Origin of the sequence: Sorangium sp. So ce426 (assembly GCF_051475585.1) — a bacterium.
Classification (GTDB): Bacteria; Myxococcota_A; Polyangia; order Polyangiales; family Polyangiaceae; genus Sorangium; species Sorangium cellulosum_B.
This window is the reverse complement of sequence record NZ_CP150341.1, coordinates 12,813,959-12,927,939: the sequence shown is the minus strand read 5'-3', so window position 1 is coordinate 12,927,939 and position 113,981 is coordinate 12,813,959. Positions and strand designations below refer to the sequence as shown.

At 72.2% G+C, this 113,981-nt stretch carries 90 protein-coding genes and 3 pseudogenes (1 of these 93 cut by a window edge); 44 read left to right on the top strand and 49 right to left on the bottom strand.

The features are described 5' to 3' along the window. The first annotated feature begins 459 nt into the window (after positions 1–459). Complete coding sequence (locus tag WMF44_RS48660; protein WP_437296869.1) at positions 460–1,737, top strand: AAA family ATPase; 1,278 nt, start codon at positions 460–462, stop codon at positions 1,735–1,737. After that, positions 1,671–2,417: a hypothetical protein gene (locus WMF44_RS48655; RefSeq protein WP_437296868.1), complete on the top strand. Its 747-nt coding sequence runs from the start codon at positions 1,671–1,673 to the stop codon at positions 2,415–2,417. Before WMF44_RS48660 ends, WMF44_RS48655 begins: the two co-directional genes overlap by 67 nt. A gap of 37 nt (positions 2,418–2,454) precedes the next feature. On the opposite strand, the gene fumC is transcribed toward WMF44_RS48655, so the two are convergent. After that, positions 2,455–3,852 (bottom strand): class II fumarate hydratase, encoded by a 1,398-nt coding sequence (gene fumC / locus WMF44_RS48650; protein WP_437296867.1) that lies wholly within the window; start codon positions 3,850–3,852, stop codon positions 2,455–2,457. A 189-nt stretch (positions 3,853–4,041) separates the two neighbouring features. On the opposite strand from fumC, the gene WMF44_RS48645 reads away from it, so the two are divergent. Beyond that, a complete protein-coding gene (locus tag WMF44_RS48645; RefSeq protein WP_437296866.1) occupies positions 4,042–5,034 on the top strand; it encodes a fatty acid desaturase family protein in 993 nt (330 codons plus the stop codon). A gap of 13 nt (positions 5,035–5,047) precedes the next feature. Here WMF44_RS48645 and WMF44_RS48640 read toward each other — a convergent pair whose 3' ends face one another. Beyond that, positions 5,048–5,593 carry a hypothetical protein gene (locus WMF44_RS48640; protein WP_437296865.1) on the bottom strand — a complete coding sequence of 182 codons (546 nt, stop codon included), beginning with the start codon at positions 5,591–5,593 and terminating at the stop codon, positions 5,048–5,050. A gap of 639 nt (positions 5,594–6,232) precedes the next feature. Between WMF44_RS48640 and WMF44_RS48635 the strand changes: the two genes are divergently transcribed. Genes WMF44_RS48635 through WMF44_RS48625 form a run of 3 tightly spaced genes read left to right on the top strand, consistent with a single transcriptional unit; the run spans position 6,233 to position 12,692 of the window. Beyond that, positions 6,233–7,984, top strand: coding sequence for a DUF6531 domain-containing protein (locus WMF44_RS48635; RefSeq protein WP_437296864.1), 1,752 nt, complete (start codon positions 6,233–6,235; stop codon positions 7,982–7,984). Further along, a complete protein-coding gene (locus WMF44_RS48630) occupies positions 7,981–10,248 on the top strand; it encodes an RHS repeat domain-containing protein (protein WP_437296863.1) in 2,268 nt (755 codons plus the stop codon). The genes WMF44_RS48635 and WMF44_RS48630 overlap by 4 nt, the downstream gene beginning before the upstream one ends. Before the next feature lie 8 nt (positions 10,249–10,256). Next, complete coding sequence (locus tag WMF44_RS48625) at positions 10,257–12,692, top strand: hypothetical protein (protein WP_437296862.1); 2,436 nt, start codon at positions 10,257–10,259, stop codon at positions 12,690–12,692. Positions 12,693–12,804: 112 nt separating this feature from the next. Here WMF44_RS48625 and WMF44_RS48620 read toward each other — a convergent pair whose 3' ends face one another. After that, complete coding sequence (locus WMF44_RS48620) at positions 12,805–13,380, bottom strand: TetR family transcriptional regulator (protein ID WP_437296861.1); 576 nt, start codon at positions 13,378–13,380, stop codon at positions 12,805–12,807. Between the two features lie 292 nt (positions 13,381–13,672). Between WMF44_RS48620 and WMF44_RS48615 the strand changes: the two genes are divergently transcribed. Beyond that, complete coding sequence (locus WMF44_RS48615) at positions 13,673–14,524, top strand: ketopantoate reductase family protein (RefSeq protein ID WP_437296860.1); 852 nt, start codon at positions 13,673–13,675, stop codon at positions 14,522–14,524. 89 nt (positions 14,525–14,613) lie between these two features. On the opposite strand, the gene WMF44_RS48610 is transcribed toward WMF44_RS48615, so the two are convergent. The 4 genes from WMF44_RS48610 to WMF44_RS48595 form a co-directional block, all read right to left on the bottom strand. Further along, positions 14,614–15,726 carry an ABC transporter substrate-binding protein gene (locus tag WMF44_RS48610; protein ID WP_437296859.1) on the bottom strand — a complete coding sequence of 371 codons (1,113 nt, stop codon included), beginning with the start codon at positions 15,724–15,726 and terminating at the stop codon, positions 14,614–14,616. 98 nt (positions 15,727–15,824) lie between these two features. Beyond that, positions 15,825–17,117 (bottom strand): trypsin-like serine protease, encoded by a 1,293-nt coding sequence (locus WMF44_RS48605; protein WP_437296858.1) that lies wholly within the window; start codon positions 17,115–17,117, stop codon positions 15,825–15,827. 94 nt (positions 17,118–17,211) lie between these two features. Beyond that, positions 17,212–17,517 (bottom strand): hypothetical protein, encoded by a 306-nt coding sequence (locus WMF44_RS48600; protein WP_437296857.1) that lies wholly within the window; start codon positions 17,515–17,517, stop codon positions 17,212–17,214. A gap of 19 nt (positions 17,518–17,536) precedes the next feature. Then, positions 17,537–18,013: a hypothetical protein gene (locus tag WMF44_RS48595; protein ID WP_437296856.1), complete on the bottom strand. Its 477-nt coding sequence runs from the start codon at positions 18,011–18,013 to the stop codon at positions 17,537–17,539. 170 nt (positions 18,014–18,183) lie between these two features. Here WMF44_RS48595 and WMF44_RS48590 point away from each other — a divergent pair, with 170 nt between their 5' ends. Further along, positions 18,184–18,681: a hypothetical protein gene (locus tag WMF44_RS48590; protein WP_437296855.1), complete on the top strand. Its 498-nt coding sequence runs from the start codon at positions 18,184–18,186 to the stop codon at positions 18,679–18,681. A gap of 285 nt (positions 18,682–18,966) precedes the next feature. On the opposite strand, the gene WMF44_RS48585 is transcribed toward WMF44_RS48590, so the two are convergent. Further along, positions 18,967–19,932, bottom strand: coding sequence for an NAD(P)-dependent alcohol dehydrogenase (locus WMF44_RS48585; protein ID WP_437296854.1), 966 nt, complete (start codon positions 19,930–19,932; stop codon positions 18,967–18,969). Positions 19,933–20,228: 296 nt separating this feature from the next. Here WMF44_RS48585 and WMF44_RS48580 point away from each other — a divergent pair, with 296 nt between their 5' ends. The 3 genes and pseudogenes from WMF44_RS48580 to WMF44_RS48570 form a co-directional block, all read left to right on the top strand. Continuing rightward, a complete protein-coding gene (locus tag WMF44_RS48580; RefSeq protein ID WP_437296853.1) occupies positions 20,229–20,801 on the top strand; it encodes a hypothetical protein in 573 nt (190 codons plus the stop codon). Positions 20,802–20,900: 99 nt separating this feature from the next. Further along, positions 20,901–22,868, top strand: coding sequence for a RecQ family ATP-dependent DNA helicase (locus WMF44_RS48575; RefSeq protein WP_437296852.1), 1,968 nt, complete (start codon positions 20,901–20,903; stop codon positions 22,866–22,868). A gap of 19 nt (positions 22,869–22,887) precedes the next feature. Then, positions 22,888–23,151, top strand: a pseudogene (locus WMF44_RS48570) (TetR/AcrR family transcriptional regulator); the annotation flags it as partial. Positions 23,152–23,171: 20 nt separating this feature from the next. Here WMF44_RS48570 and WMF44_RS48565 read toward each other — a convergent pair. Continuing rightward, positions 23,172–24,041 (bottom strand): annotated as a pseudogene (locus WMF44_RS48565) (LysR substrate-binding domain-containing protein); the annotation flags it as partial. On the opposite strand from WMF44_RS48565, the pseudogene WMF44_RS48560 reads away from it, so the two are divergent. Next, positions 24,035–24,478, top strand: a pseudogene (locus WMF44_RS48560) (SDR family oxidoreductase); the annotation flags it as partial. The pseudogenes WMF44_RS48565 and WMF44_RS48560 sit on opposite strands and share 7 nt — an antisense overlap. Positions 24,479–24,637: 159 nt before the next feature. On the opposite strand, the gene WMF44_RS48555 reads toward WMF44_RS48560, so the two are convergent. Then, positions 24,638–25,531 carry a fibro-slime domain-containing protein gene (locus WMF44_RS48555; protein ID WP_437296851.1) on the bottom strand — a complete coding sequence of 298 codons (894 nt, stop codon included), beginning with the start codon at positions 25,529–25,531 and terminating at the stop codon, positions 24,638–24,640. Between the two features lie 363 nt (positions 25,532–25,894). On the opposite strand from WMF44_RS48555, the gene WMF44_RS48550 reads away from it, so the two are divergent. From WMF44_RS48550 to WMF44_RS48540, 3 genes are all read left to right on the top strand, one after another. Beyond that, positions 25,895–28,171, top strand: a complete 2,277-nt coding sequence (locus tag WMF44_RS48550; RefSeq protein WP_437296850.1) for a bifunctional SulP family inorganic anion transporter/carbonic anhydrase — start codon at positions 25,895–25,897, stop codon at positions 28,169–28,171. 231 nt (positions 28,172–28,402) lie between these two features. Further along, on the top strand, positions 28,403–28,960 hold the full coding sequence (locus WMF44_RS48545; protein ID WP_437296849.1) for a dihydrofolate reductase family protein: 558 nt from the start codon (positions 28,403–28,405) through the stop codon (positions 28,958–28,960). A 499-nt stretch (positions 28,961–29,459) separates the two neighbouring features. Beyond that, the gene (locus tag WMF44_RS48540) at positions 29,460–30,236 is read left to right on the top strand and encodes a hypothetical protein (RefSeq protein ID WP_437296848.1); all 777 of its coding nucleotides are present in this window, start codon (positions 29,460–29,462) and stop codon (positions 30,234–30,236) included. Between the two features lie 179 nt (positions 30,237–30,415). Here WMF44_RS48540 and WMF44_RS48535 read toward each other — a convergent pair whose 3' ends face one another. Continuing rightward, on the bottom strand, positions 30,416–30,799 hold the full coding sequence (locus tag WMF44_RS48535; protein WP_437296847.1) for a protein kinase domain-containing protein: 384 nt from the start codon (positions 30,797–30,799) through the stop codon (positions 30,416–30,418). 235 nt (positions 30,800–31,034) lie between these two features. Here WMF44_RS48535 and WMF44_RS48530 point away from each other — a divergent pair, with 235 nt between their 5' ends. Then, the gene (locus tag WMF44_RS48530) at positions 31,035–31,301 is read left to right on the top strand and encodes a hypothetical protein (RefSeq protein WP_437296846.1); all 267 of its coding nucleotides are present in this window, start codon (positions 31,035–31,037) and stop codon (positions 31,299–31,301) included. A 563-nt stretch (positions 31,302–31,864) separates the two neighbouring features. Here WMF44_RS48530 and WMF44_RS48525 read toward each other — a convergent pair. Continuing rightward, complete coding sequence (locus WMF44_RS48525; protein WP_437296845.1) at positions 31,865–32,032, bottom strand: hypothetical protein; 168 nt, start codon at positions 32,030–32,032, stop codon at positions 31,865–31,867. Positions 32,033–32,105: 73 nt separating this feature from the next. On the opposite strand from WMF44_RS48525, the gene WMF44_RS48520 reads away from it, so the two are divergent. Both WMF44_RS48520 and WMF44_RS48515 read left to right on the top strand, forming a co-directional pair. After that, positions 32,106–32,252 (top strand): hypothetical protein, encoded by a 147-nt coding sequence (locus WMF44_RS48520; RefSeq protein ID WP_437296844.1) that lies wholly within the window; start codon positions 32,106–32,108, stop codon positions 32,250–32,252. Between the two features lie 53 nt (positions 32,253–32,305). Continuing rightward, a complete protein-coding gene (locus tag WMF44_RS48515) occupies positions 32,306–32,788 on the top strand; it encodes a hypothetical protein (RefSeq protein ID WP_437296843.1) in 483 nt (160 codons plus the stop codon). A gap of 807 nt (positions 32,789–33,595) precedes the next feature. Here WMF44_RS48515 and WMF44_RS48510 read toward each other — a convergent pair. From WMF44_RS48510 to WMF44_RS48490, 5 genes are all read right to left on the bottom strand, one after another. Then, the gene (locus tag WMF44_RS48510; RefSeq protein WP_437296842.1) at positions 33,596–34,090 is read right to left on the bottom strand and encodes a hypothetical protein; all 495 of its coding nucleotides are present in this window, start codon (positions 34,088–34,090) and stop codon (positions 33,596–33,598) included. Positions 34,091–34,290: 200 nt separating this feature from the next. Beyond that, the gene (locus WMF44_RS48505) at positions 34,291–35,532 is read right to left on the bottom strand and encodes an SUMF1/EgtB/PvdO family nonheme iron enzyme (RefSeq protein WP_437296841.1); all 1,242 of its coding nucleotides are present in this window, start codon (positions 35,530–35,532) and stop codon (positions 34,291–34,293) included. Further along, positions 35,529–37,730: a M20/M25/M40 family metallo-hydrolase gene (locus WMF44_RS48500; RefSeq protein ID WP_437296840.1), complete on the bottom strand. Its 2,202-nt coding sequence runs from the start codon at positions 37,728–37,730 to the stop codon at positions 35,529–35,531. Before WMF44_RS48500 ends, WMF44_RS48505 begins: the two co-directional genes overlap by 4 nt. Then, a complete protein-coding gene (locus WMF44_RS48495; protein ID WP_437296839.1) occupies positions 37,724–38,104 on the bottom strand; it encodes a hypothetical protein in 381 nt (126 codons plus the stop codon). Before WMF44_RS48495 ends, WMF44_RS48500 begins: the two co-directional genes overlap by 7 nt. A gap of 280 nt (positions 38,105–38,384) precedes the next feature. Then, a complete protein-coding gene (locus tag WMF44_RS48490; protein WP_437296838.1) occupies positions 38,385–41,078 on the bottom strand; it encodes a HEAT repeat domain-containing protein in 2,694 nt (897 codons plus the stop codon). A 228-nt stretch (positions 41,079–41,306) separates the two neighbouring features. On the opposite strand from WMF44_RS48490, the gene WMF44_RS48485 reads away from it, so the two are divergent. The 3 genes from WMF44_RS48485 to WMF44_RS48475 all read left to right on the top strand — a co-directional run bounded on the left by WMF44_RS48485 (position 41,307) and on the right by WMF44_RS48475 (position 43,990). Next, positions 41,307–41,852: a TlpA family protein disulfide reductase gene (locus WMF44_RS48485; protein ID WP_437296837.1), complete on the top strand. Its 546-nt coding sequence runs from the start codon at positions 41,307–41,309 to the stop codon at positions 41,850–41,852. A 95-nt stretch (positions 41,853–41,947) separates the two neighbouring features. Next, positions 41,948–43,063: an SUMF1/EgtB/PvdO family nonheme iron enzyme gene (locus WMF44_RS48480; RefSeq protein WP_437301695.1), complete on the top strand. Its 1,116-nt coding sequence runs from the start codon at positions 41,948–41,950 to the stop codon at positions 43,061–43,063. A 60-nt stretch (positions 43,064–43,123) separates the two neighbouring features. After that, positions 43,124–43,990 carry a helix-turn-helix domain-containing protein gene (locus WMF44_RS48475; protein WP_437296836.1) on the top strand — a complete coding sequence of 289 codons (867 nt, stop codon included), beginning with the start codon at positions 43,124–43,126 and terminating at the stop codon, positions 43,988–43,990. Positions 43,991–44,198: 208 nt separating this feature from the next. Here WMF44_RS48475 and WMF44_RS48470 read toward each other — a convergent pair whose 3' ends face one another. Further along, positions 44,199–44,666, bottom strand: a complete 468-nt coding sequence (locus WMF44_RS48470) for a hypothetical protein (RefSeq protein ID WP_437296835.1) — start codon at positions 44,664–44,666, stop codon at positions 44,199–44,201. A 145-nt stretch (positions 44,667–44,811) separates the two neighbouring features. Beyond that, complete coding sequence (locus WMF44_RS48465) at positions 44,812–46,479, bottom strand: hypothetical protein (protein ID WP_437296834.1); 1,668 nt, start codon at positions 46,477–46,479, stop codon at positions 44,812–44,814. Between the two features lie 730 nt (positions 46,480–47,209). Between WMF44_RS48465 and WMF44_RS48460 the strand changes: the two genes are divergently transcribed. From WMF44_RS48460 to WMF44_RS48435, 6 genes are all read left to right on the top strand, one after another. Further along, positions 47,210–47,725, top strand: a complete 516-nt coding sequence (locus WMF44_RS48460; protein ID WP_437296833.1) for a hypothetical protein — start codon at positions 47,210–47,212, stop codon at positions 47,723–47,725. A 395-nt stretch (positions 47,726–48,120) separates the two neighbouring features. After that, positions 48,121–48,636 carry a hypothetical protein gene (locus WMF44_RS48455; RefSeq protein ID WP_437296832.1) on the top strand — a complete coding sequence of 172 codons (516 nt, stop codon included), beginning with the start codon at positions 48,121–48,123 and terminating at the stop codon, positions 48,634–48,636. 217 nt (positions 48,637–48,853) lie between these two features. Next, positions 48,854–49,912 (top strand): methyltransferase, encoded by a 1,059-nt coding sequence (locus WMF44_RS48450; protein ID WP_437296831.1) that lies wholly within the window; start codon positions 48,854–48,856, stop codon positions 49,910–49,912. Positions 49,913–50,184: 272 nt separating this feature from the next. Next, positions 50,185–50,652, top strand: coding sequence for a hypothetical protein (locus tag WMF44_RS48445; RefSeq protein ID WP_437296830.1), 468 nt, complete (start codon positions 50,185–50,187; stop codon positions 50,650–50,652). Between the two features lie 236 nt (positions 50,653–50,888). Continuing rightward, a complete protein-coding gene (locus tag WMF44_RS48440) occupies positions 50,889–51,221 on the top strand; it encodes an ArsR/SmtB family transcription factor (RefSeq protein ID WP_437296829.1) in 333 nt (110 codons plus the stop codon). Further along, positions 51,205–51,699, top strand: coding sequence for an SRPBCC family protein (locus WMF44_RS48435; RefSeq protein ID WP_437296828.1), 495 nt, complete (start codon positions 51,205–51,207; stop codon positions 51,697–51,699). Before WMF44_RS48440 ends, WMF44_RS48435 begins: the two co-directional genes overlap by 17 nt. Positions 51,700–51,747: 48 nt before the next feature. Here WMF44_RS48435 and WMF44_RS48430 read toward each other — a convergent pair whose 3' ends face one another. The 11 genes from WMF44_RS48430 to WMF44_RS48380 all read right to left on the bottom strand — a co-directional run bounded on the left by WMF44_RS48430 (position 51,748) and on the right by WMF44_RS48380 (position 67,030). Then, positions 51,748–53,097, bottom strand: coding sequence for an ABC transporter permease (locus WMF44_RS48430; protein WP_437296827.1), 1,350 nt, complete (start codon positions 53,095–53,097; stop codon positions 51,748–51,750). After that, a complete protein-coding gene (locus WMF44_RS48425; RefSeq protein ID WP_437296826.1) occupies positions 53,094–54,056 on the bottom strand; it encodes an ABC transporter ATP-binding protein in 963 nt (320 codons plus the stop codon). The genes WMF44_RS48430 and WMF44_RS48425 overlap by 4 nt, the downstream gene beginning before the upstream one ends. Next, positions 54,053–55,459: a TfuA-like protein gene (locus tag WMF44_RS48420; RefSeq protein ID WP_437296825.1), complete on the bottom strand. Its 1,407-nt coding sequence runs from the start codon at positions 55,457–55,459 to the stop codon at positions 54,053–54,055. The genes WMF44_RS48425 and WMF44_RS48420 overlap by 4 nt, the downstream gene beginning before the upstream one ends. Further along, on the bottom strand, positions 55,456–56,745 hold the full coding sequence (locus tag WMF44_RS48415) for a YcaO-like family protein (RefSeq protein WP_437296824.1): 1,290 nt from the start codon (positions 56,743–56,745) through the stop codon (positions 55,456–55,458). Before WMF44_RS48415 ends, WMF44_RS48420 begins: the two co-directional genes overlap by 4 nt. Positions 56,746–56,800: 55 nt before the next feature. Next, positions 56,801–59,398, bottom strand: coding sequence for a thiopeptide-type bacteriocin biosynthesis protein (locus WMF44_RS48410; RefSeq protein ID WP_437296823.1), 2,598 nt, complete (start codon positions 59,396–59,398; stop codon positions 56,801–56,803). Further along, positions 59,395–61,983, bottom strand: coding sequence for a lantibiotic dehydratase (locus WMF44_RS48405; protein WP_437296822.1), 2,589 nt, complete (start codon positions 61,981–61,983; stop codon positions 59,395–59,397). The genes WMF44_RS48410 and WMF44_RS48405 overlap by 4 nt, the downstream gene beginning before the upstream one ends. Then, a complete protein-coding gene (locus tag WMF44_RS48400) occupies positions 61,980–62,759 on the bottom strand; it encodes a nitroreductase family protein (protein WP_437296821.1) in 780 nt (259 codons plus the stop codon). The genes WMF44_RS48405 and WMF44_RS48400 overlap by 4 nt, the downstream gene beginning before the upstream one ends. Further along, positions 62,746–64,554, bottom strand: coding sequence for a SagB family peptide dehydrogenase (locus tag WMF44_RS48395; protein WP_437296820.1), 1,809 nt, complete (start codon positions 64,552–64,554; stop codon positions 62,746–62,748). Before WMF44_RS48395 ends, WMF44_RS48400 begins: the two co-directional genes overlap by 14 nt. Further along, a complete protein-coding gene (locus WMF44_RS48390; protein ID WP_437296819.1) occupies positions 64,551–65,291 on the bottom strand; it encodes a hypothetical protein in 741 nt (246 codons plus the stop codon). Before WMF44_RS48390 ends, WMF44_RS48395 begins: the two co-directional genes overlap by 4 nt. After that, on the bottom strand, positions 65,269–66,585 hold the full coding sequence (locus tag WMF44_RS48385; RefSeq protein WP_437296818.1) for a YcaO-like family protein: 1,317 nt from the start codon (positions 66,583–66,585) through the stop codon (positions 65,269–65,271). The genes WMF44_RS48390 and WMF44_RS48385 overlap by 23 nt, the downstream gene beginning before the upstream one ends. An 88-nt stretch (positions 66,586–66,673) precedes the next feature. Beyond that, the gene (locus tag WMF44_RS48380; protein WP_437296817.1) at positions 66,674–67,030 is read right to left on the bottom strand and encodes a hypothetical protein; all 357 of its coding nucleotides are present in this window, start codon (positions 67,028–67,030) and stop codon (positions 66,674–66,676) included. A 420-nt stretch (positions 67,031–67,450) separates the two neighbouring features. Here WMF44_RS48380 and WMF44_RS48375 point away from each other — a divergent pair, with 420 nt between their 5' ends. From WMF44_RS48375 to WMF44_RS48365, 3 genes are all read left to right on the top strand, one after another. Beyond that, on the top strand, positions 67,451–69,517 hold the full coding sequence (locus WMF44_RS48375) for a hypothetical protein (protein ID WP_437296816.1): 2,067 nt from the start codon (positions 67,451–67,453) through the stop codon (positions 69,515–69,517). A 241-nt stretch (positions 69,518–69,758) separates the two neighbouring features. Continuing rightward, on the top strand, positions 69,759–70,268 hold the full coding sequence (locus tag WMF44_RS48370; RefSeq protein ID WP_437296815.1) for a hypothetical protein: 510 nt from the start codon (positions 69,759–69,761) through the stop codon (positions 70,266–70,268). A gap of 303 nt (positions 70,269–70,571) precedes the next feature. After that, positions 70,572–71,183, top strand: a complete 612-nt coding sequence (locus WMF44_RS48365) for a hypothetical protein (RefSeq protein ID WP_437296814.1) — start codon at positions 70,572–70,574, stop codon at positions 71,181–71,183. Positions 71,184–71,201: 18 nt separating this feature from the next. Here WMF44_RS48365 and WMF44_RS48360 read toward each other — a convergent pair whose 3' ends face one another. From WMF44_RS48360 to WMF44_RS48345, 4 genes are read right to left on the bottom strand one after another with little or no spacing between them, the layout of a single operon-like run. Further along, positions 71,202–72,368, bottom strand: a complete 1,167-nt coding sequence (locus WMF44_RS48360; protein ID WP_437296813.1) for an NADH-quinone oxidoreductase subunit D — start codon at positions 72,366–72,368, stop codon at positions 71,202–71,204. Next, on the bottom strand, positions 72,365–72,913 hold the full coding sequence (locus WMF44_RS48355; protein WP_437296812.1) for an NADH-quinone oxidoreductase subunit C: 549 nt from the start codon (positions 72,911–72,913) through the stop codon (positions 72,365–72,367). Before WMF44_RS48355 ends, WMF44_RS48360 begins: the two co-directional genes overlap by 4 nt. Before the next feature lie 33 nt (positions 72,914–72,946). Further along, positions 72,947–73,495, bottom strand: a complete 549-nt coding sequence (nuoB, locus tag WMF44_RS48350; protein WP_012241670.1) for an NADH-quinone oxidoreductase subunit NuoB — start codon at positions 73,493–73,495, stop codon at positions 72,947–72,949. Continuing rightward, the gene (locus tag WMF44_RS48345; RefSeq protein WP_437296811.1) at positions 73,492–74,004 is read right to left on the bottom strand and encodes an NADH-quinone oxidoreductase subunit A; all 513 of its coding nucleotides are present in this window, start codon (positions 74,002–74,004) and stop codon (positions 73,492–73,494) included. The genes nuoB and WMF44_RS48345 overlap by 4 nt, the downstream gene beginning before the upstream one ends. A 169-nt stretch (positions 74,005–74,173) precedes the next feature. Between WMF44_RS48345 and WMF44_RS48340 the strand changes: the two genes are divergently transcribed. Both WMF44_RS48340 and WMF44_RS48335 read left to right on the top strand, forming a co-directional pair. Continuing rightward, on the top strand, positions 74,174–74,998 hold the full coding sequence (locus WMF44_RS48340) for an undecaprenyl-diphosphate phosphatase (RefSeq protein ID WP_437296810.1): 825 nt from the start codon (positions 74,174–74,176) through the stop codon (positions 74,996–74,998). A gap of 117 nt (positions 74,999–75,115) precedes the next feature. Next, positions 75,116–76,258: a mannose-1-phosphate guanylyltransferase gene (locus WMF44_RS48335; RefSeq protein ID WP_437296809.1), complete on the top strand. Its 1,143-nt coding sequence runs from the start codon at positions 75,116–75,118 to the stop codon at positions 76,256–76,258. Positions 76,259–76,263: 5 nt separating this feature from the next. On the opposite strand, the gene rsmI is transcribed toward WMF44_RS48335, so the two are convergent. Continuing rightward, entirely contained in the window at positions 76,264–77,142 is an 879-nt protein-coding gene (gene rsmI / locus WMF44_RS48330) for a 16S rRNA (cytidine(1402)-2'-O)-methyltransferase (RefSeq protein WP_437296808.1), read from the bottom strand. 3 nt (positions 77,143–77,145) lie between these two features. Beyond that, complete coding sequence (locus tag WMF44_RS48325; RefSeq protein WP_437296807.1) at positions 77,146–78,441, bottom strand: RNA polymerase factor sigma-32; 1,296 nt, start codon at positions 78,439–78,441, stop codon at positions 77,146–77,148. A 145-nt stretch (positions 78,442–78,586) separates the two neighbouring features. Between WMF44_RS48325 and WMF44_RS48320 the strand changes: the two genes are divergently transcribed. From WMF44_RS48320 to miaA, 3 genes are all read left to right on the top strand, one after another. Beyond that, on the top strand, positions 78,587–79,258 hold the full coding sequence (locus WMF44_RS48320) for a hypothetical protein (RefSeq protein WP_437296806.1): 672 nt from the start codon (positions 78,587–78,589) through the stop codon (positions 79,256–79,258). Further along, the gene (mutL, locus tag WMF44_RS48315) at positions 79,255–81,297 is read left to right on the top strand and encodes a DNA mismatch repair endonuclease MutL (protein ID WP_437296805.1); all 2,043 of its coding nucleotides are present in this window, start codon (positions 79,255–79,257) and stop codon (positions 81,295–81,297) included. The genes WMF44_RS48320 and mutL overlap by 4 nt, the downstream gene beginning before the upstream one ends. A 62-nt stretch (positions 81,298–81,359) precedes the next feature. Further along, positions 81,360–82,238, top strand: a complete 879-nt coding sequence (gene miaA / locus WMF44_RS48310; RefSeq protein ID WP_437301694.1) for a tRNA (adenosine(37)-N6)-dimethylallyltransferase MiaA — start codon at positions 81,360–81,362, stop codon at positions 82,236–82,238. 60 nt (positions 82,239–82,298) lie between these two features. On the opposite strand, the gene WMF44_RS48305 is transcribed toward miaA, so the two are convergent. Further along, positions 82,299–83,030: a hypothetical protein gene (locus WMF44_RS48305; RefSeq protein WP_437296804.1), complete on the bottom strand. Its 732-nt coding sequence runs from the start codon at positions 83,028–83,030 to the stop codon at positions 82,299–82,301. 625 nt (positions 83,031–83,655) lie between these two features. Between WMF44_RS48305 and WMF44_RS48300 the strand changes: the two genes are divergently transcribed. Then, a complete protein-coding gene (locus WMF44_RS48300; RefSeq protein ID WP_437296803.1) occupies positions 83,656–84,108 on the top strand; it encodes a nuclear transport factor 2 family protein in 453 nt (150 codons plus the stop codon). A 12-nt stretch (positions 84,109–84,120) separates the two neighbouring features. On the opposite strand, the gene WMF44_RS48295 is transcribed toward WMF44_RS48300, so the two are convergent. From WMF44_RS48295 to WMF44_RS48270, 6 genes are all read right to left on the bottom strand, one after another. Further along, a complete protein-coding gene (locus WMF44_RS48295) occupies positions 84,121–86,487 on the bottom strand; it encodes a methyltransferase domain-containing protein (protein ID WP_437296802.1) in 2,367 nt (788 codons plus the stop codon). 137 nt (positions 86,488–86,624) lie between these two features. Continuing rightward, a complete protein-coding gene (locus WMF44_RS48290) occupies positions 86,625–87,914 on the bottom strand; it encodes a DUF1552 domain-containing protein (protein WP_437296801.1) in 1,290 nt (429 codons plus the stop codon). 100 nt (positions 87,915–88,014) lie between these two features. Continuing rightward, positions 88,015–89,337 (bottom strand): DUF1552 domain-containing protein, encoded by a 1,323-nt coding sequence (locus WMF44_RS48285; protein ID WP_437296800.1) that lies wholly within the window; start codon positions 89,335–89,337, stop codon positions 88,015–88,017. A 51-nt stretch (positions 89,338–89,388) separates the two neighbouring features. Then, complete coding sequence (locus tag WMF44_RS48280) at positions 89,389–91,125, bottom strand: DUF1592 domain-containing protein (RefSeq protein ID WP_437296799.1); 1,737 nt, start codon at positions 91,123–91,125, stop codon at positions 89,389–89,391. A gap of 343 nt (positions 91,126–91,468) precedes the next feature. Continuing rightward, on the bottom strand, positions 91,469–91,603 hold the full coding sequence (locus tag WMF44_RS48275; RefSeq protein ID WP_437296798.1) for a hypothetical protein: 135 nt from the start codon (positions 91,601–91,603) through the stop codon (positions 91,469–91,471). A 204-nt stretch (positions 91,604–91,807) separates the two neighbouring features. Next, entirely contained in the window at positions 91,808–92,350 is a 543-nt protein-coding gene (locus WMF44_RS48270; protein ID WP_012241655.1) for an inorganic diphosphatase, read from the bottom strand. A gap of 279 nt (positions 92,351–92,629) precedes the next feature. Between WMF44_RS48270 and WMF44_RS48265 the strand changes: the two genes are divergently transcribed. Next, positions 92,630–94,126 carry a hypothetical protein gene (locus tag WMF44_RS48265; RefSeq protein ID WP_437296797.1) on the top strand — a complete coding sequence of 499 codons (1,497 nt, stop codon included), beginning with the start codon at positions 92,630–92,632 and terminating at the stop codon, positions 94,124–94,126. A gap of 82 nt (positions 94,127–94,208) precedes the next feature. Here the strand turns inward: WMF44_RS48265 and WMF44_RS48260 are convergent, their stop codons facing one another. The 3 genes from WMF44_RS48260 to WMF44_RS48250 all read right to left on the bottom strand — a co-directional run bounded on the left by WMF44_RS48260 (position 94,209) and on the right by WMF44_RS48250 (position 99,034). Continuing rightward, positions 94,209–95,540 carry a phosphoribosyltransferase family protein gene (locus WMF44_RS48260; protein WP_437296796.1) on the bottom strand — a complete coding sequence of 444 codons (1,332 nt, stop codon included), beginning with the start codon at positions 95,538–95,540 and terminating at the stop codon, positions 94,209–94,211. 143 nt (positions 95,541–95,683) lie between these two features. After that, positions 95,684–96,895, bottom strand: coding sequence for a hypothetical protein (locus WMF44_RS48255; protein ID WP_437296795.1), 1,212 nt, complete (start codon positions 96,893–96,895; stop codon positions 95,684–95,686). Positions 96,896–97,039: 144 nt separating this feature from the next. Beyond that, positions 97,040–99,034: a DsbA family protein gene (locus WMF44_RS48250; RefSeq protein ID WP_437296794.1), complete on the bottom strand. Its 1,995-nt coding sequence runs from the start codon at positions 99,032–99,034 to the stop codon at positions 97,040–97,042. Positions 99,035–99,203: 169 nt separating this feature from the next. On the opposite strand from WMF44_RS48250, the gene WMF44_RS48245 reads away from it, so the two are divergent. The 4 genes from WMF44_RS48245 (at position 99,204) to WMF44_RS48230 (ending at position 105,735) form a co-directional block, all read left to right on the top strand. After that, a complete protein-coding gene (locus tag WMF44_RS48245) occupies positions 99,204–100,490 on the top strand; it encodes a GNAT family N-acetyltransferase (RefSeq protein ID WP_437296793.1) in 1,287 nt (428 codons plus the stop codon). A gap of 78 nt (positions 100,491–100,568) precedes the next feature. Further along, positions 100,569–103,424: a DUF4175 family protein gene (locus WMF44_RS48240; RefSeq protein ID WP_437296792.1), complete on the top strand. Its 2,856-nt coding sequence runs from the start codon at positions 100,569–100,571 to the stop codon at positions 103,422–103,424. Continuing rightward, on the top strand, positions 103,421–104,986 hold the full coding sequence (locus WMF44_RS48235) for a hypothetical protein (RefSeq protein ID WP_437296791.1): 1,566 nt from the start codon (positions 103,421–103,423) through the stop codon (positions 104,984–104,986). Before WMF44_RS48240 ends, WMF44_RS48235 begins: the two co-directional genes overlap by 4 nt. Before the next feature lie 143 nt (positions 104,987–105,129). Continuing rightward, positions 105,130–105,735 carry a hypothetical protein gene (locus tag WMF44_RS48230; protein WP_437296790.1) on the top strand — a complete coding sequence of 202 codons (606 nt, stop codon included), beginning with the start codon at positions 105,130–105,132 and terminating at the stop codon, positions 105,733–105,735. Between the two features lie 24 nt (positions 105,736–105,759). Here WMF44_RS48230 and WMF44_RS48225 read toward each other — a convergent pair whose 3' ends face one another. Together WMF44_RS48225 and WMF44_RS48220 are read right to left on the bottom strand one after the other, a co-directional pair. Beyond that, positions 105,760–107,241 carry a sigma-54-dependent Fis family transcriptional regulator gene (locus WMF44_RS48225; protein WP_437296789.1) on the bottom strand — a complete coding sequence of 494 codons (1,482 nt, stop codon included), beginning with the start codon at positions 107,239–107,241 and terminating at the stop codon, positions 105,760–105,762. A gap of 56 nt (positions 107,242–107,297) precedes the next feature. Then, the gene (locus tag WMF44_RS48220; RefSeq protein ID WP_437296788.1) at positions 107,298–108,140 is read right to left on the bottom strand and encodes an MBL fold metallo-hydrolase; all 843 of its coding nucleotides are present in this window, start codon (positions 108,138–108,140) and stop codon (positions 107,298–107,300) included. A gap of 439 nt (positions 108,141–108,579) precedes the next feature. On the opposite strand from WMF44_RS48220, the gene asd reads away from it, so the two are divergent. Genes asd through WMF44_RS48205 form a run of 3 tightly spaced genes read left to right on the top strand, consistent with a single transcriptional unit; the run spans position 108,580 to position 113,866 of the window. Then, complete coding sequence (gene asd, locus WMF44_RS48215) at positions 108,580–109,422, top strand: archaetidylserine decarboxylase (RefSeq protein WP_437296787.1); 843 nt, start codon at positions 108,580–108,582, stop codon at positions 109,420–109,422. Next, complete coding sequence (locus WMF44_RS48210; RefSeq protein WP_437296786.1) at positions 109,419–111,791, top strand: methyltransferase domain-containing protein; 2,373 nt, start codon at positions 109,419–109,421, stop codon at positions 111,789–111,791. The genes asd and WMF44_RS48210 overlap by 4 nt, the downstream gene beginning before the upstream one ends. Positions 111,792–111,811: 20 nt before the next feature. Further along, complete coding sequence (locus WMF44_RS48205; protein WP_437296785.1) at positions 111,812–113,866, top strand: FAD-binding protein; 2,055 nt, start codon at positions 111,812–111,814, stop codon at positions 113,864–113,866. Between the two features lie 22 nt (positions 113,867–113,888). Here WMF44_RS48205 and WMF44_RS48200 read toward each other — a convergent pair whose 3' ends face one another. Next, positions 113,889–113,981, bottom strand: partial view of a histidine triad nucleotide-binding protein gene (locus WMF44_RS48200; RefSeq protein WP_012241641.1) — the 3' portion only. The gene runs 246 nt beyond the window's last position; the window shows 93 of its 339 coding nt (coding positions 247–339); its start codon lies off the right edge, out of view — the gene reads right to left on this strand; the stop codon is at positions 113,889–113,891.

The window sequence follows — 113,981 nt, the reverse complement described above, 5'->3', positions numbered from 1 at the left end:
CGGGGTTGAGAAAAACTCTGGCCGGAGGCTGTCGACAGCCTCCGGGTTGGGAAAAAACTCTGACGGGAGGCTCTCAACAGGGCTTTGCCCTGAGATCCTTGTTCTTGGGCAGGGTTTCTGGGCGAACGGACGGCTTCTAGAGCCCCCACGGCGCCCGAAGAGGGCGCTGGCTCTCCCCAGGCACCGTTCGCCACTGGGAGGCGGCTCGGCGAGATCGAGCGGGCCGTGCTGATGAAGCGGACGTGGGGCTTCGACTCGCTCCGCTCCCCCAGTGCGATCGCAAGGTTGCGGGCGCCCGCCAGCGCTTTCCCCTGCGACAGAGAGGTTGCCGTCTCCGCGGCCTCTGGTGTACGTCGGCAGACGCGGGCAACGGTTGCCCCGCGCTCGCGAGCCGCGCCGCCGACACGATGCCGGGCACCATCGACAAGAACCCGAAGCAGATGAAGCGAACCCGCGCCCATGCTTGAGTCGATTCACCTCAAGAACGTCGGCCCCGCGCCCGAGATGACGATGAATTTGGCGCCGAGGCTGAACCTCGTCACGGGGGACAACGGGCTCGGGAAGAGCTTCCTGCTCGACGTGGCGTGGTGGGCGTTGACGCGGACGTGGGCCCGTCACCCCGTCGTCCCCACGACGAGAGGCGCGTCGATCTCGTATTCGTACACAAAGAAGACACCCAGGCCCTACGCCTACACGAGCAAGTACGACCCCGCCTCCGAGCGATGGAGCGTGAGCCAGGGTCGCCCCGCGATCCCTGGGCTCATCCTCTATGCGCAGGTGGACGGCGGGTTCTCCGTCTGGGATCCGGCGCGGAACTACTGGACGGAAGACGCGCCCGATCGCCCGAACGCCTACCTTTTTTCGGCGTCCGAGGTCTGGGCAGGGAACCAATACTGCGAGGGCCTGCTTCGCGACTGGGGTTCGTGGCAACGCGAGAAGAGCCGTCCCTTCGAGCTCCTGAGCAAGGTCCTCGGAGCGCTGTCGCCATCGAGCGACGAGAAGGAGAAGCTCCAAGCGGGCGATCTACGCAAACTCACGGTGAGCGACCCGCTCAGGTACCCGACCTTGCGCATGCCCTACGGCGAAGACGTCGCCGTCATCCACGCCTCGGCCGGGATGCGCCGGATCATCGCGCTCGCCTACCTGCTCATCTGGACGTGGGAGGAGCACCTTGCCTCTGCGAAGGTGCGCGGCGAGCCACCGGCGAGAGAAGTCGTCTTCCTCATCGACGAGATCGAGGCCCACCTGCATCCGCAATGGCAGCGACGCATCGTACCGGCGCTCTTGCAGGTGATGGACATCCTCACCGGGCAACACGGTTCGCGTGTCCAGCTCGTCGCCGCGACGCACTCCCCGCTCGTCCTGGCTTCGGTCGAGCCTCTCTTTGACGCCGACAAGGACGCCTGGTTCGATCTCGATCTGGACCGCACGAGCAAGCCCTATTCCGTCAAGCTGACGCCGCGGACCTACGTGCGCCACGGCGAGATCGGCAATTGGCTCACGAGCGAAGCGTTCGATCTGAAGGAGCCCAGATCCCTCGAGGGCGAGCGAGCCGTGAAGACGGCTCTGGCGCTGATGGACCGAGAGGCGGCCTCCGACGCCGCCGTCGTCGCTGCGGACAAGGCGCTGAGAGACGCCGGTCTGCCCGACATCGACCCGTTCTGGGTGCGATGGGGGTACTTCCGCGACCGTCGAGCAAAACAGGCACCGGCGAAGCCGAGGCGGAAGCGGGCGTGATCCCGGTTGTCCTGGCCGCCGAGCCGCCCAGCTTCGATGCTCTCGTTCGCAAGCGAGGCAAAGAGGCGATCGCGAGGCTCTTGGGCAAGCCTGTGAAGGGCAAGGGGGGCCGCAAGCCGAAGAAGACCTACCCTCGCGAAGAGGACATCCCTTCGGAGAAATTCCCGGCCCTCTGGCGTCAGCCTCGTGAAGCCGACAGCAAGAGCACGCTCGACGACATGATGGACCTCTACGGCCAGCGGTGCGCGTACCTCGCCATGCACATCGAGAAGGCGACGGGAAGCCCGACGGTCGACCACTTCATCCCGACGTCGGCGAACTGGCGCCTCGTCTACGAGTGGTCGAACTATCGGCTGAGCGCCGCCTGCGTGAACACGGCCAAGGATGTGCTGGATGTGGTGGACCCATTCAAGGTGCAGGCAGGATGGTTCGAGCTCGACTTCGCGACGTTTCACGTTCAGCGAGGACGCGGCGCGCCGAACGCGCAGCATGCGAAGATCGACAACACCCTGCCCATGTTGAACCGTCGTGAATGTTGGCAACAACGGGAAGAATACGTGAAGCTCTATCGGCTCGGCCCGGGCAACAAGGGGATCGATCTCCCGTTCCTGGAGCACCGCGCGCCCTTCATCGCGTCCGAGCTGCGGCGCCAAGGGATGCTCGTGCGAGGTGACGCCTGAGGCTCGCGCCCGGTTGGCGCTTCCGTCCGCCGCGGCCTCACCCCTCCCCGGAAGGCCCGATCATCCTCTCCGGCCGAACGATCTCGTCGAACTTCCCCCCGTCGAGGATCCCGAGCGCGAGCGCCGCCTCGCGGAGAGTCGTCCCTTCCGCGTGCGCCTTCTTGGCGATCTTCGCCGCGCTGTCGTAGCCCACGTGCGGGTTCAGCGCGGTCACCAGCATCAGGCTCTCGCGCAGGTTCCGCTCGATGCGCTCGCGGTTCGGCTCGATGCCCCGCGCGCAGTGCTCCTCGAACGACGCGCAGCCGTCGGCCAGCAGCCGGATCGACTGCAGCACGTTGTGCACGATGAGCGGCTTGTACACGTTGAGCTCGAAGTTGCCGCTCGCCCCGCCGATGCCGACCGCGACGTCGTTGCCGAGCACCTGGGCGCACAGCATCGTCATCGCCTCGGCCTGGGTGGGGTTCACCTTCCCCGGCATGATCGAGCTGCCCGGCTCGTTCTCCGGGATCGTGATCTCGCCGATCCCGCAGCGCGGCCCGCTCGCGAGCCAGCGGACGTCGTTCGCTATCTTGGTCAGGCTGCAGGCGAGCACCTTCAGCGCGCCGTGCGCCGCGACGAGGGCGTCGTGCGACGCGAGCGCCTGGAACTTGTTCGGCGCGGTGACGAAGGGCGCCCCCGTGAGCTCGGCGATCCTGGCGGCGACCTTCGCCGGAAACTCCGGGTGAGCGTTGAGCCCCGTCCCGACCGCCGTGCCCCCGAGCGCCAGCTCGCGCAGCGGCGGGAGCGCGCGCTCCACCGCGGCGATGCCGGCGTCGAGCTGCGCCACGTAGCCGGAGAACTCCTGCCCGAGCGTGAGCGGCGTCGCGTCCTGCAGGTGCGTGCGGCCGATCTTGACGATGTCCGCGAACGCCGCGCTCTTCTGCGCCAGGGTCTCGCGCAGCCGGCGGACCTCCGGGAGCAGGCGGCGCTCGATCTGGAGCGCGGCGACGACGTGCATGGCCGTCGGGAACACGTCGTTCGAGCTCTGCGACCTGTTCACGTCGTCGTTCGGGTGGACCGGCGATTTCGAGCCCATCACGCCGCCGCTCATCTCGATCGCGCGGTTCCCGATGACCTCGTTCACGTTCATGTTGGTCTGGGTGCCGCTGCCCGTCTGCCAGACGACGAGCGGGAAGTGGTCGTCGAGCTTGCCGTCGATGACCTCGTCGGCCGCCGCGACGAGGAGCGCGCACCTGTCCGCCGGCAGGAGCCCCAGATCGCGGTTCACGAGCGCCGCCGCCTTCTTCACGGTGGCGAGCGCGGCGATCATCTCCCGCGGGAAGCGCTCGCCCCCGATCCGGAAGTTCTCGAGGGAACGCTGCGTCTGCGCCCCCCAGTAGCGGTCGTCCTGCACCGCGATCGGCCCGAAGCTGTCCTTCTCGATGCGCGTCCCCATGGCCGCGTCTTAGCGGCGGCGAACGCGCCCCTCAAGCGGCGCGAAGCCCTGTCGCCGGCCCGCGCGCAGGCGCGTAGGCGCATTCGCGCCGCGGGGGCAAAAAGCGGGCGTGCTCTTGTTTTCCCGCCTGTTTTTTGCGAAGTTCCGGGCCGCGCACGCGCGAGAAACACGGAGATCAGCATGGCCGGCATGGACACAGTACCGCGGGAGCTGCTGCAGGCTGCCTACAGGCGCAACCCGATTCACCTGCTCAAGATCCCGCTTCATTTCGCCATCTGGGCCGCGGTCACGTGGGTGCTGTACGCGACGCAGCACCACCCGCTCGCCATCCCGATCGGGGTCGCCTGCTCGTGGTTGATCGCCAACCTCGTCCGCGGCCTCGGCGCCGTGGCGCACGACGCCGTGCACGGCAGCTGCTCGCGCTCGAAGCTCGCCTCGTACGTCATCGCCCTGCTCTGCTGGGCGCCGACCGGCATGAGCGTGACGCTGTACACGAACTACCACCTTCATCATCACAAGATCGCGAACACGTACCCTGACGTCGACAACTTCGTGGTCACGGATTACACGCGGAACCCCGTCCTCGCGCGGCTCCTGCTCCTCGCCGTCTACACGTTCGCCTATCCGCTCTACTTCCTCGGCTGCATGGCGCGGTACGTGAAGCGGCTGTCGCCGCTCCAGCGCGTCAAGATGAACGTGGAGCTCCTCGGCTTCTACGGGCTCATGGCCTTCTTCTTCTGGGTCATGCCGCTCCAGGTGTTCTTCTTCTTCTATGTCCTGCCGTTCGTCTTCGGCGCCATCCTCGCCAGCGTGACCTCGATGATCGAGCACTACGAGATGCTCCCGGGGGAGGACGCCTACAGCTCTCGCACCTACGGGACGAGCGCGCGCGTCACGAACTTCCTCTGGAACAACGTCACGTACCACAACGAGCACCACAAGTTCCCGGGCATCCCGTTCTACAACCTGCGCAGCTTCCACGAGGCGGCGTATCCCTACTACGATGAGCGGGTGAAGTCCGCCTGCCACCCGTCGATCGTCGGCGTCGCCCTCTCGCTGTACGGCCGTATCCTGAAGCTCGACATCGCGAAGCTCGACGAGCGGTACCGCGGCCTCAACAAGGACGACGAGCGGCGGAAGATGATGGCGCTGAACGGCATCCAGCCCGGCGCGACCGCCTGAGCTGGACGAAGGCTCAGTCCGCGGCGAAGCAGTAGATACGGCCCGCGCCGCCCACCGCCACGAGCTGCTGCTGGCTGCAACCCGCGGGGGCGTGCACGGAGTTCCACGAGTTGTAGGGGGCCTGGCCGTTCATGTTCGGGCCGAGGCCGTCGGAGTGCCCCACCTGCGGCCCAGGCGTGGCGGTGGACGACGTCCAGTCGTTGCACGTGGCGGCCAGGGCCGTGCCGTCCGCCGCCGAGCCCGTGAGGATGTCGTGCTCGTTCGGCGTGGGAGAGCCCTGCCACTGGCCGTTGATGCGGTTGCCCTTGTGATCGACGAAGAGCTCCGGGTTGCCCCCGGGCAGCGCGTGCAGCGCCTCGACGCTCGCGGCCACCGTGACGCCCTTGGCGTTGACCCAGGGCCCCTTGCCGATGCGATCGCGCGCATTCTCCGTGCTCGTGCTCAGGTACGCGCGCCACGTGCGGCCGCCGGCGCCCACCTCGGCCGCCAGCGCCTGGCAGATCGCGTCCGCGCCGGCGATCCCTCCGAGATCGCCGCCGCTGTCGCTCGGGGTGGACACGAAGAAACCCAGCGATGAGGTGCCCGGGTCCCCGCCGGCCCCGGTAGCGGGCCCGCCTGCTGTCCCCGCGCCGCCCTCGCCTGCGCCGCCCTCGCCTGCGCCGCCGGAACCGCCCGTCCCAGCCGCGCCGCCTCCTCCGACGCCCGTGCTCCCTGATCCGCCGCTGCCTCCGGTGCCGCTGCCCGAGGCGCTGCTGGTCGAAGCGCTGCTGCTGCTGGCCTGGTCATTACTCGTACCGCTGGAATCGGATTCATCCGAGCAGGCCGTAGAGGTAACGAGAAATGCTGCGGAAAGGACGAGGTAGATCTTGTGCACGGCAGAGCTCCTGAGTGGGCGAATGGCGCGCACGATACCGACAGCTCACCCCTTGCCGCAACCTCGAGCGCGCAAATCGCCCATTGCGCTGGAATACGCAAAATTGCACGGAGGTGCGCGCAGGTACACGGAGACGCCAACCGCGTTGAGGCAGGCCGGACGAGGAGGCAGCGCGATGGACCTTTCGGCTGCCCGATCGGGTCGACGTGCTCTCCTGTGCGTCCGTGGGGGGAGGATGCGCCTTTCAGGTGCTGTGCCCCCTGTTACGCTCGCTCCCATGGCGCGCACGGCCCCCCCGTCCCGAATATCCCGGCGATCCCTGGCATGAACCCCGGCGTCTTCATCATGGGCGGCGGCGGCGGCAGCGGAGGCGGCAGCGGCAAGGGCGGTAAGGGGAGCGGCAAGGACCAGGGCGCCGACGGCTCCAACGGGGGCAACGGCGCCAACGGAGGGGGGAAGTCGGGCTGCGGCGGCGCGGGCGGCGACGGCTCCGGCTGCCCGAACCACCACGGGACGAGGAAGAGCGGGAAGGTGTCGAAGGGCGACCCGGTCGACGTCGCCACCGGCCGCGTGTTCACCGATCCCGTCGTCGACCTCGAGCTGCTCGGCGCCCTCGGCTTGCGGTTCGTGCGCCGCTACAGCTCGAGCGCCCGCGAGCGCGACGTCGGCCTCGGCTTCGGCTGGGTTCACTCGTTCGCGTGGGCCGTCGAGGTGCGGCGCCAGACCACCGTTCTGTGGACCGACACGGGCGCGGAGCTCTCGTTCGACCCCATCGCCGAGGGGGACGCGGGCATCGGCCCCGACGGCTGGGTCCTGACCCGCGACGCCAGCGGGTTCGTGCTCGATGACGCCGCAGGCGCGTTCTATCTGTTCTCCGAGCGCGACGGCTCGACATACCGCCTCTCCGCCGTGCGCGACGCCCATGGCAACACGACGCGGCTCACCTACCGCGAGGGGCGCGTCGAGTCGATCGCCGACGCCGCCGGCCGCGTCGTGCGCGTGCGGCGCACGCCCGACGGCCGCATCGCCGCGCTCGAGGTCAAGAACGCGCCCGAGCGAGGGAGGTGGGTGACCCTCCGGAGCTACACCTACGACGAGCGCGGCGACCTCGTCGCCGATACGGACGCTGAGGGCTGCGTCAGCCGCTACACCTACGACGATCACCGGCTGACGTCGCGCACGGATCCCGAGGATCTCACCTTCCATTTCCGGTACGACGAGCGTGGCCGCTGCGTCGAGACCTGGGGCGATCACCCCGATCCGGAGCGCCTGGGCCTCGCGAAGGGCGTGCCCGACACGCTCGCCGATGGCACGAAGGCCCGGGGGATCTACCACTGCAAGCTCGTCTACGGCGACGACGGGTACTCGGAGGTGGCGGACTCGATCACCGTGCACCGCTACTTCGCCAATGAGTTCGGAAAGCTCGACAAGGCCGTATCCGGCGGGGCCGTCTACTGCCGCACCTACGATGAGAACGGCAATCTCCGCTCGTTCACCGACCCGCTCGGCGCCACCACGACGTGGGACCGCGACGCCCGGGGCCGCACGCTACGAGTAACCGATCCGCTGGGCCGCACCACCGTCATCGAGCGCGAGCCGGACGGGCACATCCGGCGCGTCACCGACCCGGGCGGCGGCGTCACGGAGGTGACGCGCACTGCGGGCGCCTTGTACTGGACCGATCCGATCGGCGCGACCTTCGAGGTCCGCATCGAGGCGCGGGGGCTCATCACGGAGACCGTCGCGCCGAACGGCGCGCGCACGCGCTTCCTCCACGACGCGCACGGCAACGTGATCCAGAAGATCGACGGGACAGGCGCCGTCACCGAGCACGTCTACGACTACTGGGGACGTTGCCTCTCGGTGCGCGACGCGCTCGGGCACATCACGTCGTACGCCTACAACGATCGGGGCGATCGCGTCGCCGTGCGCCACCCGGACGGGGGCGTGACCCGCTATGTCCACGACCGCAACGGGGACCTCGTGCGCGTCGACCACCCGGACGGCACCTCGACGCGCTTCGATCGGGGAGGCCTGCACAAGTCTGCGCGATCCGCCGCCCGAACGGTGAGGTGAACCGCCTCGGCTACGATCGCGAGGGCCACCTCGTGCGGGCCGAGAACGCGCGGGGGGATGTGTACCTCATGCGCTACGACACAGCGGGCCGCATGGTGTACGAGCGGACGTTCGCTGGGCTGGAGAAGTACTATCGGCACGACATGGCCGGGCAGCTCCTCCACGAGAAGACCGGCGCAGGCGAGCTCACGGAGTTCACCTATGACGCGGCCGGACAGCTGGTCCAGCGCACCCTGCCGGACGGCGCCACGGAGTCGTTCGAGTACGACCATTGCGGCCAGCTGATCGCCGCCGTCACGCCCGCCGGGGAGCTCACGTTCACGCGCAACGCCGTGGGCTGGGTCGTGGAGGAGCGGCAGATCGCGTCGGGGGAAGCGTTCTCCGTGCGGCGGACGTACGATCTCATGGGCAACGTGGTGCAGCGGACGACGTCACTGGGCCACTCGGCCGTCTTCGCGCGGGACGCCTGCGGCCGGGCCACGCAGGTGGTGCTGGACGGGCGCACCGCGGTCGGGGTCGCGCACGACGCGCTCGGGCGCGAGATCGCCCGCGCGCTGCCCGACGGAGGGCGCATCCAGGTCGTCTACGACGCGCTCGGCCGCATGGCCCAGCGCTGGGTAGGCTACCCCGGGCAGGCCAGCGCGGGCGCCGGCCGGCCCGAGTGGGTCGGCCCTCGCCCGCCGGGGACGACGGTGTACCAGGCGTTCCGCTATGGGCCGTGCTCGGAGCTCGTCGAGTCGTGGGACGACGCGCTCGGCCGGAGGCTGTTCGAGCACGACCCCGCGGGGCAGCTCCTTGGGGTCCGCGACGAGCGGGGCCGGGGGCAACGCTTCGCGTACGACGCCGCGGGCAACCTCCACGAGCCGGACGGCGAGCAGCGCGCTTACGGCGCGGGGAACCGCTTGGTGCAGAAGGGCGGCACCACGTATGCGTGGGACGAGTCGGGCAGGCTCACGAGCGCGCGCGACGCGGAGGGGCGGCTGACGCGGTACAGGTGGAACGCCCTCGGGCTGCTCGGCGCGGTCGAGAAGCCCGACGGGAGGGTGGTCGAGCTCAGCTACGATCCGTTCGCGCGACGCATCGGGAAGCGCACGCTCGAGCGAGCGCCCGACGGGCGGCGGCGCGAGGTGTCGAGCGTGCGCTTCGTGTGGGACGGCGGCGTGCTCGTCCACGAGATCAAGCGCGTGGCGCAGGCGGCGGGGGATCCCGTGGTGGAGGAGCGCACGTACTGCTTCGAGGAGGCCCGGTACGCCCCCTGGGCCCACCGCGACACGCGCGTCGCGGACGGGCGGCGCGAGGAGAGCCCGTGGTTCCATTACCTCAACGACGACGTGGGCGCGCCGGAGCGCCTGGTCGGCCCCGCGGGCGAGGTGGTGTGCGAGCTCGACCGATCCGCGTTCAGCGCGAAGGTGAAGGAGGGCGGGCGGACCACCACGCCGCTCCGCTTCCCGGGCCAGTACGAGGACGAGGAGACGGGGCTCGTCTACAACCGCTACCGCTACTTCGATCCCGCGCTCGGCCGGTACCTGAGCGCGGACCCGGCGGGGCTCGACGGCGGGTTCAACGGCTTCGACTATGCCGGCAACGCGCCGACGCGGTTCGTCGATCCGAGCGGGCTGATGCCGTTCTCGACCGTCCGGAACGCGGCCGGGAAGAACCCGGAGGGCAAGGATTTCACCGATCCAAAGAACCGACGCGGGGTGGCGGCGGATATCGAGGGCAAGAGCCAGGGAGAGCGCGGCGGGCCGAACGCAGAGGCTCACCGCGAGAAGTTCGGCAAGGACGACGCCATCACCGAGGCTGTCAAGAACGCGCAGAGAGCGCGCGAGCCGCAGAAAACCCCGACGGGGGACACAACGTGCTCGGAGGTGGACGCGCTGCACAAGATGGCGCGCCAGATCCGCGCCGAAGGAAACGCCCAGCGAACCGCGAAGGGGAAACCTGAGATGACGAATGAGGAGGTGCGCGCCGAGCTTCAGAAGCGCTTCAGGAACGGCGCGACGATCGAGACCACGAACGAGGATGGCGAGGGCATGGCGCCTTGCCCCATGTGCGCGCAGATCTTCCGAGAGCTCGGCCTCCATCCGGCCAACATCGGAGAGGACGCGAAGGGCGGCGTGCTCGGCCCGAATCAAAAGAAAGAGACCAAGGTGAACAAGATGGGTCGGTGGGACGGTACTTTCACGCAGAGCAGCCAGGATACAAACTCTCGACGAGAGAACATCCGGACGGTGCGCTCCACGACCCCCCCGTTCACCACCTGACGCGTGCGATGACAACCCCCCCGCCCCGGATCCCCGCCCCCGCGCCCGTCGAGCGCGCCTTCCGCTGCGCCTGGCGCGAGGCGTCGCGCACCAAGCTCGACACCGAGGAGCACACCGCGCTGGCCGCGCTCGGCCGATGGCTCGACGAGCCGGACCTGCCCTGTGCGATCTTGCACGGCCCGCGCCCGAGCCGGCGCGCGGTCGTGGCCGCCCACCTCGTCCGTGCGCAGCAGCAAGGCACCGCCTACGCTGCGCAGCTCGTGCCGATCGGGCCTGATCTCAGGCTCGAGCGCGACCTGGTCGCGCTGCTCACCTCGCGGCTGCGCGCCGATTATGTGGGCGGCCCACCTCGGCTATTGCGCACGCGGATCGCGGAAGAGCATCTGCGCGTGGGGCCGACAGAGGGCGAGCCGTCGCTGCTGCTCGCGATCACCGACGTCGAGGAGGCGGAACCGCTCGTCTCCTGGCCAGCGCTGTTCTCCGCCGTGGGTCCCCGCGTCAAGGTGCTCGCCACCGTCGAGGGCGACGACGCCACAGCCCGCGCGTGGATCTCGCGCCTCGGCTTCGATCTGGCGCGCACGCGGATCCATCCGCTGCCGGTGCGGCCCTGGCCTGTGCCGGGCGACCCCGCGGAGTTCCTCGAGACCGCAGGCGCCGCATCAGCCAAGCTCCTCGGCCTGCTCTCGGTCGCCTACGGCCGACTTCGCGACGACGAGATCACGACCGCCCTCGGGGCCCACATCGAGGGTGCCCTCGCCGGGATCGAGCCGCTTGTCACGGTCATCAAGGGCACGTACGCGTTCCGCTCGAACGCGGCCCGCCGCGACGTAGAGGCGCACCTCGACCACGACACGCGGGACGCGTCACGCCGCCGTCTACTATCGCTCCCGCCGGCCGGCTATCCGTGCGCCTACGCGCGCGCCCACCTGGAACACGCCGCCGCGCCGCTCCAGGCATTCGCCGCGCTGGTCACCGAGGAGCACCTCGCCCGCTGGATGGCCCGGCCCGAGGCCTACCTCGGCTTCGTCGCCGACCTCGAGCGCGTGCGCCGCCACGCCATCGAGCCGCTTCCAATGAGTCACGAGGCAACGGCCCTCGCGGTGCGCGCGGCCCTTGTCGAGGCGAGCGTGAACCAGTGCGCCCGCCGCAAAGACCACGGTGCCCCGGTGGGCGTCGAGCCGTTCGCTCGGAAGGCGCCGATCGCGGACGAGCGAGATCAGGCCAGGGCGCTCACCGCGCTCGGCGCGGCGATGACGGCCGGCCCGGCGCGCGCCGAGGTGCTCGCGTGGGCCACGGACGCCGCACGGCACACCACGGACGTCGAGTTCCGCGGGGATGTCCTCCTGAGCCTCGCCGACGTCGTCGGGGGCGAGGCGGGATACGCGTTCGCGCGGGAAGCGCTCGCCGCGTATCGGACCACGGAGAACGCGGAGGAGCGAGCGCGCCAGATGCTCTTCGTGGCGAAGTGGTTGCCTCAAGAGGAAGGGATCGCCGTCGTGCGCGAGGCGCTCGCCGTCCTCCGTGACAGCGGCGGAGATCCTGGCGATCTCGACCTGTTCGCCGACCGCTACCCGCGTGCGGTCGCCGAGGCGCTCTGGCCCGACGCGGAGGCGCTGCCTGGGCCCGCGCGGGCGCGAGCGCTCGCCGCGCTCGCGCGCGGCCTCGGCGATCCCGAGCGCGTACGCGCCGCCTTCGCCGCGGTGGAGCAGCACGTCAACCCGTACGACCTGCTGATGCAACGGACTCTCGCGGAGCTCGTGCCGTTCCTCGACGCCCCGGAGGCCCGCCGCGCCGCAGCGCTCGCACCCCAATTCGGCGAGCGCGCCGCCGAGCTCCTCGAGAGCCTGATCCCGCGCCTCCGGGCGCTGGGCGATCCCGCCGAGGACCTGCTCGAGGCGCTGCCAGTCGAGGCGCGCGTGCGTGCGCTGGCCCGGAGCCTCCCCTTCGCCGCGGAGCCGGCGCGGCTGCTGGCGCGGATCGACGAGGCCATCCAGCAGGCCGAGCCGCGCGAGCGCGGCTGGATGCTCTTCGACGTCTGCCCCTGGTTCGCGGCGACGGGCCACAGCGACGCGCTCCTCGCCGAGGTCGCGCTGCTCAGCGACGGTGGCCGCCTGACCGCCCTCGGCATCCTGGCGCGCCACGATCCCGCGCACGCCCCCGAGTTCACGCGTCAGGCCCTCCCACTGGCCCTGCGCTTCGGCGCCGACGAGCCGAGCCGCCTGCTCGACCTGGTCCCGCTGGCCCGCCATTTTCCGGCCGAAGGGGCCGTCGCCGCCATCGGCCTCCTGCTCGACGCGCTCGCAGGCGAATACCGCGGTGCCGCGCTCGCAGGCGACGGCGTGACCCTCGTGAAGCTCGCGCCGCTCATCGCCGCCCTCGCGGGCGACGACGGCCTGGCCGGCGCGGCGCACGAGGTGGTGCGGGTCGCCGCGTGGTTCCCCTGAGCGCCCCGGTGCTCGCATGCTGCCGTTGTCGCCTGCCGCGCGCGCGCCTCGACTGGCAGCGCGCCGGCGGCATCCTCGGCGGCGGATGGCGCCCGGGCCCGGCACGGACCAGCTACCGCTTCTTCGTCGCCATCGCCTTCACGACCGCGTCGACCGCCGTGACCAGCGAGCGCCTGAAGGCGTGCAGCCGCTGCTCCGCCGCCGATCCCTTCGCGACCGGCTGGTTTGGCGCGAAGCTGAACCAGGACATCGACAGCCCGAGGAGGAGGACGAACAGGTCCTCGGCGCACAGCTTCGGTGTCGCCCCGAGGTCGTAGGCCGCGGCGAGCTCCTGCACCTTGGCGGTCGCGACGTCGTGCTGCGCCTCGTCGGGGAGCTCGAGCTGCCTCCACATCATCATCCGCACGCTCTTCGGATTCTCGACCAGGTGATCGAAGACGCCTGCGACGAAGGCCGGCAGGTCCGACGGGTCGAAGGGCACGGCGTCGAACGCGATCTGGCACCGCTCGTCGAGCACGCTGCGGAACAGGCCCTCCTTGGAGCCGAAATAGGCGTAGATCGCCTGCTTGTTCGCCGAGGCCCGCTCCGCGATGCGGTCCACGCGCGCGCCGGCCAGCCCTCGCTCGGCGAACTCGTCGAGCGCAGCGTCGAGGAGCCTCTTCTTGGTCGCCGCCGAATCGTAGCGCATGGGTGGCTCCTTCATGGAGCACACGCCGTGGCGCGCGGCAAGGAGAGCGCGCCGCCGCCTCGCCCAGTTGACACGGCCAAGGCCGCTCCCTAGATTTAAACCATCCAGTTGGTTTAACGCCGATGCGCGCGCGCCATCGATGACGATGACGATGACGATGACGATGGCGCCGCGCGGTGTCGAGATTGCAGGCGCGGGCGTTGCCGGAGCGCCAGGGCGCTGCCGGCCGCGGCGCGGTGACGACAACGGCGCGCAGAGAACAGATCTTTCCACAGGAGCCACGGAGTAACGCATGAAGATTGCCATTGTCGGCGCCGGTAGGATTGGAAGCACCTTTGCCTTTCAGCTCGCGCGCGCGGGGCACGAGGTGACGGTGATCGCCCGCGGAGAGCGGCTGGAGCAGCTGCGGCGGGACGAGGCGATCGTGAGCGCCTCGGGCGAGCGCGCGGCGGTGCGCGTGAGCGCCGCGCTCGACGCGACGACGGCGTGGGATCTGGTGCTCGTGACGGTGCTCGCGTTCCAGGTCGACGCCGTGCTCCCTGCGCTGGCCGAGAGCGCGGCGAAGGCCGTGATGTTCATGTTCAACACCTTCGAGCCGCTGGGCCGCCTCCGAGAGGCGGTGGGCCCGGCGCGCTTCGCCTTCGGCTTCCCTGCGATCCTGGCGACCCTCGAGGACGGCCAGCTGACGTCGAAGGTCGTCACCCGAGGCATGGTCACCACGGTGACGGACGCGGCGTGGGCGAAGGTCTTCACGGACGCCGGCATTCCCGCCGTCGTGCACGCCGACATGGAGAGCTGGCTGCGCACGCACGCGGCGCTCGTCGCGCCGGCGATGGTGGCTATCGTCACGGCGCACGCGCGGAACGCAGGCGTGTCGTGGGCAGAGGCGATGCGCCTCGCGCGCGCCATGGAGGAAGGGCTCCGCTTGGTGCGCCACCTCGGAAACACCATCACGCCGGAGCCGATGGTGACGCTGAGCCGCCTGCCCACGCCGGCGGCGGCCGCGCTCCTGTGGGGGCTCAGCAGGGTCGGCGCCGTCCGCAAGACGGGCGCCGTCGGGCCTGGCGAGCCGCGCGCGCTGATCGACGCGATGGCCGCCGCGGCGCCAGGTCAAACGCCGACGCTGCTCGCCATCCGCCCCTGAACCCCTGAAGGAGAAGGCAGCGAGCCCCTCTGGACTGCTCGCTCTCGAGCTTCGAGCGGCGCCTCCGGCAGGCGGAGCTGCGTGCTCTCTCAGCCGGCGTGAAGGATCCGAAAGCGATCGGGCTCCGCCGGATCTCGATCGACGACCTGGACCGGCGGCCAAGCCCACTGCCAGACGCTGATGCCTGGTGCGCGGGAGAACCGGATCTGCCCGCGGGTGCCTTCGACCGCGACGCGCGCCCAGGATCCGGCGGTGCGCGCCCGGTCCGCGCCGTGAGAACGCAGCACATCGGTGAGGACGGCGACCGTGTCGTAGCCCTCGAAGGCGACGAAGGAGGGCGCTTCGGCCAGCCGCTCGCGCAGGGCCGTCTCGACTCGGGCGCCGAGCGGGCTGAGGCGCTCGGGCAGGTAGCGCAAGAACGGGATCGCGGCGCTGTCGCCGCCCAGCAACGCCGCCCATCCGGCGAACTCCGGCTGCCCGGCCGGAGCACCCATCATGATCTCGGCGAGGCGCTGGTCGCGGCGGACAGACTTGACGATCGACACCGCCGGCTCCGGGTAGCCGACCAGAAGAAGGAGGGCTGTCGCGCGATTGCCGGCGAGCTCGTCGCACACGGCCGCGGGGGTGAGCGCGCGCATGTCGAGCTCGATGACGGTGCCGCCGCGTGGAGCGAGGTGGTCCCGCAGAACGCGGGCCCCAGACGCCCAGTAGACGCTCGAATCGGCTGCTACGGCGATGCGCCTGTGGCCCGCGCCGAGGAGGAAGTCCGCGTAGATCCGCCAGCCGTGGGACTGCGCCGGGGCGAGGCGCGCGACCCATTCCGTCGGCTGTTCGGTGAGCGCGTCGAGGACCGCTGACGAGCAGAGGAACGGCAGGCCGAGGGCGTCGGCCCTGGCGGCAGCGGCGCGAGCGACGACGCTGTGATACTCCCCCGCCAAGGCAGCCACGCCCAGGCGAGCCAGCTCATCGACGGCCGCCGCGGCCCTCTGTGGATCGGCCGCGGTGTCTCGGACCACCAGCTCGAGGGGTCTTCCGGCGATCCCGCCGGCGTCATTGATCTCGCGAACGGCCAGCTCGAGTCCAGCGAGCAAGTGCCGGCCTGCCTCGACCCAGCCGGGCCGACTCAGCGGAACGAGAGCGCCGAGCTTGACGGATGATCCGTCGGTCCGCTCCGCTCCAGGTGGCGACAGTGGCGTAGTCATGCGTTGGCGTCACCCGTGTAACGATTCGTTACACCATACCTGCAACGCAGAGTAGCAAGGCCCGATAGCACGGGTCCATCCATTCCGCGCGCTCGCTCCTACAAGCGCTCGACGAGGTAGCTCCGGGCCTTGTCGTCGAAGTTGTGGGCGGCGAGGTTCGCGTCTGCCGTGAAGACGCGCTCCTCGGCCGAGTACCGCCAGAGCCCGTCGTAGAGCGTCACCCGGAAGCCGGGGGGGACGCGGACGGAGCTGACCGCCTGGTCCCATGGGCTGCTGATAAAGTAGCTGGAGCCGACGCCGTAGATCATCGAGTCGCCCGAGTAGTTGGCGTTCTTGTAGAAGGTGACGACGTCGAGCTGCGGGTCCGAGGCGTTCGAGACGACGATGCTCGAGATCGCGTCGTTGAAGCCCGCGGCCAAGAGGTCCGTGTCCGAGGTGAAGATGCGCACCTCGCCCCCGAAGTTGTGGTGGATGAAGGCCGTGACCCGGAGCCCGGCGGGGACCTTGATGGCGCTCGCGCGGTTGTCGCCGATGACCGTCAAGTCCGAGAGGTTGTGGTGGCCGATCCCGAGGCCCTGCGAGATGCCGGAGAAGTTCGAGAGATCGTAGAGCACGACCTGGTTGCTGGGGTGGACGGTGGGGCCGCCGGCGATGGTGGCGTCGATCCAGGCGCGGTGGCGCGCCACGTCGACGCCGGTGACCGTCGCGTGCAGGTTCGAGCCGTTCTGCCCGTTCGTGGCCGAGAACACGGCGACCTGATACCCGTCGACGAACCACGGGCCACCGGAGTCGCCGCTCCAGCCCGCGCCCGTCACGCCGTTCGCCTTGAGCTCCTCGACGGAGTGCCAGCCGTTGATGTTGATGGTCGCCTTCTTGAGCGACGGCGCCATCACCAGCGGCGTGCCCTCGCTCCCCCAGCCGTAGGCCGTCGCGTCGCTGCCGATCCAGGTCGACGTCGCCCCGGCGAGCTGGACGAACGGGCCATCGGCGTCCTCGGTCAGGTGGAGCAGCGCGATGTCGGCCGCGGCCGAGGGCACCTCGACGGCGTCGACCTCGATGCGCTGACCGCTGCCGTACGTGTTGCTGCCGACGCGCACGGCCGACGTCTCGCCCTCGTCCGCGATGCAGTGCTGCGCGGTGAGCACCCAGCGCGCCGCGACGAGGGTGCCTGTGCACTGGTAGAAGTCGCCCGTGCTCCGCACGTCGTAGAGCTGCACGGCCCAGGGGCTCGCCTCGGCGAGCTCGCCGCCGATGATCGCGGACGAATGCGACCCCAATGCATCGAGCGTCTCGTCGGACGCGCCTTCAATCGAGCAGCCCGTGGAGAGGCCGAGCGCTGCGCCCGCGCACACCACGAGACCAAGCTGATGACCAAGTTCTCTCTTCTTCATTCTGCCTCCACATCATGATTCTGTTCAGACGATCGTTCGCGCCGACGGAGTCGGCCTCCGCCAGGAGCCAGCGCTCGTCAGCCATCAGAAGCGATCAGAGCGACGGGGCTTGTGATTGCGTCGTGCCAGGCTCGGCGACGGCGTCTCCAAGCAGGCCCATGGGGGCACCGTGCTGAAACCGATGAAGGGGCAGCCGGAGCGGCAGGCCCGGAGGCGTGCGTACGAAATCCGCCCGCGACGGCTCAAGAATCGCGTCCAGAGTATGCTGCGCTACCCGGAGCAGCGCCAGGCGACGATCTGGAACAGCCGCGTTCGAGGCGTGGAACAACGAGGCGGCATCGCGCCGCACCTCGCGCGCGCCGGCAGCCACCAGCGACGCCTTGACCCCCTCGGACGTCACCTCCGGCGGACGCGATCGATCAACGATACGGTCCCTGCCGCGGCGCCTCACCATCGAGCGCCGACACGTGCTCGTCGAGCCCCTCGAGGTCCTTCACGTGCCACTCGACCAGCATGCAGCCCGCGCAGATGTACGCCTCGAGCTTGCCGACCCTCCGGCTCCTCCAGATGCTCGGCTGCGCGATGGCGAGCTCGCTCCCCCCGTTGGCGTCCGCGTCCAGGACCTTGGGCGCGTGGAGGATCTTCCTCGCGCCGCACGCGGGGCAGCGGAGCTCGTCGCGCATCGACGCGGATCGCCGCTCGAGCAGCGCCTGGACCTCGCGCTCGAGCCGCCCCACCCGCTCCTCGAGGGAGCGCTCCGCCGGCGCGCTCGCGGCGTGGGGCTCGGTGACGGGAGCCGCGACGGGCGCGCTCGCGGCGCGGGGGAGCCGGGCGCCGCAGCCCGGGCAGAAGACATGGGCCTCCGGGTTCGAGCGGCCGCACGTGGGGCAGTGCATGCCGACAGGATACGGGCGATTTCCCGCCCCTCGTGTCAGAAAAGCGGCCGCGCTCTCCGAGCGGGGAGCTCGGCGAGCCCCTTCTCCGCGAGGGGCTCGCACGAGGCGCAGCTGCCCGAGTGGCGCAAGCGACCAGCCTGAACCCAGCCTAGGACAGACAACGAGAAACCATGTCTTGGTTCAAGAGAGAGAGGCGTTCGAAAGGCGACCCGCAGGCGAAGGGGAGAGGCGCGGAGGCGTTCCGAGAATACCTAGATGAATACAAGCGTGAGCTTCTAACGCTCATTGCTGAACGAGAGTTCTCCAAGCGTGCGGCCGAGCCTCTCGCGCCGTGGCTCTGCTACCATTTCCCTCTCCAGTTCGATCGGCGGGAGCTCGACGCGCGGGGCGTCGACTTCCTCGTCTACGCCGAGAAGGACAGCTTCTTCTGGCATACGCAGGACGGGGCTGCGTGCATGAAAGCGTTCCTCGCGCATTTCAGGGCGCTTTCTCTCGATGATCGAATCGCGTACTTCAAACGCTTTGATCTGGGGCCAAGCTGGGTAGACCGAGAGGCGTGGTTCGATCTGGCGTTCGATAACGAGCGGGTCGGCGATCCGGACTACGACCTGGCGCACGCCGAAATCTTTGGGCCGCGCTCGACACGCGGTGAAGCGCCCCGCAGCTAGTGCGACCAACAGGCTGAAATCGCCTGAAAATCGCAGAAATTTCGAACCGCCAAGGCGCCATGAGACGCCAAGATATTTGTATTAGTCTCATGGCGTCTCGTGGCGCCTTGGCGGCTAATTTCTCGCTTGAACGACGTGCTCGGCGCTCCAGAACATCGAAAAAGCTACGGGAATCACCGCCATTGATGAGATGGCGGCCCGGGTCGTTCACGAGACGATCGGTCGCCTGCTCGGGCTGCCGGTGGCACCGGAGCGGTCAGCTAGCCTGGACCGAACGAAGGCCTCTCACGGGATGAGCTTCAGCACCACGTTCCCCGTCTTTTGTCCGGACGCGACGTAGGCATAGGCCTCCTGGATCGCATCCAGGGTCACGGTACGGTCAATGACGGGCCGAACGTGGCGCTCGGCAACGAGCCGGCCCATCACCGCCAGAAACGCCTTTCGGTCGACGGGTATCGGGAACACGACCCGCTGTCGGCCGAGCGCGGGCGTGATCAGCGCCAGGATTGGATTCTGCCAGCCAGGTCCGGGCTCCGAGGAGACGTACACGCCCCTCGGGGTCAACAAGCGCTTGCAGGCGCCAAACGTGCTCTTTCCGACCGTGTCGAACACGTAGTCATAAGCCTGCTCGTCCCGGGTGAAGTCCGCTTCCTCGTAGTTGATGACCCTGTCGGCCCCCAGCGACCTCAATAACTCCAGGTTCCTGGTGTTCCCCACCGCGGTCACGGTGGCGCCCCGGTACACGCACATCTGCAGGAGCGCGGATCCGATCGCCCCGGTAGCCCCGTTGATCAGCGCGCGTCGCCCCTTCTCGAAGGCCGCTCGCTCGAGGATGCTGTGAGCATACCAGGCGCCCTCCAGCGAGGCTGCGGCCTCTTCGAAGCTCAGGCCGGTGGGCATGCGCGCGACCGAGTCATCTCCAGAGATGACGAGGTACTCCGCGTGAGACCCGACCCCGAGGTCGTTGATCCCCCAGACATCGTCGCCGACCGCAAACCCGCTGACGCTCGCGCCGACCGCCTCCACCCGCCCCGCGAAGTCGATACCGAGCGTCCTGGTCCTCGGCCTGCGAAGACCGGTCACGAACCGCATGATGAACGGGTGAGCCGAGAGCAACGCGAGGTCGGTGCGGTTCACCGTGGCTGCGTGGACCCGAACCAGCAGCTGGTCATCGGCCGGCGTGGGCACTGCCACGTCTTCGATCCGGATGACTTCCGGTGTGCCATACCGTTCCCGTCGGGCGGCTCTCATGGGTTAGTGATACCGGACGTAGCTGAGCGTGTCCATGATGCTCATCGTGGGCAGCCAAGCCGCCCGCGGTCGTGCTCCCGGCCTCGGCGCTCCAGAACATCGATCAGGTTTGCCGTTCTAGCCGTGCTTCGGCTGACGCGTCGAGGCCGTTTGCAGAGGCGCGGTAGATTGGCAGGCTTCTGATCAATACCGAAGTGCGCCGTCCGTCGCGACGGGACCCATCGCCGCCATGAACGTCACCAGGATAAGGTCGCAGGTTGTCTTCGGACGCGAAGGTGCTATCCTGTTCTCTCATCATGGACGTTATCTTTCGACGCACCGGCGAGCGGCGGTACGCCGTCGTCGTGGAGGTCGCCGGCAAGCAGCCCCAGGCGATGGATCCGGCGCCTGGGTTCGACGACCACATTCCGCACGACCTCGTCCACTACGTCGTGGAGGCCGAGCTCGGCTTGACGTCGGGCGTCTTCGGTCGTGCCGCGAGCGGCGGCGGCACCTTTATCTCGGCCGCGCCGGGCGACCGGAGCCCGCGCGAACGGGCGCGCGAGCGGCGCAAGCAGCTGCGCCGGGAGACATCGCTTCGCAACGCGGACGAGGGCAGGCAGCACGACATGGTCACGTCGGAGCGCCTCGCCGCCGCCTGCGACCTGATCTGGAGGCGCCGCCAGGGGCAGCGCCCGGATGCCTCGCGGCCCGCGCCGCGCGCGTCGCTCTCGGGCGAAGATGCCCGGCGAGTCGATCGCGTCGTCGTCCGGCTCGAAGAGCTGGCGCCTTTGTGGAACCAGCTGCCGGTGGGCGGTGAGCTCGCCTTCACATGGCCGAGCGTCGTGCCGAGGGCTCCAGGCCGGCGAGACGAGCGCCGCGTGGGCTGATATCGGTGATGTCGGTGATGTCGGTTCCGCGGGAGAGCCGCTCACTGACCCGGGCTTGTCGCTGTGTTCCTCGGCGCGAGCGAGGTGTAGGATGCCCCCTTGAACCAGCCCACACCATCCGGCCCCGATCTGCTCGACGTCCTCGAGGCGCGGTTCGGCTTCCGCGAGCTCCGCCCGGGCCAGCGCGCGGTCATGGATGCCTTGCTCTCGGGCCACAGCGCGCTCGCGGTCTTCCCGACAGGCGGCGGCAAATCGCTCTGCTACCAGCTCCCCGCGCTCCTGCTCGACGGGGTCACGATCGTCATCTCTCCGCTGATCGCGCTGATGAAGGATCAGATCGATTTCCTCAGCGCGCGCGGCATCGCCGCGGTCCGGCTCGACTCGTCGCTGTCAGCCGACGACGCGGCGGAGGCGCACAGGGATCTGCGCTCGGGCAAGACGAAGCTGCTCTATGTCGCCCCCGAGCGGTTCGTGAGCGAGCGGTTCATGGCGCTTCTGAAAGAGCTCAAGATCGCCATCTTCGCGGTGGACGAGGCCCACTGCATCTCCGAGTGGGGACACAACTTCCGCCCCGACTACCTGAGGCTCGCGGACACCGCCCGGGCGCTCGGCGTGCCGCGCGTGCTCGCGTTGACGGCCACGGCGACGCCCGGGGTCGTGCGCGACGTCTGCGCCACCTTCGGCATCCGCGAGGAGCACACGGTCATCACCGGCTTCTACCGGCCGAACCTCGAGCTCCGCGCGACGGCGGTGAGCGCGACCGCGCGCGACCGGGTCCTGATCGAGCGCCTGCGATCCCGGCCGCCCGGCTCCACCATCGTCTATGTCACGCTCCAGAAGACCGCCGAGCACGTGGCCGAGGAGCTCGCTTCTGCGGGGCTGCCGGCGCGCGCGTACCACGCCGGGATGGAGGCGGCGGAGCGCGCGCGCGTGCAGGACGACTGGATGCAGAGCGACCGCGGCATCGTGGTCGCCACCATTGCGTTCGGGATGGGGATCGACAAGCCCGACGTGCGTTATGTCGACCATTACAATCTCCCGAAGAGCCTCGAGAGTTACAGTCAGGAGATCGGCCGCGCCGGCAGGGATCAGGCGCGCTCGGTGGTCGAGGTCTTCGTGTGCGGCGACGATCTGCCGGTCCTCGAGAACTTCGCCTACGGCGACACGCCGACCGAGGACGCGCTCCACGGGGTGGTCGGCGCCGTGCTCGCCGCGCCCCAGGTGGAGCTCGGCCTGCACGCGCTGGGAACGCGCCACGACGTCCGGCCGCTCGTGCTCCGCACCGCGCTGACCTACCTCGAGCTGATGGGCGCGGTCCGGCAGCTCACGCCGTACTACGCCGGCTACGAGGTGCGGCTCCACCGCAGGCTCGAGGAGGTCATCGCGTCGGTGAAGGGCGAGCCGGCGCGGTTCCTCGAGGCGCTCTTCGGCCATGCGAAGAAGGGGCGAGTCCTGTACGCGATCGACCCGGCCGCCGCCGCCGCCGCGCTGGAGCAGCCGCGCGAGCGGGTGGTGCGCGCGCTCGAGTACCTCGAGCGGCAGGGGCTCGCGGAGCTCAAGGTGTCGGACATCCGGCACCGCTTCGTGCGCGTCGCCTCGACGGACGACGCGGGCGCCCTCGTCGGCGAGCTCCTCGCGCGCTTCGCGAGGCGCGAGGACGCCGAGATCGGGCGCGTGCGGCAGGTGATCGAGCTGCTCACCTCGGAGCGCTGTCACGCCGCCGCGCTCGCCGCGTACTTCGGCGAGCGCCTCGACGCCGCGTGCGGGCGCTGCACCTTCTGCCGCGCCGGCGTCGCCGTGACGCTGCCGGAGCCGGCGCACGCGCCGCCCATGCCGGTGGGGCTCGACGTCGCCGCGTTCACGGCCCTGCGCGCGGCGCACGCGGGCGCCCTGGGCCATCCTCGCCAGGCGGCGCGTTTCCTCTGCGGCCTCTCGAGCCCGGCGACCACCCAGGCCAAGCTCGCGCGCGATCCGCTCTTCGGCGTCCTCATCACGCGCCGGTTCGCCGAGGTGCTCGACTGGTGCGCCGGGCTCCCCCGCCTCGCCGGCGCCGCAGCGGCGACCTGACCGAGGCCAGCTCTGCCTCGGCATGCTCGACACGCTGCTGGCGATGATCGAGACAGGCGAGATCGCCCACGACCAGACCCGGATCGAGCTGCTCGCGGCCATCACCGCGATCCTCGACGCCGGCCGCGCGGTGGACGACCTCCGCCGAGACGTCACCGCCGAAGACATCGCCGCGAGCCTCATCGGCATCTTCACGGTGGCCCCCAAGCCCCAGCGAGAAGCTCTTGCCAGTCGCCTGTTGGACCTCCTCATGGACGGACTGCGGCCTCCCGTCCGCCGGTAAGAGCCGTCAGCCTCCCGGGTTCATTTCGGCTTCGCGGGAGAGCCCTTCTTCCCTCCCACGTCTTCGTCCCAGTACGGCGGCTTCCCGAAGGCGGTGACGAGATGGTCGGCGAGCGCGCGGAGCTTGGCCGAGGGGCGCCGCCCCTCCGTGTGCGCGATGAAGATGAACTCGGGCTCGGGCTGGGCGCCGACGTCGATGACGCGCAGCTCACCTGCCCTGAGCGCCGCGCCCACGATGAACATCGGCAGAAGAGCGACGCCGAGGCCGGCGACGGCGGCGTCCCGCATCATGTCGCCGTTGTTGACGCGGAGGCCGACGCGCGCCCGCACGAGCACGGCGCCGTCCGGCCCCGGGAAGCGCCAGTCGGCGATGCCGCGGTTCGTGTAGAAGATGCCCCGATGCGTCTCCAGATCGGCGATGGACGCCGGCGCGCCGTGGCGCGCCAGGTAATCCGGCGAAGCGACGAGGACGCGCTGGCTCGGCGCAAGGCGCCAGACCACGAGGCGCGAGTCGACGATGGGCCCGTGCCGCACCACCGCGTCGTGGCCGGCGGCGGCGGCGTCCACGCGCCGGTCATCCAGATCGAGCGTCAGCTCGATCCTCGGGTGCTGTAAAAGGAAGGGGTAGAGCGCCGGGCCGAGGTGCATGCGCCCGAAGGTCACCGGCGCCGGCAGCCGGAGGGGGCCCGCCAGGGTGCCGCGCCGCGCGGCGAGATCGGCGGTCGCGTCCTCGACCTCGCGGACGATCCGGACCGCCCGCTCCAGGAACGCCGCCCCATCTTCCGTGAGCGACAGCTTGCGCGTGGTGCGGTGGATGAGGCGCGCGCCCACGCTCTTCTCGAGCTCGGCCAGGCGCTCGCTGACGACGGACTTCGACAGGCGCCTTTCGCGACCCCCTCGCCGTGAACCTCACCGGCGCGTTCCTCGGCGCCAAGCACCAGATCCTTGCGATGCTGAAGCACGGCGGAGGGTCGGTCATCTTCACCTCGACCTTCGTCGGCTACACCGTCGCGTTCCCGGGCACCACCGCGTACGCCGCGAGCAAGTCCGGCCTGATCGGCTTGACGCAGGTCCTCGCCGCCGAGTTCGGGCCGCAAGGCGTGCGGGTCAACGCGATCCTACCGGGCGCCGTCGACACCGCGATGTACCACGAGGTGAACAGCACGAAGGAGTCGCAGGCGTTCATCACGAGCCTCCACGCCCTCAAGCGCGTCGCGACCCCGGAGGAGGTGGCCCGCTCCGTGCTCTACTTCGCCTCGGACGACGCCTCCTTCGTCACCGGGACGGCCGCGCTGGTCGACGGCGGCCTCTCCATCACGCGCACCTGACGCGAGGAGGCGAGGGGGAGTCGAGGCGAGGAGGCGAGGGGGAGTCGGGGCGAGCCCCGCCGGGCCGACGTGAGGAGAGGCGGCCGCGCGGGCTCCTGCGCGCTTGCGGACACAAGCTCGCGACGTGCACCACCGAGGGGGGTCAGCGGGCGACCGAGCTCAGTTGACGACCGGGGTGAAGCAACCGATCGACGTGTCGATGCGGAAGTTCGACTCGGTCGTGTGGCGCTCGGCGAAGAAGAAGTCGAGCGTGTAGCTGTTGCCCGGCGTGATGCCGAACTCCTCGGCGCGCGCGTCGAGGTCGATGGTCGCGCTCTCCGGCCTGTGAACACCGCCCAGATCGATCGCGAGGTGGCCGTTGATGAAGGTGAAGAGGTCGTCGTCGCCCGAGAAGGTGAACACCTCGCCGCCCTCGTATTCAAACTTGGTGCGGAGCTCGAGCGTGAAGTGGTAGTTGTGGCTCCGGTCCTCGTTGCCAAACCCCATGTCGTCGATCGGGAAGAAGTCGGTGCTGTCGTACGTGGACGTGCCATTCCCGTTGTCGGCGAGCGGGATCGATATCTGGACGGCGGTGTTCACGTCGGCCACGTCGCGGAACCACTGATCGAAGGCCTCCTTGCCGGTCGTGGTCCGCGTGCCCTCGCTGTCGCCCGCATACACCGGCTTGCCGTCCGCGCCGAGCTGAGCCTCCACGAGGCCCCGGTCGCTCCCGAACCGGCCCGCCTCGAAATCAGGGTGCGTGTCCTTGAAGTCGCGGGCGATCGCGATGAGATCGCTGCCGCACGGGTCGTCGCCCGAGCTCGGGTCACCGCCCGAGCTACCCCCGATCTCGCCGAAAGAAGGATCTTGCCCGAAGTCGCCGCCGCTCGCCGTCCCGGAGCCGCCGCTCGCCGTCCCGGAGCCGCCGCTCACCGTCCCGGAGCCGCCGCTCACCGTCCCGGAGCCGTGGGAGGCAGCGTCACCAGCGTCGCTGGCCCCTCCTGCACACGCGATCGCCGCCACGAGGGTCACGCACGCCGACACCGCCACCACCATCCGCCGATAAGCCATCATGTCTCGCCCCTTTTCCCGACCGCCAGAAGCCATCGAACCCGCACGGGACGACGTCGGAGGCCCCACGTCGCCAGCATCCTTCCCGGTGGGCAGCGGTGGGTCGAACGGGTCAAAAATTCTTCGACAAAAAAGCTCGGCGTCCCCGGCCGCAACCCCGGAGACCTTCTGCATCAGGAGCAGAAAGTTCAAACGTATCTGAAGCTCGTCATGGCCTGTCTACGCCGCGGACGTGGCCCTCCGCGCAGGAGCTCCAAGGATTGCCGCCCTCGTCGACGCTCACCTGCGCGAGCCGATCGGAGACGCCGACCCGCGAGCGCACTTCGACCTTCCACCCGGCGCATCGTTCCGAGCATCCTGCGCGCCATGGGCGATCGGCCGAGGCCGTTGCTGATGCCGCGGCCGGATCTCGGCCTGCGCGCGCTCCTCCCGGCATGGCGCGAGGCGTCTCGCCGCGCGACGCGGTGGAGCGACGTCATCGCGGGCGCCGCGGCCCTCGGCCCCTCGTTCGCGCTCGCGCTGCTCGCCGCGCACCACGCCGGGCTCCCCCCTGCGGCCGCGCTGACCTGCGCCGTCGTCGGCAGCGCCGTGGTCGCGCTCTTCGGCGGCACGACGCTCGGCCTCGCCGGGCCAGGCCTCGCGATGGGCTTCGCGCTCGCCGACGTCGCCCGCGACTACGGGGCGGCGCCCCTCGCGCTCGCGGGCGCGATGTGCGGCCTCTCTCAGCTCGTCGTCGGGGTGCTCGGGGTCGGCCGCTTCGCTCGCCTCGTGCCCCTCTCCGTCGTGCACGGCTTCGTGCTCGGCCTCGGCGCGCTGCTCGTCATCCGGAGCCTGCCCGACGTGCTCGGGCTCGCGGCGCCCGCGGACCTCGACCCGCTGGGCGCGCTCGACCACATCGGCGCCCACCTCGGCGGTGCGCGCGCCCCGGCGCTCGCGATGGCCATGCTCGCGGGCGCGGCCACGTGGCTGGGAGCCCGCTACGCGCGGCGCGCCCCGGTCGCGCTGCTCGCGATCGCGGCGTGCGCCTGGGTCACACGACGAGCGCACCTGGATCTCCCCACGCTGTCCGATATGCCGTTCGCGCTGCCGCTCGGCCCGTGGCCCGGCGAGCCCGCGCACGGCGTGGCGCAGTTCGGTCGGGCCGCGCTCGTCCTCTTCGCGCTCGCCTCGATGGAGACGCTGCTCTCGGCGAGCGCCGAAGAGGAGCGCGTGCCCGGCGCGCGGCCCGACCTCGATCAGGAGATGATCGGCTACGGGCTCGCGAACATCGTCCTGTCGCTGCTCGGCAGCGTCCCGGCGGCCGGGTCCATCGCCCGCTCGTCCGTGCTGCGCGCCGCGGGCGGCGTCCACCGCGCCGCCGCGCTCTTTCATGCCCTCTTCGGGGCGGCGCTCGTCGCGGTCGTCCTGCTGGTCGATCGCTCCGTGCCGCTCGCCGCGCTGGCCGGCGTCGTCATCGCGATCGCCGCGCCGCTCCTCGACTTCCGGCCGCTCGTCGCGGTCTATCGCGTCTCGCGCTCCGGGGCGGTGGTGCTCGTGGCGACCGCGCTCGTGATGATCTTCGGCGGCCTCTTGCGCGGGATCGAGGCCGGGCTCCTGGCGACGCTGGCGCTGGCCTTGTGGCGAATCGCTCGCTTCCGCGCGGCGGTCCACCAGGGCAGCGCGGGCGCCCCGCACCAGGTCAACTTCAGCGGCCCCATCACGTTCCTCGTGGTGCTGGAGCTCGAAAAGACGCGCCGGCGCCTGGCCGCGCTCGACCCGACGGCGGACGTGATCCTCGATATCCGCGGCGTGCTCGTGATGGATCTGACCGGCTGCGAGCGCTTCCTCGCTCTCGTGACCGAGCTCTTCGATCGCGGCGTCCGCGTCGTCGTGCTCGGCGCCTCCCCGGCCTGCCGAGACAAGCTGCTCGCGGCCGATCGCAGGAAGATCCTCGACGGACGCCTGGCCATCACGGACCGCGACGTCGACGCGATCCTCGGGCGAGCGCGCGCGTTCGAGATGCGCGCGCAGGTGGTCGCGAACCTCGAGCGGTTCCGGATCGAGGTGCGCGAGCACTACACGCCGCTCTTCGACCAGCTCGCCGACGGGCAGCACCCTCATACGCTCTTCGTGACGTGCGTCGACAGCAGGATCACGCCATCGATGCTCACGGGCACGCACCCGGGCGATCTGTTCATCGTGCGCGCCCTCGGCGCGATGGTGCCGCCCCCGGGCGAGTCGACGCGGCCGGGCGAGGGAGCGGCGGTCGAATATGCGGTCGGCGTGCTGGGCGTGCGCAATATCGTGATCTGCGGGCACTCGTCCTGCGGCGCCGTGAAGGCCGCGAAGAGCGGAGAGGTGCCTGACGAGCTGCCGACGCTCAGGCGCTGGCTCGCGGAGATCCCGGAGGCGTCGGGCGATCTGTCGGGGTACGCCGACGTCGATGAGGCGGCGCGCGCCGTGATCGTGCGCCAGCTCGACAACCTCCGGCGGTTTCCGCTGGTGCGCGACCGGCTCGCGAGCGGTGAAATCGAGCTTCACGGCTGGTTCTATGACGTCCGTCAGGCCGAGCTCTTCGAATGGGACGAGGCCAAGGGGGCGTTCACCGTCATGGAGGGTCGTGGCGCGAACGAGGTTCGCTCGGAGCCACCGCCCTTGCGCTGAAGGACATCGATCGACTCGCCAGACGTTCGGCCATGGATCTCTCCTTCCCTAGTGCAGGGGGGACTCAGGGATCCCCGCGGCTGCACATCTTGCCAGGACGTCAGATTGGGCCTGTGCTTTGCGACACCACGGACTCGAGCGTCTTGCGAGGTGACAAAGCCGAGAGCCTCGCGGTGCGCGGCGCAATACCGGAACATTGACCGATGCCTCGCTCCGAAGGAGACTCGCCGCATGGGACTGCTGACCTTCGCCATCAACGTCACCCTGGACGGCTGCGTCGACCACCAGGAGGGGATCGCCGACGACGAGACGCACGCCCTCTTCACCCGCCTCATGGACGAGAGCGGCGCGATGCTGTGGGGCCGCGTCACCTACGAGATGATGGAGAGCTACTGGCCGGCGGTCGCCCGCGGCGACGAGGAGGCGCCTCCGGCGATACGCGCGTGGGCGGTCAAGCTGGAGACCAAGCCGAAGTACGTGGTGTCGTCCACGCGCAAGGACTTCCCGTGGACCAACAGCCACCACATCGCCGGCGATCTGCGCGTGGGCGTGCAGAAGCTCAAGGACGCGATCCCGGCCGGCGTGCTCCTCGGCAGCGGCAAGCTCGCGACCGAGCTGGATCGGCTGGATCTCATCGACGAGTACAGGTTCCTCGTCCACGCCAGGCTCGCCGGCCACGGCCCGACCCTGTACCAGAGCGGGCTGCCCGCCACCCGGCGGCTCGATCTGGTCTCGGCCAAGCCGCTCCGCTGCGGCGCGGTGGCGATGCACTACCGGCGCGCGCGCTGACGCAGAGGAGCCCCATCGCGCGCAGCTCGCGGGCCAGCGCGTCGTCGGGAGCCTTCTCGCCGCGCAGCACCGCGGCGATGTTCGGGGTGATCGCGCCGCGTCAACCGGTGTTTCTGGCGGGACTGTTCCGCGGGGGCGAACCGTCGCGATCTGTCGCGTCCCGGGGATCTGGGGAGAGCGTGACGACGGATCGCCCCTCTCAAGAGGCATGGCCCCAACCGCCGAGCCCTGGGCCCGGGGAGCTAGCGACGGTCGATCCGTCGCCTCGATCCGCCGTGGTTGCGTCGCTCGCCGGCCCCCTGAGCCGCGCGATAGCCCTCAGGGATGAGGAGGCGGCCCGGGTGGTTCACGATGCGATCGGGCGGTTGCTCGGTCTGCCGGCGATACCAGAGGGGCGAGCGCGCTCGCGCCCGTAGGTGAGCCTGGCGGCGTGTTGACGGTCACGAGGGTTCGCGCCACGCTCGAGCCCAGGCGAGGTCTGAGGTAGGCTTCCCCGCGCATGAGCCTGCTGCTCTCGATGACCTCTTGCCCCAACTGCGGCGCGCCGCTCTCCGTCGAGCCGGGGCTGCGCAACGTCATCTGCATCTTCTGCAACACGAGTCTCTTCGTCGAGCGGCCCGCCACCGGCGCCGCCGTCGCGCAAATCAGGGCGCAGAGCGTCTCGACGGACGACATCGAGCGCGTCAAGCAGCTGCTCGTCGACGGCAAGCGCGACGAGGCCATTGCCCACTATGCGCAGGCAGCATCCGTGTCCAGAGACGAAGCCGAGCGGGCCGTGGAGAGCGTGTTCCTCTCGGCCTACTGGACGCTCGTCCGTCACATGCCGATCAACGGCTTCGGCTTCTTCCTCCACGCGGTCTTCGTCTTCGGGGGCGCCGGGATCGCCGCCTGGGCCGCAACACAGGCAGTCGAGTCGCCGGCGTACCTGGCGCTCGTCGCGGCGGGGGGCCTCTTCGCGATTCTACAGCTCGCGCGGTTCCTGCGGCACCTCACCTCCACCCTGGTCGCATCGTTCGGCTCCCTCGGCCGCGGGCGCGTCCTCCGTTGCTCGGTGGTGCGGGAGTTCGTGAAGCAAAATGGCTTCCTCGTCGTGGTCGTCTTCGAGGTCGTCCCCGACGACGGCAGTCCGGCCTTCGTCGACCAGGAGACCCTCCTCGCCGGCGAGGAGTCTCTCCGGAAGCTCTCGCCGGGCAACGTCGTCCGCGTGCGCTTCGATGGCGCTCGCGAGCGCGTCTTCCCGACCACCCCCGTCACCGTGCTGGCGACGGGGGTCTGACGCGGGGCGATCGCCGGAGAGCCGCTCGGGGTACGGGCGCGGCCTGCTGCCCGCCTGTCAGCTTGAGCGCGGAAGGTCGCCGCTGAACGAACGCTGTACCGCTATCCCCTACAACCGAGCGAGTCGGCCATCTTCGAGCAGCACCCAGGGGGCTGATGCCGAGTACGCCTCGACCCCGGCTACCGGCAAGCCCGCTCGGTGTGCGCCCCAGCGCCACGCTGGTAGAGCGTGGCGCCAAGGCCGTAGACGTCCGAGCGCTGGTCGGCGCCGTGCACCTGGCCGCGCGCCTGCTCGGGCGCCATGTACGCGGGCGTGCCCAGGAGCGCCCCGGCCTCGGTGAGGCTCTGCTCGACTTCGGCCTCGCAGGCGAGGCCGAAGTCGACGACCACCGGGTGGAAGCTCCCGTCCTCGACCGGCTCGATCAGCAGGTTCGAGGGCTTCAGATCGCGGTGCACGATGCCGAGCCTCTGCGCCTCGGCCACCGCGCGCATCGCCCGCACCTTTGCGGGCAGCGACATCTCGCTCGCCGCCTCGTCGAACCTCCGGCCACGCACGAGCTGCATCGCGATGCACGCTTTGCCCGCGACCTCGCCGACCTCGTAGACCTTGCAGCGCTCGGGTGGTCGATGCGCGCTTGGGCGCGGGCCTCTTGCAAGAGGCGCCCGCCGCGAAATCTCCCCCGAGGCCGACGCGGCGGGACCGCGCTCGAGGCCTCCGGTCGGGATTCTCGCGCAAGCCAGGAGCCTTTCGACAGTGCCCGGGTAGACAGGCCGCTGACACGACGTAGCCCTTGGAGCCATGGAGCACATCATGGACGCCGCTGCGGAGGAGCGGCTTCGACAATATATCGATGGCCTTGGCGAGATTCTCGGGCACCCCCAACGCCGCGAGGCATTCGCGCTCTACACCTTGGGGCTGTTCAGCGGCTTGGAGCGCAAGAGTGTCGAACCGGTGGCAAGCCCGAACCACACCGGCGGTCGCAGTGAAGATCTCGTGTCCTGGACACGCATTCATATACCTATATCTACCTGGGTGGAGCTTGGGGGGGGGCAGGTCACCGAGTAGAGTAATGGGTCACCGAGTGGAGGAGCGGGCCGTTGCTTAGCGCCTGATGCAGCAGCACCTCTTGCTGGGCCACCTGCAGCCATCGCCCGTCATGTGAGAGAAGCCGCGCGTGCCGCAGTAGTCATCACACTTTCCGGACCAAGCTATACCGCAGCTGCTCGGGTGAAAACAGTTATCGGCAACGTTGACAGTCTCCGCTTGGGGCGCGGCAAAGGCACTGGCGGCAAGGGCAAGGTCGTACCCACAGCGGTTCGCGGTCGGCACGGAGGACTGGGGCTCCATGGGCAGGGTGCCATCGACTGGAGAGGCAGCGTCGGCGCCGCAGCCAGACGCTACCGCGGCCAGGGCGAGGAGCAGGCAGGGAATGAATTCAACAATGAATTTGCGCATGTCACCTACTCCGTTATCTCCCCGGCCTCACTGGACCGGAACTTCTGTTTCTCATGCCCCAGAGCTGGCCGAAGTGCCAACTGCAAGAGAAAAGCTCGCAGGAGCTTCATGAGACTCTCGTCGCTCCACCCCCGTTGCATCAGCCCCACAACGACGGCGGCCTCGATGGATCTCTAAAGAGCTTTCTGGGCTCCACAAGCCCGACCCGCGACGACGACGCCCGGCTCGATCCGCGCGCGCACCTTCGCCACGTGGGTGGTGATCCGCGCTTGCCACGGCGGATCGAGGCCGACCTGCCGCTCCGCCCCGATCTGCACCCGAGGGGAGGCGAAAGGCGCCATCACCGAGGACGGTGCCGCGTCCAGGGCTTAGGAAGAAAAAAGCGACAACTTCCCATCCTCACCGCCCGGCGAGGTGCACGCGATCGCGGCGGGACGCGGGCATGCCTGCGCGGCGCGAGCCGACGGCACGGTGTGGTGCTGGGGCTGGAACCCGTACGGGCAGGTCGGTGACGGGACACGCGAGGACCGGCTCGTGGCCGTGGAGATCCTGGTGGCGTGAGATCGGGCCTTCCTGCTGCTCGCTCCGCGGGAAATCGCCCGTATCCTGTCGGCATGTACTGCCCCACGTGCGGCCGCTCGAACCCGGAGGCCCACGTCTCGTGCCTGGGCTGCGGCGCCCGGCTCCCCCGCGCCGCGAGCGCGCCCGTCGCGGCTCCCGTCACCGAGCCCCACGCCGCGAGCGCGCCGGCGGAGCGCTCCCTCGAGGAGCGGGTCGGGCGGCTCGAGCGCGAGGTCCAGGCGCTGCTCGAGCGGCGATCCGCGTCGATGCGCGACGAGCTCCGCTGCCCCGCGTGCGGCGCGAGGAAGATCCTCCACGCGCCCAAGGTCCTCGACGCGGACGCCAACGGGGGGAGCGTGCTCGCCATCGCGCAGCCGAGCGTCTGGAGGAGCCGGAGGGTCGGCAAGCTCGAGGCGTACATCTGCGCGGGCTGCATGCTGGTCGAGTGGCACGTGAAGGACATCGAGGGGCTCGACGAGCACGTGGACGTGTCGGTGCTCGATGGTGAGGCGCCGCGCCAGGGACCGTATCGTTGATCGATCGCGCCCGCCTCCACGTCGTTCCGCGACACGATGGCCGGGCCACCTCTCGCATCTTGCCGAGGCCTCCGAGGCGCTTCGGCACGCAACCATTACGAGCGTGCGATCTCAGCAGTACCCGCGGGCGCTGGTGACGTCCGAGAGGGTAATGGCGTCGCTGGAGGCGGCCGGCGCGCGCGAGGTGCGGCGCGATGCCGCCTCGTTGTTCCACACCTCGAACGCGGCCGTTCCAGATCGCCGCCTGGCGCCGTCCCGGAGTTGAGAATCCCGCGAAGATTCTTGCCCCACCTGTGCTGCATTGGTTGCAAGCTCGGTCGCGAATACGCGCCCAGCCTGAGCACCGCTCGTCGGCGCCCGAATCATGCCCGACTCCGGATCCGGTCCCAGGCAAGCAGCTCAGCTGCCCCCGCACAACCGGATACGGTGCCGGAACGCGAGTTCAACTGCCCCCGCACAACCGGATACGGTGCCGGAACGCAAGCTCAGCTGCCCCGGCACAACCGGATACGGTGCCGGAACGCAAGCTCAGCTACTCCCGCACGACCGGATCCGGGCCCAGGTAGGCAGCTCAGCTGCCCCGGCACAACCGGATACGGTCACCGGGAGGCTGCCCGCTGCCCCGCCACGACCGGATCCGGTCCCAGGCAGGCAGCTCAGCTGCCCCGCCACGACCGGATCCGACCTCGGGGAGGCTGCCCGCTGCCCCGAGGAGACCCCGATCCCTGGGATGGCGCGCGAGGCAGCGCTCCCGTGAGGGTGTCCGGCGGCCGCCGCGCACGGCGCGCGGCCGGACACCGGCGCTCCCTACTGCCCGCCAGGCACGCAGATCGCCGTCGCCGAGCCCGCGCCCATGCACGAGAAGCCCGCCGCGCAGTCGGTGTTCGCCGCGCAGGGGAAGGCGCACTTGCCCACGGCCGTGTTGCACTTGTGCGTGCCGCAGACCATGTCGTTCGAACACGGGAGAGCGAGCGGGCCCGGCTGCCCCGTCGTCGCCGGAGCGGTCGTGCCCGGCTGCTGGTACTGCCCGGGCTGCTGATACCCCGGCTGCTGGTACTGCCCAGGTTGCTGGTACTGCCCAGGCTGCTGGTATTGCCCGGGCTGCTGATACCCCGGCTGCTGGTACTGCCCGGGCTGCTGGTACCCCTGCTGCTGCTGGTTGTACGCGTTGTACTGCGGATCCGACGGATCCTCGGCGTCTCGGCCCCGGCTGCACGCGGAGGTCAGGAGCCCGAGGCCTCCGAGGGCAAGGACGACCGAGGCGGCCGAGCGCGCGCTGGTGAACCACATGGATCGCTTCATCAAGGTCTCCTCGAGGTGCGGGGCGCTCCCCGCGTGAGCGACGGGCCGGTGACGGCCCGCCGCTGAGATCTGAGCCCCGGCCCCCGGAGGAGGAGCCGCAGGCCCTTCGCCGGCGAGCGCCGCGTCGCGGGCCCGCTGGACAGGAGCGTACCCTCGGTCGGCGGCCGCGCGCCCCTCAAAAAGGACGCGCCACCGCGCGCTCACCGCGCCGCAGCATCCTTGCAGCAACGAAACCCTTGCTCGTAGCCGTAGTCCTCTTCCTTGTGGAACCCCACCGTGGGGCGGCAGCGGCCGCGCATGGGGCCCCACCAGCCGCCCTTCAGCCCGCTCCGCTCCGGCGACTTGCGGCCCGGCCGCACGACCCACTCGTTGATGTTGCCGTTGAGATCGTAGGCGCCGAACGGCGACACACACGCCGGCATCGAGCCCGCAGGCACGCGCTGATCGAGCCGCTCGAGCTCCGCCTTGCACTTGGGATGCCGCAGGCACCGCTCGTAGTGGTAGAGCGTCACCTCGCGCTGGCGAAAGGGCCGGTCGATGTTGCACTTGGTCGCGTCGCGGACGAAGCCGTACGTGTACGGGAGCATCTCCTCGCCCTCGCAGGCGAAGTTGAACTCGTCCTCCGAGCAGAGGCGCTTGCCGACGCCCTCGCACGCCTTGACGGCCTGGCGCCACGAGACGAGCAGCGCCGGGAGCTCGCCCTTCCTGTTGGGCCACTCGTAGCGGTCGACGCAGAAACGCATCGGCGCGCGCTTCTTCGAGAGGCACTCGCTCGGCCGCCTGTACTCGAGGCACCGCTCGCTGACGCTGGTCGGGCCCTCGGCCTCTTTGTAGGGCGTCGCCCGTCGCGCCTGATCCTTCTCGTACTCCTTGTGGTGCTTCAGGCAGATCTGGTCGACCACGGGGCAGTAGTCGCCCTCGACGAGGACCATGTCGTCCGGGCACCCCTCGGAGCTGCCGGGCAGCCCCGCGTCCGGCGCGCCGCCGTCGAGGGCCTCCGCCGCGGCGTCCGGCGAGCCGCCGTCGAGGGCTGCCGCCACGGCGTCCGGCGAGCCGCCGTCGAGGGCCGTCGCCACGGCGTACGTCATCGCTGCCCCAGCATCCGGCGGCTCCGCCGGGGTGTAGGCGAGCTCCGCCGCGGCGTCCGACGGCTCCGCCGGGGTGTAGGCGAGCTCCGCCGCGGCGCCCGATGGGTCTGCCACAGCGGCGTCGGGCGGCGCGGTCTCGGCATCCGCATCCGCAGCTCCGCCGGCGCGCTCGGGCCCTCCAGAGGCCACGGCGCCGGTCCCCGCGGGCGGCGCGGGCGGCGGGCTGTCGCAGGCGAGGATCGCGGCCGTGAGGCCGCAGAGGAAGGCGAGGCTGACCGCGCAGGGCCCGCGTGGAGCCCTGCGCCGTCGAGGTGGCGCGACGGGCGGCGCGGCGCGGCGAGAGCGCCGGCTCATCGGCCGGGGGCGGGGATGACCTTGAGCGGCACCCGGGTCCCGCCGCGATCCACCTCGATCTCGACCTCGCGGCCGGGCTCGAGATCGCCGAGCGCGAACATGAAGTCGTGGATGTTGGTGACGGCGTGGGCGCCGATGCGCACGATCACGTCCCCCGCCTGCATGCCAGCGCGCGAGGCCGGCGCGTCGGGGCGCACGCCCGTGAGCTTCACGCCGGGCCCCTGGTACGCGTAGTCCGGCATCGTGCCGAGCGACGCGCGGAAGCCGCCGCGCATGCTGCGGTGCGGGTCGGCGGGCGCGTCGGTGAAGGCGAGCCGCGCGTCGCGCCGCGACAGGGCGAGCGCCATCCGCGCCGCGAGCACGGAGCACCGCGAGACGCCCGCGACGTTGATCTTGTCCGCCGTGTCGCTCGGCCGGTGGTAGTCCTCGTGGACGCCCGTGAACAGGAAGGCGATCGGGACGCGCGACGCCGTGAACGACGCGTGATCGCTCGCGCCGAAGCCCTCGACGCCGAACTGGAGCGTGAGGCCGAGCCCGCGGGCGGCGTCGTCCACGATCGACCTCCAGTCGGGCGAGGTCCCCAGGCCGTCGACGAGGAGCTTGTCGTCCCGCATCCGGCCGACCATGTCGGCGTTGATCATGGCCACGACCGGCTTCATGCCCGCGAGCGGCGCCGGCGGGTGATCGACGAAGTGGCGCGAGCCGATGGTGCCGAGCTCCTCGGCGCCGAACGCGATGAACAGGAGGTTCCGGGCCGGCCGCTCGGGGAGCGAGGCGAACCGCCGCGCCACCTCCAGGAGCATCGCCGTCCCCGAGGCGTTGTCGTCGGCGCCCGGGTGGACCGCATGCACGCCGGGCGCGCGCGAGAACGACGTGCCCCCGTAGCCGAGGTGATCGTAGTGCGCGCCGACGACGACGTACTCACCGGCGTGCGGCGAGCCCTCCCGCGCCGGGAGCAGGCCGATCACGTTCGACGCCGGCGCCATGCGCGCGGTGACCTTGGTCGTGATCTCGACGGTGGTGCCGTCGAGCGGCTTCGGCGCGGCGGCCTTGGTCGCGGCCGGCTTCACGGCCGCAGGCTTCGCCGCGGCCGGCTTCGCGTCTGCCGGCTTCGCCGGGGCCGGCTTCGCGGGCGGCGCGAGCCCGGCCGCGGGGAAGAGCGCGCGGGCCGCGGAGCGCGTGATCACCACGGCCGGGATGCCCATGCTCGCCGCGTCGTCCGGCACCCGCGGGAGCTCGTCGCCCGCCGCGACCAGGATCACCCCCGCGGCCTTGTGCTCGCGGGCGGTGCGGAGCTTGTAGCGGACGCTGCCGAAGTCGCGGAGCGCGTCCGCCGGCCGCGGAGCATGATGATGAGGATCGGCGGTCGCAGCGCCGCCGTGCGGATTGGCAGGCGCAGCGCCGCCGTGCGGATTGGCAGGCGCAGCGCCGCCGTGCGGATTGGCAGGCGCAGCGCCGCCGTGCGGATTGGCAGGCGCAGCGCCACCGTGCGGACCCGCGGGCGCAGCGCCGCCGTGCGGATTGGCAGGCGCAGCGCCGCCGTGCGCGGCCTGCGCCGCTCCACCCGGGCGGCCCTCCAGCGTGGGCACGCCGTCGAGCACGATCGCGATCTTCCCCTCGATATCCCGGCCGGCGTAGTCGTCCCAGGAGAGCGCCGGCGCGGTCACTCCATGGCCGACGAGCACCGCGGCGCCCGACACCGTGCCGCTCGCGCTCCCGTCGGCCGTGACCAGCTTGCCGGCCTCGACGCTCTGCTTCCGGCCCGCGCGCTGCACCGCGAGCGCCGCGGGCGCCACGTCGGCGCCGACCCGCGCGTCGAACACCTGCCGGTACGCCTTCGCGTCGCTCCCCGGCCCGCCCAGCGGCGAGAGCTTGAGCTCCGCGAACCGGCGCGCGATGAACTCGGCCGCGAGATCGGCGCCGGGCTCGCCGGTCCCGCGCCCCGCGAGCTCGGGCGACGCGAGGTACGCGACGTCCGCCGCGATCCGCGCCTCCGCGGCGGGATCGACCTCCATCGAGGCCGGCGCGGCGGGCGCCGGCGCGGCAGGCTTCGCGGCCGGCGGCGCGTCAGGCTGGCGGGGCGGCGCGGCCGGCGGAGCGCACGCCGCGACAGCGGCGAGCAGGCCGGCGGCGAGGCCGCGGCGAAGACCCCATGCGCGGGGCGACAGCGGGGCCGCGGCGCGCCCGGCGCTCACCACGGCGACGCCTTCTGCGCCGCGCGGACCAGCTCGAGCGCGCGACGGCCGATGTACTCCTCCACGTCGGCGGGCGCGATGTGACGGTCCTTCGCGAAGTCGAACTCGCGCGGCTTGCCGTCGCCGAACGTCACCCGGACGATCGCGGACTCCCGCAGGAGCTCGAGGGAGAGGCTGAAATCACCGAGCGCGAGCCGGTGCTTGTCCTGCTCCTGCGTGAGCGCGATGGGCTGCCCCTTCTCCCGCAGCCTCTCGTGCGCGAACTTCAGCGACTCGGCCCCCAGCGACACGGCCGACTCCGCGGCCGCGAGCGCCTCGGCGACCCGCTTCTTGTGCCGCGCGAGCTCCTCCGCCTCGCGCTCCGCCTTCGATTTCACGGCTTCGATGAGCTCATCACGCCAGGTCGCCACAGTGCACCTCGGCGCGAACACTCTTCCGAAACGTGCGTTTTGTCCAGCCCGACACGCGCCGGTCACCCGACCACCCCGGCCAGCCCGAGGCGCGCCGGAGACGGAAATGGCCGCGCTGCCAGCACAAAAACAGGAAGCCCGGGAGCTCCGGAGAGGACGACCTCCCCTCGAGCGCTCCCGGGCTGCCTGCCCCTGGGTCGTGCGCCGCGGCTTCGTGCGCGCGCCGGCCGCGCCGGACCGCGCGCCGCTACGGCGTGTCGGCGCCCCCGGCCTTCGCCGGGGCGAACTTGCTCAGGTCCTCGGCCACGGTGGCCTTCGGGTTCATGAGCTCGTGGAACGCGCGCTTCGCGAGCGCGCCCGTCTCACCCTGCTCGTGCCGCAGGGCCATGAGCACGCCCTTCTCCTTCATGAACTTGAGCGTCTCGATCGCGCCCTTCTTCTTCGCGCCGTCGCCGCCCTTGGCCTCCTGGAAGAGCCGGTAGCGCAGCACGACGCGGGTCTCCGAGTGCGGGCCGTTGTCGTACTTCAGGTTGTCGAACTGGGCCTGGAGCCGCTGCCGCGCCCACTCCTGCGGCGCGTCGGCGACCTTCACCCGCGTGATCGCCTCGGCGTTCGCGACGTACCGGTAGAGGTTGCCGCGCTTGAAGTCCTCGTCCGACCAGTAGCCGAAGGCGCGGTAGTAGTGGTCCTTCAGGTCGTCCAGCGCGGACTTGTCGAAGTCGGCGTACATCGCGACCGTCCGCGCCGCGGTGTCGCTCGTGCCGCCGAGGATGAGCGCGAGCGCCGCGGCGTTCCGGACCTCGACGTCCTTGAGCTTCTCGAACAGCTGCCCCTGCACCGCCTCGTCGAAGCCGCCGATGCCGATGGCGCGCGCGATCGCCATGCGCACCCCGGGGTCGACGTCGGCCGTGAGGAGCGTGACGAGCTCGGCGGCCGCGCCGGGCACCGGCCGGAGCGCGAGCGACGACGCGTAGCAGGCGCCGATGAGCTGCTTGCGCGGCTCCTTCTTGCTCGCGAACTCCTTCGCCTTCTTCGCCACCTCGATCATCGCCTTGTCGTCGGCGCACCAGGCGATCGACTCGCAGGCGGCCTGGCGGGCCTCCTCGTGCCACAGCTCGTCCTCGATGAGCTTCGTCAGCTTCTCCACCGCGCGCGGATCGCCCCACTCGGCGAGCCCCTGCGACGCGCCGTAGGCGACCGCGCGGAGCGCCATCCCCAGCATCGAGAGCCCAGCGCCCTGGAGCCCGTCCTGGGTGATGTCCATCTTCGGATCCTTCTTCCGGCTGAACTGATCGAGGAGCTTCGGGTACGAGGGCTCGTCCTTCATGCGCCCGATGTACCGGAGCGCGCTCTGCGCGGTCTCGAAGGCCGTGGGGAACGGCGGCAGCTGCCCCTCCTTGGGGAGCGGATCCGTCGGGAAGGCCCAGTCGCGCATGTCCTTCAGGATCTTCTCGGAGCGGACCGTGGCGAGGAAGCGCAGGCCGTTCGCGTGCGGTTGCGGGCGATCCTTGAGCCACAGGATGACCGGGGCCTCGGCCGCGGCCTTGAGCTCGGCGGCCTTGTCCGCGTGGATCGTGGCGAGATCGGCGAGCATGCGGGCGCCGACGACGCGCGGCAGATCGGTGCGCGACAGGTGCCCGCCCTCGTCCGCCTCCCAGAACTTCTCGAGCTTGTAGAGCTTGAGCGGGTCGGCCAGCAGCCGCTCGCCGAGGAACTTGGCGGCGCGGATGTCGCCGACCTCGGCGAGCCGCGTCCCCGCCTCGCCCTGCCAGTGCAGCGGCGGCTTCTTGGCCTCGATCCACTTCACGAGCGGGTCGGCCGACCGCGGGTCGGCGAGCTCGCGCAGCATCTCCATGATCTGCTTCGTCTGGAACCAGGTCGTCTCCTCCGGGTCCTGCTTCACGCTCTCGAGGGCGAGCACGAGCCCCTCGCCGCCGATGCCGTCGCGCAGCGCCTCGAGGAAGCGCTGGCGGCTGGCCTTGTCGGCGTTCGCGAGGGCCTCGAGGAGCGGGGCGCGCGCCGTCTCGTCGCCGATCCGCCCGAGGCCGTTCGCGGCCTCGCGCGCGACCTCGACGTCCTTGTCCTTCACGAGCGTGATGAGCGCGCTCGTCCACTTGGGCTCGGCGTTGCGCGACAGGACCGTCGCGACCAGCTGCCGCACCGACGAGCTCTCGTCGGTCGCGAGCTTGGAGAGCTCCTCGAGCGACACGAGGCCGGCGAGCTTCTCGGGGTCGAAGGCGATGCCGCCGCCGAGCCGCTCGACCTTCGAGAGGAACCCCTTCCTGTACTGGTCCATCGCGTCCTTGAACGCGGCCGGCTCCTTGAGCTCGACGAGGGCCCAGACGAGCTGGGGCCTGTCGCTCTCGTCCGCGACCTTGAGCGCCTCGAGCAGCGCGTGCTTGGCGCCGTCGGCCTTGGGCGAGCCGTAGTACGCGAGCACCTGCGCGGCGACGCCCTTCACGCGGTGGTCCGGGAGCGCGAGCGCGTTCTGCGCGTGCGTGACGCCCTCGGGATCGTCGGCCCACGCGAGCTGCATGAGGGCCTCCTGCTGGAGCGACAGCTCGGAGCTCGCGGCGGCCCACTTGCGCCACAGGGGCAGCTGGTCCTTCTTGGGCAGGACGAAGATGTTCTTCTTCTCCTTGGAGACGGCGTCGACCGTCATCTTCTGGCTGTCCTGCTTGACGCCGAGCCAGATGGCGCCCGCGGCGCCGAGCGCGACGACGAGGCCGACCACGATCGACACGGGGCTGAACCGCCCGCGCTTGAAGTTGCCGTCGTCCGCGAAGCCGCCGCCGCCTGCGGGCGCCGGCGGGGCGCCGGGCAGATCGTTGTCATCGGGGGGCCACTTGGCCGCCTGCTTGGCCGGAAGGGACCCCGGCGGCGGGCGCCGTCCGCGCGGCCCCGCGGGATTCTCTCGTGAAAGATTCGGACGATCGAGCATGGTTCCTCCAGCGCGCGGGCGACGACGTGACCCGAACGGCGGTGGCATCGCGCGGCGTGCCGCGCTGCGCCCCCGACCCCTCCCGGTGGCGGCGGCGTCGCGCGGCGAGCCGCGCTGCGCCCCCGCCCCCGGGCCAGGCGGCAAAGCGCCCGGCCGGTCGAGGCGCCGGACCGTACCAGAGCCGCTCGGACGTAGGCCCAAAGATTTGCTATGAAGCCCAGGGCCCGTATGGCCGAACCCCAGCCCGATTCCGGCAAGATTCTCTATCCTGCAGTCGCGTTGCTCATCGCCCTGAGCGCGCTGTTTGGTCTTGTGATCCTGCCGCGCCTTGCGCCGGGGGCCTCGGGCATGGTCGGCGCGGAGGCCCCCGACGTGACGCTGCCGGTCGCCGCCAACGGCGAGCCCGGCGCGCGCATGCAGATCGCCGAGCTGAGGGGCCAGCCGGTGATCCTGGATTTCTGGGCGACGTGGTGCGGTCCCTGCGCGGTCCAGGCGCCGATCCTCGACCGGATCGCGCGCCGCTACGAGAAGAAGGGGCTCGTTGTGCTCGGCGTCAACGTGGACGACCCGCCCCAGGTGGCCAGCCAGTACGCGCTCAAGAAGGGCCTCTCGTATCCCATCCTGATCGACGACGCGAAGGAGGCCTCGGCCCACTACGGGGTGGACAAGCTGCCGAGCCTCGTGGTGATCGACAGGCAGGGGAAGGTCGCGGCCTACCTGACGGGCGTCGTCGACGAGGCGAGCCTCTCCGAGATCGTCGAGGCCGCCCTCTGATCTCGCGCGACGTGCCCCGCGCGCTCCACGTGCCTCTCTAGCTCGACGTGCCCCGCTCGCTCCACGTGCCTCCTCCTTCCCGTCCCTTGCACCTCGTGCTGGCGGCGCTCGCGGTCGCCGCGCCCGCCTGCTCCCGCGGCGACGCCGATCGCGGCCGCGACGCCGGCGCGCCGCCTCCGGCCAGCGCCTCCGCGCCGCCTCCGGGCCCGGCGGCCTCCGCCCCGGGGGCGCCGGCCCCTCGGGCCTCTGGCGAGCCCGGCGCGCCCGGTGCGGCCGGCGGCGACGCTGGCGCGCCCGGGGCGGTCGGGGATCCGATGGCGACCCACTACGAGGCGCGCGAGGATCTGGTGCGGCTCTTCTCGCTGAAGGAGCTCTCGGAGCGAGAGCGGAAGCTCAAGAACCCCGAGCTCTTCCTGGAGAAGAACTTCGGCGGCGGCTCCCCTGCCCGGCTCAACCAGGGCAACAAGGAGCTCGCGCGGCACACGCGCTCGAAGGAGCAGTGCCTGGAGGGCCTCCGGGGCGTCGTCCTCCAGACGGAGGAGCAGCGCGCCCGCTGCGGTGGCCACGAGAACATGGTGCCCGTGTACAGGCGCGGGAAGCCGGCGTCGGCCGCGTTCTGCATCGACGTCTTCGAGTTCCCCAACAAGCCGTGCGAGCTGCCGATGGTCTGGGCGAGCCCGACGCAGGCGGCGGCCGTATGCAGCCTGCAGGGCAAGCGCCTCTGCACCGAGGACGAGTGGAGCCTCGCGTGCCGCGGCGATCCCGAGGGCGGCAAGCCGAGGACGTACGCCTACGGCGACGCGCTCGATCTCGCCGTCTGCCACACGCAGACGCCGCACCGCGACATCGATGGCAAGCCGTGCGACGGCGACACAGCGCGCTCTGCCTACCAGACCTGCGCGACCGACACCGAGCCTGCGGGGTCCTTCCCCGCGTGCCGCTCGCGGTTCGGGGTGTTCGATCAGCACGGCAACGTGGCCGAGATCATGACCCGCCGCGACCGCGACGACGGCAAGCTGTACAGCCAGCTCAAGGGGAGCGCCTGGTTCTACGTCGAGGTCGCCCGCGAGCACGACGCCCCGAGGCCGAAGGGCCGCGAGACCTACCCCGATCACTGCGCCTACAGCCCGCGCTGGCACGTCGAGCCGATGGAGGACGCGTGGCACGCGAACTACCACCTTGGGCTCCGGTGCTGCAAGACGATCCGCTGACGCGCCCCGCCCGGCGCGCGGCTGGCTCGCGCCCGCGTCGACGGGTATCTTTGCCCCGCGATGCAAGCGCTGGCGCCTCGCGCAAGGATCTCCCGCGGCAACTCCGGTGAGGGCCGCTGGGAGATCGCGACGCGGCCCCCGGCGCCGCGCCTCCGCCCTTACATCCGCGACTACAGCGGCTACACGGAGGAGACGCCCGGGCCGCTGCGGCGGCGCGAGCTCCCTGCGCCGCAGGTCGTCGTGATCATCGAGTTCGGACCGCCGCTGCGCGTGTTCGACGCGGGGAGCGATCGCCGTCATTCCTCGCACCCCGGCGGCTTCGTCGCGGGCCTCGACGCCACCTTCACGATCACCGAGCACGACGGGTTCCAGCGCGGGCTCCAGGTGAACCTCACCCCCATCGGGGCGCGGCTCTTCTTCGGCGTGCCCATGGAGGAGCTGACCGGGCGCGTGATCTCGGCGCGCGATCTGCTGCCCAAAAAGCACGCCCGGCTGGCGGAGCGCCTCGAGGAGCTCCCGACCTGGGACGCGCGCTTCGACCTGATCGAGCGGGCGCTCGGCGAGCGCGTGGACGAGGCGCGGCTCGAGATCGGCGTGGTCTCGTGGGCGTTCCGCCGCATCGAGGAGCGCGGGGGCGCGGTCGACATGCGCGCCCTCGCGCGCGAGCTCGGCTACAGCCAGAAGCACGTGATCGGCCTGTTCCGCGAGCACGTCGGCGTCCCGCCCAAGCTCCTCGCGCGCCTCGTTCGCTTCGACCGGCTGGTGCGGCACCTCAAGACGGGCGCCACGGGGACGTGGGCGGAGCTCGCCCAGCGGTTCGGCTACTACGACCAGGCGCACCTCGCGCGGGACGTGAAGCAATTCAGCGGGACGACCCCGACCCGGACGCGCGCGGCGCTGATCGACGTCGCCGGCATGAGCCCCTGAGCCCTCGTCGCGGCGGGTGAATTTGCGGTGGCGAACCGTCGCGTTCGTCGGGATTTCGGTGGAGCGTGACGACGGATCGCAGCCCCTCGGAAGGCATGGATCCAACCCGGGCCCAGCCGGCGCGCGGGATCGTGCGCCGGCGTGGAGGGCTCGCCTGAGCGGCCGGGAGCGCACGGCAACGCCGCCCGGCCGCCTCGGCGGAGGCCCTCTACCCGCCTTCCGGAGCGTCGTGTGTAGCTTCGAGCGCGGCGGCGGCCCGGTCCTCCGCCACGCTGATGCGCTTGATGCAGGCGTTGGTCTCGCGCCTGGCCGCTTCGATGACCTTGCTCTCCTCCGGGATCTTCGAGACGGCGCGGCCGCCGGTGCCCCTGAAGGTCGCGCCGGTGCGGTGCAAGCACTCCCGGGTCTCGCACCGGCAGATGTCGTCACGGATGCGCAGCGCCAGGGCGACGCCCCGCTCCACCACGGGCTCCGTGGATGGCGCGGAGGACGTCGCCGCGAGCACCGTCGCTTCGGCCTCGCCGGCCGGGCGAGGCCGGGGCGCCGCCGCCGGTGGACCGAAAGACACAGTTACCGTCTTCGGTGGCCGAAAATCACCACCCCGCCCGGCGAGGGCCAGGATCAAGGCCACTGCAGCGCCCACGCCCACGCCCGTGATCATCCACCTTCGCGTCATGGTCGTCTCCTAGAGCGACAAACGGGTTGAAACTGCCTGAAGAGCGCAGAATTTCGAACCGCCAAGTCGCCAAGGACGCCAAGAACGGAGAAATATCTTGGTGTCTTGGCGGTTCATTTCTCGCTCGATCAACGTGATCGGTGTCCTAGGGCTTGCAGCTGCTCTTGATATCGAAGTACCCGGCGAGGTAGGCCCGCGCGGGGCTCTTCCAGAACCGATCCAGCGTGACCTCGGCGTTGGGCATCACATGGTTTTTCGCCGGATCGAGGCCCACCGTGCAGACGTCTGCCTCGATGGACCCGATGTTTCCCCACGTCTGGAAATCACCTTTATCGGCGAAGTTGTAGAAGGAGTTGCTCTGGGCGGCGTGGCAACCACGGCAGTACGGCGCGACGACCGCCGAGTAGATCTTCTCGTCCGCCTTGTTCCCTGTCCAACCGGGCGGGATGAAGGCGCTATTCTGGACCGTGCCCACCGTGCTCACGCTGCCGGCGGCGTACCAGCCGTTGATGAGCTCCTGGGTCGCCGCGGTGGGCCCGGCCTGGAGGACGAGCTTGTTCAGCTTGCGGAACTTCTCCTCCTGAGCGGCGCGCGTGAAGCCCGACGCGGTCGAGAACTCGAAGGCGGAGAGGTCGAACGGCAAGAACCGCGCGCCCCCCCCGTCCACGCTGTCGTTCAACGCATCGTATCTGGCGCCGCCGTGGCAAACGATGCAGTTTTGGGGGATACCCTTGTTGTAGCCCTTGGAGTCGAGCTGCGCATCAGGCGCGAGCAGGTAATTCGGGCCCGGGCCATAAACGGCGAACCGCACGCTGTCATCCGCCGTGATCGGCGGGATGTACCACATGGCGACCGTGGCAAACGCGCCGCTGTGGACGCCCGAATATAACCCGCTCACCGTGTTGGCGAGGCTGTCGATCGGGTCTGCTCCGAAGACGTTCACGTTGTCGTTCACATCGTCGTCGTAGTTGCTCACGAAGCAGGCTACGCCGGTATTCGGGTGTGTCGGGTTTGTCGGGTATGGATTATACGATTTGCAGTTCATCTCCCGGCCGACGCCGAGATCGCCCGCGTTGTAGTAGACGGCCGACACCTCATCCGAGCCCGCGGCTCCGAACCCGAACCGGGTCTTGAAGGCGGTGAGGGAGACCGGCGCGTCTATCTCGTCGTAGTATTCCGCCGTGTGTTCCGGGGAGCCGACCCCGTTCTCTTCAATGTGCGAGAGGTACGCCGGCGTGTCCTCGAGGTCGGTCGGCGTCTTCGAAGCGTTGACCAGCACGGCCTGTGTCCAGTTGCTCTTGCACTCTTCCCCTACGGCAATCCAGTTCTCGTCCTCCTCGGTGGTCAGCTGGCGCATACCTACCGTCTGATAGCAATCCAGCCGGTCCTGATCGAAGGTCGCAAAGGCGCTGCCTATATCGTCGACGACGCGGAAGCGCAGGAGGCCGCCTTCGGGCCAGCGGGCGCTCTCCGTAGAGGTCGGCGAGCTCGGCACGGGGGTCGCGTTGACTGACCACTCGTACCACTCACCGAAACCCTGATCCGTGGGGGTCGAAGCGCTGGTGGTGGTTTCGAGCGTCACCCAGTTCTCGTAGTCAGGATCGTTCTCATCGTCAGGATCGGCCAGCACCTGGACACGGATCGTTTCGCTGCCAGCATTGAACTTGCCTGCGAAGTTGATGGTCGTGCCGGCGGGTACACCAAGGAAGACATCACCATTCTCGGGACCGTCCACGCACGCCACGGATGCGGTGCAAAGCGCCGCCAGGAGAACGGAACGCGTGAGGAAGGCAGATCTGCATATCAGCTTCATGGACACCTCTTGTTCTGGCTCGTGCACACGTTTGCTTTTCGGCCTGGGTTCCAGGCGCAGACGGCAGGGGGGTTCCGGCGCGCTGCTCATGAGGAAGATGAGGAGAGGCGGGCGCGCCGGCTCACGCCATCGCCGGTCCGGAAGCTCGATACCGCTGGGCCCGCTCGGAGCGGTCAGTGCACGCCCTGTGCCAGGCGCAGAGGTTGCTCGATGTCTCGATTCCGTCGCGTTCCACGCGCCGGGCAAGGATCCATTCGCCGTGAAATGCGGCTCATTTCTTCGTGACGTGTCACGGGCCGCGACCGTGACATGTCACGGGGTTGCAGCGTGACATGTCACGGGGTTGCAGCGTGACATGTCACGGGGTTGCAGCGTGACATGTCACGGGGTTGCAGCGTGACATGTCACGGTCGCAGCGTGACATGAGCCACGGGTGAACCGCGCATCATGCCCGGTATCCCCGGGCGAGCGCGCGCCAATGGCCTCGCAGGCACGGCGAGGAAGCCCTGTGCGAGTTCGCTGGCGGGTAGGCGGGCGGCGCTCGCGTGGGAAAGCTGCGCGCGCCGTTCGCGGAGGAAAGGAATCTTCTCATCGAACGTAGACCGGTCTGAGCAGCGCAGTCGCGCGGAAGGCGCCGGCGCCCAGCGCTACCAGGCGCTGTGGCGTCGCCCGGAGGGCCGCGCAGGCGCGCTCAAGGTGAACGTCCTCGTTCGTTCAAGGAGATCTCGACATGACACGGATGAAGCTTCTCGGGTTTCTGATGGCTGGTCTCGCGCTCGTGGCTTGCGGCGATGATGAGGGTGCTGGTGATGGAGGTAGCGAGAGCGACATCGAAGGCAAACAGCTCAGCACGCTGACGGCCGAGGAGGCCGACGGCCTGTGCGACGACCTCCGCGGGCAGGCCAAGACGATCTCGAAGGAGGACGCGTGCGAGGCCGCGGGGGTGCTTGCCTCTTTGTTCGGAACGGAGTGTGAGACCACCAGGCAGGAATGCATCAGCGATCCGGAGGAGCCCGGGGAGACGGACGACCTCGAAGCGTGCGGAGCGTCCCAGTTCACCGGCTGCACCGCCACGGTCGCGGAGGTCAGGGCCTGCGTGGACGCCATGGTAGGCACCCTCAAGGCGCTCACGTGCGAATCGACGATCACTGACCTCGCGGAGAAGCCGGCGGCGTGCGCCGCGATCGAGGAGAAGTGCCCGGGGGCCCTGGACGGAGGGGGAGAGGAAGACGAGAGCGAGGGCTGACACGCCTGAGCGCGGCGCCCGCCCCGCCGCGCGGCACGGTCTCGCCGGCACGAGCCCGCGGCGGGGCAAGCGTCTCCGTGAACGCCGCGGGGACACCAGGGCTGGACCCGGCCGGAGAGCGCCTCGACCGCGCGCGGCACGGCTCACGGCGAGGCCGCTCTCTAGGACGGGCCGAGCTCTCGCTGGGCGATGTCTCGTTTCTTCTGCTCTTGCCCGCGCCCGACGCAGCGCGCGACGCCGGAGGCTCGCGCCTGCCGCGCGAGCGCAGGAATCTGCACGCTCTCTGCAGGCGCGCCGAGGGCGGGCGCGGGTATCATCGAGGCGAACGGGGTGCCTGCGGGTCCTGAACGGCCACGAACGCACCCTCTCTATCCGGGAGAGCTCGAATGAGACGGATGACGATTGTCGGGGTCCTGGCGGCTGGGCTCGCGCTCATGGCGTGCGGCGACGGTGGGGACGCTGGGGACGATGGGGAGGATGGGGACGAGACCGCGATCGCCCTCGATGAGAACCAGCGGATCGGCGAGCTGACGGCCAGAGAGGCCGGGCAGGTGTGCGACGATCTCGCCGAGCCGATGAAGCTCGCGAAAGTGGACCAGTGCGATCTCGTCGGACTGCTCTTCTCCCCCGAGGAAGGGGAATGCGTGCTCGCCTGGAGAAAGTGCCTCGCCACCGCAGGTGAACCTCTGACGTCGAGCAGGTGCAACACGTCCGAGTTCAAGTGGTGCACCGCCACGGTCGCGGAGGTCAAGGCCTGCATGATCGCCGCGACCGAAGCCATGAAGGCGCTCTCGTGCGGGTCCGACATCGACCTCTTGCAGTCTCCTGTCGACCTCTTGCAGTCCCCTGAGGAGTGCGCGGGCGTCAGCGAGAAGTGCCCGTGGCTCCTCAAAGACGTCGTGGGCTTCTGAGGTCGCCGCTCGCCCCGCTCACCGGCCGCTCTCGATCTGGCTGCACGCCCGGCGTCAGCCGCGTCGCTGCGTCGCCGCGTCCCGGGTGCGATAGGTGCCGCTGTCCGGAAGACCGGCCGCCACGATCCACTCGGGGAGCGCGGAGCTGGCAAGGTAAAATCTTTACAATACCTGCGGCGTCGCGCTCCCCAGGGTAGGCCTCGAAGGAGCGAACACCATGTCGAGCGGCTCTCCCACGAATCTGCCCCCTGCGTTCCGCCTGAACCAGATGATCATGAGCCTCTGGGTGCCGCAGGTCATTCACGCGGCCGCGGAGCTCGGCGTCGCGGACGTCCTCGCCGGGGGACCGCTTCCGAGCAGCGCGGTCGCGACGCGGCTCGGCACGCACCCCGACGCGACGGAGCGCCTGCTCCGGGCGCTCGTCACGCTCGATCTGCTCGCCCCGAGCGGGGAGCGGTTCGAGCTCACCGAGATGGGGCGATGCCTGGAGACGAGCTCCCCGAGCTCGCGGCGCGCGTGGTCTCGTCTGATGGGCGGGCCGGGCGTCTGGCGGGCCTGGGGCCGCTTGACCGACTGCATCCGCACCGGCCGGATGGCGTGGGGCGCCGCGGACGCCGCCGCGTCGTCCGGGACCGAGCACTTCGATGAGATGGCGCGCGACCCGGCCGCCGCCGTGATCTTCCACCAGGCCATGGTGGAGCTCACCCGCGGGGTCGCGCCAGGCATCGTCGGGGCGATCGACTTCCGCGGCGTGCGCCGCGTGATCGACGTGGGCGGCGGCTACGGCGCCCTGCTCTGCGCGATCCTGGAGGCTCACGCCGGCGTGGAAGGGGTCGTCTTCGATCTCGATCACGCGCGCGAAGGGGCGCTCCAGCTGTTCGCATCGCGCGGCGTGGGCGCCCGCGCGTCCTTCGTCGCGGGGAGCTGCTTCGACATTGCGCCTCCGGCCGCCGACCTCTACGTGCTCAAGAGCGTGCTCCACGACTGGGATGACGCCCGGAGCTTGAAGCTCCTGGGCAAGTGCCGCGAGGTGATGGACGATTCGGCGCGCCTCCTCGTCGTCGAGGCGCCCGCCCCTGCCGGCCCCTGCCAGCGCGGCAACACGGCCCTTGACTGGGTCCTCACGTTCAGCGACATCAACATGCTCGTGAACACCGGGGGACGCGAGCGCACCGAGGCCGAGTACCGCGCGCTGCTCGATGCCGCGGGCCTCTGCGTGAAAGGCGTGCGAGAGACGCCGAGCTTCTACCGGGTTCTCGAGGCGGCGCGGGCTTGAGCCCCGTCACGGCAGCGACCCATCCACTTTGCCGAGGCTGCCGCGCACGCGGCTGTTCGAGCCGAGCGCGAACACGGCCATCTCCCGCCCCCACGCCGCGACAGCCTCTTCCCTGGCCCAGCCAGGCGCCCTCGACCCGAGGCGCAGACGCGTGGGCGCTCCGGCGCATCGACGAGCGCGGGGCGCGTGTATCGTCGGGGCGACGGGGCGCCTGCGGGTCCTGAACGGCCACCAGCGCACCTTCCTCGTCAAGGAGAGCTCGAATGAGATGGATGACGCTTCTCGGGGTCCTGGCGGCTGGGCTCGCGCTCGCGGCGTGCGGCGACGATGGGGGCGAGACCGCGGTCGCCCTCGACGAGAGCCGGCAGCTCGGCGAGCTGACGGCCGAAGAGGCCAGTCAGGTGTGCGACGATCTCAGAGAGCCGATGAAGCTCTCGAAGATAGACCAGTGCGATCTCATCGGACTGCTCAACGCCACCGGGATAGAGGAATGCGTGAACATCTGGCGGCAGTGCCTCCTCTCTGGAAGTGAACCTCTGACGTCGACCAGGTGCTTCACGTACGACTTCGAGGGGTGCACCATCACTGTCGCGGAGGCCAAGACCTGCCTGATCGCCATGGCCGGCACCCTCAAGGAGCTCTCGTGCGGGTCCAGCCTCGACCTCTTGCAGCCTCCTGCGGAGTGCGTGGGCGTCCGCGCGTTCTGCCCGTCGATCCTCGAAAACGGCGAAGGCTTCTGAGGTCGCCCCTCGCCCGCTTATCGACCGCCCGGCCGCCCTCGAACTGGCTGCACAGCCGGCGTCCGCCGCGTCACCGCATCCCCTCGCGCCCATGCCTTCGATCGCCGAGCGCGAGCGTAAAGCTGTCGCCGCCCTCGCATCCCACATCGGAGCACCTGCCACGGCCCGCGCCCGGACCCGCGCAGGCCGAGCATCCTGGACCTTGACAAGTGACCATTTGGTAACATATCAAGGGGGTGACGGACGACGATCGCGTCTTCAAGGCGCTGGCCGATCCCACCCGGCGCTCCCTCCTCGACCGGCTCTTCGCGCGTGACGGCCTCACGCTCACGGAGCTCGAGTCCGAGCTCGAGATGTCGAGGTTCGGCGTGATGAAGCACCTCCGGGTGCTCGAAGCCGCGGGGCTCGTCGTCACGGTTCGATCGGGCCGGAAGAAGCTCCACTACCTGAACCCGGTCCCCATTCGCCAGATCCACGACCGCTGGATCGACAAGTACACCGAGGGGCGCATTTCGGCGCTCGTTGATCTGAAGAAACACCTGGAGAAGAACAATGACGACGAAGAGTGAGAAGCCGGTCCACATCTACCGAGTCCACATCAAAGCGACGCCCGAGGCCGTCTGGGATGCGATCACGAAGCCCGAGTGGATCGAGAGGTACGGTTACTGCGCCCGCGCGGAGTACGATCTGCGCCCCGGCGGCAAATACCAGGCGTTCGCGAGCGCGGAGATGGCCCAGCACGGCGGCCCCAACGTGATCATCGATGGAGAGGTCATCGAGGCCGATCCCCCGCGAAAGCTCGTTCAGACGTGGCGCATCCTCTGGGATCCCGAGATGAAGGAGGAGGGCTTCAGGCGACTTACCTGGGAGATCGAGGTGAGCCCCTACGGCATCACGTCGCTGACCGTGACCCACGAGGTCGGCGACGCGCCCAAGACAGCCGCCATCACCTCGGGCGCGATCAAGGAAGCCGGCGGTGGCTGGAGCTATATCCTGAGCGATCTGAAGACGCTGCTCGAGACAGGCAAGACGCTGTCGGCGGCTTGAACGCGCTGCGCCGCGCGTCCGGACGGCCGATGGCGCCGTCCGAACGCGTCACCTTTCGCGGGCCCAGCGCCAGAGCTCGCGGAGGGTCGGCGTCGCTCCCTGGGAGAGGACGCCTGTCCGGAAGATCCTTGCAGCCACCCAGATGAAGAGCAGCACGGTCGCGCCGGTGCCGCCGATGGCGACGAGGATCTGCCAGAGCGGCGGCTCGGAGACGAGGACCCGGACGAACATCACCATCGGGGCGTAGATCGGGATCATCGAGAGCACGACGGCGAGCGTCGAGCCGGGGTGACCGGCGATGACCACGAGGAAGAACGGCGGCGCGGAGAGCGCCATCGAGATCGGGCTCATCAGCTGCTGCGCGGCCTTCTCGGAGCTCGCGGCCGCGCCGCCGACGGCATAGACAGCCACGTTCACGAGATATCCCAGCAGAAAGAACACGACGAAGTACACGGCGACCATGGGGCGAAGCAGGGTCTCGGCGTCGAGGAGGCGCGGCCCTCCCAGCGCGGCTGTCGCGACACCCGCGACAGCCGCCATCCCGAGCCACACGAGGATCTGCGTGAGGCCGGCGGCGGCGAGGCCGAGGATCCTCCCGGACAGGAGCTCGAACGGGGTCACCGAGGAGAGGAGGATCTCCATGATCCGGTCCGACTTCTCCTGCACGATGCGGCGCAAGATCTCGCGACCATTCAAGAGGACCGCGACGAAGAGCAGGCCGCCGAAGCCGAAGGCGACGAGCAGGTCGAGGTCGCCGCCGGAGCCCCCGGGGCCGCTCGAGGAGAGGGGCGCCGAGTCGAACGCAGGAGGCGACAGGAGGCCCTCGATCTCGGCGGCGTCGCGGCCGCGCGCCGTCCACCGCGCCACGGCGACGCCGCGCGCCACCACCGCCGCGGCGTGCTCGACGGCATCGAGGTCAGCCCCCTTCGCGTACAGCGCGCCCCGCGCGCCGGGGTCCTCGAGCATCTCGGGCGGGAGCACCACGACGCCGTCCACGCCATGCCCTCCCGTCGTGGCGCCCGCCCTCGCGCCGTCGAGCAGCGCCGCGACGGCCGCGGTCGTGGCGGCGGCGTCCCCGGGGGCCACGTAGGTGAGCCGCAGCCGGGCGGCCCTCGGGAGCACGGCGCTGCCCATCGCGGCGCCGAGCGACCTCGCGGAGGACCGCGCCGACGCTTCCTCGGCGAGGCCCGCGGAGGCGGCCTCCACGACCCCGCGGAGCTGGCCTGTCCCGTCGACCACGACGACCGAGCGATCGCCGGCGCCGACGGCGACGAGGAGCGCAGGGAGCAGGCCCACCGCCGCGAAGAGGACCGGCAGGAGGAGCGTCGTGAGGACGAAGGACGCTGTCTTCACCGAGGCGACGTACTCACGCTTCAGCACGACGAGGATGCGGCTCACGACGCCTCCAGCGCCGCGCCGCGGGCAGCGCGCGGCCTGGGGGCGAGCGGCGGCGGGGCGCCCTCGCCGACGACGCGAGAGAAGATCTCGCCGAGCGACGGCGACGAGACCTCGAACCGCCGCACCCGGACGCGCGAGAGCGCCGCCGAGAGCGCCCGCTGCGCGTCGCCGGCGTCGCGCAGCACGAGCTCCGCCGCGCCCGGCTCGATCCGCGCGCTCACCACGCCGTCGACGCCGAGGAGGAAGGTCCCGTCGCCGTCGAACTCGATCCGCGCCGTGTTGCCGGCGAACGACGCCTTCACCTCGCCGACGGGCCCCGAAAGGACGACGCGCCCCCGATCGACGACGACGACGTGGTCGGCCAGGCTCTCGGCGAGCGGCATGACGTGGGTCGAGAGCAAGAGGGTCTTTCCGGCGGCGCGGAGCTCCCCGAAGAGCCGCTTCACGAGCACGGCGTTGACGGGATCGAGGCCCGACATCGGCTCGTCGAGGACGAGGATCTCCGGGTCGTGGACGAGCGCGCCGCAGAGCTGCACCTTCTGCTGGTTGCCCTTCGACAGCGTCTCGATCCGCGCGCGCGCGACGTGCCCGAGCTCGAGCGACCGGAGGAGCCGCGCGGCGCTCTCGCGCGCGCGGCGCGGGCGGACGCCCTTCAGCTCGCCGAGGAAGGCCAGGTGCTCGGCGACCTCCATCTGCTTGTACAGGCCTCGCTCCTCCGGGAGGTACCCGACGCGATCGCGGATCACGACGCTGTCGCTCCTGCCCCCGAGCACCTCGACCGCGCCCTCGTCGGGGCGGAGGATGCCCGTCACGAGGCGCATCGTCGTCGTCTTCCCGGCGCCGTTCCGGCCGAGGAGGGCGGTGGCGCCGCCGCGCCGCACCTCGAACGACACGGCGTCGACGGCCCGGCGCGACGCGAAGACCTTCGTCGCCCCGCGGAGCGAGATCGCGGGCGTCACCGGCGCTCCGGGGCCGAGGCGCTCGCGGCCCGGTCGCCGTGCGCGGCGCGGCGATAACACACCTCGCGCAGCGCAACGCGCTTGAACTCGTCCGCGTCGGCGAAGCCGGCGGAGCGCAGCGCGCCCGCCGGATCGGGCGGCACGGGCGCGCCCAGGCATCGCTCGAAATACCACCGGATCAGGTCGCCTTCGGCCATCCCGGCGTCGGAGAAGGCGGGGTTCGACAGGCCGAGCTCGGCGAGGCGCCGCTGCTTGTCGCGGGCCCGGGAGAGCAGCTCCGCGTACTCGCCGGAGACCGAGAGGTGGTCGCGGACGTGGCCTTGCGCCACCTCGTCGACCGCCTTCTCGACCCAGCCGATGAGCGCCTCGTCGCGGAGCAGCCGCGTCAGCTCGCCCCAGCCGACGCTGAACCGACCCATCCACGCCTTCACGTCGTCCGGCTCGTAGAGCCGCCGCTCGCGGCGGAAGGCGTCGGACGCCCGCTCCAGCGCGGCGTTGTCGACGGTGAGGCCGCGCCGCTCGGCCTCCTGCAGCGCGAGGTACCGGAGCATGGCCCCGCGCTTCGCCCGGCCGTACGCCGCCGCGTCGAGGCGGAGCTCGTCCAGGATGCCGTCGAGGGCCACTGTCTCGTACGGCGACGGGTCGCCGGCGGTCGGGCGCTCCGCGGCGACCATCTCGCCGGCGGCCTGCTCGGCGCGGCACCAGAACTCGGTGACCTCGAACCTGTACGTGACGGTCTTCAGCGAGAAGCCCGCCTCGGCGCGCGCGCGGAGGTGCCGGAGCAGCGCGATCGCGTCGTCGCGCTTCTGGTTGACGCGCCCCTTCGGGAGGAAGTCGCGCAGCGACGCGAGCTCGCTCTGCGGGACGCCGTGGCGGGACGCGGCGTCGAGGATCACGGGATAGACGCGGTCGGGATAGTAAAGAGACTTTGCGACCGCCGTGAGCGCGTCGCGCGTGGCGGAGGTGATCACGCCCGCGGCCGCCGCGGCGTCGAACGTCCCGCGGATGTTGACCATCGCCTCGGAGCCGGCGCGAAAGCCGCTGTCCGCGGGGCCGTGGACGACGGCCACCTCGTCGTCGTCCTCGATGAGGCCGTCGCGGTACGCCTCGAAGATGGCGCCCACGCCTTCCATGCCGAAGGCGGAGAGCTCGGCGGCGCGCAGCGCCCCCATGCTGGAGCTCCCGAAGACGTGGATGCCCTGCGCCATCGCGAAGAGAATTTCCTTGTGCCAGACCGCCGGGACCCGCTCGAAATAGCCGTCGATGATCGCGATGGCGCTCGGGCGCTTGGCGCATGCCCGGTAGACGTCGCCCTGCGAGACCGGCGGCAGATAGAGGGCGTCGAGCTCCGCCCGCGCGGCCTCGAGCGAGAGGGTCGGACCGACAAAGACGATGAGGCTCATGCGATCTCCTTCGGGCTCGCCGCGCTCCCGCTCCGGCGCTCGAGCGCGCGGCGGAACCGGCGGCCAGGGATGTAGTTGGGGAACGAGTGGATCCCTTCGAGCCCGGGGATCACGATCTTGACGACGGGGATGCCGAACTCCGGCTTCGTGAGATCGAAGGCGACGACGCTGTCGATCCCGACCGCGCGCAGCCGCTCGAGCTGCCAGGCGACGTCGTCCTCGAACGTGTCGCCCGCGAACGTCGGCCCCGCGGAGAACGGGCGCTCTCCGCGCGCCGTCAGCAGCCGGCGGACGTGCCGGACCTGATCGGGGCTCCGGTGGCGGTCGTACTCGGCGCGGAGGAGGTCGTCGCGCGCGCCCGAGATGACCGTGAGCCGGGTCTGCGCGGCCTCGGTGAGGGCGCGGAGCAGCGCGACGGCGCGCGACGGATGGCAGCCTTGCCCGCCGGAGCCGTGGAGCGCACGGACGGCGTCCTCCGTCCGCTCGGCGATCAGGCACTCGTACGAGGGGATACCGACGTCGGAGGTGGTCTCCCACGCGCCGACGGCGACCCCGGCGGCCGAGAATCTCGCGAGCACCTCGCGGCAGCCGGGATCATCGATGCTGTCGAGATCGAGCCGCCTCGCGTCCCGCTCCTCGTCGGTGAGGGCCCCCCACACGGCCGTGGCGTCGCGCTCGACCACCTCGCAGATACCGTAGCTCACCGCCTCGAGGAGCCCGTTCCCCGACGAGAGCCCGTTGGTCGAGCAGCAGAAGATACCCGGGTTGACGCGGCCCGCCGCGGTGGCGTTGACGTGCACGAGCTCGTAGGGGACCCACACCGGGGCGCCGCGCATGAGGTCGTAGCCCTCGGCCCACAGGAGCGGGGTGTCCTCGTCGAACGGCACGCTCGAGGTCCGCGGCAGCGCGGAGACGTCGGCTATCGCGTGGGAGCGCCGGATGTCGCGAGAGGAGCCGAGGAGCAGCGGCCGGACGATGTTCTCGCCGTGATAGGCCTCGATCGATTCCATCAGCCCCGAGACCTTCGCCGCCGCGAGCGTCAGCCCCTTTCCCTGGCTGACCGAGAGAGAGCGCGAGTTGGGGCGGCACACGACGACGACCGGTATCCCGATCGCGTCGAGCCCCGTGACGTTGGCGACCCGCGTGATCCCCATCGCCGGCATGAAGCCCTTGATCCGATCCAGGGTCTCCTCGGGCGAGGCCGCGCGGTGGGTGCCGTTCATGAAGCGCTTCTTCTCGGGGCCCGAGAGCCCCGGCATGGGCGGAAGCTTGGTCTGAGTCTCCACGATGCTTCTCCTTCGCTCGGCGCCCGTGGCGGGCGCGGATCGAGCTCGTTCTCGTTCAAGTGCTTTGCAAACCGAGGACCACCGGCCTGTCGCGGCGGCAGGCGTCGCGCCGCGCGCGGGCGATGGCCGTGACGAGCCGCCGCTCCTCCGGCGGCACGCCCGGGGTGAGCTCCGCGGCGCGCGCGAGCGCGGCCGCCCTGCCGGCGTCGTCCCCCGCGACGGCGGCGACGTCGGCCTCGAGGTGCGCCGCGGCGAGCGCGAGCAGGGGCGCGCTCCGCGGGGCGGCCCCCCCGAGCGCGGTGAGGCGCGCGCGCAGCCGATCGAGGTGCGCCCCCGCCGCCCCGACCTCCCCCCGCGCGAGGGCCGACTCGGCCCGCGCGTAGAGCACGGCGAGCTCGCCGTAGGGCGAGCGCCACACCCGGGCGCGCGCGGGCCGGGCGCCGTCGAGCCACGCGCGGACCGGGGCCGCGTCGCGGCGCGCGAGGCCGAGCGAGATCGCGTTCTGCGCGGCGAGCGACGCGAGGTCGAAGAGGCCGATCCACGCCGCGTGACAGGCCGCGATCTCGAAGAGCGCCGCCGCCTCGGCGAGCTCGCCAGCGGCCGCGACGCTGCTCGCGAGGCGCACGCGCACCATGAGGGCACGGCGGAAATCGGCGAGCTCCTCGGCCAAGGCGAGCGCCCGGCGCTGGTGCGCGAGGCCGCGCTCGTGCTCGCCGCTGGCCGCGTGCGCGGCGCCGCGCCACGCGTGCGCGGCGGCGAGGCACTGCGGCGGCGCGTCGCCGCGCGGCGCGGCGAGCAGGGCGTCGAGCCGCGCCTCGTGCTCGGCGCGGCGCTCGCCCGTGGCGCACGCGAGCGCGGCGTCGAGCTCCGCCCAGCAGCGCTCCGCGGCGGACGCGCCGGGCGCGAAGCGCCGCTGAGCGACGTCGTCCCGGAGCGCGTCGAGCGCGGCGGTCTCGCCCAGGTTGTGGAGCGCGGCGAGGAGGACGCGCCGCGCGAGCGCGCGGCGGCGCTCCGGGAGGCCGAGGCGGAGCGCCGCCTCCGCCGCCTGCCGCGCGAGGGCGGGGCGCGACATGCGGAGCATCGTCCTCGCGAGCGCAACGAGCGCGTCGGCCCGCGCCGCGGGCGAGAGGCCGGGCGACGCCAGGGCGTCGCCGAGGATCGCGGCGGCCTCGTGCAGCGCGCCGGCGCGGCAGAACGCTTCGCCCCGCGCGACCGTCGCGGGCGCCGGCGTCACGGCGGGGGCGGCCGCTCCGCCTTCGGGCGCGGGCGCGGTCGCGACGCGGAGGAGCCCCGGCCCCTCCTCGATCTCGGCCACGATGGCGGCCCACCCGGGGCTCGGGCGCCCGCTCGCGGTGACGACGAGGGCGAGCGGCTCCGTCTCCAGGGCGCGCGCGAGGAACGCGACGGCGTGCTGCGTGTCGGCGTCGGCGCCGTCGACGTCGCGGAGGACGAGCACCGTGGGCTCGAGCGTGTGCTCCGCGAGGAAGGAGCGGAGCGCCTCGGCCACGGAAGCCGGGTCGGGCGGCAGCGGGCACTCCGGCGCGTCGTGCGCGGCCTCGATGCGGCCGAGGGCAGCGAGGAGCGCGCCGCCCGCCGGGTGAGCGTCCGCGAGGGCGCGCAGCAGCGCGAAGGGCGCGGACATCCCGCCTTCGGGCGCGGCGGACGCGATGAACCGGAGGCCGTCGCGGCGGGCCGCGTCGCGGAGCGCGTCGAGCGCGGCGCCTTCGCAGGGGTCGAGGAGCGCGGTGACGGGCCGGCGCTGCTCGGCCGCACGGGCGAGGCGCCGCCACGCCTCGCCCGGCGAGACGCCCGGCGGGCGAGCCCGCGGCGGCTCGTGCGGGGCGCCCGCCTCGGCGAGCGCGTCGGCCACCCACACCTCGAAGGCGAGCGTGAGCCCGAGGCGGTTATGGAACGTGTGGGCGAGGTTGGTCAGGACCGTCGCCAGCGGCACACCGAGCGCTCCGCGCCGCGACGCCTCGGCGAGCTCGGGCAGATCCGCGTCGAACGCTGTGAGTAGCGCGCGCTCGCCGTCGACGAGCTCGCCGAGCGCGGCGAGCCCCTCTCCCCGCACGAGCGCGCGCACGAGCGCGACCGACTCGGCGTCCGGCGCTGCACAGATGAGCTCCATGCCCGAGATCGCGCGGGCGAACGTGCGCCAGTGCCGCGCGTACCCCGCGAGGAACGACCGCCGCGCGTCGCCCGCGACGCCCGCGCGCGCGAGCAGCGCGTCGAGCGCGCAGGCCGCGACGAGGGTGCGCGCCCGCGGTCGCCCCGCCGTCTTCCGGATGCAGCCGAGCGCGAACCTGCTCGACGCGAAGAACTGCCGCTCCGCGATCTCCATCCCCGCGGGCCCTCCGTGCTTCTCGAGCTCCGGCTCGTAAACGGCGGCCTCCGCGCGCGACACGGCGGCGCAGCGCGCCGCCGCGGCGTCCACGCGCGCCGCCACGTCGACGGGGTCGCGCCCGGGCGCCACACGCACGCGCAGCCGCAGGTGGTCGCCTCCCTCGGCGTACCGGAGGAAGAAGAAGCGATCGATCGCGCCGCGCTGCTCGAGCTCGGACACGAGCGGATCGATGAGCCCGAGGAGGAGCGCGTCGGTCCCCTCGCCCTCGAGGCCCCGATCGTGGAACAGCTTCCGGTAGATCCAGCTCATCGCGCGCTCCTCTCGCCGTCGATCTCGACGAGCAGCTCCGCCGCGTGCGGCCTCCCGTCGAGGCGCAGCCACGACGCCTCGGGCTCCGGCAGGAGCTCGGTGAAGACGAGGTATCCGCTCGTCCCGCCGCCGGGACCGCCGAGCAGGCGAGCCAGCCCGATCAGCGTGAACGGGCTCTCCCAGTCGACGTACATGTTCGTCTCGGTGAAGCCGTGGCCGGCCACCTCCCGCCCGACGTACCGGGCGAACCCCCGGCTCGGGAGATCGAGCTCGCGCCGCAGGCGCGCGATCGCGCGGAAGTACGACGCGTACGGCTGCTTCGGCTCCTTGCGCGGGATCGCGCTCACCGGGATCGCCCACCGCGCGCGCTCCACGACGACGCGACCGACCGTGAGACGCGGGCGCCGCGGGGCCAGCGCGACGCCCCGGGCCAGATCGAGGCGATCGAGCACGTTGTAGAGGTCCGCCCGCTCCGCCACCGTGTCGTCGCGGAGCCGCGGCGAGAGCGCGCGGAGCAGGAAGTGCGGATCGGGGAGCGCGGCGTCCCGCAGGAAGCCGAGGTGGATCGGCTCGATCTCGCGGCCGAGGCGCCGCGATCGCAGCCGGAGCTCGACCGCCGCCGCGTCGAAGCGGAGGGAGAGATCGCGGAGCGGCAGGACCTTGTCGCCCGGCGCGCTCGGCTCCCACGGGAGCTCGAGCGCCCACGCCGTGAGGCGCGGGTGCACCTGGAAGTTGAGGCCGAGCGTGGGCGAGAGCTCGACGGGCAGCGGACCGTCCTCCTGCGCCAGGCGGCGGCGGATCGCCTCGAGGGCCTCGGGGGCGCGCCCCTCGGCGTCCGCGAGGTAGCGCGACAGGTACTTCGCGCGCCCGGCCTGCGCGCCGTTGAGCACGACGCGCGGCGCTCCGCCGTCGCGCGGGCAGGGAGGCGCGATCTGGAGGAAGAGCGCCATCGACGACGGCGCGTCCGGGGCGGCGAGCGCCTCGAAGAGGCCTGGATCGAGGCGCACGACGTCGCCCGTCGCCGCGGCGGCGACGCGGCCGAGCTCCGCGTCGATCCAGCGGATCGGCTCGGACGCGCCGCGGATGAGCGCGACGCGCCGCGGGTCCTCGAGGATCTCGGTCACGAAGCCGCCGACGTCGTCGCACACGCCGTCACGACCGAACCGCTCGACGAACGCCGCGCAGAGCCGGCGGTGCGCGGCCCCGCAGGCGCTCGCGCGCACGAAGCGCACGACCGGCTCGAGCGCCTCGGCGAGCGCCCCGCGCGGGACAGGGAGCTCCGCGCCGAAGTCGCCGTCCACCATGACATCCTCGAGCACGGCCGAGCGCCCAGGGCCGCGGCCGAGCTCGGCGGCGAGGCGCGCGCGCGCCTCGACGCCGGCGGTCGCGTAGTCCTCGAGGCGCCGCGCGACCGAGCGGAGCTCGTCCGGCGCGCCCGCGCACCCGATCTCGCCCAGGGCGTCCGCCGCGGCGCGCAGCGCCGCAGGGGTCGGCCCCACCGGGACGCTCACCGGCTCGAGCATGCCGGCCTCGATGAGCTGCTCGAGGACGTCGCGGCACGCGCGCTCGTCGGCGTCGTCCGACGCGAGCGCCCGGGCGGCGTCCTCGAGCGTGCGCCCCTCGGCGCCCTCGACGAGGCGGGCGACGGCGGGGGTCCATCCGAGCGACAACAGCTCGCCCGACCGGGCGCGCGAGAAAACGACCGACGGCGCGGCGCCCGCCGCGAAGCGCCGGAGCGGGTTCATCCGGAGCGGCAGGCGCGCGCGGGCGTGGGCGTGAGCCGCCGGGGAAGCCGGGGAAGAAGAAGACATCGCGCGCGCGACGAGCTCCCCGGCGTGCGCGAGCGCGAGCTGCGGGAGGCTGCGCCACCGCGCCTCTTCGGGCGTGCGCGGCGTGCGCGGCGTGCGCGGCGTGCGCGGCGTGCGCGGCGCGCTGCCGACGCCTTCGGGCAACGCGGAGAGGTCGACCAGCGCGACGCCCGCGAACCCCGCGAACGGCGTCGTCCGCGCCGTCGCGCGGAAGACGTAACGCGCGATCGTGGCCTCGCGGATCTGCTGCGCCGAGGTGAGCGGCGCGCCGCTCGGGATCTCCGCGAGCTTCTGCGCCGTGGTATGATGGTCGGCGCTCGAGAGCAGGATCCCCCCGAGCAGGCGCGAGCTCCCGAGCGCCTGCCGGAAGCGCTCCGACGCGGCGATCCACTCCGCGGTGAACGTCGCCTCGTAGCGCTCCTCCAGCGCGGCGCACCGGGCCGCGCGCGCGTCGACGAGCGCGAGCGCGGCGCGCGCCCCCTCCGGCGGCGCGGTCCTCGCGCCCTCGAGCGCGCCGGCCGCCACGGCCTTCCCGTTGAACAGCCGCCGCTTCACCTCGAGCGCCGCGCGGCGCAGCGCCTCGTCCTCGCACCCGCGCACGACGTCGAACATGCGCGCCGCCGCGTCCTCCCGCGCGGCCGCGAGCGCGAGCTCGGCCACGGCGAGCTCGCGCTCGACCGCGGGGCTCTCGCGAAGGCGGAGCCCGGCGAGCGCGTCCGCCGGCATCCCCGCGATGCGCAGCGCGCCCCACGGCGCGATCTGGAGCCCGCGGCTCATCGCGGCTGCCCTCCGCGAGGCGCCTCTCGGGAGGTCGGCTGGCGGTGCCCTCCGACGGCGAACGCGAAGAACGCCGTATGATCGCGGCCGTCGAGCCCGAGGACCTCGTCGACGACCGCGGGGGCGAAGCCGCCGGTCGCCGTGTAGGTGAGCCCGAGCGTCTCCGCGACGAGGTAAAGGCGGTCGGTGAGCCACCCCGCCGCGAACGCCGCGCCCCGGTAGCCGCGATCGCCGAACGCCACGAGCCACCGCCCGATCGGGACCACCAGGAAGAGCACCGCCGCGCCCATGGCGTGCTCGCGCTGCAGGATCGCTGTCTCGGCCATCCGCGCGCGCGACGCCGGGCCGATCGGCGCGAGGCGGTGCTCGCCGCGGTCGTACCGGTGCGCGCCGGGCGGGACACCGTCGACGTCGAAGACCACCGGAAACAGCAGCGGATCGAGCGTCGCGTCCGCGAGCCCTGCCGGCCGCGCCGCGGCGGCCGCGAGCAGCGTCCCGAGCGTCGCCGCGTCGATCGCCCCCGCCGAGAGCCTCCCGCTCCGCCGCGCGACGATGACCGACGCGAGCGAGCGCTGGACCGGCTCGAGCGCGCGCGGCGCGGGCAGCGAGAGGGCGCGCTCCGCGTCCCCGGGCAGCGGCGACGGCGCGGGGAGCGCGGGCTCCGGCGACGGCCGCGCCTCGGGGTAGCGGCTCGCGACGACGAGCTCGGCGACCCCCCGCAGGGGCTGGGTCGCCGCGGCGAGCGTGGACGAGATCCTGTGATCAGCGAGAGACATCGCGGGCCTCCGTGGCTGCGCCCCTGAGCGCGATGAGGAGATGCGGTGCGAGATCGATGCCATCGACGCCGACGACGCGCGCGACGACCTCGTCATCGAACGTCCAGATCGTCGTCGCCTCGAGCCCGAGCTCCTGGGCGAGGAGCTCCACGCGGTGGGCCATCAACCCGGCGTCGAGCAGCGCGTAGGTGTACCCGCGCGCGTAGTACTTGGAGCACGCCCGCGCGACCGAGCCGACGACGACGATCACGGCGCCCGCGCGCTCCACGGCCGCGGCGTGCTCGGCGCTCCCGCCCGCGAGCACGGCGCGCGCGAGGGCGCCCGCGGCCACGCCGGCGCGGAGCGGCGTGAGCGCGCGCGCGGCGAGCTCGAACCGGTGGACGCCCGCCGCGAGCCCGGGGACCCGCGCCGCGGCGACGTACGCCTCCGCCGAGCCGAGGTTCCCGGCCGACGCGGTGGTGCGACGCACGTGCGCCTCGCCCTCGGCGCGGCGCTCGACGCGCCCGCCGAAGCTCAGCTCGAGCAGCGCGCCGAGCGCGCCCGCGTCGAACGTCCCCGTCGCGTCGCGCCGGCGCGACAGCGCGGCCCCGACCGGCGCGCCGAACGCTGCGCCGAGCGGCGCGGCGTTCGTCGCGCCGGCGCCCTCCGGAGGCCGCCGCGGCGACGGCGCGGCCGGCGTGCTTTGCAGCTTCCGCACCTCCGGGCTGATGTGCGCCTGCATCCCCGCGTGCTGGCCGATGTGCCACGGCTGGACGACCGTCGTGTTGTGGAACATCCGCGCGAGGCTCTCCGCGTGGCCGGACGGGAGCGTCGCCGTCCGCGGCGGCGCGTCGCCGCCGCAGAGCGGGCAGCTGGGCAGCCTGGTCATGAAGGGGTGGAGCGCCGTCTCGCCGGCGCCGGGCCGCCACACCTCGACGTGCTCCAGCGGGGCCACCGCGAGCAGCCCGCTCGCGTGGAAGATCACGTGCTGCGCGACCCGGCTCACGAGCGCGCGCCCAAAGAGCGCGCGAAGAGCGCCGTCGTCGAGCGCCGGATCCGCCGCGGCGGCGCCGATCTGGAGCCGGACGCACGCCGGGCACGCGGACGCCCCGGGGATCGTGAGCGGCCCGATCGTCCACGCGCCGGGGTTCGCCGCGAGCATCGGGACGCGCGCCGCGATGCACGCGCGCGCCGCCGCCTCGAGCGCCTCCTGGTCGCCGATCACCACGGCCAAGTCGACCTCGCCCTGCGCGAGCTCCCCGGCGCTCGCGGCGAGGCGGACGTCGGCGACGCCCGCCTCGCGGAGCATCGTCACGAGCATCCCCGCGAGCTCCGCGTCGCCGTCCCCCCCCAGCGCGCGCACCCGCGCGCCTTCGAGCGCCCGCTGCGCTTCCCCCCGGCTGCGGTTGCGCCCGGTCCGCCGGAGGTACCTGCTGAAGAACGCGCGCTGCGCCCGGCGCGGCTCCTCGGCCTCGTCGGCCGCGGCGCCCTCGCCCTCCTCGAGCATGCCGTGCATGTGCATCAGGTGGATCGCGTCCCGCAGGTCGGAGGCGACGACGCCCGGAAACGCGGCCTCGACGTCGCCGACGGTGCGCGTCCCGTCGAGCAGCGGCACGAGGTTCTCCATCACCCACGGGAGCGACGCTCCCTGGATGATCTGCGCCTCGCCGCCGAGGACGTGGAGCTCTCCGCCCGGGAGCGTCACGCGGAGGAGATCCTCGACGAAGCGCGGTCGCTCCGGGCAGCGGAGCTCCCAGTAAAGCTCGGCGAAGCGGCTGAGATCGCGGGCCTCGTAGGCATCATCGGACGGGCTCATCGGCCACCTCCCACGCCGGACGATCCGGCGATAGCGAGCGGGTTCTCGGCGAAGTACCCCGCGAGCGACGCCCCGCGCCCCGCCGCGTGCTCGCCGGCGGCGCACCGCCCGCACAGCCCGACCCGGGCGAAGCGCCGCGCGCGGAGCGCGCCCGACGTGACGTCGCACTCCCAGAAGCGCCCCATGCGCGCGGCGCCGGCGCGGGGCGGCTCCGGCGCGCCGCGCTGCTTGAAGAGCGCGAGCGCCTCCGCGGCGAGCAGCGCCGCGGCCTGCTCGGTGACGGCCGCGAGCTCGCCCTGGAACCAGGGGCCAAGGTCGCCCGAGGCCCCGAGCGCCTCGAGGGCGTCGTGCGCCTCGAGGTCCAGCGCGACCGAGCGCACGCGCCGCGAGAAGCAGGCGAAGCACGGCGTGCGGCCGGGGACGATCGACGGCCCGATCCGGAGCTCGTGCGCGAGCAGCGTGCCCGACGTCCAGGCGACCCGCGCCGCGAACGCCGCCGCGTCGAGCGCGAGCGCCGCCGCGGGCCGGGGGCGATCGGTCGCGAGGACGATCACCGCGCCGGGCGGCGCTTCCGGCGCGCCCGTGCCCAGCGCCGACGTCGTGACCCGCGCCCCCGCGCCGGTCAGGAGCTCCGCGCAGCGGGCGCCGAGCTTTCCGTCACGGATGACGTGCACCGCGGGCGCGCCGGCGGCGCGCTCCGAGGCCGGGCTCTCCTCAGGCGAACGGGATCGGATCATCGGTGATCGACTCCTCTGTGCGAGCGCCGTACCCGAGCCTCTCCGGCGCGTCGTACAGGCGAGGGTGCGCGAGGTACCGCGCGTGGTGGGTGAAGCTGATGGGCAGGAGCTCGGGCACGATCACCTTCACGACGACGATCCCGAAGTCGCGGACCTCGGGCATCGTCACGTCGACGGCGACCACCTCCATGCCGAGCGCGGCGAGCCGCGCGACGATCGCCGCGAGCGGGTCGTCGCCCTCGATCGGGCGGGGGAAGGCGGCCGCGACCGGCGCCTCGCGCGTGGCGAACGCGAACCGCGCCGGGCCGTCGGGCCCCGCGTAGAGGCGCCCGAACGACTCGGGGGTCTGATCGGCCTCGGTGAAGAACGACGCCCGGGTGACCGGCGGAGCGGGCTCGCTCAGCGCCACCCGCAGGCTCCCCACCTCTTCGAGGACGCGCGCCGCCGCGGCCTCGCCGTCGGGGCGGCAGGCCGCCATCGCGATCGCGTGCGGCGCGCTGTGCGCGCACGTCTGCACGGCGCCGATGACGGGGACGCCGACGTCGGTCGTGAGATCGAGCAGCGCCGTCTCCGTGCCCGCGGCCTCGGCGCCGCGGAGGAGCGCCGCGACGAGCGGGCTCCGCGCGCTCCCGGGCGCGATGCGCGGCATCCGGAGCTGGTGCAGCCAGAACAGCGCGAGGCTGTCGCGCTCGATCACCTCGCACAGGCCGGAGAGGATCGCCTGCCGGAAGCTCGCGCCCGCCGCGAACCCCGTCGAGAGCGGGAAGAGCGCGTGCTCGCGGATCGGCAGCGGCAACCCCATGTACGTCGCCGTGAGCGGCACCCAGATCGGGCGCGCGTGGGTGAGCGAGAAGCCGCCCACCCAGAGCTCGTCGCGATCCGGATCGGGCTCGCGCAGGCGGAAGGCCGACGGCGCGCGGGCCCGCTCGCGCGCGGAGCAGCGCGGCAGCCGCGCGGGGTCGAGCGCGCGATCGCCGAGCGAGCGCGGCGTCGCGCGCAGCACCCCCTCGGTCGGGTACATGACGCCGCAGTAACGCTCGAGGGCCTCGCAGACGGCCCGGATCTGGGCCGTTGTCTCGTCGACGGCCGTGCCGGAGCCGGTGAGCGACCCGAGCTTCGAGCCCGTGCGGGACGGGCCCGGGTGGAGCGCCGCGGGCCTGCCGAGGAACGCGGTGAAGCCGTGCATCTGCCCCTCGAAGCCGGGGGGAAAAATGAAACGCCGGACACGGCGGATGATCCCGCAGCGCTCGTCGATGAGCGGCGCGAGGCGATCGATGAGCGAGATCTCCGACATGGCGGCGACTCCTTGAACGGGGCAGGCGGCGCCCCGGGAGCCCGGACGCGCGACGCGCGTCCGGGCCGCCCAGGGTGCGCCTACGGGTTCACTTCTTGTCGGCGCCGAGCTCGACGCCCTTGGCGATCGCGGCCGAGACGAGAGCGTCCTGGCCCATGACGTCGAGCGCCTTGTCGTGCATGCGGATGACGCTCTCGAGCTGCCCCTCGTCGAGGCCGTCGAAGGACGAGTTCGACGAGACGCTGATCGAGCTGACCGAGGAGAAGCAGCCGCTCGTACAGGCGGAGCTCAGCGGGACGGCCTGGAGCGTCTCGTTGCTCTTCTCGCTGATCTTCTTGAGGGTGAGCTCGAGACGCTGCACGCCGGCCTTCGTGTCGACGACGTCGGTCGCGCCGGCGGTCGTCTGCGTCTCGAACATCGACTCGGTATTCTGGATGGTGAGCATGGCAATCTCCTTACAGACGTTGACTACGTATCGACGCGCGCGGTCGCTCGCGAGGATTCGCGAACGACCGCGCGCGCCCTCTCGGATGCGCTCCGAAGAGTCCTTGAGGTCCAAGGCGGCATGTCGCCTGTGACACCCCGTGTTCGTCGAGCCGGACAGCGAGCGTGCCTTCCGGCGCCGCTCCAGCCCCGAGGCTCGCGGTCCTTCAAGCAACGCGCATGCCGCGGAGCCCGAGCTCACGACCGCAGCCCGGGACCGGCGGAGCGCCGGCCAGGGCGCAAGCGGCATCCCCGGGATGCGGCCGTCGATGCGCAACTACGCGCGCAAGTGAGCGAGGTTTCGCTCAACATGCGCACGCAGATCTCCGGGGCCCCTCGGGGACGAGGAGCGCGTATCGTTCCCGCGAGGCACCGAAGCACCATGCGTCGAGACCGGCTCGCCCTCTCTCTCTTGCTCCTGCAGATCACCCTGCTCGCTGCGTGCGTGCAGCGCCTTGACCCGGCCGGCGGCGCAGGGACGGACGCCGGGCACGCGTTCCCTTGCCCGCCGGGCGCGGTGGAGACCGGCGCGGGCTGCGAGCCGGCGGGGGTCCCGCCCGGGCGGTGCGGGAGCGGCTTCACGCCCGATGGTGCGCAGGGCTGCGTGCCCGTCCTGCCGGCGGAGGCGGGCCCGGAAGGTCAGATGGCCGTCCCCGGCGAGGCGGCGTGGCGGGAGGTCGCTCCGTGCGGGGCGGAGCCGTGGGGCGGCGCGCCGATCGATGGGACGACCGAGTTCGTCGACGCGGCCTACGCCGGGGCGGACAGCGACGGCACGGAGGCCAGACCGTGGACGACGATCCAGGACGCGATCGACCGCGCGGCCGAGGGCGCCGTGATCGCGATCGCGGAGGGCAGCTATGCCGAAGAGCTGCTGATCTCAGGGCAGCCCGTGCGCCTCTGGGGCCGGTGCCCCGCGCGCGTCGAGATCGTCGGGCCGCCCGCGGCGATCGCCGTCCAGGTCGACAGGGGCGCGAGCGCCACGGAGATCCACGACCTCGCTGTCCGCGGGCAGGGCATGGGCCTCGGCGTGGCGAACGCGCGCGATGTCCTGATCGAGCGGGTCTGGATCCACGACACCAGCGATGTCGGCCTCCTCGCCGCAGGCCTGGAGTCCGAAACGAGCCTGACCGTGCGCGGGGCGCTCGTGGAGCACACGACGGGCGCTGGCATGGTCGTGGCCGACGCCGCCGTGACGCTGGAGGGCACGGTCCTGCGCGATATCGATCTCGCCACCGGGGACCGGGGGCACCCGTTCTACGGCCATGCGATGGCGATGCAGGTCGAGTCGTTCGAGCGCCGCGCGAGCGTGACGGCGCGATCCGTCGTTATCGAGCGCGTCGGGGGGCTCGGTATCCGGTTCTCCGGGGCGGACGGCGTCGTCGAGGACAGCGTCGTCCGCGACGTCACCTGGCTCGCGGCGGAGCTGCCGGGCACCGGGCTCGCGGCGACCCAACTCCGGGGCTTCGATCCCGGGACCCTCACGGTCCGGGGAAGCGTCCTGGAGCGGAACCACACCGCCGCCATCGCGATGATCGGCGCGGAGGCGACCATCGAGGCGACGGTCGTGCGCGACACGGGTCTGGCGCCGGCGGAGGGCGATCCGGGCCACGGCGTGGGCCTCTACACCGAGCCGAGCCGCGTCGACGGCCGCCCCGCCCGCGTGGCGCTGCGGCACGTCCTCGTCGAGCGGAGCCGCGAGAGAGGGGTCGTCGTCAACGGCTCCGACGTCGAGATCGATGGCCTCCTCGTGCGGGAGATCATCCCCGGCGCGCCGGACTACGGCGCGGGGCTCGAGATCGCGCACGATCGACGGCGCGCGAGCGCCCAGGTGCGCGGCAGCGCGGTGGAAGGCAGCTACGGGATGGGGATCGCCGTCTTCGGGGCCGACGCGACCCTGGACTCGACCGTTGTGCGCGACACGAGGCCGCTGCCGTCGAACGAGGAAGTCGGCCGGGGCGTCAATGTCCAGTCGCTGCCCGACCTCGGCGAGCGCGCGAGCGCGCACCTGCGCAACGTCCTTATCGAGTCGAGCAGGGACGGCGGCCTCTTCCTCAGCGACTCGGACGCGACCGTCGACGCGACGACGATCACGGACACCCTGGGGCGCACGCGCGACGGCGGGAACGGCTACGGCTACGGCATCATCGCCTACAACAACGAGACGGGCCAGGCGGACGCCCTCGTCAGGGACAGCGTGATCGAGCGGAGCGCCGCGGCCGGCATCTACAACGTCGGCGCGACGGTGCGGCTCGCGTCGACGACCTTCACGTGCGAGCCGCTCGACCTCGTGAGGTACGTCGATGAGCGCTCCCCGGCGGTCTACGAGGATCTGGGCGGGAACGTCTGTGGCTGCGATGGCCGCACCATCGACTGCAAGGCGGAGCCGACGCGCCTCGAGCCCCCCCGCGCGCTGCCGCCGCCTCCGCCGCTGCCCGCGAGCGAGGATTGAGACTCCGCGAAAGCTCGTTCAGGCGTGGCGCGTCGGCGCCGCAACGCTCGCTGGTCTCGAGCTTGCATGAGTAGCCGTTTGCCCTGCCCCCCTTGCCGCCGCCCGGCGAGGGCGGGCCGGTGCTCGACCCCCGACGCTCACCGTCAGCCACGCGGAGTTGCGCGCCCACCCGGCCTGGGCGGGCTACAATCACACCGCCGCCCAGTTTCTGCTGGCGTTCGGCATCCCCAATGAGGAGCTGGTGAGCCGGGTCGAGGCCCTGGTCGGTGACTCGCTGCACGGGGAGGACCTGTACTGGGGCAACCTGTACGGCCCTGCCGTGGAGATCACCCGCGGCTGCCCGGCGGGCGAAGCCGAGTGCACGACGGCCCACGTCGACCTCGATCTGGCCTACAGCACATGGCTGCCCGACCCCGAGGTGGACGTCGACTTCGATCTGGATTTCGTGTGCGCTGACGGCGCGCTCAGCATCGTCACGAGCAACCTCGAGGTCGATGCGGACTCCGATTGGTACTACGAGGTCCTGGGTCTCGGCCTGCTCGAGATATTGGACTACAAGGTCCGGCGGGGCGTGGAGGCAGCCTGGGAGGAGCTCTCGCAGACGCTCGACGTCGGCGCGGAGTGCCGCGTCAACGTGACCCCCGAGGGCGGCCTCTCGATCGAGGCCGCGCCGAGATCGGCCGGGCCCCGCGTGCGACCCCGGCTCGGGGTCTTCGAGGGCGCCATCAATTCACAGGTCGTGCGCCCCTGATCAAGTTCGCGCGAATGCCAAGCCCCAAGTAAGCTAGCCTACTTCATCACCTCGGGCGCGCGGGATGACGGACGCCGAGACGCGCGGCCGGGAGAGCGCCTCGGCGGCGCGCGGCGATGCTCGCGCCGGATGGCGATGTTTTTTCTTCTGACGAGGAAGGAAAAATCGACCGTGGTCGTAGTATCTTCACGCGCCGCGCGCCTCCCGGTCGACGATTCAACCCGCTCGCTTCCTTCGACGGAGCCGCCCTCGGGCGCCGCGCGGACTATTATCAGGTGAACATTCTCGATGATGGAGCGCTCGATGACACGGATGAAGCTTCTTGGAACGCTGATGGTCGGGCTCGCGCTCGTTGCGTGCGGCGATGATGGCGAGGAGAGCAATCCTTCCGGCTCCGGCAGCACCAGCGGCACCGGCGGCACGGACGGCAACGGCGGCAACGGCGGCACGGACGGCACCGGCGGCAACGGCGGCACGGACGGCACCGGCGGCACGGACGGCACCGGTGGCGACGTCGGGGGCGACCTCGACGACAAGCAGCTGGGCGACCTGACGGACGAGGAATCGCAGGCGGTGTGCGACGAGATCGCCGCGTCGGCCAGCGACATCTCGAAGGAGGACGCGTGCGAGTTCGCCGGCTTGGTCGCAGCCGCGCTCGGCGGCGCCGATTGCGCGACCGCCAAGGAAGAGTGCATGAACGATCCCGAGGAGCCTTCGGAAGAGGGGATGTGCCCCACGGACCAGTTCGCGGAGTGTACCGCCACGGTCGCCGAGTACAAGGCGTGCACGGGCGCTCAGATCGAGTTCATCAAGTCGCTCACGTGTGAATCGACCCTCGACCTCTCCGCGGAGCCGCCTCCGGAGTGCCAGGCCCTCAGCGAGAAGTGCCCCGAGCTCGGCGGCGGGGAGCCCTGAGGCTTCCCCGTCGCCCGCTCACCGGTCGATCTCGGGCGCCACGACGTCGAAGCTCGCGATGAGCGCCACGAGATCGGCCAGGAACAGCCCGGGGCTCTTGGCCTCGATCATCGCCATCGCGGTGAAGCTCCCTGTCCTGAAGCGCGCCCGGTACGCCTCCTCCGCGCCACGCCCGATGACGTAACAGCCCATGTCGCCGCGGGCGCTCTCGATGCGAGCGTACGCCTCCCCGTCGGGCCGCATCTTCTTCGGCAGCTTGCCCAGGACGTCGTCCTCCGGGTGCTCATCGATCTTGTCGAGCGCCTGGCGGAGGATCTTCGCCGACTCGCGGCACTCCTCGACACGGACGTAGAACCGGTCCCAGCAGTCTCCCACGGTCCCGTAGCGCCCGCGCCCCACGGGGACGTCGAACTCGAGCTCGGGGTAGACCGAATAGGCGTCCTCCTTGCGGAGATCCCATTTCACGCCGGACGCGCGCAGGTTGGGGCCGACGAGCCCCCAGTCCTTCGCCTCCTCGGCCGTGACCACGGCGACGTTGGCGAGGCGCTTGATGAAGATGTCGTTCAGGCTGATGAGCCGGTCGAACTCGACCATGATCGGCTCGAAGCGGTCGAGCCACTGCTTCACCTTGTCGGCCCACCCCTTCGGCATGTCGAACGACACGCCGCCGATGCGGTGGTAATTGAAGGTGAGCCGCGCGCCGCACAGCTCCTCGATGAAGTCGTTGATGTACTCCCGCTCTCGCAGCGCCCACGGGAAGGGCGTGACCGCGCCGACGTCCATCGCCATCGCGCCGAGCGCGATCATGTGGCTCCCGATCCGGTTGAGCTCGCAGGAGATGACGCGGAGGTACTGCGCCCGCTTCGGCACCTCGATGCCCATCAGCTTCTCGCAGGCGCTCGCCCAGGCCTCGTTGGCGAACATCGCCGCGATGTAGTCGACGCGATCGGTGTACGGCATGAAGCCGCTGTACGTGCAGCGCTCGCCGATCTTCTCGATGCTCCGGTGCAGGTAGCCGACGTCCGGCACCGCCTTCCGGATGATCTCGCCGTCCGTCGAGATGACGAAGCGGAGCACGCCGTGGGTCGACGGGTGATGAGGCCCCATGTTGAGGGTCATCTCGTCTTCCATCTCGGCGCCCGGCTCCGCGCCCCCGCGGTCGACGCTGAAGATGACCTGGCTCATGACGCCTCCGCGTCCTTCTTCGGGAGCTTGATCTTGAAGAGCTCGACGGGGTTCGGCCGCTGCGTCGGGATGCCGTGGTACTCCGCCTTCTCCTGCCAGTCCTTGCGCAGGGGGTGCCCCTCCCAGTCGTCGGGCAGGAGCAGGCGGCGGAGATCCGGGTGCCCCTCGAAGCGCACGCCGAGCAGGTCGAAGCACTCCCGCTCCTGCCAGTTCGCCGCCGACCACACGTCGACGAGCGTCGACACCACAGGGCTCTCCCGGTCGAGGAACACCTTCAGGACGACCCGGTGCTTCTTCGCGTAAGAGTAGATGTGATAGACGACGACGATCTTCTCGAGATCGGGATAGTCGACCCCGGTGATGCACTCCAGGTAATCGAAATCGAGCTCCGGCGCCTCGCGCAGGAGCCGGCACACGGGCTCGATCTTCGCGGGCGCGACCTGGAGCCAGGCGTCGCGATCCTTCGGGGACACGGGGTGGAAGTCGAAGACCGCGTCTTCGCCGAGCTTCGCCTGGAGCGCCTGGAAGATAGCTTCGGGTGACATGGGAGATCCCGGGAGGTGTCGAGAGGAGAGGGCTCAGCCGCCCGTCGCGCCGCGGCGGCCGAGGGCCCGCTCGCTCTTGATCTTCTCCTGGATCTTGAGGAGCCCTTCGAGCAGCGCCTCGGGGCGCGGGGGGCAGCCGGGCACGTAGACGTCGACCGGGATGATCTGATCCACGCCCTTGCAAACCGAGTAGGCGTACTGGAAGAGGCCCCCGCAGTTCGAGCAGCTGCCCATCGAGATGACGAAGCGCGGCTCCGACATCTGGTCATAGAGGCGCTTCACGCGGGTCGCCATCTTGTACGTCAGCGTCCCCGCGATGATGAACAGGTCGCTCGACCGAGGGCTCGGCCGCGGCGCGGCCCCGAAGCGCTCGAGATCGCCGCGGGGGCCGCCGGTCTGCATGAGCTCGATGGCGCAGCAGGCCAGGCCGAAGAGCATGTACCAGACGCTGTTCGACCGGCCCCAGTTGAGCAGCCAGTTGACTGTCTGATCGACGCTCGTCGTGATGACGCCGCCGCCGTCGCTCTCGTACTTCGCTTCCCACCCGCGGGGCGGGGCCATCAGGTTCAGGTTCGATGTCATGACTCCGCACCTCCCTCGGCGGCCGCCGCCTGACCCGGGAGGCCCGCCGGCGCGCCTTCGCCCGCGCCCGCGAGCGGCGCGCGCGGTCGAGCCCGGCTGCACACGTTCTGAGCCCCGCGCGGATCCCCCTTGATGGAGCGGATCCAGTTGAAGTCGCCCTTCACCCAGACATAGGCGAAGCCGAGCATCAGGATGGCCACGAAGAGGAAGATCTCGATCAGCGCGAAGAGCCCGCTGCCCTGGTCCACCCAGCGCTTGAACACGGCCGCGACCGGATAGATGAACGCTATCTCGACGTCGAAGATGATGTAGACGAGCGCGATGATGTAAAAACGCGGGTTGAAGTTGAACCACGCGGGCCCGACAGGCGCTTCGCCACACTCGTACGTCTCGACCTTCTCGGCGTACATGTTGTTCGGGCGCAGCAGCCTCCCGAACAGCAGAGAGCCGAGCATGAAGCCGATCGCCACCAGAAAGAACGCGGCAACGCTGGCGTAGGCCATCAACATCGGGCGGAACCTCGCTCGGCTCGCCCCCCTCGTTTCAGGCGAGAGGGGTCGGATCCAGGGGTGGTTATGTAGGTGAAAAGCTGAACCGCGGCAAGCCGGCAGACCCTGGCCCCGCCGGCGCTGCTGCTCGGGATCGACAGGACGCGCCGAGCTGGGATATCGCTCGGATGTGGGGCTCGTTGACGTGACGGTGCTCGCGGCCGTGCAGGGGGCGGCGCAGGCGCTGCCCATCTCGGCGACCGGGCATGGCGCGGCGGCCCGGCTCTGGCTCAGCGCGGCCGACGGCGACGCCTGGGTCCTTGCCGCGCAGGCGCTCGCGGCGGCGGCGGCGCTCGCGCTCGCCGTGCGGCAGCGCCTCCTCCGCGCGCTCGGCGAGGGCGCCCGGGCGCTCGCGAGGCCGTCGCTCTTCAGGGCGTCGCCGCCGGCGCGCGACGCGGCGGGGCTCGCGCTGGGCGCCGCCGTGAGCCTGATCGTCGCGGCGGCGCTCCGTCCGTACGTCGCGCCGTGGCGGGACGCGCCGCTCGCGGTGGGGCTCGGCCTGCTCGCCACCGGCGCGGCGCTCGCGAGCACCGCGCTCGCGCCGCGGCGGGACGGCCGCGACGAGACCGACGCGCCGTCGATCGCCGGGGCGCTCGTGGCCGGCGCGGCGCACGGGATCGCGGCGCTGCCCGGCGCGTCGCGGGTCGGGGCCGCGCTCGTCGTGCTGCTCTGGCTCGGCGTCCGGCCCGCGCGCGCCGTCGAGCTCGCGCTCGCGCTGAGCCTCCCCGCGCTGCTCGTCTCGGGGCTCGCCGAGGCGCGCGCTTTCCACGGCCCGGCGCCAGACGCGGGCGCGGTGGCGCTCGGCCTCCTCGCCGCCTTCGTGAGCGCCGCCGCGGCGGCCTCCGCGCTCCGCGCCCTCGCCGAGCGGCGGCGCGTCGGCGCGCTCTCGTTGTGGGTCGTCCCCCTCGGCCTCGCGATGGTGGCCTACGCGCGCGCGCTGCCCGGCGTCGCCTGAGCGCCCTCGGCGGCCGCACCGCAACCGTGCGACCCTCTTCGACGTTCAGAGCGCACGTTCAAACCGCACGTTCAAACCGCACGTCCAGACCGCACGCCCAACCGCGGAGAAGCGCCGATGACCTCGACCGACCCCTCCATCCATGTCCTGATCCTCGCCGGCGGCGCGGGCACCCGCTTCTGGCCGGCGTCGCGCGCCGCGCGCCCGAAGCAGCTCCTGCCGCTGCTCGGCGGCGAGCCGCTGCTCGCCGCGACGGCGCGCCGCGCGCTCCCGCTGTGCGCCCGCGGCGGGCGCGCGGGCTGGGAGCGCGTCTGGATCGCGACCGGCCAGCACCTGGTCGCGCCCACCCGCGCGGCGCTGCCCGAGGTGTCCGAGCGGCGCCTGCTGGTCGAGCCAGCGCCGCGCAACACGGCGCCCTGCATCGGCTGGGCGGCCGCCACCATCGCGCGCGACGACCCCGAGGCGGTCGTCGTCGTGCTCCCGAGCGACCACCACATCGCCGACGTGCCGCGGTTCCTCGAGGCGCTGCGGGCCGCCGTCGCCTCGGCCCAGGGCGGCGCGATCACGACGATCGGCGTCCGCCCGACGCACCCGGAGACGGGCTTCGGCTACATCGAGGTGGAGGAGGCCGCCGGGGCGGAGGGCGCGGCGCCCGCAGCGCCCCGCCGCGTGCGGCGCTTCGTCGAGAAGCCGAGCCGCGAGCGCGCCGCGGAGTTCGTGGCGAGCGGCCGCTTCCTCTGGAACGCGGGGATGTTCATCTTCCGCGCGGGCGACATGCTGGCCGCGATCCGCGCCCACCTGCCGGCGCTCGCCGCGGGGCTCGACGAGATCGACCGCGCCGCCGCGCTGGGCCCGAGCGCCGAGGCGGAGGCCGTCCTGCGGGTGTTCCCGGGCCTCCCGGCCGTCAGCGTCGATCACGGCGTGATGGAGCACGTCGCCGGGCTCGCCGTGGTGCCCGGCGACTTCGGCTGGAGCGACGTGGGCAGCTGGCAGAGCGCCTGGGAGCTCGCCGACAAGGACGAGCGAGGCAACAGCGCGCCCGCGGGGTCGGTGCTGATCGACGCGCACGATAACCACGTGGTCGATCTGCGCGCGCGCGCCGCGCCCGACGATCGCCGGGTGATCGCGCTCGTCGGCGTGGAGGGCCTCGTCGTGGTCGAGACCGACGACGCGCTGCTCATCGTGCCGCGCGATCGGGCCCAGGACGTGAAGCACGCGGTCGACGCCCTGAAGGCGCGAGGGCAGGACCGCCACACGTGAGCGCGCTACCCGCGCGGCTCCCCCCGCCGCGCCACCGCCCGCGCGTAGATCTCGCGCCGCGGTAGCCCGAGCTCCACCGACAGCTCCTCGGCGATGTGCTTGGCCCGCCTCCCCTGGGCGAGCTCCCGATCGATGCGCGCGTCGAGCTCCTCGTCGCTCGGGCGCGCGCCCTCCGCGGCCGGCGCCGCGGGCGCGAGCACGAGCGTGATCTCCCCGAGCCACTCCCGCTCGATCGCCGCGAGCTCCTCCACGCTGCCGCTCAGGATCTCCTCGTGCACCTTCGTCAGCTCGCGCGCGACGACGGCGCGCCGCCCGGGCATCCGCTCGGTGAGCTCGGCCAGCGTCTCGCGGAAGCGCCGCGGCGACTCGAACAGCACCACCGCCTCCGGCGTCGACGTGACGAGGGCCAGCGCCTCGCGCCGCTCGCGCCCGCCGCGGGGCAGGAACCCGACGAAGCGGAAGCCCCCCGTCACGAGCCCCGACGCGCTCACCGCCACCATCACCGCGCTCGGCCCGGGAATCGCCACGACGCGCGCCCCCGCCTCCGTGGCCGCGCGCACGAGCGCCGTCCCCGGATCGCTCACGACCGGCGTGCCGGCGTCGGTCATGAAGGCGATCGACTCGCCCGCCGCGAGCCGCGCGGCCGCGCGCGCCGCGTCCGCCTCCGAGGCGTGCGCGTCGAACCGGTCGACCGGCTTGCCCGAGACGCCGAGGTGGCCGAGGAGCGCCCGGGCCCGCCGCGTGTCCTCCGCGAGGATCCGGTCCGCCCCGCGCAGCGTCTCGACCGCGCGCAGCGTGATGTCGCCGAGGTTGCCGATCGGCGTCGCCACCACGTAGAGGCACCCGCGGCCGCTCGACCCGCCCTGCTCGCCGCCGCTCGACACGGCCTAGTCCATCTCGACGGCGTCGCCGAGCTCCTCCTGGAGGTACGTCCGCAGCTTGGACTGGAGCCGCGCCTCGAGCTGGCGCACGCGCTCGCGCGAGATGCCGAACTCGTTGCCGAGCTCCTGGAGCGTGAGCGGATCCTCCGCGGCCATGCGCTTGTCGAAGATGATCACGTCCTTGCCCTTCAGCGTCTCGCGGAACTTCGAGAGCCGATCGTGGACGAGCTTGCCCATCTCGCTCGCCTCGTACGCGGTGTCCGGGCTCGCCCCCGACGACACGAGCAGCTCGACGCGCGGGATCGTCCGGCCCTCGAGGTCGCCGACCGGGGCGTCGAGCGAGGCCTCGCCGCTCGCGAGGCGGCGGTCCATGTCGACGACCTCCTTCTCCTCGACCGACAGGCGCTTCGCGATCTCCGCCGCCGTGGGCTCGATGCCCATCGCCGAGAGCTTCGCCTTCTCCTTGTTGAGGTTGAAGAAGAGCTTCCGCTGCGCCTGCGTCGTGCCGAGCTTTACGAGGCGCCAGTTGTTGAGGATGAAGCGGAGGATGTACGCGCGGATCCACCAGGCCGCGTAGGAGGAGAGCTTCACGCCGCGGTACGGGTCGTAGCGCTTCACGGCCTGCATCAGGCCGATGTTCCCCTCCTGGATGAGGTCCATGATGTTCTTGTAGGCGCGCCGGTACTCGTACGCGAGCTTGACCACGAGCCGCAGGTTCGCCGTCACGAGCCGCGCGGCGGTCGCGACGTCCTGCGTCTTCGTGTACTTGATCGTCAGCTCCTTCTCCTCGTCCGGCGTGAGCAGCGCGTGGCGCTGCACCTCGCGCAGGTAAGCCTGCAGCGGGTCCGTGCGCGACAGCGCGGCGTCGCTGCCGCCGCCGCCGCCGCGGCCCTCGCCGCCGCTGGCCCGCGCGGAGCGCGGCAGCTCGATGTCGTTCAGATCGAGGCTCGCGTCGTCGATCACCTCGCCGACGACCTCCACGACGTCCCCCTCGTCGACGTCGCCCGCCCTCGCGGCGCCGCTCTCGGGCGCGCCGTCCGCCTCGTCGTCGTCCTCGCGCGGGCCCTCGTCGTCGCTCTCCGCGGGCTGCGCTTCGCCGCCGCGCGCGCGCCCGCCGTCCTTCGCGGTGGAGCGCGCGCGGCGCTTCGCCGCAGGCCGGGGGGCCGCGTCCGAGTCGGGCCGGAGCTCCGCGCCTTCATCCTCCGCTCCGGCCTGGAGCCCCGCCTTCGCCACCCCGTCGGGCTGGGGCGCTCCGGTCCCCTTCGTTCGCTTCGTTCGCGGCTCGCTCTTGCTCTTCGCCACCCGGACCTCGTCCTCGAAGTTCTAGTACAGCCCCGCCGCACCGCGCCACCTGTGCCGGCGCGCAGGCGCGCGGGCGCTTCGCGATCCGGAGGCTACCCGCTCCGCGATCCGCAGGTAAGGAAGAGAGCGCGCGAGATCGGAGAACGTGCTACACGCCAGCCTCCTCCACGTGGACTCGCACCGCCCTCCGCGCCCGCGCTCGCTGCGCCCCTGGTACCTGGTGGCCACCATGCTGCTCACCTGGCTCATCGGCGTGCGCGGCTTCATGGCCGGGTGCGGGACGGCCATGTACCTGCGCGCCGGCATGGCCCCCGACGTCATGGCCGTGGCCGAGCAAGCGCGCGACCAAGGGGATCCGTTCCAGTTCACGTTCCTCGTGCTCGAGGCCGCGCAGGCGCGCGCGCTGAGCCTGTACCAGGACGTCTCCTTCCCCCTCAGCATCGGGAAGCTGCTCCTCGGCGGGCTGCTCGTCGTCGCGAGCGGGCTGGCGCTCGGCGGGCGGCCCGGCACGCGCGGCTTCGTCCTCCAGGTCCTCGTCGCCAACCTGGCCTTCGCCGCGGTCGAGTACGCGCTCACGCGGGGCGTCCGCGGCGCCTGGATCGACATGGTGGCGCAGGCGGGGGCGCTCCTTCCGCCGGACATCCCCGAGCGCGCGGGCCTCACGAACACCGGCCTCTGGTGGACCGCCGAGCGGGTGCGCTTCGTGATCTTCGAGCTGGCCGTCTTCGGCTCCGCCGCCGTGGCGCTGACGCGGGAGCGCACCAAGATGTACTTCCAGGCGGTCGCCCGGGCGGTCGACCCCGGCGACGAGCCATGAGCACCGCGGAGAGGATCGCCGGCGCGGATCCTCGATCGACGCTCACGCAGGCCGAGGAGCGGAGGGTCGCCATCCTCCCGGACGACCTCGCCAACCAGATCGCGGCGGGCGAGGTGGTCGAGCGGCCGGCGAGCGTCGTGAAGGAGCTCGTCGAGAACGCGCTCGACGCGGGCGCGCGCCGCATCCGCGTCGACATCGAGGGGGGCGGTGTCGGCCTGGTGCGCGTCGCGGACGACGGGCGCGGGATGAGCCGCGAGGACGCCTCCCTCGCGGTGCTCCGCCACGCCACGAGCAAGATCGCCCGGATCGACGACCTCCGCAGCATCCAGAGCTTCGGCTTCCGCGGCGAGGCGCTCCCGAGCATCGCCTCGGTGAGCCGCTTCTCGCTGCGGACGCGGCGCGACGGCGAGTCCGAGGGGACGGAGATCCGGATCGAGGGCGGCGGCGCGGCGCAGGCCATCCCCTGCGGGTGCGCCGCCGGCACCGTGGTCGAGGTGCGCGATCTCTTCTTCAACGTCCCCGCGCGGCGCAAGTTCCTGCGCGCCGTCGGCACCGAGTCGGCGCACGTGTCCGAGATCGCGCAGGCGGTCGCGCTCGGCGAGCCGGGCGTGACGCTGGTCCTCTCGCGCGACGGGCGCGTCGCGCGGGAGTGGCTGCGCACCTCGAGCCGCGCGGAGCGGGCGCGCGCGATGCTCGCGGGCGAGGAGCTCGCGACGTGCGCGGGCCAGCGCGGGCCGCTCACGGTCGAGGCGTTCGTGTCGCGGCCGGAGCGCGCCCGCTCGGGCGCCAGCTGGCTGTGGATGTTCGTGAACGGCCGGCACGTGCGCGACCGCTCGCTGGCGCGCTCGATCGCGCTCGCCTACGGCAGCGTCCTCGAGCCGGGCCGGTACCCCATCGGCGCGGTGTTCATCGATCTGCCCGCCGAGCTCGTGGACGTGAACGTCCACCCCCAGAAGGCCGAGGTCCGCTTCGCCGACGGCCGCGCCGTCGCCGACGCGCTCTACAAGATCGTCGCCGCGCAGGTGGCCGCGGCGTTCGGCCTGCCCGCGCCGGCCCCCGGCGGCTTCCAGGGCCGCAAGGGCAAGCTCTTCGAGGACCCGGCGTCCCCGCCCGGAGACGCCTGGGTCTGGTCGAGCGGCCCCGCGGCGGAGGCGCCGGGCGCGTCGACGCCGGGCGCGTCGACGCCGGGCGCATCGGGCGAGCCGCAGGCGCCGCCGGGCGATCCGTGGGGCCTCGGCGGCGACCTCGGCGGTGTCCCGCCGGCGCGCCCGCACGCCGCGCCGGCCGGGCCGGCGGCGCCGGCGCAGCTCGGGGCGTGGGCCGACATCGCTGCGCTCGATCTCCCGGCGCGCGGCGGGCCGGGTGAGCCGCCGGCGCCCGCGCCGGGGTCGCCGCCCGTCCCCTACCCGGATCTACCGGCGCGCAGCGGGCCGGTGCTCGCCGCGGCCGAGCGCGTTGTCTCCTGGCGGTCGCTGCGCTTCCTCGCCCAGGTGCGCAACACCTTCTTCGTGTGCGAGGGGCCGGACGGCATCTACTTCCTCGATCAGCACGCGGCGGCGGAGCGCGTGACCTTCCACCGCCTGCGCGCGTCGTTCGACGGGCGCGACGTCGCCACGCAGAAGCTCCTCTTCCCGGTGATCGTCCAGGCGGCCCCCGCGGAGGTGTCGCTCGTCGAGGAGGCGCAGGAGGCGATCGCGCGGCTCGGGCTCGACGTGCGCCCGGCGGGCGCGGCGCAGCTCGCGGTGCACGCGGTGCCGACGCTGCTCCGCCGCGCGGCGCCCGAGCGCCTCGTGCGCGACCTCGTGGACGAGCTCAGCCACTCGGGCGAGCGCGCCTTCTCGGGCGCGGTCGACCTCGCGCTCGCGACGATGGCCTGCCACGGCTCGCTGCGCGCGGGCGACCCGGTGGCGCCGGAGGAGGCGCGGGCGCTGCTCACGGCGCTCGACGAGGTCGACTTCGCCGGCCACTGCCCGCACGGTCGGCCCATCGTGATGCGCGTCGGCTGGCCGGAGCTGGAGCACCGCGTGGGGAGGCGGTGAGCGAGGCGGCGCTCGAGCTCGCCCCGGACGCCGGCGCGGCCGCGCCGCCGTCGTGGGAGACGATCGCGCCGCCGGCGCCGGGTGAGCTGCTCGTCGTGGTCGGCCCGACGGCGAGCGGCAAGACCGAGCTCGCCATCCGGCTCGCGGAGCGGTTCGGCGGCGAGGTGGTGAGCGCCGACAGCGTGCAGATCTACCGGGAGTTCGACCTCGGCTCCGGGAAGCCGACGCCCGCCGAGCGGGCGCGCGCGGCGCACCACCTGGTCGACGCGGTCGATCCGCTCCAGGCGATCGACGCCCAGCGCTTCGCGGAGCTCGCCGAGGCGGCCATCGACGACATCCGCGGCCGCGGCCGGGTCCCCGTCGTCTGCGGCGGCACGTTCCTCTGGGTGAAGGCGCTCGTGCTCGGCCTGTCGCCCGCGCCCCCCGCCGATCCCGAGGCGCGCGCGCGCCACCGCGCGATCGCCGACGCCGAGGGGCGCGCCGCGCTCCACGCGCGCCTCGCCGCCGTGGATCCGGAGAGCGCGGCCCGGCTCGCGCCCAACGACCTCGTGCGGGTCAGCCGGGCGCTGGAGATCTACGAGCGTTCGGGCCGGACGCAGAGCGCGTGGCACGCGGAGCACGGCTTCCGGGAGCGCCGGCACGCCGCGCGGCTGCTCGCGGTGCACCGGGACCGCGCCGGGCTCGACCATCGCATCGAGGCCCGCGTCGCCGGGTGGCTCGCGCAGGGCTGGGTGGACGAGGTCCGCTCGCTCCTCTCCCGCGGCTACGGCGAAGCGCGGGCGATGGGCTCCGTCGGCTACCGGCAGGTGCGGGAGCACCTGGAAGGGCGCCTGCCGGCCGACGAGCTCGCGCCGGCCATCGTGCGCGCCACACGCACCTTCGTGCGCCGGCAACGCACGTGGTTGAGGGACCAGGCGGTCGCGTACGTCGCGCTGCCATGAGCCATAAATAACAATAATTACAATATTTTACACCATGGCATCACGCCGGCGAGGCGCCGCTCATGCGCGCTCTTCGCCGGTCCCGCCGCCGCCGCGGCGCCGGCCCGGTCCGGCCAGGGGGACGCGCCACCGGACCTCGCCGTCGCAGCGCGGGCAGGCCGCGGTGGACGGCCGCGCCTCCTGGGCAAACGCGACGCGCCCGCAGTGCGAGCAGACGGTCATGTGGCGCTGATAGATGTCCGGGCCCGAGAGGATCGCCGCGGCGAACAGGCTGAGCACGACGTCGCTCAGGAAGTCGCTCTCGTGCGGCGCCGGCAGCCAGCCTGATCGGTCGCCCACAACGGTCCAGCGGACGCGCGCGCTGTACAGCGCTGCACGGAGAAACTTCCCCTCGGGGTCGGGTGCCACGAAGTCGAGCAGCGCGCTCCCCACGCGCCGCCGCGCGCGTGTGGTGAGCGCCGCGACCGCCTCGGGCCGCTCGTCCAGCTCGCCGAGCGCCACGGTCTCCGCGCCCGGCTCGCGCACCGCGCGCGGGGGCCTCATCCACCCCGGAGCGATCACGTGCTCGTCGAGCCACGCCCTGAGCTCGTGCGGCTCCCAGGGGCGGGTCGTCACCTGCATGAACTGGAGCGCCCCGGCCAGGCTCGGGCTCGCGAGCATGCGCCCGCGCAGGGCGACGAACGATCGGGCCCTCCCGGCATCGGCGCGCGCGCTCCACCCGAGCCTCCTGCTCCGGCTCGCGAGGTCCGTCGGCGCGGCGCCGGGCATCGGGATCTTCAGGGAATTGCTCATGAGTTCCATGGGGTCTTCCGCCCCGCTGTGCGCCGCGGGGAGCGGCCGGCGAACCGGCGATGTGCGACGCGGTAAGCGCCCGGCGTGCCAGCCGCCGCGGAGGCCTGGATCTCCCGCGCGCGCGGGCGGCGCGCGCAGATACGGCCTGTTCGCGCGCCCGCCGGCGGCGCCGCTGCGGCCTCGAAACCGCCGTCCGCCGAGCGCGGTTGCGGGGTCCAAGCATCAGGGGGCCACCAGCGCGTCATCGACACCGCAGCTCGCTGGGCTTCATGGGCTCACCCCGGCGGCGCTCCGGGTCGACAGCCTCCCTCGAACGATGTCGAACCCCGGACGGCGAGGGGGCGGGGCCCTTCTCGCCATTTTACGTCCATGCTAGAGCAGTTTTCAGCTGAGCCTGGGACGAGCGTCGCAGAGCGGCGGTCACCCGCACAGGAGACGGGTCCAGATCGGCGTTTTCGGCGCGCAAGCGCACTCCAGTGCGCTGAGCACCGAAAACGTCGAGATGGGCCCGTATCCGAAGCGGGTGACCGCCGCTCTAACCGCGTCTCTCCTCCGACAAGGAACGGCTCGAGAGAGCTCGCCACGGAGCACGGCGCCTCCTGCTCCACGCGACGAAAGGACGACCATGACGCGAGAGTTGAGTGACGTGCAGGCGATCCAGAATGTCGTTGTCCGGATCGCCCACCACATCGATAAGCGGCGCTGGACCGAGCTCCGCGGCCTCTATGCCGACGTCGTGGTGGCCGATTTCACGTCGGTCTTCGGGGGCGAGCCGCAGGAGCAGACGGCGGACGATCTGCTCGCGGGATGGAGCAAGTTTCACGACGCGATCGACGCATCACAACATTTCCTCGGCCCCCTCGACATCGAGGTGAAAGGAGAGCACGCCGTCGTGGAGTGCCATGTCCGCGCCCACCATCGGTTCGCGCGCGCGCCGGGCGGCGAGGACTGGCTTGTCGCGGGCCACTACCGCTATGAGCTCGCCAGGCACGCAGGCGGCTGGAAGATCTCCAGGGTCAGGTTCGAGATGTCGTACCAGACAGGCAACACGAACATGTTCGAGGAAGCGCTCAGGTAAGCCCGCCGCGGGTCACCGCGGGTGGGGCGGCGCGATCGCCAGGCCGAGCGCGTGCGCCGCGCGCAGGGCCGCGACGCGGAGGTGGCCGTCCGGCAGGCGCTCTCGCCCCGCGACGAGCTCGATGAGCGGCACCCACGAGAGCCGCCGAGCGGCATCGGACCCCGGCGCGAGCTCGGGCACGGCGGCAGCCGAGGCGGGCGCGCCGGCCGAGGCAGGCGCCGCGGTGACGACGAAGGCGAGCGGCTGGACCAGCTCCGGGGTCAGCCCTGGCGAAGGGCGGTAAGCCCCGCCGAGCTCGACGGCCGCCCCCACCCGAACGCCGTACTCGGCCTGCAGCCGCTCGCGCACGAACGCCTCGGCGGCCGACAGCGCGCTCACGCTCCGCGGCAGCCGCCACGCCGGCGCGACAAGGATGCCGCTGTTGCCCGAGAAGCTCTGGGCGGCCGGCAGATCGTGGTCGTCCACGCCGAGCACGATCTCCCCCGACGGCGCCCGCGCGAGCAGCGCCGCCGAGACCGTGAGCACCCCGAGCGGCCGAGGCACCACGTACTCCAGCTCCCGCGCGGCCACCACGCCGCCGTCCGCGGTCAGCTCCTCGAAGCGCGCGCGCCGCACCTCGAGGAACCCCGCGCTGGCGCTCGGGTCCACCCGCGAGAACCTCCGGCGGCTCGGGCGCCCGAGCAGCGCGGCGAGCGACGTCGGCCGCACGGCGGCCACGCCGCCGTCGTCGGCGACGTCGCCGGCGCCGGCACCGCCCGCGGCGCCCGCGCCGGCCGCCGCGAGCGGGATCTCGTCGCCGATCCACGGCCCGAACGGCAGGCCGAAGCGCGCCAGGAGGTCGTAGACGTTCAGCTCGAGCCGCGCGTCGGGCAGGCCGCCGACCTGCGCGGCGCGGAGGAGCTGGCGCGCCTCGATGGCGCGGATGCGCCCCGAGGTGCCGAACCCCGACACGTTCTCCGAGGGCGCGTTCACGAACGTGGGCTCGACCTCCACCAGCATCGAGCGCACCTCTTCGAGGATGCCGCCGGGCGATGGGTAGTACGTCGTGCCCGGGATCATGCGCTGGATCGCCGCCGCCCGCACCCCGGCCGCCCGCTCCAGCGCATGCTCGACCGTGTGCCCGACCGGGAACTCGGTCTGCACGACCGCGATCGGCTCGGCCAGGTAGTCCGCCGGCCCGCTGCCGTCGAGGGGAGGCGTCTCCTCGCGGCAGGCGCGCGCGATCGGCCGCGGATAGCTGGTCCGCGCCAGCACATACGCCGTCTCACCCGCGAAGAAGAACGGCACGATGTCCAGCGTGGGGTGCGGCCGCGCCGCCAGGTCGAACACCTGCCCTGTCGCCCGATCCTGGTGGTGCTCGATCCGCAAGAACTGCCGGGCGCTCTCCGCGGGCGCGAGCCGGAACGCGACCCCTTGACCGGCCTTCACCTTCTCTCCGACGATCAGGTAGTTGGTGGGCGGATAAGGCAGTCGGGCGCCCGTGGTGTCCCGGAGCTCGAAGCGACCGACGAACCTGTTCCGCACGATCCAGGGGTTGCGCAGCGGCGTCGACGACAGCACCCGCAGCCCGAGCCGGGCGAAGAGCGCCTCGAACTGCGCCTGAGAAAAATAGGTGTACTCCTCCTTGACCTCGGCTTCCCAGTCAGCGCGGTAATCCTTCCGCAGCACGAACTCGACAGCATGCTTGTGGGCGAGCCGGTACCGGCGCCACCCCGGGCGCGGCGCGGGCAGCGCGCCGGAGGGCTCGCTCGCGGCGCGCGCCAGCGGGAACCCCGGCTCCGGCGAGAGCGAGCGAAACTCACCCGCGAACCGCTCGAGCAGCGCCGCCGTCGAGGCGCTGCGGGGATCGCGGCCGTCGTCGCCGTCCTCGGCGGGCACGTCCAGAAACACCGCCTCCGGCCCGGGATCGACGAAGTCCCTCACCACGAGCACCCCGCCCGGCGAGAGCTGCTCCACCTGCGCCGCCAGCGCTTCCGCGGCGTTCGCGTGGCGGTAGCCCCCGTACGAGGTGACGTGGTGGAGCACCGACGAGTCGAAGATCCCGTCGAGGCTCTCCGGCGGGAATACCGTCCTGGCGATGTCGCCCAGCTGAAAGCCCAGGTTCGGTTGCTGATGAGCGCGGCGCGCGAGCTCGACGACCGTCGGATCGATGTCGACGCCGATGACCTCGAGGCGCGGGTAGAGCTGGGCCAGCGCGGCGCTGCCCTGCCCCGAGCCCATGCCCATGTCGGCGACGCGGCCCTCGCACAGGAGGTGCGCCGCCGTGAGCGCGACCTTCTGGCGCATCGAGGCGTCCATCGCGGACAGGTACCGCGCGTACGCGGACAGGTCGTCTCGCCGTTGATCTGCCTCGTACTCCGCCGGCGCGCGCGTCGTCATGGTGACGAGTGTACGCCGGGCGCGGGACGGGGGTCGACGGCGGCGTGCGCCCGAGGGCGCGCATGCGCCCGGGAGCGACGCGGCGGTCGCGGGGAACCGGAGCGCGCGCGCCGGGAAGAAGCGGCGCTCCGGCCGCCTCAGCTGGCCGAAAGGCCCGGAAGCGGCGACTTGGACCGCAGGTTCGGATCGCCGAAGCCGGCGAAGTCCGTGACGCCCATCGCGTCGCACAGGCTGAGCAGCACGCGCTCGTGCCGCTCGCCGCTCTTGATGTACCGGCCGCCAGGGGCCGTCTTCAGATAGCCGCCTTCGCCGCTCGCCAGGACGAACTTCATCTCGTTCTGGTTGTGGTTCGGCGAGTCGCCCATGTCGCGGCACCACGCGATCAGCGTGTTGTCGAAGAGCGTCCCGGAGCCGTCGGCCTCCGGGATCGCCTTCAGCTTGTTGATGAGGTCGACGAACCGCTGCGACAGCCACTTCTCCAGCTTGATCAGGTCGAGATGCGCCGGCGCGCCCGTGTGGATCATGGCGCCGTGCTCGTCGCCCTTCAGCCCGATGTCCGGGAGATCGACGTTCATGGCCTGATCCGAGCCCCACTGGATCGCGCCGACCCGGGTGAGGTCGCACGCGAACGCGCCGACGAGGAGATCCATGTGGAGCAGGTTGGCCTGGAGCGGGTTGGCCGGATCGGTAGCGGGCTTCGTCGGCACGCTGCAGCCGCCTGTCTGGCCGGACGACGCGTTGGCCAGCCGCTCCTCGATCTGCCGGATCGAGTCGATGTGCAGCTCCAGCTTGTACTTCTGCTCGGAGCCGAGGTTCCCCTCGAGCGCCTTGATCTCGTTCTTGAGGTGATCGAGGACGCTCTTGCGACGGCGCAAGAGATCGTCTGACGACGTGTTCGACGGGATCGCCGAGCCGAACAGGGTGGAGTAGGCGGACGTCGGAGAGGCGATGCCCGGCAGGTTGTCCTTGCGATAATACGGCGATCGCCCGCCGTTCACCGTGCTCTCGGCGCCCAGCAAGAGCGAGGGGATCTGCGTCTTCGTGCCGGCGGCGATCAGCTTGTCCGCGATGAACTGGTCGACGGAGATCAGCTTGGCGGGGTCGCTGAAGCCGAGCCCCGTCAGGGCGTCGGGCGCGCCGTGGTTGTTCCCCGGATTCCCGCTGGGGAGGCCGTCCACGAGCACGACGTGCTGCTTCACGTCCGCGAGCGGCGACGTCGACTCGCTGAACGTGGGGGTCTCGCCCGAGACGCTCGTGGGCTTCCAGATCGATGGCGCGGTCCCCATCGTGCAGAACAGAAGGAGCCGCTTGGGCTTCCGGCCGGGCGCCGCCTCCGCGACGGAGTCGAGGAATGGGTTGAACAAGAAGCCGGCCCCGACGCTGGCCCCCAGCCCCTTGAGGAAATCTCTACGACGATGGCTGCGCATGAACGACCCTCTCACGCTACCGATCTCGCGCCAACGGAGCTCGCCGCGACAGGTGCGTGGGGGCGCACCTGTCGCGGCGAGCGGCCTCGCGTCCTCGGTGTCAGGTCGCGGCGATGCCGGGGAGCGGCGACTTGCTGCCCAGAGCCGGATCCCCGAAGCCGGAGAAGTCCGTGACGCCCATCGCGTCGCACAGGCTGAGCAGCACGCGCTCGTGCCGCTCGCCGCTCTTGATGAACCGGCCGCCAGGGGCCGTCTTCAGGTAGCCGCCGTTGCCGCTCGCCAGGACGAACTTCATCTCGTTCTGGGTGTGGTTCGGCGCGTCGCCCATGTCACGGCACCAGGCGACGAGCGTGTTGTCGAGGAGCGTCCCGGAGCCGTCGGCCTCGGGCGTCGCCTTCAGCTTCTTGATGACGCCCACGAACTGCTGGTGCAGCCACTTCTCGAGCTTGATCAGGTCGAGGTGCGCAGGAGCGCCGGTGTGGATCATGCCGTTATGCTCCTCACCGCTGAGCCCGATCTCGCTCAGGTTCGCGTTCATCATCTGATCCGAGCCCCACTGGATCGAGGCGACGCGGGTGATATCGCACGCGAACGCGCCGACGATGATATCCAGATGAAGCTGGTTGGCCTTCAAGCCATTGCTCATGTCGCCGCTCGGCGTCCCCGGGACGGAGCAGGCGCCCGTCCCTCCATCTCCGCCCGGGGTCATCGTGTTCGAGAGCCGCTGCTCGAGCTGGCGGATCGAATCGAGGTGCAGATCCAGCTTGTACTGCTGCTCCTTCCCCAGGTTTCCCTTGAGCGACGTGACCTCTTTCATGAGGTTGTCGAGGACGCTCTTGCGCCGCTTCAGCAGGGCCTCGGCGGCGCCGTTGTCGTTGTTGCCTTGGTTGTTGGACGGCGTGAAGCCCGTGAACACGGTCGAGTAGGCGGACGTGGGGGAGCCGATGGGCGACAGGTTGGTCCCCTTGTAGAACCCCGTCTTGCCGCCCTCGACGGCGGCGCCGAGCAGGAGCGACGGGATGGGCGTCGACAGCCCCTTGCCCTTCAGCTTCTCGACGATGTACTGGTCGACCGAGATCAGCCCGTAGGGGCCGTTGCTGTAATAGCCCATCCCGGTGAGGCCGTCGGCGGACCCGTGGTTGTTGCTGGGGCTCCCGCTGGGGAGGCCGTCCAGCATCACGATGTGCTCCTTCACCTCCTCGAGCGGCGAGGTGGACTCGCTGAACGTGGGGGTCTCGCCGGAGACGCTCTTGGGCTTCCAGATCGAGGGGGCCGTCCCCATGGTGAAGAAGATCAGGAGCCGCTTCGGCTTCTTCCCGGGAGCCGCGTTGGCGATGGATTCATAGAAGGGAGAGAACAGAAGACTGGCCCCCAGGCTGGCCCCGACACCCTTGAGAAACTTCCTACGACTGTGGCTGCGCATGACCGATCCTTTCACTCGCTACCGATCTGTTCTTGGGTTGCAGCCGTGGGGTCACGGACCTTGAACTCTGCGGGTGAAGTGCGGCGCGCGCGTCAGCGCGAGCCACACGCTCTTGAGGCGGAAATCTTCGGTGGCCGCCTCCTCCTGGACCTTCTCGTACGTGCAGCCGTCCTGCTCCCAGGTGCCGCCGAACGCGTAGTACGACCAGTAACGGACCATGCACGCCTTGACGTCCTCGCTCGCCGCGAGGTAGTCGGCCAGCTCGGTCACGCCGCTGAAATTGTAGTCTTCCCCGGTCGGCGGCTCGACGACCGTGCCGGTCACGTCGACGGGGATCCCGTTCTCATCGTTCCGCCACCGGCCGAACGTGTCGTAGTGCTCGAAGCCGACGCCGATCTTGTCGGTGTACTTGTGGCAACCCGCGCAGTACTCCGCCTTCGTGTGCTGCTCGACCATCTCGCGCGTGGTCGCCGGGGTCTCCAGGGGCTTGACGTTCGGATCCACGCCGGGCGGCGGGGGCTCGAGCGGCTGGCAGAGGAGCCGCGTGCGGACCATCTTGCCGCGCTGGGTCGGCGAGGAAAGCTTCGCGCTGCCATGCCCCGTCAGGAAGCTGCCGTGGGCCAGGATGCCCCCGTCGCGCTGCCCCGGGGTGAGCGTCACCTTCGTCAGCTCGGTGCCCCCGGCGCCGTTGATGCCGTAGTGCGAACCGAGGCTGGCGTTGATGAACGTGTAGTCCGCCTGAAGGAGGTTGGCGAACGTGCCGTTCTGGTTGAACGCGGTGTCCACGACGAGCGCCTGCGTCTCGGCCATCATGTCCTTGCGCAGGGCGTCCGTGAGATCGAAGACCGTGTTGTCCTTCACCGCGGTGACGAGGCGGTTCAGCTCGAGCCAGCCGCGCATGAACCGCATCATCTCCTTCTCGGCGAGCGGCCTTGTCGCCGAGTCCTCCAGCAGGCGCAGCGCGTGCTGGGCGATCTGCTCGCTGGTCAGGTTGGCGCCCTGGGCGGCGGCCGCGTCGGCGGCCTGCAGCAGCGCCTCGTCCGGCATGGTCCCGGTCAGCAAGTACGAGAGGTTGCTCGCGATCTCATGCGGGGTGAGCTCGTAGACGCCCGAGCCGCTCGCCTCGGTCCCGATCTCGTGGCGATAGAGGAAGTACGGCGACTGCAGCATGGCGCCCACGACCACCTTGGCGCCGTCCTCGAACGACGCCTCCGCCCCGAACAGCGCGTCGTAGGACGCGACGCGCTCGTCCGTGAGCTTGTCGCGGAACGCGCGGCGGCCGAAGTCGCGGATGAACTCGGTCCGGCAGCTCGCGTCCAGGGTCCTGCACGTCGTCGTGGTGATGCTGGAGAGCTTGTTCGTCACCGCCCAGTCGGCGGTCGTCTCGGCCCAATCCATGATCTGCTGGGCCGTCAGGTCGCGGATCACCAGCGCGTTCGCGTCGGCCGAGAACCCGAGCACCTGCGGATCGTTGAAGATGCTCGGGAGGGCGACGGACTGGTCCTTGAAGAGATCGCGGACAGTGGCCTCAAATTGATCCACCGTCAGGCGACGCACAACGCGCGGGCCCGGGGTGCTCTTGTCCGCGACCTCGCATTCCGACACCTCCGGGATCTCCGGGGGCACCTCCGGCGGGTCGCCTATCGGCGGGCCGCCAGCGTCGCCGCCGCTGCTGCTGCTTCCGGTGCCGCTGCCGCTGCCGCTGCCGCTGCTGGTCTCGGAGGGCGTCCCGTCGGTATTGCCGAGGTTGCCCAGGCAACCGAGCGGGCCGGCGAGGAGAAGCGCCACTGCGGAGTAGCGGCGACACGCTTTCGCCGAAACTAAGCTATTAAGCGTGCTCATCATTGCTTGAGAAAAGCTGATGTCTCTCATGTTGTCAAGCCCCGATCAAGCGGTGTCGCCTCGATAATCCATGCGCATACCCGCGCGCTTCAATGGCCTGTCACTGGCCTGTCACCGAATCGTCCGCGTCATTCGTGTTGTTTGCGTTGATTGCGTTGGCCGCGTTCGAATCGTTTTCAGCGTCGTTTTCAGCGTCTTTGCCCTGCCCGCTCGCCTGCATGCGTCATGGTGGGCCCTTGGTGGCTCTCCCCGGAGCGACGTCGAGTTCGACGCTCCGCGTTGAGCCGACTCACGGTGTCACCCGCCACGCCAGAGAGCTCGACCTCCCACCGGATCCGAGGTCGAACCGGAGCCGCTGGATCGCCAGGCGCGTTTCGACCTCAGGGCTCTGGGCGAGCCGCTGGGCAAGGTCTTCGTCGTCCATGAGCGTCGAGAAGCGATCCACGGCGGGCGGTAAAGCAACCCTCGTGCCGAGTGTTCTCGCGGGGTTACCCCGTGCCGACATGCCCGGTTTCTGGATTTTTTCGAAGGTTGCGAGGGGTGGACGCCGAGGGGTCCAGGAAGGGCGATCCACCGCTTCCGCGATCCATCCGTGCGCCGCTGCAACCGGGCCCCAGGGCCAGCCGCGTCAGCCCTTGGACCAGGCGCTGATCGAGCGATAGCTCGCGACGGACTCCTCGATGACCTCCAGGGCGCGGTTCCTGTCGTACATCGTATCTACCTCTGCGAGCTTGTTCTCGAGCGTCTTGTAGTCGATGAAGAACCGCATGAGCTCCTTGGTCACGTGCGGCGGCAGCTCCTCGTGGGTCAGGTAATGGGCCACGGAGGGGTCGTCGACGGCGACCGCGATGATCTTGTCGTCGACCCCCTTGTCGTCGCGCATGAAGAAGCCGCCGATGGCGCGCGCCCTCACGATCGTGAGCGGCACGACCGGCTCCTGCATGAGGACGAGCACGTCGAGCGGGTCGCCGTCGCCCGCGTGCGTCTGGGGGATGAAGCCGTAATTGGCCGGGTAGTGCACTGACGAGTAGAGCACGCGGTCGAGCATCAAGAGCCCGGTCTTCTTGTCGAGCTCATACTTGCACTTCGATCCTTTCGGGATCTCGATCACCACGGGGAAGAAGTCGTGTCGGCTGTCGGGGAGCAAGATGTCGTGGAGCGGATGGGTCATTGAATCGTCCTGGGCTTTCGCCCCCGCCCGGGAGGCGGGCGAGGGGCGAACACGATACCAGGAGTTCGATCCGGTGAGATCGGGGTCCAGACACCCCAGCATTCCCGCTCTGGAGCGAGATGAGCCACGCCGCCGCCGGGGCCTTCCCGGCGCGGGCCGGCGGGGGCGCAGGACCGACGTCGGCGAGCATGGGCAAGGGCGGTCGCTCGTGCGATGAGCTAGCGCGAAGCCGCCGGGGCAGACTCGCCGGCGGATCTCCGGATACCAGGTGCGCTCCCCATGAGACCGTTCCCCACACGCGCCCCAGCCGCGCGACCAAGGCGAGCGCCCGCGCTGCGACGCACCGCGCCCTGGGCGCTCGTGGTGCTCGCCCTGGGCGCGGCCCTCGGCGGCCCTCCAGCGGCAGCGGCGCGCGCGCCGGACGCGCCGTCGGCCAGGCCGCCCTCGCCCGTGGCGAGCGCGCAGGCCGGGGCGCCCTCGGACGACGGCGCCTCGGCGGCCGCCGCCCCGCCGGCCCAGGGCCGACCCGTGGTCTCGCCCGTGCAGCGCCCGGGCGAGCGCGACGTTCGACAACGCGCCTGCTCCTTCACGCTGCCCGTCTGCGTGCACGCGCCCGCGGACGTCCCCGGCGCCGCCCTCCTCGAGAGCCTCACCCACCTGGAGGCCGCGATGCGGGCCTACGACGCGCTCGGTCTGCCGCGCCCGCTCCCCGATGGCGCGCGGGGCGGCGGCCCGGCGTACGATCTCTACCTGGAGCGCGGCCCGCGCCGCGGCCCGACGCGCGTGGGGTACGACCTGCGGGCGCTCGGGGAGCGGTTCGACGCCGCGAGCGCGTTCGCCATCGTCGCAGCGCCGGGGCGCGGCGGGTGCGCGAGCGCGTCCGACGCGGCCTACGCGCTCGGAGCCGCCGTCGCCATGCGCCTCGACGCCGGGGCGGAGGAGGGCGCGATCGCGATGACGGCGAGCTACCTCGCCGCCATCGCGGCGCCCTGCGCGGCCGAGGAGCTCGCCGCGGTCGACGCCTTCCAGCGGGCGCCCGAGCGGGCGCTCACCGGCGCGGCGCTCGGCGCGCTCGACGGCGGCCTGCTCTTTCCGTGGTACCTCGACGACGCGTACGGCACCGGGACGCCGGCGCAGGTCGCGACGTCGCTGCTCGCCATCGCGGCGCAGTCCACGCCCGCGGGCGCGGCGCGCTTCCACGCCGAGCCCGACACCTTCGATGCGCTCCGGGCGTCGCTGCGATCCCGCGGCGAGGACCTCGACGACCTGCTCCTCGAGTTCGCCGTCGCGCGAGCGTTCCTTGGCAGCCGCAGCGACGGCGCGCACCTCTCCGACGCCGCGCGCTTCGGCGATTTCGGCCGGGTTCGCTTCGAGTGGTCGCTGCCCTACGCCACGCTCCCGCGGCGGGTCGCGCCCCTGCGCCCGATCGAGCCGACCGGCGCGACGTACCTCTGGCTCGATCTCTCGGCGGAGAGCGCGGCCGCCCGGCCGGATCTCAAGACGGCCGAGATCACCTTCGTGGCCGACTGGGAGCTGCCCGCGCTGTTCCGCTGGGCGATCGTGAAGGTCGACGCGCAGGGCGCCGAGGCCGGCCGCGTCGACGTGGCCGGGGTCTTCGGCAGCAGCCGCGCGCAGCGCACGGTGGTGGGGCTCGACGGGCTCTCGGGGCTGCTCGTCGTGGGCGTCAACGCGGGGAGCATGATCCGCAGCCTCCCCTTCGATCCCGACGACGCGCCGTTCATGCCGCACGCGTACACGGTCTGGCTCTCCAGGTAGGCGCCGCGCCGGCCAGCGCGCGCGCCGGGCGGCGGCCAGCGGGCGCGCTCGCCTCGGCCCGCGCGGGCCGCCGGCCGGCGCGTCACGCCCTCGCCTCGGCTCCTCGCGCGATCAGGTGCTGCGCGAACCACTCGCCGGCGAGCCGAGCGACCGCCGCGAGCGCGCCCGGCTCCTCGAACAGGTGCGTCGCGGAAGGCACGACGGCGAGGCGGCGCGGGCCCGCGAGGTCGTCGAGGGCGGCCTGGTTCAGCGCCAGCACCTCGGTGTCCGCGCTGCCCACGATGAGCAGCGTCGGCGCGCGCACCATCGCCAGGGCCGCGCCCGCGAGGTCGGGCCTGCCGCCGCGCGACACGACGGCGCCCACGGCGCGCGGCCGCGCCGCCGCGGCGATGAGCGCGGCCGCCGCGCCGGTGCTCGCGCCGAAGTAGCCGACCGCGAGGTGACGGAGCTCGGGGCGCGCGAGCGCCCAGTCCGTCGCCCCGAGCAGCCGCCGCGCGAGCAGATCGACGTCGAAGCGGAGGTGGGCGCTCCGGCGATCTTCCGCCTCCTCCTCGTCGGTGAGCAGGTCGAAGAGCAGCGTGGCCAACCCCCACCGCCAGAGCGCCTCCGCGACCGAGCGGTTGCGAGGGCTCCTGCGGCTGCTTCCGCTGCCGTGCGCGAAGATCACGAGGCCGCCCGCCCTCTCCGGGATCGCGAGGTCCCCGGGCAGCGCCGCCGTCCCTGCCTCGACGAAGAGCGGCCGCTCCGCCCCTTCCGGCCGCGGGACCTCGCGCCGCGCCTCGGCGAGCAGCGTGGCGACGACGTCGTCCGACGTCTGCGAGAAATCCTCGTAGTAGGCGCCGATCGCCTGGAGGGCCGGGTCCTCCTCGATGCAAGCGACGCCGTCGACCTCGCGGCTGAGCGACGACAGGCTCGACGGCGCGGCGACCGGCGCGGCGAGCACGAGCCGCCTCGGCGCGCGCTTGCGCAGGTCGCGCAGCGCGGCCCGCACGGTCCCGCCGGTCGCGATGCCGTCGTCGACGACGATCACCGTCCGCCCCTCGACGCGGGGCATCGGCCTGTCGCCCCGGTACCGGCGCACCCCGCGCTCCACCTCGGCGGCCTGCTGCTCCGCGATCTCGGCGAGCTCCGCCTCGGAGATCCCCAGCAGCCCGACGAGGCCCCGATCGATGTACACCTCGCCCCCCTCGGCGATCGCGCCCACGCCGAGCTCCGGCTGCCCGGGTGCGCCGAGCTTGCGCACGATCCACACATCGAGCGGCGCGCCCAGCGCGCGCGCCACCTCGTAGCCCACCTCGACGCCGCCGCGCGGCAGGGCGAGCACGAGCGGCGCCTCGCTCCTGTACCCCGAGAGCAGCTGCGCGAGCCTGCGCCCGGCGTCCCTCCGATCCTCGAACAGCTTCGCTCGCCCCATCGCCCCCTCCCCTCACGTCCGCTCCTGCGACCCCTTCAAGAGCGGTGCCGCGGGGCGCGCGCGGCGCGGGCTCGGCCGCGCGCGACGCGACGAGGGCGCGGGTCGACCGCGGTACGGGCAAGGCCGCGCCCGTCAGCGCCCCATCAACCGAACAGGCTCCACTCGTCCTCGATGAGCGAGAGCGCGTTGATCAGCTCGAGCGCGAGCTCGCGCTCGAGCCACTCGTCGATGCGCTGGCCCGCGGCGATCGCGCTGAAGCCCGCGCGCGGGATGCGCTTCGCGAGGTGCGAGAGGCACGAGCCGGTCCGGTCGAGGCGCGCGACCCAATCGGTGTCGCGATAGGCATATCTGGCCTGGTGGAACAGCGAGTCGCTGAGCGCCGAGATCCTGTCGCGCACGACGTCGGCGGGCTCGGCGCGGGACGCGATCGCCTCGCGCACCTCGCCGATGGCGCGCAGCACGAGGCAGACCGGCGCGCCCGGATGGAACAACGTGCGCTTCGGTGAGAACGTCAGCCCGTCGAGCGCAAGGAAGTACCAGGCCTGCGGCGAGGACACGCGATAGAGGTAGGCGGCGTCGCAGGCGTCGGCCGCCCTCATCGCGATCTGCCAGGCGCCTTGCTCGTCGATGCCGTCCTGCTCCGCGGGCATCCCGTCGATGCGCCCGATCCCGGCGCCGCTGGCGAGCGGGTCGGCCCACGCCATGACGAGGACCGAGGTCGCGCACGACCAGCTGCACAGGAGGCGCGCGCTCGCCTCGGCGGACACGCGCCCGCTCGGCGCGATCCAGACGAAGCGCCCCTCCTTGAGATCGGCGCGGTACTCGTGGAGCGCGGCGCCGTGACCTTCGAGCTGCTGGAAGAGCTCCTCCCCCCGCGCCGCCCAGCGCTGGGCGAGGGCCTCCTCGGCGCTCTCGGACGGCGTGTCGTCCCAGTCGAGCTCAGGCGGCCGGGGCGGCGAGAACTCCGCGTCGTCCGCTCCGCTCTTCGCCTTCGCCTTCGCGTTCCGGGGTCGGCGCTTCGGCGGCGCGGCGCCGGCCTGCTCGCCGGCGCGCGCCCTCGCGGGGCGCATCCTCGGCGCCGCCGGTGGCTCGGCCGCCGCGCGCTTGCCCGGCGCTGCCGGTCGCTTCGCGACGGCGGCCTCCACGAGCGAGGTCGCGCCCTTCGCCTTCCTGGGCCTGGCGCGCGAGCTCGCGGGCGCCCGCTCCTGCCCGTCGCGCAGCGCGGCCGGCGGGCCCGCCTTCGCGCCCGCGCGCTCACCCGCCTTGCCATGACGCCGCGCGCGCGCGGATCCGCTCGATGCCTTGACGGTGCGCCTGGGTTCGGCCGATGTCCCTCGACCGCGCGGTTTGGGCATTGCGACAGGCTATCACGAGCTCGAAGCGCGATATCGATGGAGGCGCCCCGGGAAACGCACAGGGTGAGCCGCGCGCCAGATCGCTCGGAGCGCAGGTCCTGGATCCCGGAGCCGGAGCGCGTGTCGCGCGCGTTCAGGTCGTGTTCAGTTCGCTTCGCTGAGCGCGCGCCGAACTACCTTCTTGAATTTCGCGAGCGGCTGGGCTCCGCTGACCAGGTAACCGTTGATCACGAACCCGGGAGTCCCGGTGATGCCGGCGCTCCGCGCGGCCTGCGCGTCGGCCTCGACGGCGGCGCGATGGGTGTGCTCGTCGAGCGCCTTGGCGAAGCGCGCCGCGTCGAGCCCGAGGCTCGCGGCGTGCTGCTCCAGGGCCGCGCGGTCGAGGTTCGAGGCGTCGCTCCCCTTGAAGAGCAGGTCGTGCATCTTCCAGAAGCCGGCCGGCCCTTTCTGCGCGAGCGCTTCCATGGCCGCCTCGGCGGCCAGCTGCGCCTCCGGGTGGAAGGGGAGCGGCAGGTGGCGGTAGACGACGCGGACCTTGCCCGGGAACGCCTTGATGAGCTCGTCCATCGTGGCGGCGGCGCGCGCGCAGAAAGGGCACTGGAAGTCGGAGAACGCCTGGATGACCACCTTGCCCGCGGCCGCGCCCTTGCTGGGGTGGCCCTTGGGCGCCGGCGGCACGGACACCTTCGGCGGCGGCGCCGGCGGGACCGCCTGCTTCTGGATGGCCTCGTACACCTTGGCGCGCGGCGTCCCGGCCACGACCATCGCCTCCGCCTTGGCGATCTCCTCGTCGATGATCGCCTGGAACTTCTCGATCGGCTGCGCGCCGACGAGGCTGCGGCCATTGATGAAGAAGTGCGGGGTCCCCTGGGCGCCGAGATCGTCGGCGAGATCCACGTCGGCCTCGATCTTGGCGGCGTGCTTGTGCGAGGCGACGGCGCGCTTCGCCGCGGTGACGTTCAGCCGGAGCTCCGCGGCGACGGCCTCGAGGGCGGCGTCGTCGAGGGCGGCCTCGCCGGCGAGGAGGCGATCGTTGGCCTGCCAGAAGGCGTCGTTTCCCTTCTGGGCGCGGGCCTCGCGCGCGAGCTCTGCAGCGGGCTCGGCCCGGGGGTGGAACGGGAGCGGGTGGTCCTTCCACACGACGCGCAGCTTGTCGCCGTACTGCGCCCTGAGCTTGTCGACCGTCGGCGTGACGCGCCTGCAGAACGGACACTGATAGTCGCTGAACAGCACCATCGTGACGAGCGCCGTCTCCGCGCCGCGCACGGGCGAGTCCCCGACGGGCACGAGGTGCACCACGCCGCCGTCGCCTTCCTCTCCGGCGTCGTCGGGCTCCTCGGCAGGAGGAGCGAAGTTCTTCTCCGCGAGCGCCGCGTAGATCTTCTCCGGCGGCGTCCCCCCGGCGCGGAGCGCCTGCGCCGCGGCGAGCTGCGCGTCGATGATCTCCGCGAACCGCTCCGCCGGCTGCGCGCCGACGAGGAGCACGCCGTTGATGAACGATGCCGGCGTGCCGTTCACGCCGAGCCGCCCGGCGAGCTCCATGTCCGCGCCGACCTTCTGCGCTGCCCCGCTCTGCTGGACGAGCTGCTGGATCTGGCCGGGGGTCACGCCGGCCCGCCGGAGCGCGGTGGCCTGGACCTCCGGCGAGAGCCGCTCGTCGGCCGTGAAGATGGCGTCGTGAAACGCCCAGAAGGCCTTGGGACCCGCGTGCGCGAACACCGCCATCGCGGCCTCGGCCGTCGGCCGAGCCTGCTTGTGGAAGGCGAGCGGGAAGTTCTTCCACACGACCCGCAGCCGCTCCGCGCCGTACCGCTGCTCCAGCTGCCTCAGCGTGCCGCCCAGGTGCTTGCAGAAGGGGCACTCGAAGTCGGAGAACACGACGATCGTCACGGGCGCGAGCCGGCTGCCGCGCGCCGGATCCGCGCGGGTCACCGGCACCGGACCGGGGTCGCCGTCCGCGACCATCACGTCGTCACCGAACGTCGCTCCCGGATCAGCGGCTGGGCTCGGCTGCCCCGCAGGGGCGCCGCTGCTCTTCGCCTGCGAAGCGTCTGGAGGGGGCTGCGGCAGCGCGGAGCTGCAAGCCAGGGCGAACAGCAACGAGAGCCAGGCGACGGCGGCGATGGCGCGGCGAGACATCGCGCGAGTGTACTCCGGTTCCGCGATGACGCCTTCGCCGCGCGGGCGTCGCTGTGCCCAGCGCGGAACGCCTCGCCGCGCCGCCAGGCGCGATTGACGCCCTCACCGCCTTCGGCCATGACGGGCGCGGCGCGCCGCTCTGCCGCGCCAGGAGACGCACCGGAAAGCCATGGAGAAGGTCTACAGCGCCGCCCGCGTCCAGCCGGAAGAGCACAGGGACGTCCTCGCGCAGCTCTGGAAAGAGAACCTCGCCCACGGCGAGGTATCGCAGGAGCTCGTGGAGCGGCGGATGCGCTGGTTCCAGGAGCAGAACCCGGCCGGCCCCCCGCGGACCTGGATGGGCTTTCACGGACCGGAGCGGGAGATCATCGGGAGCGGCTCGTTCTACCCGCGCGACCTGGTCGTCGACGGGCGCAAGCTCAAGGCCGGCGTCCTCGGCGACTTCGGCGTGACCAAGGCGCACCGCATCGCGGGGGCCGCCATGAGCATCCAGCGAGAGCTCGCGAGGGGCTGCCGCGACGCCGGGGTCGATTTCGTGTTCGGCTTCCCCAACAAGGCCTCATTCCCGATCTTCCAGCGCGCCGGCTACAAGAAGATCGCCGATTCCATCATCTGGGTCCGGCCCCTCATGGCCGCGTACAAGCTGAACGAGCTCGCGGCCTCGTCGGCAGGCGAGCAGCGGAGCACCGTGAGCGCGGTGGTGCAGCGGATCGCCGAGCGGGCCGCGTCGGCGGTCCCCCACCCTCGCTGGCGCGCGCTCTGGGAGGCGGCGGAGCCGGGCGCCCCGCCCGCCCCGCTCGCGCAGGCGCTGTCGACCGCGGCGGAGCGCGCCGTCCAGCGGGCGACGGTGAAGCCGGACAACCTCCTGGTCCGGGCCGCGGGCAGCGCCCTCGACGCCTCGATGGCGCTCCGGGACACCGCCGCGCTGCTCGCGAAGGGGAGCCGCGTGCGCACCGAGCTCGTGGACACCGCCGATCACCGCTTCGACGGGCTGTGGTCGCGGGCGAAGCCCTGGCCGGTCGTCGGCGAGCGGAGCGCCCGGTTCCTGAACTGGCGCTATGCGCAGCTCGGTAACGTTCGATACCGCTTCTTCTGCATGCTCGACAGGCATGACGGGCGGCTGCTCGGCTACGCCGTCTACTCGGTGCGGAACAACAAGGTCGAGGTCAGCGACCTGTTCTGCGAGGACAACGGCCCCACGTTCGACGCCCTGCTGCTCGAGTTCTGCCAGGCGATGCGGCGGGAGGGGCACGTCTCCGTGGGCATGCTCCTCGTGACGCCCCCTTCGTTCAGCGCCCGCCTGCGGGCGCTCGGGTTCTTCTCCCGCCCCCACCCGCCGGACGTCGGCTCGCGGTGGCTCATCGTCCACCTCGATCCCGCCTTCCCCGACGAGCTGCGGCGCGTTCTGCTCGACGCGGAGAGCTGGTTCATGACCGACGGCGAGCTCGACGTCTGATCGCCCGGGCCCGCGCCTCCCGGGGGATCGCATTGATCCGCTGGACCACCTCCTCCCGCCGGTTACCCTTGCTTCTTCATGGATAACGAGGCGCCGGCCCTGTCCATCGCGCGGCTGCGCTCCGTCTGGGATGCGGAGGTGGGCCCCTCCGCGCGCCGCGCGCTCACCGCGGCCGCTTGCGCAGGGCTGTTCGGCGCGGCGCACGTGGCGCGCGTGGGGTCGCCGCTCGCCCGCGGGCTCGCCGGCGCCGGGCTCGCGCTGCTGCTCGCGGCGATCGCCGCGCGGGCCATCCTCGTGCGCCGGCGGCGCGGCGACGCCCGGCGCACGGTGCGCGAGATCATCGGTCGCACGGACGAGGCGCTCGGCGCCGCCACCCTGCGGGCGCTCACGCTCGCGGATCGCGCCGCGGCCGACGATCGGGTCGGCTCGCCGGAGCTCGCCGGCCTGCACCTCCGGCGGCTGCTCGGCCGCGCCTCGCAGGCGCGCGTCGTCGAGCGCGCGCGCCAGGCGGCGACGCGGTGGGCGAGCGCGGGCCTCGCCCTCGGCGCGGCGGCGCTCGCGGCGGCGGCGATCGAGCCGTCGCGCGTCGTCGAGGGGCTGGACGTCCTCGCCGCCCGCGGCGGCGAGGCTCCCCTCGATCTGCCGTGGATCGAGGAGGTCGAGATGACGGCGGCGCCGCCCGAGTACCTGCACCAGGGCGCGGAGGAGCTCCTGCCGTTCGCCCCGACGATGCAGCCCCGAGGGACCGTGATCACGGTGCGCGGCCGCCCCGTCCGCGCGGGGCGCGCGCTCGTGCTGACGGACGGCGGCGCCGAGGTGCCGTTCGTCGACGACGGCAAGGGCAGCGTGGTCGCCCGCTGGACGCTCGGCGCGTCGACGACCCTCCAGGCGGCCGCGCGCTTCGGGCAGGTGCGCGTCCGGCAGGCCGACGCGCAGCGCGTCGTGTCGATCCCGGACGACGCGCCGCGCGTCACGCTCGAGGGCGCGCCGCGCACGGTGAAGCTCCTCGACGAGCCCAGCATCCCGCTCCGCTACGAGATCACCGACGATCACGGCCTGCGCGAGGTCGATCTCGTCCTGCGCGCCGGAGCGAAGGAGGAGCGGCGGGTGCTCTCGCGGCCGGCGGCGGACGCGAAGGTCGACCGCGGAGGCTACGAGCTCCGGGCGCGCGATCCCTTCTTCCGCAGGACGTACGTGCCGGTCGAGGTGCGGATCGAGGCGCGGGACAACGATCCGATCGAGGGCCCGAAGTGGGGCAGGAGCGAGGCCATCCTGGTCATCCCGCCGCAGGTGGGCGAGCCCGAGGCGCGGCGCTACGCCGCGCTCGTGAAGGCGCGCGACGCGCTCACGGATCTGCTCGCCGACCGCATCGGCCAGCGGACGCCGGAGGCGGGCGGCGCCGCGGCGCACGCGGCGCACGAGGCCGAGGTGCAGGCGACGGCCAGGGCGGCGGTCGAGGCGGCGCTCGCCGCGGATCACGGCGGGCTGCGGGTGCGGGGGCGCATCGCGTCGCTCGCCCGAGGTCAGCTGGCCCGGCTCGACGCGGCGCTCGCCGCCGAGCGGAAATCGACGACCCGCGCGGCGCACCAGGGGCTGCTCGACGAGACCGAGGGCGCGCTGCTCGCGTTCGACGCCGGCCTGCGCGGCCTGGGCCACCGCGACGCCCGGGCCGTCGCGCAGCGGCTCGCCGACGTCGCGGACGAGGCGGCGGCGGCGGCCGAGCTCCTGGGCAACGGCGACCGCGAGGGCGGCGAGGTCCGCCTGGAGGCGGCCGTCGCGGTGCTGGGCGGCGGGGGGGTCGAGCTCGGCAAGCTCGGCGAGCTCGGCCTCGACCTCGGCGAGATCGTCGCGAACGACCTGCGCAGGATCGCGCGCGCCCGCGGCGCCAGCGACTGGCTGCACGCCGAGCTCTCGGCGCGCGACCTCGCGGCGCGGCTCAGGCGGCCGGAGCCTTCGTTCGGCGGCGGCGGCCGCGGCGGGGTGGAGTCCGGCGCGCCGCGCGGGCCGGACCCCGGGGACGCGTCCAACGCCGACGAGAGCGTCGCCCAGAGCGAGCGGGATCTCGAGGAGCTCGCGCGCGATCACGCCGCCGAGACGAACGCGGTCGCCGAGGAGCTCTCGCGCGCGTCGCGGCCCGAGGACATCGCGGCGCTCCGGGAGGAGGCGAAGAAGCACGCGGAGGCGATCCGCGAGGCCGTGCGGGACCTGCCGCAGCCGGGCGCGGCGCCGGGCTCGGCCGAGGCCGCCGCGGCGGCTGGCCGGGAGCAGGCCGAGGCGATGGCCGGCGCGCTGGAGCAGGGCCGCCCCGAGGAAGCGGTGACGAGCGGCCGGGGCGCGATGCGCTCGCTGGGCGACGCGAAGCGGCTCGGCGCGCAGGCCGGCGGCTTCTTCCCGGAGGAGCGCGCCGCGCGCGAGGCCGGCGAGGCGCAGCAGGCGCTCGCCGAGGAGCTGGCCTGGGCCGAGGAGGCGCTGCGCAAGCTGCGGCAGGCGGCGGCGGAGCGGGCGCGGGACGGCCTCGGGAAGTCGAGCCAGCGCGAGGGGTCGCTCGCCGACCGCGCGCGCGCTCTCCGCAAGCGGGGCGAGCGCGGCGACGGCCGCATGCCCGAGGAGATGCTCGATCGCCTCGACGAGGCCGAGCAGGCGATGCGCGACGCCCAGCGCGCCCTCGCCGAGGGAGACGGCGAGGGCGGCAACGAGCGCCAGCGCGACGCGCAGCGGCTGCTCGAGATGTCGCGCAGCGAGGACCAGGGTCAGGACGGCGACGCCGAGTCGGAAGGGGATCGGAACATGGCGAGGAAGGCCGACATCCCGGACAAGGACAAGCACAAGGGCCCCGAGGAGTTCCGCCGTCGCGTGCTCGAGGGGCTCGGGGGGACCTCGGAGCCGCGGCTGCGAGGGGCGGTCAAGCGTTACGCCGAGGGGCTCCTGAAATGACGCACGCAGGCGGCAGGGCGGCCACGGCCCGGCGCGGGGCGGCGGCGATCGCGAGGCGCGGCCTCCGGGCGGCGATCCTCGCCGGGCTCGCGACGGCGTCGGCGACAGCGTCCGGGCGCCTCACGGTCGGTGATCTCGATCGCGCGGCGCGGGCCCGGGCCGCGATCCTGGAGATCGACGTCCCCGCGGCGCGGGACGCCCTGAAGGACGCGGATCCGGCGGACCTCGCGCTCGCGCTCGAGCGCGGCCGCCTCGCCATCTACGAGGGCGACTGCGACGCCGCCTCGGCGATCCTCGCGCGCCCCGATCTCGCGGCGACGGCCGAGGGCGCGGCGCTCGGGGACATCGCGCGCGGCTGCGCCCGGGCCACCGCGGCGACCGTCGTCGTGAACGACGAGGAGCGCGGCGTCTGGGTGCGGCTCCAGGACGACGACGATCGCGCGCTCGTGCCGCTCCTCGTCGACGTCGCGGCGAGGACGCGCGACGTGCTCGCGAAGGACCTCGGCGTCGAGCTCCTCCGGCCGCTGCGGATCGATCTCGTCCGCGATCAGTTCACGCTCTCCGCGATGACGGGGCTGCCCGAGGAGGCAGCGCGGACGACGGGCACGGTCGCCATCGCCAAGTGGGGGCGGGTGACGATGCTCTCGCCGCGCGCCACGCCGAGCGGCTACCCCTGGCTGGACACGCTCGCGCACGAGATAACGCACCTCGCCCTGTCGCGCGGGACGCGCGACAACGCCCCGCTGTGGCTGCAGGAGGGCGTGGCCAAGCGCGAGGAGGTCCGCTGGCGCGAGCCCGACCCGCTGGACGACGTGCCGTCCGCGGACGCGATCGCCTTCCTGGGCATCCAGAGGGGCCTCGGGCGTCCGCTCGACAAGATCGGCCCCTCGATCGCGATGCTCCCGAGCGCGGAGGAGGCGGCGGTCGTGTTCGCCGAGGTCGCGAGCTTCATCCGTTACTGGACGAGGGAGGCGGGCGACACGGCGCTGCCGCAGCTCCTGCGCCGGCTCAAGGACGCGAGTAGCGACGCGGACCTCGAGCGGGCGATCGCCGAGATCTCCGGCGCGGACCTCGCGGCCTGGGACAAGCGCTGGCGCGCCTACCTCGCCAGCGTGCCGGCCGACGTGCCGCCCGACCTCGCGCCCGGCGCGGACATGCCGCACCGGCAGGAGGTGAGCAAGCGGGTGCGGCTCGGCCAGCTGCTCCACGACCGCGGCCACCACGCCGCCGCCGCGGTCCAGCACGCGCGCGCGCAGGCGCTCGCGCCGCACGAGCCGGCGGTGCGCTGCTTCCTCGCCGCCGCGCTGCTGGCGTCGGGCGAGCGCGCGAGCGCCTCGCCCCTCGTCGAGCGGGTGGAGGACGTGCACAGCCGCTACGGCCGGTGGTGGTCGCTGCACGGGCTGCTCCACGGAGGCCCCGACGGGGATCGCGCCTTCTCGGCGGGCACGGCGCTCGATCCGCTGAACCCCGACGTGGCCTGCGAGGAGAAGCTGCCGCCCGATCTCCCCGGCGATCCCCTCCGTTCGGCCCTCTGCGAGGCCGCGCGCCGCAGGGCGCGCTAGCCCGCCGCCTCCGAGATCAAAAAAAAGACGGCGAGCCGAGGAAATAGCGCCGCTCGACGCAATGGCGCGCGAGCGGCGGTTTGTTCGCGAGGGCGCCCGCTCCGGATTCCGTCGCGCCGGCGCGCGCTCCTAGGGTGCGCGGGATGCCGAACCCTGGTCGCATCCCCTTGATGATCGCGCTGGGCCTCGCCCTGCCGGCCCCGGCCTACGCCGACGGCGCGCAGCGCGCGCCAGAGCCGCGCGTGCACGGCGAGTTCAGCGCGTCCTCCGTGCTGGCATTCGGCCTGACACCGACGGCGGGCCTCGGCCTCTCGCCCGCCGTCGCGCTCCGCTGGTCCGACATGTCCATGTCGCTCGAGGCGCGGGCGCTCGTCGCGCTGGGCGGCCCTCCGAGCGATCTGCCGAGCGTCGGGCCGCGGCGCATCAGCGCCGGCCTGGGGGTCATGTCGCTCTGCAGGCACCGGGACGACGTCTTCCTGTGCAACGTCTTCCAGCTCGGCGCTGTCCGCGCGCCCGTCCCGGAGAGCGTCACCCAGACGGAAGACGGCATCCTCTGGCTGCTCACCTCCGGCGCGCGCGGCGGCGCCGAGTGGCGCATCGCGCGGCACCTCCAGCTGCGCAGCTTCCTCGAGCTGCACCTCGTCCTGGCGCGCCCTCTGCTCTCGGCCGGCCCGGCCGGGAGGTGGAAGACCTCGTCCGTCGCGGCGATCGCCGGGATCGGCCTGACGTTCCCGGTGGACCCGGGGTGAGGAGGTCGCGCGCTCAGCGCGGCCTCAGTGCTTCGCGCGGAGCGCGCGCGCCAGGGTGTTCCTGCCGACGCCCAGCCGCTTCGCCGCTTCCGTCTTGTTCCCCTCGCACGCCCGGACCATCGCCTCGACGTAGCGCCGCGTCACCTCGTCGAGGGTGAGCCCGAGCGGCAGCGCCACCCGCGCGTCGCCCTCGGGCGCCGCGGCGGCGTGCGGCGGGGCGCCTTCACCCCGGCGCGTCGGGAGGTGCCCCGCGGAGATGCGGCCGTCCGGCGCGAGGGCGATGGCGCTCTCGACCCAGTGCTCGAGCTCGCGCACGTTGCCCGGCCACGTATGAGCGCGCAGGTGGCGGAGCGCGTCCGGATCGAAGCGCGGCGACGGCCTGCCGTACCTCGTCGCGTAGACGTCCGCGAAGTGCCGCGCCAGCGTCTCGACGTCGTCGGGGCCGCGCTCGCGCAGGGCCGGCAGATCGATCTCGACGACGCGCGCGCGGTAGTAGAGGTCCTTCCGGAAGCGCCCATCGGCGACGGCGCGCTCGAGGTCGCAGTGCGTGGCGCACACGACGCGCACGTCGGCGCGGAGCGACTGGCGGCCGCCGACGCGCTCGAAGGAGCGGTCCTGCAGGAAGCGAAGGAGCTTGCCCTGGATGTCGAGCGGCAGGTCCCCGAGCTCGTCGAGGAACAGCGTGCCGCCCTCGGCGAGCTCGACCTTGCCCGGCACGCGCCGGTCCGCGCCGGTGAACGCCCCCCGCTCGTGGCCGAAGAGCTCGCTCTCGACGAGCTGCGCCGGCAGCGTCGTGCAGTCGACGGTGACGAAGGGCCTCGTCTGGCGCCGCGAGTTGACGTGGATCGCCCGGGCGAAAAGGCTCTTGCCGGTGCCTGTCTCCCCGCGGAGCAGCACGGTCGCGTCGGTCTGGGCCGCGAGCTGGACCTTCTCGTACACGGCGGCCAGCCGCTCGCTCCGGCCGACGATCCGGTTGAACGGCCCCTGCAGCACGACCCCCGGGCCGCCGCCCTCGGCGGCGCGGAGCGTCGTCAGCGAGAGGGCGCGGGCGAGCTGCGTCGCGAGGGCGACGAGGTAGCGCTGGTCCTCCTCGTCGAAGGGCGCGCCCGCGCGGTTCAGCAGCTGGACGACGCCGCGGACCGGCGCGGCGCCGTCCTCGCGGATGGGCGCGACGAGCATCGAGCGCGTCGTGTAGCCCGTCGCCCGGTCCGCCGACGGATCGAAGCGCGGGTCGCGCGACGCGTCGTCGACGCGCACGACCTGCCCGGTCGTGGCCACGTGCCCGGCGATGCCGCGCTCCAGCGGCTGCCTGAGCGAGGGGAGCTCGGGCAGCAGGGCGACGCGCGTCACGAGATCGCCGCGCTCGGCGTCGACGAGCCAGATCGTCGCGCGGTCGGCGCGGAGCGCCTTCGCGAGCCGCTCGCACGCCGTGCCGAGGAGGGCGTCGAAGTCGACCTCCCGGGCGAGGAGGGAGGCGAGATCGACGAGCAGCGAGAGGCGCGACATGGATAGCGGAGCAGCATCCAGCATAGAGGGCGCCGCGCTTGTCGTCATCCGCGTCATCACGCGGCCCGCGCGAGGGCCTCTACGTGGATGCAGAGCCCCTCGCGCGCGGCGACCGATCCAGCGAAGAGCTCGCGGGAGAGGCGCTCGATCTCGGCGACGCCGGCGTCCGTCCGCTGCGGGTCGTGATGGAACAGGACGAGCTTCCGCGCGCCGCACGCCCGCGCGATCTCCGCGCCCGCGACGTACGTCGAGTGCCCCCAGCCGACCCTCGAGCGCCCGCCGTCGCCGCGGTACTCCTCCGGGGTGTACTGCGCGTCATAGATGAGCACGTCGGCGCCGTCCGCGAGCGCGCGCAGCGCCGGATCGACGCAGGCGTAGTGCTCGGTGTCGGTCGCGTAGACGACGCTGCGGCCCTCGTGCTCGACGCGGTAGGCGAGGACGCCGCCCGGGTGGTTGAGCTTGGCGATCCGCACGTGGACCTCGCCCACGTCGAACGCCTCGCCCGGCCGCGCCTCCCGCACGGCGATCTGCGCGCAGAGCTCGTCCATGCGGACGGGGAAGCTCGGCGCGGCCATCTGCGTCGAGAGCACCTCGCGGAGGCTCCCGACCCCGTGCGCGCTGCCCACGATCGACAGCCGCGAGCTCGGCAGGTACGCCGGCACGAAGAACGGCAGCCCCTGGATGTGGTCCCAGTGCAGGTGCGACAGCAGCACCGTCGCCTCGACCGGTCCCTCCCGGAGCAGCGCATCTCCGAGCTTGCGTACGCCCGTCCCTGCATCGAGGATGATCCGCGACGATCCGCAGCGAACCTCCACGCAGCTTGTGTTTCCGCCCACCGCAGCCGTCTCCGGCCCAGGCGAAGCGATGCTCCCGCGAACTCCCCAGAACGTGATCTCCATCGTTGTTGCGAGCCTCCTCGCCCCGCTTCAGCGAGCGGCGTGCCAGGACGCAGGCCCTTGAAACCGCTCCGCTTTTCTGCTGCGCCCGCGGAGGTCGATCGAAGTTGCAGCGCGAGGCCCGGATCGCCGCTTCAGAATGGAGCGCGTCGAGGGGACGGCCCGCGGGCCCTCGCGCCCCCATTTGCGCGGAGCGGCGCTTCGCGATTGACGCGCTCGCAGCGACGTGGAGAAACGTGGGGCGCGGGGGACGGGCCTGGCGTCGCGCCTCGGATCGCGCTGTGCGTCGCGTCAAGGCTGAGCTCCCTCGCTGGCTGGGGACCGCGCCGACGCTGGAAGGTTCGTCTGACCCGAGCGTTGACCAAGGTCCTTCCTGAGGCCTAGCATTCCTGCACCGCTCTTTTCCCGCATCGTTCCCGCATCGTTACCGCTGCTCCGCACAATGACCGTTGCCACCTACGCCGCCGCACAGCTGTTGCGGGTGCTTCCGCGAGAGCGCATTACCCGGGCCGTTGGCCGCCTCTGCGACGCCAGGGCACCCGCCGCCGTCTTGAACACGGTGGTGAAGCTCTACGCGCGCGCGTACCGCGTCGACATGGACGCCGCCGAGGTGCTGACGAGCCCTTACGAGAGCTTCGACGCGTTCTTCACGCGCAAGCTCCGCGAGGGGATGCGCCCTGTCTGCTCCGATCCCGGAGCCATCACCAGCCCTGCCGACGGCCGGGTCGAGGCGCTCGGCCCCGTGACCGAGGGCGGGCGGCTGACCATCAAAGGGCAGCCCTACCGCGTGGAAGACCTCGTGGGCGACCCCGCGGAAGCCACGCGTTATGACGGCGGGCAGTTCGCGATCGTCTACCTGTCGCCCCGCGACTACCACCGGGTCCATTCGCCCGTCGCCGGGCGGGTGAGCCTCATCCGCTCGATGCCGGGGGAGCTGTTCCCGGTGAACGCGATCGGCGAACGCCACGTCCCGGGCCTCTTCGCGCGCAACCGGCGCGTCGCGATCGTGATCGACACGGAGCGCCAGGGGCGCGTTACGGTGGTGATGGTGGGCGCGATGATCGTCGGACGGATCACGGTGAGCGCCGTCGACGCGCGCGACGTGCCGCTCGGCGTGCACACGATCTCGCCGGCCCTTCCGGTCGCGTGCGGCGAGGAGATCGGCAAGTTCCACCTCGGATCCACCGCGGTCATGTTCGTGGAGCGCGGGGTGGCCCCGCCCTGGAGCAGGGCGCCTGGGCCGATCCTCTACGGCGAGCCGCTGGACGGAGGGGGCCAGCGATGACGAGCGAGCGGCCGCGCAACCCCCTGGCTACGCCCGCCCAGGAAGGCGGCGCCTCCGGAGAGCCCGGCGCGCCGCTGCCGGGCGAGGCAGGGAACGCGGCCGCACCGGCGCCGCAGGGAGAGCAGGGCTCGCTCCCCGCGCGCGCGTCCGCCCCACGGCCCGAGCGCTCGCCCAGCGCGCGCCCGCAGCTCGCGACGACGACGCCGCTGCCGCGCCTCGATGTCATCGCGGGCATCGCGGACGGGAGCTCCGGCGGGCAGATCGCGGAGATCCCGGACCTCGATCTCGACCCGCGGATCGCCGGACCGCCCACGGAGCGCTCGCGGCACGGCGCTCCCCTGCCGACGAGCTCCAGCTCCAGGCGGTCCTGGCAATCGCTCGCGACGGAGGTGGAGCGGGCGGCGGAGGTGGAGCGCGGCGAGGGCGCGAAGACCGGGCGACGGCGCTCGCGGCGGCTCGTGAACGTGTCGGGAGACGCAGCGCAGCAGGGCGACGATCAGGTCACCACGCACGACCGCGCCACCGTGCCCGAGGATGCCGCGGCGCAGCGCTCGCGCGACGAGGCGGACGACGACGGGTGGCCGAGCGCCTCCGAGAGGCGCCCCAGCTACCCGACGCTCGAGGCGCCCAGGCATCCCAGCGAGCCCGCGCTCGATGGATCCAGGCCCCCCAGCAAGCCGGCGGCGGCGACGGCCGCGGCGACGAACCTGGCCGAGCTGGTCGCGCCCCGTGCGGTCCCGCGCCCGTCGCCGAAATCCTCGAGCATGCCGCCGATGCCGGCGCCGAGCGGGCTCATCATCGATCCCGATTCGGTCGCGGTGATCCGGCCGCTCCAGATTGTCAGCATCGAGTCGGACCTGCCGCCGGTGCCGCCGGTCACCTCGGCCGCCGAGCCCGCCAGACCGCCGCTCTTGACCGATCCGGCGGAGCACGAGTGGCCGCCGCTCCAGTTCAGGATCCGGCCGGACGACGTCCCGACCGGGATGGGCCTCGACTCGTTCCAGGAAGGCCTCTCCGAGGGCCCGCCGACGGCGCGCGACGCCGCCTTCGACGCCCTCCAGCCGGCGCCTCGAAGGCGGTCCAGGAGGCAAACCTCGGCGCCGGAGATCGACGCGCGCCCCTTGGACTGGCCGCTGGGGGCGGGCGCGGACGAGGTCGCGGAGGTCGAGCCCGAGTCCGAGCCCGTCGACGAGGCGAAGGCCGAGCTGTCCGGCGCTCCTCCCGCGGGCGGCGAGGGCCAGCAGGCGCAGGGCGACGCGACGCGCATCACCGTGCCGCCGAGGAGCACCGAGGTCGAGCTCGAGGAGGTCGAGCCCGAGCGCGACGCCGAGCTCGCCGACGCGGGCTCGGCCGCGCAGGCCGATCCGCACGCCGCGCACCCGAAGAAGCCACCGCCGCCTCCCTTGCCGCCGCGGCGCCCGCGCGCGCAGGCGCTTGCATCGCCGGATCTCGCGACGTTCACGAGCTCGGTGCCGCCGCCGCCCGCGTCGGCGCCGCCCGTGTCGGCGCCTTCGTCGCACGGCGAGCCGTCCGCGTCCGCGCGGCCCGCCGCTCCCGCCGCGGCGCCCGCGGCGAAGCAGGCCGAGCACGATTCCGGCCCGTCGACCGAGCCCGCCGCGCGCCGGAAGCGCCCGTGGTGGGAGGAGCTCTTCGGCGACGACTTCCTGCGCACGCTCGACAAGATCGACAGCAAGGTGGTTCGCCGCGAGGTCGATTTCATCGAGGAGCGGCTCGGCGTCGAGAAGGGCGCGGTGATCCTCGATCTCGCGTGCGGCGCAGGCGGCCACGCGATCGAGATCGCCAGCCGCGGCTACAGCGTCGTCGGCTACGACCTGTCGCTCGCCATGCTCGCCCGCGCCGCCGACGAGGCGCAGGATCGCGGCCAGAAGCTGAACTTCCTCCAGGGCGACATGCGCGAGATGACGTTCGAGGAGACCTTCGACGGCGTCTACTGCTGGTCGACGAGCTTCGGCTACTTCGACGACGAGAAGAACGCGGATGTCCTCGCCCGCATCCGCCGCGCCCTCCGCCCCGGCGGGATGCTCCTGCTCGACATCGTCAACCGCGACTATGTGGCGTCCCGCCAGCCGAGCCTCGTCTGGTTCGAGGGGGAGGGCTGCGTCTGCATGGATGAGATGCACGTGGATTTCTTCACGAGCAGGCTCAAGGTGAAGCGCACCGTCATGTTCGAGGACGGCCGCTCGCGCGAGCTCGACTACTCGCTCCGCCTCTACGGCCTGCACGAGCTCGGCAAGGTGCTCCACGAGGCGGGCTTCAAGGTCACCGAGGTGACCGGACACCCTGCGCACCCCGGCGTCTTCTTCGGCTCCGAGTCGCCGCGGCTCATCGTCCTTGCCGAGCGGAGCTGAGGCGCTAGGGCTCCCCGCGAATGAGCTTCGAGGCCGCGATCGCGCGCGCGCTGCCGGGGATCCCGCGCAGCGCCTCCCCCGTCGATCAGATCGCCTACGCCCGCGATCTCTGGCCGCGGCACCACCTCGCGGTGACGGAGGGCCGCATCGCCGAGCACCGGCCCGGGATGATCGTCTGGCCGTCCTCCGCGGAGGAGGTCGCCCAGGTGGTGCGCTTCTGCGCGGACGAGGGGCTCCCGCTGGTGCCTTTCGGTGCGGGCTCGGGCGTGTGCGGCGGCGTCTTGCCGGACGAGCGCACGGTCGTGCTCGATCTCAAGCGGCTCTCTCGCCGCCGCTCGCTCGATCGCCAGGCCCCCTCGGTCGAGGTCGAGGCCGGCGCGCTCGGCATCCGCTTCGAGGAGGAGCTCAACGCCGAGGGCTTCACGCTCGGCCATTTCCCGTCGTCCATCCTCTGCTCGACCGTCGGGGGCTGGGTCGCGGCGCGCAGCGCCGGCCAGTGCTCCGGGCTCTACGGCAAGATCGAGGACATGGTCGCGTCGCTCGAGTGCGTCGTCGGCCGCGGCGAGATCGTCCGCTTCGATCGGCGCGCGCGAGGCCCGGATCTCACGCCGCTCCTCATCGGCAGCGAGGGCGTGCTCGGCGTGGTCACCGCCGCGACGCTCCGGCTGCACCCGGCGCCGCCGGCGCGCGCGTTCGCCGCGTTCTCGTTCCCCGGCGTCGAGGCCGGATGGGACGCGATGCGGACGATGTTCCAGGCCGGCCTCCGCCCGGCGGTCTCGCGGCTCTACGACCCGTTCGACTCCTTCATGGCCCGGCTGGGCGCCGTGCGCCGGCAGCGCGCCCACGCCGCCGCGGCCGATGAATCCTCCGAGGGGGCGGCCGCGCGGGGGCACGGTGCCCGCGGCCCCGGGGCCGGCGCCGCGGTGCTGCGCGGCCTGCTGCGCGCGCCGGGGCTCCTCAACCAGATCGTCGACGGCGTCGGGTCGCGCGTGCTCCGCGGCGCGACGCTCATCCTCATCTTCGAGGGCACGGCGCGCGCGAGCGCGGACGACCTCGCCCGCGCCGCGGCGATCGCGGAGCGCGGCGGGGCCAGGCCGCTCGGCGAGGAGCCCGCGCGCCACTGGCTCGCGCACCGCTACAGCGTGAGCTACCGCCAGGCGCCCGTGTTCATGGCCGGCGCGTTCAGCGACACCATGGAGGTCGCCGCGCCCTGGTCGCGCCTCGACGGGCTCTACCGCGCGGTGCGCGGCGCGCTCGGGCGCCACGTGTTCGTGATGGCTCACCTGTCCCACGCGTACCCGGACGGCTGCAGCATCTACTTCACCTTCGCCGGCAGCGCTCCGAGCGTCCCGGCGGCCGAGGCGAAGTACGACGCGGCCTGGCGGGCGGCCCTCGACGCAGCGATCGACGCCGGCGGGACGCTCTCGCATCACCACGGGGTCGGCCGGAGCAAGGCGCCGCGGCTCGGCGCCGAGCTCGGCCTCGGCGCCGACGTCATCCATGCGCTCCGCGGCGTCTTCGACCCCGCCGGCGTCATGAACCCTGGCAACCTGCTCCCGCGCGAGGCGTCCTCCGCCGCGCGCCGCCCGCTGCCGCCGCCGCCCGCGGCGCCTCTGCTCGACGGCGACTCCATGCTCGTGCACGCCGCCGGTACCGCTCGCCTCGGCGAGATCGAGCGCGCCCTCGAGCAGCGCGGCCTCACACTGGCGATCGACTTCGGCGCGACCTCGCCCGAGCTGACGCTCGACGCGTGGATCGCGGCGGGCGCCCCCGGCGCCCCGGATCCGTGGAGCGATCCGGTCGATCACCTCGTCGCCGGGTTCACCGCGCGGCTCGCGTCCGGCGCCGAGCTCGCGGTGCGGCCCGCCCCGCGGCGCGCGGTGGGCCCGGATCTCTTCGCGCTGTTCCTCGGCGTGGGTGGGCGCGTCGGCGCCATCACGTCCGCGCACCTCCGCGCCCACGGCGCGTCGCAGCCCCGCGCCCTGCCGACCGCGCTGCCGAGGCAGCCGTCGCTCCGCGACGACGAGGCGGCGTGGCTCGACGCGGCGGTGAGCGCCGCCCGCGGCGTCCGCTGAGCGCGGTCGGCGCGTACGGCGCTCAGCCGGGAGGCCAGGCCATCGGCCTTCCACCCATCACGTGGACGTGGATGTGGAAGACCGTCTGGCCGGCGTTCGCGCCGCTGTTCACCAC

What these genes read in the sequence shown, in the direction of transcription:
- WMF44_RS48660 (WP_437296869.1), top strand. Translation starts at nt 460, where the DNA reads ATGCTTGAGTCGATTCACCTCAAGAACGTCGGCCCCGCGCCCGAGATG.
- WMF44_RS48655 (WP_437296868.1), top strand. Translation starts at nt 1,671, where the DNA reads ATGGGGGTACTTCCGCGACCGTCGAGCAAAACAGGCACCGGCGAAGCC.
- fumC (WP_437296867.1), bottom strand. Translation starts at nt 3,852, where the DNA reads ATGGGGACGCGCATCGAGAAGGACAGCTTCGGGCCGATCGCGGTGCAG.
- WMF44_RS48645 (WP_437296866.1), top strand. Translation starts at nt 4,042, where the DNA reads ATGGACACAGTACCGCGGGAGCTGCTGCAGGCTGCCTACAGGCGCAAC.
- WMF44_RS48635 (WP_437296864.1), top strand. Translation starts at nt 6,233, where the DNA reads ATGAACCCCGGCGTCTTCATCATGGGCGGCGGCGGCGGCAGCGGAGGC.
- WMF44_RS48625 (WP_437296862.1), top strand. Translation starts at nt 10,257, where the DNA reads ATGACAACCCCCCCGCCCCGGATCCCCGCCCCCGCGCCCGTCGAGCGC.
- WMF44_RS48620 (WP_437296861.1), bottom strand. Translation starts at nt 13,380, where the DNA reads ATGCGCTACGATTCGGCGGCGACCAAGAAGAGGCTCCTCGACGCTGCG.
- WMF44_RS48615 (WP_437296860.1), top strand. Translation starts at nt 13,673, where the DNA reads ATGAAGATTGCCATTGTCGGCGCCGGTAGGATTGGAAGCACCTTTGCC.
- WMF44_RS48610 (WP_437296859.1), bottom strand. Translation starts at nt 15,726, where the DNA reads ATGACTACGCCACTGTCGCCACCTGGAGCGGAGCGGACCGACGGATCA.
- WMF44_RS48605 (WP_437296858.1), bottom strand. Translation starts at nt 17,117, where the DNA reads ATGAAGAAGAGAGAACTTGGTCATCAGCTTGGTCTCGTGGTGTGCGCG.
- WMF44_RS48595 (WP_437296856.1), bottom strand. Translation starts at nt 18,013, where the DNA reads ATGCACTGCCCCACGTGCGGCCGCTCGAACCCGGAGGCCCATGTCTTC.
- WMF44_RS48590 (WP_437296855.1), top strand. Translation starts at nt 18,184, where the DNA reads ATGTCTTGGTTCAAGAGAGAGAGGCGTTCGAAAGGCGACCCGCAGGCG.
- WMF44_RS48585 (WP_437296854.1), bottom strand. Translation starts at nt 19,932, where the DNA reads ATGAGAGCCGCCCGACGGGAACGGTATGGCACACCGGAAGTCATCCGG.
- WMF44_RS48580 (WP_437296853.1), top strand. Translation starts at nt 20,229, where the DNA reads ATGGACGTTATCTTTCGACGCACCGGCGAGCGGCGGTACGCCGTCGTC.
- WMF44_RS48555 (WP_437296851.1), bottom strand. Translation starts at nt 25,531, where the DNA reads ATGATGGCTTATCGGCGGATGGTGGTGGCGGTGTCGGCGTGCGTGACC.
- WMF44_RS48550 (WP_437296850.1), top strand. Translation starts at nt 25,895, where the DNA reads ATGGGCGATCGGCCGAGGCCGTTGCTGATGCCGCGGCCGGATCTCGGC.
- WMF44_RS48545 (WP_437296849.1), top strand. Translation starts at nt 28,403, where the DNA reads ATGGGACTGCTGACCTTCGCCATCAACGTCACCCTGGACGGCTGCGTC.
- WMF44_RS48540 (WP_437296848.1), top strand. Translation starts at nt 29,460, where the DNA reads ATGAGCCTGCTGCTCTCGATGACCTCTTGCCCCAACTGCGGCGCGCCG.
- WMF44_RS48535 (WP_437296847.1), bottom strand. Translation starts at nt 30,799, where the DNA reads ATGCAGCTCGTGCGTGGCCGGAGGTTCGACGAGGCGGCGAGCGAGATG.
- WMF44_RS48530 (WP_437296846.1), top strand. Translation starts at nt 31,035, where the DNA reads ATGGAGCACATCATGGACGCCGCTGCGGAGGAGCGGCTTCGACAATAT.
- WMF44_RS48525 (WP_437296845.1), bottom strand. Translation starts at nt 32,032, where the DNA reads ATGGCGCCTTTCGCCTCCCCTCGGGTGCAGATCGGGGCGGAGCGGCAG.
- WMF44_RS48515 (WP_437296843.1), top strand. Translation starts at nt 32,306, where the DNA reads ATGTACTGCCCCACGTGCGGCCGCTCGAACCCGGAGGCCCACGTCTCG.
- WMF44_RS48510 (WP_437296842.1), bottom strand. Translation starts at nt 34,090, where the DNA reads ATGAAGCGATCCATGTGGTTCACCAGCGCGCGCTCGGCCGCCTCGGTC.
- WMF44_RS48505 (WP_437296841.1), bottom strand. Translation starts at nt 35,532, where the DNA reads ATGAGCCGGCGCTCTCGCCGCGCCGCGCCGCCCGTCGCGCCACCTCGA.
- WMF44_RS48490 (WP_437296838.1), bottom strand. Translation starts at nt 41,078, where the DNA reads ATGCTCGATCGTCCGAATCTTTCACGAGAGAATCCCGCGGGGCCGCGC.
- WMF44_RS48485 (WP_437296837.1), top strand. Translation starts at nt 41,307, where the DNA reads ATGGCCGAACCCCAGCCCGATTCCGGCAAGATTCTCTATCCTGCAGTC.
- WMF44_RS48475 (WP_437296836.1), top strand. Translation starts at nt 43,124, where the DNA reads ATGCAAGCGCTGGCGCCTCGCGCAAGGATCTCCCGCGGCAACTCCGGT.
- WMF44_RS48470 (WP_437296835.1), bottom strand. Translation starts at nt 44,666, where the DNA reads ATGACGCGAAGGTGGATGATCACGGGCGTGGGCGTGGGCGCTGCAGTG.
- WMF44_RS48465 (WP_437296834.1), bottom strand. Translation starts at nt 46,479, where the DNA reads ATGAAGCTGATATGCAGATCTGCCTTCCTCACGCGTTCCGTTCTCCTG.
- WMF44_RS48460 (WP_437296833.1), top strand. Translation starts at nt 47,210, where the DNA reads ATGACACGGATGAAGCTTCTCGGGTTTCTGATGGCTGGTCTCGCGCTC.
- WMF44_RS48455 (WP_437296832.1), top strand. Translation starts at nt 48,121, where the DNA reads ATGACGATTGTCGGGGTCCTGGCGGCTGGGCTCGCGCTCATGGCGTGC.
- WMF44_RS48450 (WP_437296831.1), top strand. Translation starts at nt 48,854, where the DNA reads ATGTCGAGCGGCTCTCCCACGAATCTGCCCCCTGCGTTCCGCCTGAAC.
- WMF44_RS48445 (WP_437296830.1), top strand. Translation starts at nt 50,185, where the DNA reads ATGACGCTTCTCGGGGTCCTGGCGGCTGGGCTCGCGCTCGCGGCGTGC.
- WMF44_RS48435 (WP_437296828.1), top strand. Translation starts at nt 51,205, where the DNA reads ATGACGACGAAGAGTGAGAAGCCGGTCCACATCTACCGAGTCCACATC.
- WMF44_RS48420 (WP_437296825.1), bottom strand. Translation starts at nt 55,459, where the DNA reads ATGAGCCTCATCGTCTTTGTCGGTCCGACCCTCTCGCTCGAGGCCGCG.
- WMF44_RS48410 (WP_437296823.1), bottom strand. Translation starts at nt 59,398, where the DNA reads ATGAGCTGGATCTACCGGAAGCTGTTCCACGATCGGGGCCTCGAGGGC.
- WMF44_RS48405 (WP_437296822.1), bottom strand. Translation starts at nt 61,983, where the DNA reads ATGAGCCGCGGGCTCCAGATCGCGCCGTGGGGCGCGCTGCGCATCGCG.
- WMF44_RS48400 (WP_437296821.1), bottom strand. Translation starts at nt 62,759, where the DNA reads ATGTCTCTCGCTGATCACAGGATCTCGTCCACGCTCGCCGCGGCGACC.
- WMF44_RS48395 (WP_437296820.1), bottom strand. Translation starts at nt 64,554, where the DNA reads ATGAGCCCGTCCGATGATGCCTACGAGGCCCGCGATCTCAGCCGCTTC.
- WMF44_RS48390 (WP_437296819.1), bottom strand. Translation starts at nt 65,291, where the DNA reads ATGATCCGATCCCGTTCGCCTGAGGAGAGCCCGGCCTCGGAGCGCGCC.
- WMF44_RS48385 (WP_437296818.1), bottom strand. Translation starts at nt 66,585, where the DNA reads ATGTCGGAGATCTCGCTCATCGATCGCCTCGCGCCGCTCATCGACGAG.
- WMF44_RS48380 (WP_437296817.1), bottom strand. Translation starts at nt 67,030, where the DNA reads ATGCTCACCATCCAGAATACCGAGTCGATGTTCGAGACGCAGACGACC.
- WMF44_RS48375 (WP_437296816.1), top strand. Translation starts at nt 67,451, where the DNA reads ATGCGTCGAGACCGGCTCGCCCTCTCTCTCTTGCTCCTGCAGATCACC.
- WMF44_RS48365 (WP_437296814.1), top strand. Translation starts at nt 70,572, where the DNA reads ATGACACGGATGAAGCTTCTTGGAACGCTGATGGTCGGGCTCGCGCTC.
- WMF44_RS48360 (WP_437296813.1), bottom strand. Translation starts at nt 72,368, where the DNA reads ATGAGCCAGGTCATCTTCAGCGTCGACCGCGGGGGCGCGGAGCCGGGC.
- WMF44_RS48355 (WP_437296812.1), bottom strand. Translation starts at nt 72,913, where the DNA reads ATGTCACCCGAAGCTATCTTCCAGGCGCTCCAGGCGAAGCTCGGCGAA.
- nuoB (WP_012241670.1), bottom strand. Translation starts at nt 73,495, where the DNA reads ATGACATCGAACCTGAACCTGATGGCCCCGCCCCGCGGGTGGGAAGCG.
- WMF44_RS48345 (WP_437296811.1), bottom strand. Translation starts at nt 74,004, where the DNA reads ATGTTGATGGCCTACGCCAGCGTTGCCGCGTTCTTTCTGGTGGCGATC.
- WMF44_RS48335 (WP_437296809.1), top strand. Translation starts at nt 75,116, where the DNA reads ATGACCTCGACCGACCCCTCCATCCATGTCCTGATCCTCGCCGGCGGC.
- mutL (WP_437296805.1), top strand. Translation starts at nt 79,255, where the DNA reads ATGAGCACCGCGGAGAGGATCGCCGGCGCGGATCCTCGATCGACGCTC.
- WMF44_RS48305 (WP_437296804.1), bottom strand. Translation starts at nt 83,030, where the DNA reads ATGAGCAATTCCCTGAAGATCCCGATGCCCGGCGCCGCGCCGACGGAC.
- WMF44_RS48300 (WP_437296803.1), top strand. Translation starts at nt 83,656, where the DNA reads ATGACGCGAGAGTTGAGTGACGTGCAGGCGATCCAGAATGTCGTTGTC.
- WMF44_RS48295 (WP_437296802.1), bottom strand. Translation starts at nt 86,487, where the DNA reads ATGACGACGCGCGCGCCGGCGGAGTACGAGGCAGATCAACGGCGAGAC.
- WMF44_RS48290 (WP_437296801.1), bottom strand. Translation starts at nt 87,914, where the DNA reads ATGCGCAGCCATCGTCGTAGAGATTTCCTCAAGGGGCTGGGGGCCAGC.
- WMF44_RS48285 (WP_437296800.1), bottom strand. Translation starts at nt 89,337, where the DNA reads ATGCGCAGCCACAGTCGTAGGAAGTTTCTCAAGGGTGTCGGGGCCAGC.
- WMF44_RS48275 (WP_437296798.1), bottom strand. Translation starts at nt 91,603, where the DNA reads ATGGACGACGAAGACCTTGCCCAGCGGCTCGCCCAGAGCCCTGAGGTC.
- WMF44_RS48270 (WP_012241655.1), bottom strand. Translation starts at nt 92,350, where the DNA reads ATGACCCATCCGCTCCACGACATCTTGCTCCCCGACAGCCGACACGAC.
- WMF44_RS48265 (WP_437296797.1), top strand. Translation starts at nt 92,630, where the DNA reads ATGAGACCGTTCCCCACACGCGCCCCAGCCGCGCGACCAAGGCGAGCG.
- WMF44_RS48260 (WP_437296796.1), bottom strand. Translation starts at nt 95,540, where the DNA reads ATGGGGCGAGCGAAGCTGTTCGAGGATCGGAGGGACGCCGGGCGCAGG.
- WMF44_RS48255 (WP_437296795.1), bottom strand. Translation starts at nt 96,895, where the DNA reads ATGCCCAAACCGCGCGGTCGAGGGACATCGGCCGAACCCAGGCGCACC.
- WMF44_RS48250 (WP_437296794.1), bottom strand. Translation starts at nt 99,034, where the DNA reads ATGTCTCGCCGCGCCATCGCCGCCGTCGCCTGGCTCTCGTTGCTGTTC.
- WMF44_RS48245 (WP_437296793.1), top strand. Translation starts at nt 99,204, where the DNA reads ATGGAGAAGGTCTACAGCGCCGCCCGCGTCCAGCCGGAAGAGCACAGG.
- WMF44_RS48240 (WP_437296792.1), top strand. Translation starts at nt 100,569, where the DNA reads ATGGATAACGAGGCGCCGGCCCTGTCCATCGCGCGGCTGCGCTCCGTC.
- WMF44_RS48235 (WP_437296791.1), top strand. Translation starts at nt 103,421, where the DNA reads ATGACGCACGCAGGCGGCAGGGCGGCCACGGCCCGGCGCGGGGCGGCG.
- WMF44_RS48230 (WP_437296790.1), top strand. Translation starts at nt 105,130, where the DNA reads ATGCCGAACCCTGGTCGCATCCCCTTGATGATCGCGCTGGGCCTCGCC.
- WMF44_RS48225 (WP_437296789.1), bottom strand. Translation starts at nt 107,241, where the DNA reads ATGTCGCGCCTCTCGCTGCTCGTCGATCTCGCCTCCCTCCTCGCCCGG.
- WMF44_RS48220 (WP_437296788.1), bottom strand. Translation starts at nt 108,140, where the DNA reads ATGGAGATCACGTTCTGGGGAGTTCGCGGGAGCATCGCTTCGCCTGGG.
- asd (WP_437296787.1), top strand. Translation starts at nt 108,580, where the DNA reads ATGACCGTTGCCACCTACGCCGCCGCACAGCTGTTGCGGGTGCTTCCG.
- WMF44_RS48210 (WP_437296786.1), top strand. Translation starts at nt 109,419, where the DNA reads ATGACGAGCGAGCGGCCGCGCAACCCCCTGGCTACGCCCGCCCAGGAA.
- WMF44_RS48205 (WP_437296785.1), top strand. Translation starts at nt 111,812, where the DNA reads ATGAGCTTCGAGGCCGCGATCGCGCGCGCGCTGCCGGGGATCCCGCGC.